At 54.9% G+C, this 114,769-nt stretch carries 112 protein-coding genes, 1 tRNA gene, 2 pseudogenes and 1 riboswitch (2 of these 116 only partly in view); of the genes and pseudogenes, 54 read left to right on the top strand and 61 right to left on the bottom strand.

All coding sequences use genetic code 11. From position 1 onward, the window contains the following. From tolC to EQV24_RS13310, 3 genes are all read left to right on the top strand, one after another. Positions 1–1,222: the 3' portion of an outer membrane channel protein TolC gene (gene tolC / locus EQV24_RS13320; protein WP_020689478.1), read on the top strand. 245 nt of this gene lie to the left of the window's left edge; the window shows 1,222 of its 1,467 coding nt (coding positions 246–1,467); its start codon lies beyond the left edge, outside the window; its stop codon occupies positions 1,220–1,222. 190 nt (positions 1,223–1,412) lie between these two features. Continuing rightward, on the top strand, positions 1,413–2,078 hold the full coding sequence (locus tag EQV24_RS13315) for a DUF1190 family protein (RefSeq protein ID WP_020689477.1): 666 nt from the start codon (positions 1,413–1,415) through the stop codon (positions 2,076–2,078). 2 nt (positions 2,079–2,080) lie between these two features. Continuing rightward, positions 2,081–3,241, top strand: a complete 1,161-nt coding sequence (locus EQV24_RS13310; protein ID WP_029883040.1) for a glutathionylspermidine synthase family protein — start codon at positions 2,081–2,083, stop codon at positions 3,239–3,241. Positions 3,242–3,320: 79 nt separating this feature from the next. Here EQV24_RS13310 and ygiD read toward each other — a convergent pair whose 3' ends face one another. Next, positions 3,321–4,109 carry a 4,5-DOPA dioxygenase extradiol gene (gene ygiD, locus EQV24_RS13305; protein WP_023620513.1) on the bottom strand — a complete coding sequence of 263 codons (789 nt, stop codon included), beginning with the start codon at positions 4,107–4,109 and terminating at the stop codon, positions 3,321–3,323. A gap of 196 nt (positions 4,110–4,305) precedes the next feature. Here ygiD and zupT point away from each other — a divergent pair, with 196 nt between their 5' ends. The 9 genes from zupT to EQV24_RS13260 all read left to right on the top strand — a co-directional run bounded on the left by zupT (position 4,306) and on the right by EQV24_RS13260 (position 15,585). Continuing rightward, the gene (gene zupT / locus EQV24_RS13300) at positions 4,306–5,079 is read left to right on the top strand and encodes a zinc transporter ZupT (protein ID WP_013098748.1); all 774 of its coding nucleotides are present in this window, start codon (positions 4,306–4,308) and stop codon (positions 5,077–5,079) included. A 424-nt stretch (positions 5,080–5,503) separates the two neighbouring features. Continuing rightward, positions 5,504–6,079 (top strand): fimbrial-like protein, encoded by a 576-nt coding sequence (locus tag EQV24_RS13295; protein ID WP_045293703.1) that lies wholly within the window; start codon positions 5,504–5,506, stop codon positions 6,077–6,079. 78 nt (positions 6,080–6,157) lie between these two features. After that, positions 6,158–8,680 (top strand): fimbria/pilus outer membrane usher protein, encoded by a 2,523-nt coding sequence (locus tag EQV24_RS13290; RefSeq protein ID WP_130626679.1) that lies wholly within the window; start codon positions 6,158–6,160, stop codon positions 8,678–8,680. A 15-nt stretch (positions 8,681–8,695) separates the two neighbouring features. Then, complete coding sequence (locus EQV24_RS13285) at positions 8,696–9,430, top strand: fimbria/pilus periplasmic chaperone (RefSeq protein WP_013098751.1); 735 nt, start codon at positions 8,696–8,698, stop codon at positions 9,428–9,430. 2 nt (positions 9,431–9,432) lie between these two features. Further along, positions 9,433–10,494, top strand: coding sequence for a pilus protein (locus EQV24_RS13280; protein ID WP_013098752.1), 1,062 nt, complete (start codon positions 9,433–9,435; stop codon positions 10,492–10,494). 214 nt (positions 10,495–10,708) lie between these two features. Continuing rightward, entirely contained in the window at positions 10,709–11,266 is a 558-nt protein-coding gene (locus EQV24_RS13275) for a fimbrial protein (RefSeq protein WP_130626678.1), read from the top strand. Positions 11,267–11,342: 76 nt separating this feature from the next. Next, positions 11,343–13,778 (top strand): fimbria/pilus outer membrane usher protein, encoded by a 2,436-nt coding sequence (locus tag EQV24_RS13270; RefSeq protein ID WP_165876019.1) that lies wholly within the window; start codon positions 11,343–11,345, stop codon positions 13,776–13,778. A gap of 9 nt (positions 13,779–13,787) precedes the next feature. Beyond that, positions 13,788–14,543 carry a molecular chaperone gene (locus EQV24_RS13265; protein WP_013098755.1) on the top strand — a complete coding sequence of 252 codons (756 nt, stop codon included), beginning with the start codon at positions 13,788–13,790 and terminating at the stop codon, positions 14,541–14,543. Then, positions 14,527–15,585 carry a type 1 fimbrial protein gene (locus EQV24_RS13260; protein WP_023620517.1) on the top strand — a complete coding sequence of 353 codons (1,059 nt, stop codon included), beginning with the start codon at positions 14,527–14,529 and terminating at the stop codon, positions 15,583–15,585. The genes EQV24_RS13265 and EQV24_RS13260 overlap by 17 nt, the downstream gene beginning before the upstream one ends. A 45-nt stretch (positions 15,586–15,630) precedes the next feature. Here the strand turns inward: EQV24_RS13260 and ribB are convergent, their stop codons facing one another. Then, on the bottom strand, positions 15,631–16,284 hold the full coding sequence (gene ribB / locus EQV24_RS13255; RefSeq protein ID WP_008502964.1) for a 3,4-dihydroxy-2-butanone-4-phosphate synthase: 654 nt from the start codon (positions 16,282–16,284) through the stop codon (positions 15,631–15,633). Positions 16,285–16,390: 106 nt separating this feature from the next. Then, positions 16,391–16,541: riboswitch (FMN riboswitch) on the bottom strand. A 121-nt stretch (positions 16,542–16,662) separates the two neighbouring features. Between ribB and ubiK the strand changes: the two genes are divergently transcribed. Next, entirely contained in the window at positions 16,663–16,959 is a 297-nt protein-coding gene (gene ubiK, locus EQV24_RS13250) for a ubiquinone biosynthesis accessory factor UbiK (protein ID WP_013098757.1), read from the top strand. Positions 16,960–17,033: 74 nt separating this feature from the next. Here ubiK and hldE read toward each other — a convergent pair whose 3' ends face one another. Genes hldE through EQV24_RS13235 form a run of 3 tightly spaced genes read right to left on the bottom strand, consistent with a single transcriptional unit; the run spans position 17,034 to position 22,683 of the window. Then, positions 17,034–18,464, bottom strand: coding sequence for a bifunctional D-glycero-beta-D-manno-heptose-7-phosphate kinase/D-glycero-beta-D-manno-heptose 1-phosphate adenylyltransferase HldE (gene hldE, locus EQV24_RS13245; protein ID WP_013098758.1), 1,431 nt, complete (start codon positions 18,462–18,464; stop codon positions 17,034–17,036). A gap of 40 nt (positions 18,465–18,504) precedes the next feature. Further along, entirely contained in the window at positions 18,505–21,363 is a 2,859-nt protein-coding gene (gene glnE / locus EQV24_RS13240) for a bifunctional [glutamate--ammonia ligase]-adenylyl-L-tyrosine phosphorylase/[glutamate--ammonia-ligase] adenylyltransferase (RefSeq protein WP_130626676.1), read from the bottom strand. 18 nt (positions 21,364–21,381) lie between these two features. Then, positions 21,382–22,683, bottom strand: coding sequence for an inorganic triphosphatase (locus tag EQV24_RS13235; RefSeq protein WP_130626675.1), 1,302 nt, complete (start codon positions 22,681–22,683; stop codon positions 21,382–21,384). Positions 22,684–22,921: 238 nt separating this feature from the next. Between EQV24_RS13235 and EQV24_RS13230 the strand changes: the two genes are divergently transcribed. Continuing rightward, the gene (locus tag EQV24_RS13230; protein WP_013098761.1) at positions 22,922–23,542 is read left to right on the top strand and encodes a TIGR04211 family SH3 domain-containing protein; all 621 of its coding nucleotides are present in this window, start codon (positions 22,922–22,924) and stop codon (positions 23,540–23,542) included. Positions 23,543–23,603: 61 nt separating this feature from the next. Next, complete coding sequence (locus EQV24_RS13225) at positions 23,604–24,845, top strand: multifunctional CCA addition/repair protein (protein ID WP_062934239.1); 1,242 nt, start codon at positions 23,604–23,606, stop codon at positions 24,843–24,845. Between the two features lie 10 nt (positions 24,846–24,855). Here the strand turns inward: EQV24_RS13225 and bacA are convergent, their stop codons facing one another. Beyond that, positions 24,856–25,677 carry an undecaprenyl-diphosphate phosphatase gene (gene bacA, locus EQV24_RS13220; RefSeq protein ID WP_014833310.1) on the bottom strand — a complete coding sequence of 274 codons (822 nt, stop codon included), beginning with the start codon at positions 25,675–25,677 and terminating at the stop codon, positions 24,856–24,858. A gap of 106 nt (positions 25,678–25,783) precedes the next feature. Then, entirely contained in the window at positions 25,784–26,152 is a 369-nt protein-coding gene (gene folB / locus EQV24_RS13215; protein WP_013098764.1) for a bifunctional dihydroneopterin aldolase/7,8-dihydroneopterin epimerase, read from the bottom strand. A 107-nt stretch (positions 26,153–26,259) separates the two neighbouring features. Here folB and plsY point away from each other — a divergent pair, with 107 nt between their 5' ends. The 9 genes from plsY (at position 26,260) to ureG (ending at position 33,050) form a co-directional block, all read left to right on the top strand. Further along, entirely contained in the window at positions 26,260–26,874 is a 615-nt protein-coding gene (plsY, locus tag EQV24_RS13210) for a glycerol-3-phosphate 1-O-acyltransferase PlsY (protein WP_013098765.1), read from the top strand. Positions 26,875–27,564: 690 nt separating this feature from the next. Further along, on the top strand, positions 27,565–28,392 hold the full coding sequence (locus EQV24_RS13200; RefSeq protein ID WP_130626673.1) for an urease accessory protein UreD: 828 nt from the start codon (positions 27,565–27,567) through the stop codon (positions 28,390–28,392). 10 nt (positions 28,393–28,402) lie between these two features. After that, entirely contained in the window at positions 28,403–28,705 is a 303-nt protein-coding gene (locus EQV24_RS13195) for an urease subunit gamma (RefSeq protein ID WP_003862556.1), read from the top strand. Positions 28,706–28,715: 10 nt separating this feature from the next. After that, positions 28,716–29,030, top strand: a complete 315-nt coding sequence (locus EQV24_RS13190; protein ID WP_130626672.1) for an urease subunit beta — start codon at positions 28,716–28,718, stop codon at positions 29,028–29,030. Beyond that, positions 29,023–30,726: an urease subunit alpha gene (gene ureC / locus EQV24_RS13185; protein ID WP_130626671.1), complete on the top strand. Its 1,704-nt coding sequence runs from the start codon at positions 29,023–29,025 to the stop codon at positions 30,724–30,726. The genes EQV24_RS13190 and ureC overlap by 8 nt, the downstream gene beginning before the upstream one ends. A gap of 9 nt (positions 30,727–30,735) precedes the next feature. Further along, positions 30,736–31,200, top strand: a complete 465-nt coding sequence (gene ureE / locus EQV24_RS13180) for an urease accessory protein UreE (RefSeq protein ID WP_020689459.1) — start codon at positions 30,736–30,738, stop codon at positions 31,198–31,200. 9 nt (positions 31,201–31,209) lie between these two features. Beyond that, a complete protein-coding gene (locus EQV24_RS13175) occupies positions 31,210–31,749 on the top strand; it encodes a HupE/UreJ family protein (protein WP_020689458.1) in 540 nt (179 codons plus the stop codon). Beyond that, entirely contained in the window at positions 31,749–32,423 is a 675-nt protein-coding gene (locus tag EQV24_RS13170; protein WP_130626670.1) for an urease accessory protein UreF, read from the top strand. The genes EQV24_RS13175 and EQV24_RS13170 overlap by 1 nt, the downstream gene beginning before the upstream one ends. A 9-nt stretch (positions 32,424–32,432) precedes the next feature. Continuing rightward, positions 32,433–33,050, top strand: a complete 618-nt coding sequence (gene ureG, locus EQV24_RS13165) for an urease accessory protein UreG (RefSeq protein ID WP_129251560.1) — start codon at positions 32,433–32,435, stop codon at positions 33,048–33,050. Between the two features lie 33 nt (positions 33,051–33,083). On the opposite strand, the gene EQV24_RS13160 is transcribed toward ureG, so the two are convergent. Beyond that, positions 33,084–35,009 carry a serine protease gene (locus EQV24_RS13160; RefSeq protein WP_243649050.1) on the bottom strand — a complete coding sequence of 642 codons (1,926 nt, stop codon included), beginning with the start codon at positions 35,007–35,009 and terminating at the stop codon, positions 33,084–33,086. 417 nt (positions 35,010–35,426) lie between these two features. Here EQV24_RS13160 and EQV24_RS13155 point away from each other — a divergent pair, with 417 nt between their 5' ends. Then, on the top strand, positions 35,427–36,107 hold the full coding sequence (locus EQV24_RS13155; RefSeq protein ID WP_029883055.1) for a response regulator transcription factor: 681 nt from the start codon (positions 35,427–35,429) through the stop codon (positions 36,105–36,107). A 31-nt stretch (positions 36,108–36,138) separates the two neighbouring features. Here EQV24_RS13155 and tsaD read toward each other — a convergent pair whose 3' ends face one another. Next, a complete protein-coding gene (gene tsaD, locus EQV24_RS13150) occupies positions 36,139–37,152 on the bottom strand; it encodes a tRNA (adenosine(37)-N6)-threonylcarbamoyltransferase complex transferase subunit TsaD (protein ID WP_013098775.1) in 1,014 nt (337 codons plus the stop codon). A 236-nt stretch (positions 37,153–37,388) separates the two neighbouring features. Here tsaD and rpsU point away from each other — a divergent pair, with 236 nt between their 5' ends. From rpsU to rpoD, 3 genes are all read left to right on the top strand, one after another. Continuing rightward, the gene (gene rpsU, locus EQV24_RS13145) at positions 37,389–37,604 is read left to right on the top strand and encodes a 30S ribosomal protein S21 (protein WP_001144069.1); all 216 of its coding nucleotides are present in this window, start codon (positions 37,389–37,391) and stop codon (positions 37,602–37,604) included. Between the two features lie 116 nt (positions 37,605–37,720). Further along, entirely contained in the window at positions 37,721–39,466 is a 1,746-nt protein-coding gene (gene dnaG, locus EQV24_RS13140) for a DNA primase (RefSeq protein ID WP_014833324.1), read from the top strand. A gap of 165 nt (positions 39,467–39,631) precedes the next feature. Next, positions 39,632–41,479, top strand: coding sequence for an RNA polymerase sigma factor RpoD (gene rpoD / locus EQV24_RS13135; RefSeq protein WP_013098777.1), 1,848 nt, complete (start codon positions 39,632–39,634; stop codon positions 41,477–41,479). Between the two features lie 102 nt (positions 41,480–41,581). Here the strand turns inward: rpoD and mug are convergent, their stop codons facing one another. Next, the gene (gene mug, locus EQV24_RS13130) at positions 41,582–42,088 is read right to left on the bottom strand and encodes a G/U mismatch-specific DNA glycosylase (protein ID WP_020689452.1); all 507 of its coding nucleotides are present in this window, start codon (positions 42,086–42,088) and stop codon (positions 41,582–41,584) included. A 125-nt stretch (positions 42,089–42,213) separates the two neighbouring features. Between mug and EQV24_RS13125 the strand changes: the two genes are divergently transcribed. Then, positions 42,214–42,289, top strand: a tRNA-Ile gene (locus EQV24_RS13125). 154 nt (positions 42,290–42,443) lie between these two features. On the opposite strand, the gene EQV24_RS13120 is transcribed toward EQV24_RS13125, so the two are convergent. The 26 genes from EQV24_RS13120 to EQV24_RS12995 all read right to left on the bottom strand — a co-directional run bounded on the left by EQV24_RS13120 (position 42,444) and on the right by EQV24_RS12995 (position 60,125). Further along, positions 42,444–42,644, bottom strand: coding sequence for an ogr/Delta-like zinc finger family protein (locus EQV24_RS13120; protein ID WP_014833326.1), 201 nt, complete (start codon positions 42,642–42,644; stop codon positions 42,444–42,446). A 66-nt stretch (positions 42,645–42,710) separates the two neighbouring features. After that, entirely contained in the window at positions 42,711–43,856 is a 1,146-nt protein-coding gene (locus EQV24_RS13115) for a phage late control D family protein (protein ID WP_130626669.1), read from the bottom strand. Beyond that, positions 43,853–44,317 (bottom strand): phage tail protein, encoded by a 465-nt coding sequence (locus EQV24_RS13110; protein WP_014833328.1) that lies wholly within the window; start codon positions 44,315–44,317, stop codon positions 43,853–43,855. The genes EQV24_RS13115 and EQV24_RS13110 overlap by 4 nt, the downstream gene beginning before the upstream one ends. An 11-nt stretch (positions 44,318–44,328) precedes the next feature. After that, a complete protein-coding gene (locus EQV24_RS13105) occupies positions 44,329–46,776 on the bottom strand; it encodes a phage tail tape measure protein (protein WP_130626668.1) in 2,448 nt (815 codons plus the stop codon). After that, positions 46,769–46,888: a GpE family phage tail protein gene (locus tag EQV24_RS13100; protein ID WP_014833330.1), complete on the bottom strand. Its 120-nt coding sequence runs from the start codon at positions 46,886–46,888 to the stop codon at positions 46,769–46,771. Before EQV24_RS13100 ends, EQV24_RS13105 begins: the two co-directional genes overlap by 8 nt. 32 nt (positions 46,889–46,920) lie before the next feature. Further along, positions 46,921–47,229 (bottom strand): phage tail assembly protein, encoded by a 309-nt coding sequence (locus EQV24_RS13095; protein ID WP_038420626.1) that lies wholly within the window; start codon positions 47,227–47,229, stop codon positions 46,921–46,923. Positions 47,230–47,283: 54 nt separating this feature from the next. Further along, positions 47,284–47,802, bottom strand: a complete 519-nt coding sequence (locus tag EQV24_RS13090) for a phage major tail tube protein (protein WP_014833332.1) — start codon at positions 47,800–47,802, stop codon at positions 47,284–47,286. An 11-nt stretch (positions 47,803–47,813) separates the two neighbouring features. Then, positions 47,814–49,007, bottom strand: coding sequence for a phage tail sheath protein (locus EQV24_RS13085; protein WP_038420628.1), 1,194 nt, complete (start codon positions 49,005–49,007; stop codon positions 47,814–47,816). A gap of 124 nt (positions 49,008–49,131) precedes the next feature. Next, complete coding sequence (locus EQV24_RS13080) at positions 49,132–49,554, bottom strand: tail fiber assembly protein (RefSeq protein ID WP_243649049.1); 423 nt, start codon at positions 49,552–49,554, stop codon at positions 49,132–49,134. 1 nt (position 49,555) lies between these two features. Then, on the bottom strand, positions 49,556–51,850 hold the full coding sequence (locus EQV24_RS23835) for a phage tail protein (protein WP_243649048.1): 2,295 nt from the start codon (positions 51,848–51,850) through the stop codon (positions 49,556–49,558). 11 nt (positions 51,851–51,861) lie between these two features. Beyond that, on the bottom strand, positions 51,862–52,392 hold the full coding sequence (locus EQV24_RS13070; RefSeq protein ID WP_020689443.1) for a phage tail protein I: 531 nt from the start codon (positions 52,390–52,392) through the stop codon (positions 51,862–51,864). After that, positions 52,385–53,293, bottom strand: coding sequence for a baseplate assembly protein (locus tag EQV24_RS13065; protein WP_038420635.1), 909 nt, complete (start codon positions 53,291–53,293; stop codon positions 52,385–52,387). Before EQV24_RS13065 ends, EQV24_RS13070 begins: the two co-directional genes overlap by 8 nt. 5 nt (positions 53,294–53,298) lie before the next feature. Further along, positions 53,299–53,649: a GPW/gp25 family protein gene (locus EQV24_RS13060; RefSeq protein ID WP_020689441.1), complete on the bottom strand. Its 351-nt coding sequence runs from the start codon at positions 53,647–53,649 to the stop codon at positions 53,299–53,301. Continuing rightward, complete coding sequence (locus tag EQV24_RS13055; RefSeq protein WP_023621495.1) at positions 53,646–54,287, bottom strand: phage baseplate assembly protein V; 642 nt, start codon at positions 54,285–54,287, stop codon at positions 53,646–53,648. The genes EQV24_RS13060 and EQV24_RS13055 overlap by 4 nt, the downstream gene beginning before the upstream one ends. Before the next feature lie 115 nt (positions 54,288–54,402). Beyond that, positions 54,403–54,870: a phage tail protein gene (locus EQV24_RS13050; protein WP_038420639.1), complete on the bottom strand. Its 468-nt coding sequence runs from the start codon at positions 54,868–54,870 to the stop codon at positions 54,403–54,405. Continuing rightward, positions 54,833–55,078 carry an Rz1-like lysis system protein LysC gene (lysC, locus tag EQV24_RS23830; RefSeq protein WP_162837624.1) on the bottom strand — a complete coding sequence of 82 codons (246 nt, stop codon included), beginning with the start codon at positions 55,076–55,078 and terminating at the stop codon, positions 54,833–54,835. Before lysC ends, EQV24_RS13050 begins: the two co-directional genes overlap by 38 nt. Then, positions 54,978–55,391 carry an Rz-like lysis system protein LysB gene (gene lysB / locus EQV24_RS13040; protein WP_045902661.1) on the bottom strand — a complete coding sequence of 138 codons (414 nt, stop codon included), beginning with the start codon at positions 55,389–55,391 and terminating at the stop codon, positions 54,978–54,980. Before lysB ends, lysC begins: the two co-directional genes overlap by 101 nt. Then, complete coding sequence (locus EQV24_RS13035; RefSeq protein WP_058661836.1) at positions 55,388–55,897, bottom strand: lysozyme; 510 nt, start codon at positions 55,895–55,897, stop codon at positions 55,388–55,390. Before EQV24_RS13035 ends, lysB begins: the two co-directional genes overlap by 4 nt. Next, complete coding sequence (locus EQV24_RS13030) at positions 55,881–56,102, bottom strand: HP1 family phage holin (RefSeq protein ID WP_020689436.1); 222 nt, start codon at positions 56,100–56,102, stop codon at positions 55,881–55,883. The genes EQV24_RS13035 and EQV24_RS13030 overlap by 17 nt, the downstream gene beginning before the upstream one ends. Continuing rightward, positions 56,093–56,296, bottom strand: coding sequence for a tail protein X (locus EQV24_RS13025; RefSeq protein ID WP_028027926.1), 204 nt, complete (start codon positions 56,294–56,296; stop codon positions 56,093–56,095). Before EQV24_RS13025 ends, EQV24_RS13030 begins: the two co-directional genes overlap by 10 nt. Positions 56,297–56,461: 165 nt before the next feature. Continuing rightward, a complete protein-coding gene (locus EQV24_RS13020; RefSeq protein WP_130626666.1) occupies positions 56,462–56,902 on the bottom strand; it encodes a DinI-like family protein in 441 nt (146 codons plus the stop codon). Positions 56,903–57,011: 109 nt separating this feature from the next. After that, a complete protein-coding gene (locus tag EQV24_RS13015; RefSeq protein ID WP_130626665.1) occupies positions 57,012–58,973 on the bottom strand; it encodes a replication endonuclease in 1,962 nt (653 codons plus the stop codon). Between the two features lies 1 nt (position 58,974). Further along, a complete protein-coding gene (locus EQV24_RS13010; protein ID WP_038420647.1) occupies positions 58,975–59,196 on the bottom strand; it encodes a TraR/DksA family transcriptional regulator in 222 nt (73 codons plus the stop codon). Next, positions 59,196–59,423, bottom strand: a complete 228-nt coding sequence (locus EQV24_RS13005) for a DUF2732 family protein (protein WP_038420649.1) — start codon at positions 59,421–59,423, stop codon at positions 59,196–59,198. The genes EQV24_RS13010 and EQV24_RS13005 overlap by 1 nt, the downstream gene beginning before the upstream one ends. Positions 59,424–59,490: 67 nt before the next feature. Next, positions 59,491–59,829: a DUF5347 domain-containing protein gene (locus EQV24_RS13000; RefSeq protein ID WP_038420650.1), complete on the bottom strand. Its 339-nt coding sequence runs from the start codon at positions 59,827–59,829 to the stop codon at positions 59,491–59,493. A 32-nt stretch (positions 59,830–59,861) separates the two neighbouring features. Next, a complete protein-coding gene (locus EQV24_RS12995; RefSeq protein WP_014833350.1) occupies positions 59,862–60,125 on the bottom strand; it encodes a hypothetical protein in 264 nt (87 codons plus the stop codon). Positions 60,126–60,257: 132 nt separating this feature from the next. Between EQV24_RS12995 and EQV24_RS12990 the strand changes: the two genes are divergently transcribed. Continuing rightward, positions 60,258–60,833: a phage repressor protein CI gene (locus EQV24_RS12990; protein ID WP_130626664.1), complete on the top strand. Its 576-nt coding sequence runs from the start codon at positions 60,258–60,260 to the stop codon at positions 60,831–60,833. Then, positions 60,833–61,867: a tyrosine-type recombinase/integrase gene (locus EQV24_RS12985; RefSeq protein ID WP_045902656.1), complete on the top strand. Its 1,035-nt coding sequence runs from the start codon at positions 60,833–60,835 to the stop codon at positions 61,865–61,867. The genes EQV24_RS12990 and EQV24_RS12985 overlap by 1 nt, the downstream gene beginning before the upstream one ends. A 440-nt stretch (positions 61,868–62,307) precedes the next feature. On the opposite strand, the gene EQV24_RS12980 is transcribed toward EQV24_RS12985, so the two are convergent. The 11 genes and pseudogenes from EQV24_RS12980 to EQV24_RS12925 form a co-directional block, all read right to left on the bottom strand. Further along, complete coding sequence (locus tag EQV24_RS12980) at positions 62,308–62,991, bottom strand: outer membrane beta-barrel protein (RefSeq protein ID WP_061771921.1); 684 nt, start codon at positions 62,989–62,991, stop codon at positions 62,308–62,310. A gap of 137 nt (positions 62,992–63,128) precedes the next feature. After that, complete coding sequence (locus tag EQV24_RS12975) at positions 63,129–65,201, bottom strand: fimbria/pilus outer membrane usher protein (protein WP_243649047.1); 2,073 nt, start codon at positions 65,199–65,201, stop codon at positions 63,129–63,131. Positions 65,202–65,306: 105 nt separating this feature from the next. Then, positions 65,307–65,735: a DUF1090 domain-containing protein gene (locus EQV24_RS12970; protein ID WP_013098815.1), complete on the bottom strand. Its 429-nt coding sequence runs from the start codon at positions 65,733–65,735 to the stop codon at positions 65,307–65,309. Positions 65,736–65,797: 62 nt separating this feature from the next. Then, positions 65,798–68,986, bottom strand: a complete 3,189-nt coding sequence (locus EQV24_RS12965; RefSeq protein ID WP_130626663.1) for a transporter substrate-binding domain-containing protein — start codon at positions 68,984–68,986, stop codon at positions 65,798–65,800. Then, positions 68,983–69,612, bottom strand: a complete 630-nt coding sequence (locus EQV24_RS12960; RefSeq protein WP_061771918.1) for a response regulator transcription factor — start codon at positions 69,610–69,612, stop codon at positions 68,983–68,985. The genes EQV24_RS12965 and EQV24_RS12960 overlap by 4 nt, the downstream gene beginning before the upstream one ends. Positions 69,613–69,835: 223 nt before the next feature. Beyond that, positions 69,836–70,195: a hypothetical protein gene (locus EQV24_RS12955; protein ID WP_243649046.1), complete on the bottom strand. Its 360-nt coding sequence runs from the start codon at positions 70,193–70,195 to the stop codon at positions 69,836–69,838. A gap of 278 nt (positions 70,196–70,473) precedes the next feature. Continuing rightward, a complete protein-coding gene (locus tag EQV24_RS12950) occupies positions 70,474–71,202 on the bottom strand; it encodes a hypothetical protein (protein ID WP_047023559.1) in 729 nt (242 codons plus the stop codon). A 146-nt stretch (positions 71,203–71,348) separates the two neighbouring features. Next, complete coding sequence (locus tag EQV24_RS12945) at positions 71,349–71,540, bottom strand: hemagglutinin repeat-containing protein (RefSeq protein WP_130626661.1); 192 nt, start codon at positions 71,538–71,540, stop codon at positions 71,349–71,351. A gap of 297 nt (positions 71,541–71,837) precedes the next feature. Next, positions 71,838–72,017, bottom strand: a pseudogene (locus EQV24_RS23905) (CPCC family cysteine-rich protein); the annotation flags it as partial. 237 nt (positions 72,018–72,254) lie between these two features. After that, a pseudogene (locus tag EQV24_RS12930) lies at positions 72,255–73,808 on the bottom strand (filamentous hemagglutinin N-terminal domain-containing protein); the annotation flags it as partial. Positions 73,809–73,817: 9 nt separating this feature from the next. Further along, positions 73,818–75,491 carry a ShlB/FhaC/HecB family hemolysin secretion/activation protein gene (locus EQV24_RS12925; RefSeq protein ID WP_130626777.1) on the bottom strand — a complete coding sequence of 558 codons (1,674 nt, stop codon included), beginning with the start codon at positions 75,489–75,491 and terminating at the stop codon, positions 73,818–73,820. A gap of 260 nt (positions 75,492–75,751) precedes the next feature. Here EQV24_RS12925 and EQV24_RS12920 point away from each other — a divergent pair, with 260 nt between their 5' ends. After that, positions 75,752–76,921 (top strand): DNA repair ATPase, encoded by a 1,170-nt coding sequence (locus EQV24_RS12920; protein ID WP_013098822.1) that lies wholly within the window; start codon positions 75,752–75,754, stop codon positions 76,919–76,921. Here the strand turns inward: EQV24_RS12920 and EQV24_RS12915 are convergent, their stop codons facing one another. Then, positions 76,922–77,686: a siderophore-interacting protein gene (locus EQV24_RS12915; protein WP_129251575.1), complete on the bottom strand. Its 765-nt coding sequence runs from the start codon at positions 77,684–77,686 to the stop codon at positions 76,922–76,924. Between the two features lie 146 nt (positions 77,687–77,832). Here EQV24_RS12915 and EQV24_RS12910 point away from each other — a divergent pair, with 146 nt between their 5' ends. Beyond that, positions 77,833–78,327 carry a PadR family transcriptional regulator gene (locus EQV24_RS12910; protein WP_013098824.1) on the top strand — a complete coding sequence of 165 codons (495 nt, stop codon included), beginning with the start codon at positions 77,833–77,835 and terminating at the stop codon, positions 78,325–78,327. Here the strand turns inward: EQV24_RS12910 and EQV24_RS12905 are convergent. Both EQV24_RS12905 and EQV24_RS12900 read right to left on the bottom strand, forming a co-directional pair. After that, the gene (locus EQV24_RS12905) at positions 78,324–79,883 is read right to left on the bottom strand and encodes a methyl-accepting chemotaxis protein (protein ID WP_058651393.1); all 1,560 of its coding nucleotides are present in this window, start codon (positions 79,881–79,883) and stop codon (positions 78,324–78,326) included. The genes EQV24_RS12910 and EQV24_RS12905 overlap by 4 nt on opposite strands. A 336-nt stretch (positions 79,884–80,219) precedes the next feature. Further along, on the bottom strand, positions 80,220–81,740 hold the full coding sequence (locus EQV24_RS12900; RefSeq protein ID WP_013098826.1) for a PAS domain-containing methyl-accepting chemotaxis protein: 1,521 nt from the start codon (positions 81,738–81,740) through the stop codon (positions 80,220–80,222). 434 nt (positions 81,741–82,174) lie between these two features. Here EQV24_RS12900 and ygjG point away from each other — a divergent pair, with 434 nt between their 5' ends. After that, positions 82,175–83,554, top strand: a complete 1,380-nt coding sequence (ygjG, locus tag EQV24_RS12895; RefSeq protein WP_013098827.1) for a putrescine aminotransferase — start codon at positions 82,175–82,177, stop codon at positions 83,552–83,554. A gap of 75 nt (positions 83,555–83,629) precedes the next feature. Here the strand turns inward: ygjG and EQV24_RS12890 are convergent, their stop codons facing one another. After that, entirely contained in the window at positions 83,630–84,232 is a 603-nt protein-coding gene (locus tag EQV24_RS12890) for a helix-turn-helix domain-containing protein (RefSeq protein ID WP_013098828.1), read from the bottom strand. 42 nt (positions 84,233–84,274) lie between these two features. Between EQV24_RS12890 and EQV24_RS12885 the strand changes: the two genes are divergently transcribed. The 10 genes from EQV24_RS12885 to pagP all read left to right on the top strand — a co-directional run bounded on the left by EQV24_RS12885 (position 84,275) and on the right by pagP (position 92,985). Then, entirely contained in the window at positions 84,275–84,961 is a 687-nt protein-coding gene (locus EQV24_RS12885; protein WP_038420663.1) for a B3/4 domain-containing protein, read from the top strand. A gap of 11 nt (positions 84,962–84,972) precedes the next feature. Further along, a complete protein-coding gene (locus EQV24_RS12880; protein WP_029882947.1) occupies positions 84,973–85,821 on the top strand; it encodes a dihydrodipicolinate synthase family protein in 849 nt (282 codons plus the stop codon). 232 nt (positions 85,822–86,053) lie between these two features. Beyond that, positions 86,054–86,779: a winged helix-turn-helix domain-containing protein gene (locus EQV24_RS12875; protein ID WP_130626660.1), complete on the top strand. Its 726-nt coding sequence runs from the start codon at positions 86,054–86,056 to the stop codon at positions 86,777–86,779. Then, on the top strand, positions 86,742–87,242 hold the full coding sequence (locus EQV24_RS12870) for a hypothetical protein (RefSeq protein ID WP_058678725.1): 501 nt from the start codon (positions 86,742–86,744) through the stop codon (positions 87,240–87,242). Before EQV24_RS12875 ends, EQV24_RS12870 begins: the two co-directional genes overlap by 38 nt. Positions 87,243–87,682: 440 nt before the next feature. Next, positions 87,683–88,360, top strand: a complete 678-nt coding sequence (locus EQV24_RS12865) for a winged helix-turn-helix domain-containing protein (RefSeq protein WP_013098832.1) — start codon at positions 87,683–87,685, stop codon at positions 88,358–88,360. Positions 88,361–88,480: 120 nt separating this feature from the next. Then, on the top strand, positions 88,481–89,920 hold the full coding sequence (locus EQV24_RS12860; protein ID WP_130626659.1) for a basic amino acid/polyamine antiporter: 1,440 nt from the start codon (positions 88,481–88,483) through the stop codon (positions 89,918–89,920). A gap of 21 nt (positions 89,921–89,941) precedes the next feature. After that, positions 89,942–91,204, top strand: coding sequence for an arginine deiminase (locus EQV24_RS12855; RefSeq protein WP_130626658.1), 1,263 nt, complete (start codon positions 89,942–89,944; stop codon positions 91,202–91,204). 9 nt (positions 91,205–91,213) lie between these two features. Further along, entirely contained in the window at positions 91,214–91,684 is a 471-nt protein-coding gene (locus EQV24_RS12850) for a glycine zipper 2TM domain-containing protein (protein ID WP_058651397.1), read from the top strand. Positions 91,685–91,810: 126 nt separating this feature from the next. Beyond that, on the top strand, positions 91,811–92,188 hold the full coding sequence (locus EQV24_RS12845; protein ID WP_047023550.1) for a zinc metalloprotease HtpX family protein: 378 nt from the start codon (positions 91,811–91,813) through the stop codon (positions 92,186–92,188). A gap of 155 nt (positions 92,189–92,343) precedes the next feature. Next, positions 92,344–92,985 (top strand): lipid IV(A) palmitoyltransferase PagP, encoded by a 642-nt coding sequence (pagP, locus tag EQV24_RS12840; RefSeq protein WP_013098837.1) that lies wholly within the window; start codon positions 92,344–92,346, stop codon positions 92,983–92,985. Positions 92,986–93,156: 171 nt separating this feature from the next. Here pagP and EQV24_RS12835 read toward each other — a convergent pair whose 3' ends face one another. Then, positions 93,157–93,702 (bottom strand): YfaZ family outer membrane protein, encoded by a 546-nt coding sequence (locus EQV24_RS12835; protein WP_023622127.1) that lies wholly within the window; start codon positions 93,700–93,702, stop codon positions 93,157–93,159. A 247-nt stretch (positions 93,703–93,949) separates the two neighbouring features. On the opposite strand from EQV24_RS12835, the gene EQV24_RS12830 reads away from it, so the two are divergent. The 3 genes from EQV24_RS12830 (at position 93,950) to EQV24_RS12820 (ending at position 96,070) form a co-directional block, all read left to right on the top strand. Next, positions 93,950–94,207: a hypothetical protein gene (locus EQV24_RS12830; protein WP_023622126.1), complete on the top strand. Its 258-nt coding sequence runs from the start codon at positions 93,950–93,952 to the stop codon at positions 94,205–94,207. A 12-nt stretch (positions 94,208–94,219) separates the two neighbouring features. Then, on the top strand, positions 94,220–94,513 hold the full coding sequence (locus EQV24_RS12825) for a hypothetical protein (protein ID WP_130626657.1): 294 nt from the start codon (positions 94,220–94,222) through the stop codon (positions 94,511–94,513). Between the two features lie 108 nt (positions 94,514–94,621). Beyond that, positions 94,622–96,070 carry an alpha/beta hydrolase gene (locus tag EQV24_RS12820; RefSeq protein ID WP_165876017.1) on the top strand — a complete coding sequence of 483 codons (1,449 nt, stop codon included), beginning with the start codon at positions 94,622–94,624 and terminating at the stop codon, positions 96,068–96,070. Between the two features lie 139 nt (positions 96,071–96,209). On the opposite strand, the gene lsrG is transcribed toward EQV24_RS12820, so the two are convergent. The 6 genes from lsrG to lsrA are packed head-to-tail and all read right to left on the bottom strand — an operon-like array spanning position 96,210 to position 101,895. Then, complete coding sequence (gene lsrG, locus EQV24_RS12815; protein WP_013098845.1) at positions 96,210–96,503, bottom strand: (4S)-4-hydroxy-5-phosphonooxypentane-2,3-dione isomerase; 294 nt, start codon at positions 96,501–96,503, stop codon at positions 96,210–96,212. Beyond that, positions 96,500–97,387, bottom strand: coding sequence for a 3-hydroxy-5-phosphonooxypentane-2,4-dione thiolase (gene lsrF / locus EQV24_RS12810; protein WP_130626655.1), 888 nt, complete (start codon positions 97,385–97,387; stop codon positions 96,500–96,502). Before lsrF ends, lsrG begins: the two co-directional genes overlap by 4 nt. Positions 97,388–97,398: 11 nt before the next feature. Continuing rightward, positions 97,399–98,400 carry an autoinducer 2 ABC transporter substrate-binding protein LsrB gene (gene lsrB, locus EQV24_RS12805; protein WP_020689399.1) on the bottom strand — a complete coding sequence of 334 codons (1,002 nt, stop codon included), beginning with the start codon at positions 98,398–98,400 and terminating at the stop codon, positions 97,399–97,401. Between the two features lies 1 nt (position 98,401). Then, positions 98,402–99,379 carry an autoinducer 2 ABC transporter permease LsrD gene (lsrD, locus tag EQV24_RS12800; protein ID WP_038985768.1) on the bottom strand — a complete coding sequence of 326 codons (978 nt, stop codon included), beginning with the start codon at positions 99,377–99,379 and terminating at the stop codon, positions 98,402–98,404. Continuing rightward, positions 99,380–100,411, bottom strand: a complete 1,032-nt coding sequence (gene lsrC / locus EQV24_RS12795; RefSeq protein ID WP_130626654.1) for an autoinducer 2 ABC transporter permease LsrC — start codon at positions 100,409–100,411, stop codon at positions 99,380–99,382. After that, entirely contained in the window at positions 100,408–101,895 is a 1,488-nt protein-coding gene (lsrA, locus tag EQV24_RS12790) for an autoinducer 2 ABC transporter ATP-binding protein LsrA (protein WP_130626776.1), read from the bottom strand. Before lsrA ends, lsrC begins: the two co-directional genes overlap by 4 nt. A gap of 215 nt (positions 101,896–102,110) precedes the next feature. Here lsrA and lsrR point away from each other — a divergent pair, with 215 nt between their 5' ends. The 3 genes from lsrR to EQV24_RS12775 all read left to right on the top strand — a co-directional run bounded on the left by lsrR (position 102,111) and on the right by EQV24_RS12775 (position 106,910). Then, entirely contained in the window at positions 102,111–103,079 is a 969-nt protein-coding gene (gene lsrR / locus EQV24_RS12785) for a transcriptional regulator LsrR (RefSeq protein ID WP_013098851.1), read from the top strand. 35 nt (positions 103,080–103,114) lie between these two features. Continuing rightward, entirely contained in the window at positions 103,115–104,710 is a 1,596-nt protein-coding gene (lsrK, locus tag EQV24_RS12780) for an autoinducer-2 kinase (protein ID WP_038420673.1), read from the top strand. Positions 104,711–104,888: 178 nt separating this feature from the next. Next, positions 104,889–106,910: an NADPH-dependent 2,4-dienoyl-CoA reductase gene (locus tag EQV24_RS12775; protein ID WP_130626653.1), complete on the top strand. Its 2,022-nt coding sequence runs from the start codon at positions 104,889–104,891 to the stop codon at positions 106,908–106,910. On the opposite strand, the gene rlmG is transcribed toward EQV24_RS12775, so the two are convergent. Continuing rightward, the gene (rlmG, locus tag EQV24_RS12770) at positions 106,907–108,043 is read right to left on the bottom strand and encodes a 23S rRNA (guanine(1835)-N(2))-methyltransferase RlmG (RefSeq protein ID WP_130626652.1); all 1,137 of its coding nucleotides are present in this window, start codon (positions 108,041–108,043) and stop codon (positions 106,907–106,909) included. The two genes, EQV24_RS12775 and rlmG, sit on opposite strands and share 4 nt — an antisense overlap. 84 nt (positions 108,044–108,127) lie before the next feature. Between rlmG and EQV24_RS12765 the strand changes: the two genes are divergently transcribed. The 4 genes from EQV24_RS12765 to sstT all read left to right on the top strand — a co-directional run bounded on the left by EQV24_RS12765 (position 108,128) and on the right by sstT (position 112,369). Continuing rightward, on the top strand, positions 108,128–108,631 hold the full coding sequence (locus tag EQV24_RS12765; RefSeq protein WP_013098855.1) for a M48 family metallopeptidase: 504 nt from the start codon (positions 108,128–108,130) through the stop codon (positions 108,629–108,631). A 70-nt stretch (positions 108,632–108,701) separates the two neighbouring features. Further along, complete coding sequence (locus tag EQV24_RS12760; RefSeq protein ID WP_013098856.1) at positions 108,702–109,700, top strand: Gfo/Idh/MocA family oxidoreductase; 999 nt, start codon at positions 108,702–108,704, stop codon at positions 109,698–109,700. Between the two features lie 251 nt (positions 109,701–109,951). Continuing rightward, positions 109,952–110,917 (top strand): TerC family protein, encoded by a 966-nt coding sequence (locus EQV24_RS12755; RefSeq protein WP_013098857.1) that lies wholly within the window; start codon positions 109,952–109,954, stop codon positions 110,915–110,917. A gap of 210 nt (positions 110,918–111,127) precedes the next feature. Continuing rightward, on the top strand, positions 111,128–112,369 hold the full coding sequence (gene sstT / locus EQV24_RS12750; RefSeq protein ID WP_038420675.1) for a serine/threonine transporter SstT: 1,242 nt from the start codon (positions 111,128–111,130) through the stop codon (positions 112,367–112,369). A gap of 93 nt (positions 112,370–112,462) precedes the next feature. On the opposite strand, the gene EQV24_RS12745 is transcribed toward sstT, so the two are convergent. Beyond that, on the bottom strand, positions 112,463–113,950 hold the full coding sequence (locus EQV24_RS12745) for an altronate dehydratase family protein (protein ID WP_013098859.1): 1,488 nt from the start codon (positions 113,948–113,950) through the stop codon (positions 112,463–112,465). 17 nt (positions 113,951–113,967) lie between these two features. Then, positions 113,968–114,769, bottom strand: partial view of a glucuronate isomerase gene (uxaC, locus tag EQV24_RS12740; protein WP_038420676.1) — the 3' portion only. Its footprint extends 611 nt past the window's final position; 802 of the gene's 1,413 nt are visible here — the last part of the coding sequence; its start codon lies off the right edge, out of view; the stop codon is at positions 113,968–113,970.

Below are 114,769 nucleotides of genomic sequence, written 5' to 3'. Positions count from 1 at the left end.
TAACTCCAATGCTACCAGCGCCTCACTGCAATTAACACAGACGCTGTTTGATATGTCCAAATGGCGCGCACTGACCCTGCAGGAAAAGAGCGCGGGTATCCAGGATGTGACCTATCAGACCGACCAGCAAACGCTGATCCTGAACACGGCGACTGCGTACTTCAACGTGCTGAGCGCGATTGACTCGCTCTCCTATACTGAAGCGCAGAAACAGGCAATTTACCGTCAGTTAGATCAAACCACCCAGCGTTTCAACGTGGGCCTGGTCGCCATCACTGACGTGCAGAACGCCCGTTCACAGTACGACAGCGTACTGGCCAACGAAGTGACCGCGCGTAACAACCTCGACAACGCGCTGGAATCTCTGCGTCAGGTCACCGGTAATTACTATCCAGAACTGGCTTCCCTGAACGTAGATAACTTCAAGACCGATAAGCCGCAGGCGGTGAATGCCCTGCTGAAAGAAGCGGAAAACCGCAACCTGACCTTACTGCAGGCGCGTCTGAGCCAGGACCTGGCCCGCGAGCAGATTCGTCAGGCGCAGGATGGCCACCTGCCAACCCTGAGCCTGAGCGCCTCCACCGGCGTGTCTGATACCAGCTACAGCGGTTCTAAAACCAACACCGCCCAGTATGACGACAGCAACCAGGGCCAGAACAAAGTCGGCCTGAGCTTCTCACTGCCGCTGTATCAGGGCGGTTTGGTGAATTCTCAGGTGAAACAGGCGCAGTACAACTTCGTTGGCGCAAGCGAGCAGCTGGAAAGCGCCCACCGCAACGTGGTGCAGACCGTGCGCTCTTCGTTCAACAACGTGAACGCTTCTATCAGCAGCATCAACGCGTATAAACAGGCCGTTGTGTCTGCCCAAAGCTCCCTGGATGCAATGGAAGCTGGTTACTCCGTCGGTACCCGTACCATTGTTGACGTGCTGGACGCGACCACCACGCTGTATAACGCGAAACAGCAGCTCTCCAGCGCACGTTACCAGTACCTGATTAACCAGCTGAACATCAAGCAGGCGCTGGGTACGCTGAACGAGCAGGACCTGCTGGCGCTGAACAATGCGCTGGGTAAACCGGTCTCAACCTCGCCGGACAGCGTGGCACCGGAGAACCCGGAGCAGGTTGCTGCGGTTGATAACTTCAACGCTAACAGCAGCGCGCCTGCTGCACAGCCAGCCGCTGCGCGTACCAACACCGGCAGCAATCCGTTCCGTCACTAAGAGTGTCATCAGGCCCACTGCGGCCTGATGCCCTCACCCCTGCCCTCTCCCACAGGGAGAGGGAGCATCTGAATCACATCCGAACGTAAGCCAACGTAAAGATCCCCCTGATTCCGACCCTCTTCGCTTCATTTTCAACCACTCATCCTCTATCCTGAGCGTTATAACCACTGGGTCCTGGAAGACAAATATGAAACGGACAAAATCCATAAATCACGCTTCGTTCCGCAAAAGCTGGAACGCGCGTCACCTCACCCCTGTTGCGCTGGCGGTTACCGCTGTCTTTATGCTGGCAGGCTGTGAGAAAAGCGATGAAACGGTTTCTCTGTATCAAAACGCAGAGGACTGCTCAGCCGCAACCGGTAACGCGGCAGAATGTAAGACCGCCTATAACAACGCCCTGAAAGAAGCGGAACGTACCGCACCGAAATATGCCACACGCGAAGACTGCGTGGCAGAGTTCGGTGAAGGCCAGTGTCAACAGACACCGGCTGAGGCGGGAACGGCGCCAGAAAATCAGGCGCAAGCTCAGTCCAGCGGCAGCTTCTGGATGCCACTGATGGCCGGCTATATGATGGGCCGCCTGATGGGCGGCGGTGCGGGTTACCAGCAGCAGCCGCTGTTTAGCTCGAAAAACCCGGCCAGCCCGGCCTACGGCCAATACACCGATGCCAGCGGCAAAGGCTATGGCGCAGCAACGCCTGGCCGCACCGTGACCGTACCGAAAACGGCGATGGCTCCGAAACCGGCTACCACCAGCACCATCACCCGCGGCGGGTTCGGTGAATCTGTGGCGAAACAGACCAGCATGCAGCGCAGCGCGACGGGTACGTCAACTCGCTCAATGGGCGGCTGATCATGGAACGAGTCAGTATCACCGAGCGCCCGGACTGGCGCGAAAAAGCGACCGAATACGGTTTTAACTTCCACACCATGTATGGCGAGCCGTACTGGTGTGAAGACGCTTACTACAAACTGACGCTCGCCCAGGTGGAAAAACTGGAGGCGGTGACGGCAGAGCTCCATCAGATGTGCCTGAAGGTTGTCGAGAAAGTGATCGACAGCGACGAGCTGATGGCTAAATTCCGCATTCCGAAGCACACCTGGGGCTTTGTGCGCCAGTCGTGGAAAACCAGCCAGCCCTCGCTCTATTCTCGCCTTGATCTGGCGTGGGATGGCGTGGGTGAACCTAAGCTTCTTGAAAATAACGCCGATACACCAACCTCTCTGTATGAAGCGGCCTTCTTCCAGTGGATCTGGCTGGAAGACCAGATGAACGCCGGAAACCTGCCGGAAGAGAGCGACCAGTTCAATAGCCTGCAGGAAAAGTTGATTGAGCGTTTCGCCGAGCTGCGTGAACAGCACGGTTTCAACCTGCTGCATCTCGCCTGCTGCCGTGACACGGAAGAAGATCGTGGAACGGTTCAGTATCTGCAGGATTGTGCTGCCGAAGCGGAAGTCGCCACCGAGTTTCTCTATATAGAGGATATCGGTCTGGGCGAGAAAGGTCAGTTTACTGACCTGCAGGATCAGGTGATCAGCAACCTGTTCAAACTCTACCCGTGGGAATATATGCTGCGTGAGATGTTCTCCACCAAGCTGGAAGACGCTGGCGTGCGCTGGCTGGAACCGGCGTGGAAGAGCATCATCTCCAACAAAGCCCTGCTGCCGATGCTGTGGGAAATGTTCCCGAACCACCCGAACCTGCTGCCGGCATACTTTGCGGAAGATGATTATCCGCAAATGGAAAAATATGTCGTGAAGCCAATCTTCTCCCGCGAGGGGGCAAACGTCTCCATTATCGAAAACGGTAAAACGCTGGAAGCGGTTGAAGGGCCTTACGGCGAAGAAGGAATGATCGTCCAGGCGTTTTATCAGCTGCCGAAATTTGGCGACAGCTATACGCTGATTGGCAGCTGGCTCATCAACGATCAGCCTGCCGGGATTGGCATCCGCGAAGATCGCGCGCTGATCACGCAGGATCTGTCACGGTTCTATCCGCATATTTTTGTTGAGTAGAGTGCGGCCTGATGCCCTCTCCCACGGGAGAGGGTGTAAACACTAAAAACGGCAACCGCAGGTTGCCGCTTTGCTTTTATTACCCCACCTGCACCGACAGCATACTCAAACTCCCCATCTCAATACCGTCGACCGGGATCGTCACCGGTTCCTGGCCATCCCACGCGCCAAGAACGTACAGCAGCGGCAGGAAGTGTTCCGGCGTTGGGTTAGAGAGCGAACCGCCTTCGTGATCCAGATAGTTCACCAGCGGATGCTGCTCAACCGGGCCTTGCCAGGTCAGATTGTCTTTAACGTAATCGTTAAAGGACGTTGCCCATGGGTAAGGCGTATTTTCACCGTGCCAGCGCGCCGTGCGCAGGTTGTGTACCACGTTACCGCTTGCCACCAGCATAATGCCTTCATCACGAAGCGTAGCCAGCTTGCGGCCCATCTCCATGTGCCAGGCTGCCGGTTTAGTGCTGTCGATACTCAACTGCACCATCGGGATGTCGGCGTCCGGGTACATTTTTATCAGCACGCCCCATGAGCCGTGGTCAAAGCCCCATGCCTCTTTATCCAGCGCGACCGGGACAGGTGCCAGCAAATCCACCAGCTTCTGTGCCAGCTCGGGCGAGCCGGGGGCCGGATAATGCGTGTCGTACAACGCCTGCGGGAAACCGCCAAAATCATGGATTGTTTTTGGCGCCTCCATGGCAGTTACGCCAGTGCCACGGGTGAACCAATGTGCAGACACCACCACAATCGCCTTCGGACGCGGCAACGTCTCGCCCAGGTGACGCCATGTGCGGGTGTAGACGTTGTCTTCCAGAACGTTCATTGGGCTACCGTGGCCTAAAAACAGTGCTGGCATACGTGAAGAAGTCATGGTGATATCCTTACAGAAGGTGTCAATTTGATGGTGCTACATTACGCTTAACACGACAAAGATGAACGCAGATAAGCGTGAAGATCATCATCAGGAAATTTGAATGTAAGGAATATGTAAAACAGAGGTTGCCCTCTCGCTTTGGCCAACGTGAATTATTAGTATTAATGAGAATCATTATCACAAGGAGCATTGCATGTCCGTCCCCTTGATCCTGACCATCCTGGCGGGTGCCGCCACCTTTATCGGTGCGATCCTCGGTGTGCTTGGTCAAAAGCCGTCTAACCGCGTGCTGGCCTTTTCACTGGGATTTGCTGCCGGCATTATGCTGCTCATCTCCCTGATGGAGATGCTGCCTGCCGCACTGGGCACAGAAGGCATGTCTCCGGTACTGGGTTATGGCATGTTTGTTTTTGGTCTGCTGGGCTATTTTGCCCTCGACCGCATGCTGCCCCATGCACATCCGCAGGATTTGATGCAAAAAAGCGTCGCGCCGGTGCCGCAAAAGATTAAACGTACTGCCATCCTCCTGACGCTCGGCATCAGCCTGCACAACTTCCCGGAGGGTGTCGCGACCTATGTCACCGCCAGCAGCAATCTGGAGATGGGTCTGGGTATCGCCCTGGCGGTGGCCTTACACAATATTCCTGAAGGGCTAGCCGTTGCCGGGCCGGTTTATGCCGCCACGGGGTCAAAACGCACCGCCGTGTTCTGGGCCGGGATATCGGGCATGGCGGAAATTCTCGGGGGCGTACTGGCGTGGCTGATACTGGGAAGCCTGGTTTCACCGGTGGTGATGGCCGCCATTATGGCCGCAGTTGCGGGGATTATGGTGGCGCTGTCGGTTGATGAACTGATGCCGCTGGCGAAAGAGATCGATCCTAACAACAATCCGAGTTATGGGGTGTTGTGCGGAATGTCTGTAATGGGATTAAGCCTGGTGTTGTTACAAACGGCGGGTATTGGCTGAACGGTTGCGCTTCCTTATTTGAGGGAGCGCAATTTCTTTTAATGTCAGTGAATACCAACTATCAGTATTAATGATATAAAGTCCGGCACCATACTTTCTAATCGCCATAGAATTCACTTAAGAAATATTATTTATAACTATTCCCCGTAAAATAATTACCGCTTCGTGTATTAAAAAAAACTCAAAAGATTGATGTCAATCACTATTTAAACCGAGCATTCTGGCTGTTGAGCAACAGCATTTTTCCCATTTATAATTTCAAATGATTTATTAATAGTCTCTAAATCCCCCATTTAGAAATGCTCACGAGATGAACCATATTGCGACTGGTATATTTCGACCGCTTTAATGAAATAAAAGTGTTGCAATATTAATTCATTAAAATTATTGCGCCATCCACTCTTAGATAAAGGATTATATCTTCATGTTTAACAAGACTATTCTGGCAGTTGCGACAACTGCATTGCTTTCTGGTCTGTCATTTACTGCTATGGCAGCAGATAACCAGGGCTCGGGGAAGATCACGTTCACCGGTGAAGTTATCAGTGCGCCTTGCTCTATCACCCCGGGAGATGAAAATCAGACGATTGAATTAGGAGAAGTCGCGGATAGCGTGCTGAACAGCGGTAAAAACTCGCTGCCGGTTGACGTGAATATCCACCTGCAGGATTGCATTCTCTCTTCTACCACCGGACAAACCACCACCACGATCGACAAAGTGAAGGTCACCTTTGCCTCCGCAAGTACCGATTCAACCGACACCAGCCTGATGAAAAACACGCTTGACGGCAACATCGGCGGTGCAACAGGTGTGGGCGTTCGCTTGCTGGATAGCGGCAGCAATAAAGTCACGCTGGGTACGCCGATTGAAGTGTCATTCCCCACCACAAATGCCTATCAGGAACTGAACTTCAAAGCCCGAATGGAACCGGTATCTGGCAGCCAGGCTACCCCGGGTAACGTTCAGGCCCAGGCGAACTATATCCTTGAATATAAGTAATTTGATTGCCGTCTGAAAACGTAGCCGATGAAGGACTCATCGGCTTTTATGCCTTCTTTTTAAAAGCGAAACGGATTTATGCTAAAACACTCAGCGCATCAACTCTCCCGCCTCTCTGCTTTTATAAAGTATTCGCTGAGTGTCACACTTTACTCAGCTTTATTCGTGTTGCCTGTCTCCGCGGTTGAATTCAACACAGATATGATTGACGTTGAAGACCGAAGTAATATTGATATTTCCCAGTTTGAGAAAAAAGGCCACATCGCGCCGGGTAGCTATCTCGTCCGCATTCAGGTCAATAAAAACACGTTGCCTCAATCCGCAACAATGGAGTGGATCGCAACGGAAAACGAAAGCGGTTCGCAAATTTGCGTGAATGCCGGGCAGTTATCCGCTTTCGGACTAAGCACCGATTTTATTTCGCGACTCCATAAATCTCAGGACGGACGTTGCCTTGATCTTTCGGCTGTTCCTGAGCTGGGCTTTTCCCTTAATAAAGGGACGATGGTGCTTTCCGTCACCGTTCCCCAGGCATGGATGAAATATCAGGCGAAGAACTGGACGCCGCCGGAATATTGGGATGAAGGCATTGCGGGTGTTTTACTTGATTATAATCTCTATGGCAGCCAGTACGATCCCCACGGGGGCGACGACAGCCAGAATATCAGCGCCTACGGCACGCTCGGGTTTAACCTCGGCGCGTGGCGTCTGCGTTCAGATTATCAATATAACCAAAACTTTCGTCACGGTGAGTCTACAGGCAGCGACAGCAGTCTGGCACGGACCTATCTCTACCGCCCTATCCCTTCGCTGTCATCAAAAATGACGCTGGGGCAATATGATTTAAGCTCAGATATTTTTGATACCTTCCACTTTACCGGTGCCTCACTGGAAAGTGATGAAAGTATGCTGCCGCCTGATTTACAGGGTTATGCACCACAAATTAACGGCATCGCGCAGACCAATGCCAAAGTGACCGTCTCCCAGTCTGGCCGCGTTCTTTATCAAACAACCGTCGCGCCGGGGCCGTTCACCATTTCAGACCTGGGTGAAACCTACCAGGGACAGCTGGACGTAGTGGTCGAAGAGGAAGATGGGCGCAAAACCACCTTCCAGGTGGGTTCATCCTCAATTCCCTTCCTGACCCGAAAAGGCCAGGTGCGCTATAAAACATCCATCGGTAAGCCCACCGCTACGGGCCATAACGACATCAATAACCCGCTTTTCTGGACAGGTGAACTCTCGTGGGGCTGGCTGAGTAATGTGTCACTGTATGGCGGCACCCTGCTGACGGCTGATGATTATCAGGCCATGACCACCGGTATCGGCTTCAACCTGGATTCGTTCGGCTCGATCTCTTTTGATGTGACGGGCGCCGAGGCCACGCTCCACCAGGGAAAAAATGAGACACAGCGTGGGTACAGCTATCGCGCCAACTACGCAAAACGTTTTGAGGCGACCGGCAGCCAGATCACCTTCGCAGGTTATCGATTCTCGGATAAAGAATATGTCTCAATGAGTGAATATCTCGCCTCCCGGGACGGAGATACCTCAACGACAAACGAAAAAGAGAGTTACGTTATCTCCTTCAACCAGTACCTTGATTCGCTGGCATTAAATACTTATCTCAACGTCACCCGTAACACCTACTGGGACAACAGCAGCAACACAAACTACTCCTTTTCGCTGAGCCGCAATTTTGATATCGGCAACTTAAGAGGTTTATCCGCATCGCTGGCGCTAAGCCGCGTGCGCTGGGATGACAGCGACGAAAACCAGGTCTATTTCGCCTTCACCCTCCCGCTGGAGCAAAATCGTAGCATTATGTACAGCTACCAGCGTTCAGGCGGCGACAGCGCGTCTCATATGGCTTCTTACTATGACGCCTCCGATCGCAACAATACGTGGAATCTCTCGGCCTCTACGACGGAAGACGATTTGCGCGAAGGCGAACCGTCATTGCGCGGCGGATACCAGCACTATTCTCCTTACGGACGCCTGAATCTTTCAGGAAGCGTTCAGCCCAATCAATACCGTTCGATCAACGCGGGCTGGAACGGCTCAATCACCGCCACGCGACATGGCGTAGCCCTGCATGATTACAGCCCGGCCAATAACGCTCGCATGATGATCGATGCCGATGGTGTTGACGGAATTGAGGTCAACAGTTCGCGCACGCGCACTAACGCATTCGGTATTGCTGTCGTCCCCTCACTCAGCAACTACACCACCTCCACGGTGCGCGTTAACAGCAACACGCTGCCTGATGGCGTGGATATAGCAACCTCCGTTATTCGCACCACGCTGACGGAAGGTGCCATTGGTTACAGCAAGCTGAACGCCACCACGGGCTACCAGATTGTCGGCATTATTCGACAGGAAAACGGTCAGTTCCCTCCTTTGGGCGTCAGTATCGTCGACAGCGCTACGGGTAAAGAGGTCGGTCTGGTTGCCGAAGAAGGGTTTGTTTATCTCAGCGGGATTCAGGAAAACAGTACGTTACGTCTCACCTGGTCTGACAAAGCGTGTGAAATCACGCCGCCGAACCAAAGTAACCTTAACGGTGACGCTATATTTTTACCTTGTAAAACAGTGCATTAATTCAGGATGAATAAAATGAACATCACGATGATTTCAAAAGGACTTATCTGTTTCCTTGGCACGTGCAGCTTTGCCTGGGCCACCGTATCGCCCGACAGAACACGCATCATTTTCAACGCCTCAGCAAAAAGCGTGTCGGTCAGACTGATAAACCAGAGTAAAACCGATCCTTATCTGGCTCAGTCGTGGATTGAGGATAAAGCGGGTAAAAAAACGCGCGAGTTTATCTCTCCTGTTCCGCCACTGCTGCGTATCGAGCCGGAGGAACAGGCGCAGGTTCGCCTGATGGCGCAGCAAAACCTCAGCCGACTTCCAGCCGATCGCGAGTCGCTGTTTTATTACAACATGCGGGAGATCCCACCCAAAGCCGAGCAGAAGAACGTGATGCAAATCGCCATGCAAAGCCGCCTTAAACTGTTCTGGCGGCCAAAAGCCATTGAGCTTAAGGAGGGCCAGTTTGTTCCGCTGGATAAAGTGGTTATATCCCGCGCCTCGGGTACGCTGCAGTTTAAAAACAGCAGCCCCTATTACATCACCGTGGGCTATATCGGACTGAACGGTAAAACCTTATTGCCGGGCGCAGAGAGCGTAATGATTGAGCCGTTTGGTCAGGCCAGCCAGTCACTGGCTAAGCTGCCCGCTGAATTTCAAGTCGGGTATATCAGCGATTATGGCGGTCTGGAAATGTTTAAGGTGAGTTGTAACGCGGTGCAACCTGCCTGCCAGAGCAAACCGGTGAATAAGGGATAATGATGAAAAAAATATATCTCGTGGTGATTGCCCTTTTATGTTTGTTCTCATCCTCCGCATGGGCGATGGACTGTTACAAAGATTCATTGGGCGGTCAAAGTCTGGTCACAACAACGCTCCCGACGTTCACGGTCCCAGCCAACGCCCCAGCCGGACAAAAAATTTGGGAAAGCGGCGATTTGCTGGTGACGGTATATTGCGATCACGCCACCCGCGACAGTACAAAACCTGTCTCGCAGGATCCCTGGAGTGAACACGTTTATGCCTATATCCTGGACAGTTTTCATAACACCGATAGCCTGATGACCAACAATCCCTATCTGGCGTTTGGCGTAACCTATAACGGTATTGACTATGACATCCCCGATATCAAAATTGATACGGGAGCCTGCCTTGATAAGCAGGATGATAAGTGGGGTGACTACAAGGAAGCAGCCTGCAATGGCGTCACAATTCAGAAAAACATCACATTTAGCGTGCGCTTTCGTCTCTACGTGAAGCTAAAAGCGATACCAAAAGAGCAGTTTGACTATACCTTTCCCTCCGTCACCGTACTGACGTTTGACGGTTCAGGCGGAATCAACACGCTTCCAAAAGCAAAAAACCTGCATTACGACATTACCGGGCTGTCAAATATTCACTTCCTGGACTGCGGTGTGGATATCCGGATCTACCCTGAAAATCAGATTGTGAATTTTGGCCAGTTTACGGAGAGCGCAGTCAACGCCAACGCCGTCACCTCACCGTTTAGCATTTCGACAATCCGGGATGCCACTGCTGGCTGTTCAGAACAATTTGACGTGACGACCAGCTTTTACACCACCGATACGCTCTACGATAATACGCATCTGGACATGGGAAATGGTTTACTCATGCGTCTCATTGATAAAACCAATGGCGATGTGACGTACAACCAGTATCTTCCTTTTGCAACCTATCACCCTGATGATACGGAGACGACGCTGACGCATGACTATACGGCGGAGCTAACCCGTAAACCTGGTGAAGCCGTTATTCCTGGACCATTCAGTAAAGACATTATTGTCAAAATCAATTATCAATAATTGATCAAAAAGCAGACCAGCATCTCCTGTTGGTCTGCTTATTTAGCCCCTCGCCCTCTTTTTTCTATGTAAGCCATTCACTTCAATAATTAATAAACGCAAACTTAAAGAGTCTTTAATTATTTTTTAATCACGCATTGTTACAATTAGTTTTAGAATACAACCGCCTCAAACATCAATATCTCTTAAATATTATTCATAACAAGGATATTTCATGCGAAATATTTCAAAAACACTTTTGGCGGTTGCTTTAGGCTCTTTTATCTCTGGCAATGCACTGGCAAGCGATCAGGGCTCCGGTAAAATCACCTTTAAGGGCATTATTATTGACGCACCATGCAATATTGCACCAGACAGTATTGATAAAGAGATTGAACTTGGCCAGTTCACCACGGCGGTGATGAATGTGAATAAAAAATCCACGGCGGTACCGGTTGATATCAACCTGGAAAACTGCCAGCTTGACGCTGCAGATGAAACCGCAACGCCCGTCACCAAAGTGGACGTAACCTTCAGCAGCACTGCAACCGACTCAGCCGATACCAGCCTGATGAGCAACACCTATGCGGGCGGCGCGCAGAACGTGGGCGTTCGTCTGCTGGATAATGCAGAGTCCCCTATCACGCTTGGTACGGCTCAAACTGTCGATCTTTCTGCGGGTTCAGCGACCCAGACGCTGCACTTCAAAGCGCAGATGGAAGTGGTCGATGGTAAAACAGCAACGGCAGGCCAGGTCGAATCTACCGCGAATTACGTCCTGTTGTATAAATAAGCCCATACCGTTAATTATATTTCGGCTGGCAATATATTTGCCAGCCATTGCCGTAATTTTATTTGAGAGCTGAATGATGAAATACAGTGCATTTTCGATCATCATTGCTGGCTTTCTTACGCCTCTTCCACTGGCCGCCGTTGAATTTAATATTAACGCTATCGATAAAGATCAGCGCGGCAATGTTGATTTATCCCAGTTCAAAGATAAGAACCACGTTGCGCCGGGTCATTATTTCGTTAACGTTGCAATTAATAATACGCCACTCGCTAGCGGCTGGCAGTTAGCCTGGTATAAAAGAGACGATACAACGGAAGTCTGCATTCCGTCCGATCTGGCGGACACTTTTGGTCTGGACGATAAATACCGCAGCATGCTGACGGTTAACGCGGGCTGTGTCGACTTTTCCCCGCTGCCGCAGGTTCGTTTCGAGTTTATTCAGGCGACGCAAACGCTGGAAGTTACCCTACCTCAGGCCTGGCTACAGTACCGTTCCACCAACTGGATGCCGCCCGCGACCTGGGACAACGGTGTCTCAGGCGTGCTGCTGGATTACAATCTGTTTGCCAGCCGCTATCAGCCCGATGAGGGGTCAAGCAGCGATAACGTCAATACCTACGGGACCGCTGGCGCCAACCTGGGCGCCTGGCGACTGCGGGGAGATTATCAGTACGCCCTTAACCGTACGGAAGGGAGGTCGCAGAGCGACGGGCGCCTTTCTCGCGCCTACCTTTTTCGCCCTCTGCCTGCATTCGGCTCAAAGTTCACGCTGGGTGAGTCAGATTTTCAGTCGGATATTTTCGACGGATTTTCCTACACCGGAGCCTCACTTATCAGCGACGAGCGTATGCTTCCCTGGTCTCTGCGCGGCTACGCGCCACAAATTTCTGGTATTGCTCAGACGAATGCCACCGTGACCGTCAGCCAGGCGGACAGAATTATCTATCAAACCAAAGTCCCACCGGGCCCTTTCGTCATCCAGGATATCAACCAGTCCGTACAGGGAACGTTGGACGTCACCGTCGCCGAAGAAGACGGTCATACCAGCACCTTTCAGGTTTCTGCTGCCTCTGTGCCTTTCCTGACGCGAAAAGGCCAGGTTCGCTATAAGCTGGCGGGCGGTAAACCCCGTCAGGACAGCTCGCATCAGGTCGAAAACGAGGCCTTTTTAAGCAGCGAATTCTCCTGGGGCGTCCTGTCCCGGACCTCCCTGTACGGTGGGATCCTGAACAGCGGTAATGATTACCGCGCGCTGGCGGCAGGTATCGGGCAGAACATGGATATGCTGGGTGCGCTGTCATTTGATGTCACCCAGGCCAGCAGCCAGCACGAGGGGGAAGCAAAGCAGACGGGATACAGTTACCGCATCAACTACAGCAAGCGTTTCGACACCACCGGGAGTCAGCTCACGCTTGCCAGCTACCGCTACTCCGACAGCCGCTTTCTCAGCTATGCCCGCTTTCTTGAAAAAGACCGGGATAACGCGGAAACGGAAAAACAGACGCTAAGCATCACTGCCAGCCAGTACATCCCCGCCCTGTCGCTAAACCTTTACCTTGGTATGCTGCGCCAGACCTGGTGGGACAGAGCCCCCTCCACCACCGGCACACTCACGGCAGGATACAACTTCGACCTTGGTCGCTGGAAAAATCTTGGCGTGACGGCCTCATGGAGCAAAACACATTATCAGGATCAAGGCGATGACACGCAGGTTTACTTCTCTTTAAGCATTCCCCTCGATCCGGATCATCGCCTCAATTACGATCTGAGAAACAGCGACACGACGCGTCAAACGCTCTCCTGGTATGACTCTTCAGACAGTAACAATACCTGGGGGATATCCGCTGGTACCGAGAGCAAAAAAACTGATGCCGGGGCGCAAGTCAGCGCGAATTATCAGCACTATGCCGGGACGGGAGATCTGAACCTGTCCGGAAGCTACAAGGCCCATGACTACCGTTCCGTCAGCGCGAGCTGGAACGGCTCGTTTACCGCAACCGCCCACGGGGCGTCGCTTCATCGCCGGAGCTACGGCAACGAACCGCGCGTGATGGTCAGCACGGAAGGGATCGGCAATATACCGCTGAATATGTCCCGCGATGCCACCAACATGTTTGGTATTGGCGTCCTGCCCGCCTTTTCGAGCTATATGCCCGCCAGCGTACAGGTCAATCTGAATAACCTGCCAGAGGGTGTCGATGTCGATAACCACGTCATTCGCTCCACCTGGACCGAGGGTGCAATCGGTTATCGGCTGATTGCCTCCCGTCAGGGTCAGGATGTTGCCGGGATCGTGCGTACCGCCAGCGGCACGCCGCCTCTCGGCGCCCAGGTGCGCGAGCAGGATTCAGGCAAAGAGGTGGGCATTATCGCCCAGGACGGACATATCTGGCTGGGGGCGGTAAAAGCTGAACAGCACTTTATCGTCACCTGGGGAGACGATCAGCAGTGTCATTTCTCCCTGCCAGCCTCTCTCGACAACACCACGCAGCTGATGCTGCCCTGCCAGTAACTTATCACTATGAAATCATACGTTTATTTAGCAGCACTCCTGTTTTGTGGCTCCGGCGTCTCGCAGGCGGCAATTAACCTGGACAGGACGCGCATCGTCTTTGCCGAAAGCGATAAAGCCAGCAGCCTGACCATTGAAAACCAGAGCAAATCGCTTCCCTACCTTGCCCTCGCCTGGGTGGAGGATCGGGACGGGCGCAAAGAGGACACCCATTTTATGGTCCTGCCGCCTATTCAGCGCATTGAACCCGGCGCCTCGTCACAGGTGCGGATCGTGAAACAGGCCGCGACGCAACAGCTTCCGGAGGATCGGGAAACGCTGTTTTATTTCAATCTGCGTGAAGTGCCGCCCAAAAGCGGGAGCCTGAAAGAGGAGCGCAGCGTCATGCAGGTGGCTATGCAGAGCCGCATAAAGTTGTTCTGGCGGCCGGAAAGCATTCGTAAAAAAGCAGGTGAAGAGACGGAGATGCAGCTGTCGGTGACGCTGTCGGGCAAAACCATGCGCCTGAAAAACCCAACGCCCTATTTCATTACGCTGGCATGGCTGAGCAATAACGGAAAAACCATGATGCCAGGCTTCGACAGTCTGATGATTAGCCCGTTTGCGACCAGTACGCTGACGCTAAGTGAAACAGAAGGAACGGGCTACAGCATAGGTTATATTGATGATTATGGTGCGCTACGCAAGGTCAATTTAACCTGTACCGGGTCAACACCATGCACGCTAACGCCGCGCAAGGTAGGGCAAAATGCGACATCTCGCTAAGCTTTTCCTTTTAATGCTGGTGATGTGCCCCCTTAAGCAGGCGCTGGCGCTGAACTGCTACCTTGGCACACAAAATGGCCCGGTGGAGCAAACCAAAACGGTGTCAGAATTCTCAATCCCCAGCACAGCCAGGGTTGGGCAAAAGATTTGGGAATCCAGCGATATCAAAATCCCCGTGTATTGCGACAGAAATACCGCGTCAAATCATGAGAACGAAGACGTCTTCGCCTGGGTGAACCCTTATCCGTCGGTGTCGGATCCTTACTACGAGCTCGGTGTAACCTACGAGGGTGCAGATTACGATGCCATCGGGCAAACCTACGGCGTGGATACCCGTCAGTGTCTGGACAACAACAGCCTGAGCAAATACACGGCCGAACAGTTAAAAGCAATGGGCTGGGAGAAATACATCTGTTCGGGGAATGCGTGGGATGTACATACCTCACGAACCTTTGCGGCACGCTTCAGGCTGTATGTTAAGCTCAAAGCGATACCGCCTCAGGGCTACGTCAGCACGCTTGGTGATTACATCGTCGTGCAGTTTGACGGCAAAGGCGGCGTAAATGCGCTTCCTGATGCCAAAAACCTCAAATACCACATTAACGGGCTGGAAAACATCAGGGTACTGGACTGCGGAGCGACGTTCAGTATTTACCCTGAAAATCAGGAGATCGACTTTGGCACCTTCAGCGCACGTGACATCGTCAATCAGGGCACGCGTACGCGAACGTTCTCGGTTAAAACCAGTAAAGTACAGGATGCGCAGTGTTCAGACGGATTTAAGATCGACTCGTCGTTCTATACCGATAGCGAGTTGACGGCCAATGATACGGCGTTGCTGATTGGTAATGGCCTGAAGCTGCGCATTCTTAACGGCACACAGCCCTACACCTTCAATCAGTATGACGAGTACGCTGATTTTACCGGTTCGGTGCTGCATTTCGAGACCACGTACACGGCTGAGCTTTCACGTGCAGAGGGAAAGGGTATCGATTCTGGTCCGTTTGAAACGGTCGTGCTGTTTAAAATTAACTACCACTAGAGACGAAAAAGCCGGGTTTCCCCGGCTTTTTCATTCATGCACCGTTCAGCTGGCTTTGCGCTCGTGCGCCTGACGGTATTCGATCAGATCTTCAATTGTCACGACCGGCATGTTGTGCAGGCGTGCAAAGGTGATGCACTCTGGTGCGCGCGCCATGGTGCCGTCATCGTTGGTCAGTTCACACAGTACGCCTGCAGGTTTGAAGCCTGCCAGCGTCACCAGATCGATGGTCGCTTCAGTGTGGCCACCACGGGTCAGCACACCGCCCGCCTGCGCACGCAGCGGGAAGACGTGGCCAGGACGGTGCAGGTCGGATGGCTTGGCGTCATCGGCAATTGCTGCACGGACAGTAGTCAGACGGTCAGCCGCGGAGACACCGGTAGTCACGCCATGCGCGGCTTCGATGGTCACGGTAAAGCCGGTACCAAAGGCGCTGGTGTTGTTTTCGACCATCATAGGCAGCTCGAGCTGCTTACGGCGGTCTTCGGTAATACACAGGCATACGATGCCGCTGCCGTGACGGATGGTCAGCGCCATCTGCTCAACGGTCATGTTTTCGGCGGCGAAAATCATGTCGCCTTCGTTTTCACGGTTTTCATCGTCAAGCACCATCACGCCGCGGCCTTCGCGCAGGGCATCCAGTGCATGTTCAACACGTTGAGTTGAAGTGCCAAAAGAGGAAAGTAGCGTCTGATTCATGGTAAAAAAACCTCATTAACATTATGGTTACCAGAATCAGGGCAGTCTTAGGAGCGCCGTATAAGCGGCAAAAAGATAACGTGAGCGGGCCCATGCCCGACTGGATCGTTACTCTCTCCCATCCGGACTTTAACCGTCGGCCCCGGAATTACACCGGATCTGCTGACCTTTGAGAGTTCACCCAAAGCGCTCGCGGGCTTTCAGCATGACGCTGATTTACCGCCGGTGGGGAATTTCGCCCCGCCCTGAGAATAAGCGAGATAACTATAACGCTATTGATTAACCTGGGCAATGCATAAGCTTCAAACAAATCTGCTTTATCCTGGAGCATGACGCGCTACAATGTTCATCAACACCGTCTTATCAAGGGAAGCCACTATGATTGACCCGAAGAAAATTGAGCAAATTGCGCGTCAGGTTCATGAGTCCATGCCAAAAGGCATTCGTGAATTTGGTGATGACGTTGAGAAGAAAATCCGCCAGACGCTGCAGGCGCAGTTAGTTCGCCTTGATTTAGTGAGCCGCGAAGAGTTTGACGTGCAGACACAGGTTCTGCTGCGCACCCGTGAAAAGCTGGCGCTGCTGGAACAGCGTCTTACCGAGCTGGAAAACCGCAATACCCCGGAAGAAGTGAAGCCGGCACCAGCGATACCGCCGGTGGATGACCAGGCCTAAGTGCGGCCTGATGCCCTCACCCCAGCCCTCTCCCACGGGTAGAGGGTGAAATAACGGGCCAACTGGCCCGTTTTTTACTGACTGTCTTTCTGGATCTTTTTAATGATGTTGGTGGTTGAACACCCGTCCTCAAAGTTGAGCACCATCACTTCACCGCCGTTGGCCCAGACCTCTTCGCTGCCCGCGATTTGCTCCGGTTTGTAATCGCCGCCTTTCACCAGCAGGTCAGGCAGAATACCGGCAATCAGGCGCTGAGGCGTGTCTTCTTCAAACGGCACAACCCAGTCCACCGCTTCCAGCGCACCCAGCACAATCATACGCTGCTCCAGCGGATTCACCGGACGCGTTTCGCCCTTCAGACGTTTGGTCGAGGCATCGCTGTTCACCGCCACAATCAGACGATCGCCCAGCTTGCGTGCATTCGCCAGATAAGAGACATGGCCCGCGTGCAGAATGTCGAATACGCCGTTGGTCATCACCACTTTCTCACCGCGTTTACGCGCGGCGGCAACGGCCACTTTCAGCTCTTCTTCCGTCATGACGCCAAAACCGGTATCGGCGCGGCCGCGCACGGCGTTTTCCAGTTCGATTGGCGAAACGGTAGAGGTCCCGAGTTTACCGACAACCACGCCCGCCGCGGCGTTCGCGAAGTAGCACGCTTCTTCGAGGGAGTTACCCGCCGCCAGCGTTGCCGCCAGTACGCCAATCACCGTATCACCGGCACCGGTCACGTCATACACTTCCTGCGCCTGGGTTGGCATATGCAGCGGCGCCTTGCCCGGCTGCAGCAGCGTCATCCCCTGCTCGGAGCGGGTCACCAGCAGTGCAGACAGCTCGAAGTCAGCGATGATCTTCATACCACGCTCGACGATCTCCGCCTCCGACTTGCACTTGCCCGCCACCGCTTCAAACTCAGAGAGATTTGGCGTCAGCAGCGTTGCGCCGCGATAGCGCTCAAAGTCGGTGCCTTTCGGATCGATCAGTACCGGCACATTGGCTTTACGCGCCAGCTGGATCATCTGCTGTACGCTTGCCAGTGCCCCTTTGGCGTAATCGGACAGTACCAGCGCGCCGATATTGCCCAGCGCCTGATTGATGCGCTCGTGCAGCGGCTCAGGATCCACACCCTCAAACCCTTCTTCAAAGTCGAGGCGGATCAGCTGCTGGTTACGCGACAATACGCGCAGCTTGGTAATGGTCGGGTGCGTCGGAACAGAAACGAAATCGCACTTCACGTTCACGTCCGCCAGCGACTTGCTCAGCGCGCGCGCTGCATCGTCGATACCGGTGAGGCCCACCAGACGCGAATGCGCGCCCAGAGAAGCAATGTTCATCGCCACGTTTGCCGCGCCGCCAGGACGCTCTTCAATGGTATCGACCTTAACGACCGGTACCGGTGCTTCCGGGGAGATACGGCTGGTCGGCCCATACCAGTAGCGATCCAGCATCACATCGCCGACAACCATAACTCCAGCACGTTCAAACTCTGGCAGTGTTACTTTCATTCCTGACTCCAGAAAGATTCACAATTTGCGCGCGATGATATCACACTTGTTTTGTTACGCACGGTTCCACCAGCCACTTCTGCCAGCTCGCTTTCACCTGGTCGCGTTCACGGGTAAAGCAGTCGAGCGCCACGTGGCCCGGCTGTTCCTGCAAGGCGAGGTGGTGCAACTCATCGCGCAGCGTGGTGTAGGCGCGGGTTAAGGCCTGCGCCTCCTGCTCATCCATGATGTCGTTTTGCGCAAGCAGCTCCAGAATGCGCACATTATCCGACCAGCGGGTCAGCTTCGGCTTGTCATGCGCGTGCAGGAGCACCAGATATTGGGTGATAAACTCAATGTCGGTAATGCCACCCTCATCGGCTTTAATATCAAACCGATCGCGGTGTTTATTGCCCAAATGCGCGCGCATCTTTTCACGCATTTCGCGCACTTCGGTCTGCAACTTACTGCCTTCACGCGGGGTGGTCATCACCGCTTTACGAATGGCATCAAACTGCGTTTTTAACTGCGGATCGCCATACACCACGCGGGCGCGCACCAGCGCCTGATGCTCCCACGTCCAGGCTTCGTTTTTCTGATAATCGGCGAAGGATTCCGTTGAGGTCACCAGCATGCCAGCCGCGCCGGACGGGCGCAGACGGGCATCCACTTCATACAGAATCCCCGATGACGTGCGGGTGCTGAACAGGTGCATAATGCGCTGGGCCAGACGCAGATAGAACTGGCGCCCGTCAATTTCTCGCTCGCCGTCGGTCATCACGTCGGCCGGGCAGTCGTGCAGGAAGATTAAATCCAGATCGGAGCTGTATCCCAGCTCCCACCCGCCGAGCTTGCCGTAGCCCACCACGGCAAAACCGCGGCCTTCTCGTTCAGCAAGATGTTTTGGCTGACCGTAACGCGCCACCATCTGGATCCACGCCTGATGCACCACCGCATCGATGATCGCTTCCGCCAGCCAGGTTAAGTGATCGCTCACTTTCATCACCGGCAGCGTTTCGGCAATATCCGCCGCCGCGACGCGCAGCATCTGGGCCTGTTTGAACTGGCGCAGCGCTTCCAACTGCTGCTCTTCATCTTCTTCCGGCACGCGTAGCAGATACTGGCGCAACTCATCTCGGTAGGCATCGGTCGCCGTCGGCTGATAGAGGGTATTAGGATCGAGCAGTTCATCCAGCAGCAGCGGATAACGCGCCAGCTTGTTGGCCACCATCGGTGACGCCGCGCAGAGCGTAATCAGGTGCTTCAGCGCCCCCGGGAATTCGCTCAGCAGTTCAAGATAGGTGGTACGCGTAATAATGCCGCTCAGCAGCGGCATCATGCGGGAAAGCGGCACCGGGGCGTCGGCACGGGAACAGACATCGCTCAGCAGGTGCGGCATCAGGTGATCCAGCACCTGACGACCACGCGGACCTATGGCACGCTTGTTGAGTTCGAGGCGGAAATCGGCGATCAGCGCCACCACCCGATGGCGATCGTCGTCGCTCAGGTGCGCCAGCACGGGCGTAGTGTCATCTTCCTGCAGGGCATCCTGCCACAGTTCACGCCAGTGTTCAGAGAGCGTATCGTCCTGCGATTCGCTTTCATCATCGCCAATCAGCTCGTTAAAGATACGGCGCACGCCTGCCATATGCGCCTCCAGCCGTTCGATCAATGCTGGCCAGTCTTCCACGCGCATGCCCCAGGCCAGACGCGCCCGGTTCAGGTCATCCCCCGGCAGGGTCTGGGTTTGCTCGTCATTGATGCTTTGCAGCAGGTTTTCCAGACGACGCAGGAACAGGTATGCCTCACGCAGGGTTTGCGCGTCCCCCTCTGGCAGGAGATGGAGTTGCTCAATCGCCGACAGCGTCGGGAGCAACGAGCGGGATTGCAGCGACGGCTCGCGACCACCGCGGATAAGCTGGAAGACCTGGACAATAAACTCGATTTCACGAATGCCACCCGCGCCGAGCTTAATGTTATCTTTCAGCCCACGACGGCGTACCTCACGGGCAATCATCCCTTTCATGTTACGCAGGGACTGGATCACGCTGAAGTCGATGTAGCGACGGAACACAAACGGGCGCAGCATGGCGCGTAGCTCGTTGGCGTAAGCGTCGTCGCTGTCACCCATGATCCGCGCTTTGACCATCGCGTAACGCTCCCAGTCGCGCCCCTGCTCCTGGTAGTAATCTTCCAGCGCCGCAAAGCTCAGCACCAGCGGGCCGCTGTCGCCAAACGGACGCAGACGCATATCCACGCGATAGACAAAACCGTCCTGCGTCGGCTGATCCAGCGCCTTGATCAGACGCTGGCCAAGACGGGTGAAGAACTGGGCATTGTCCAGCTCACGACGGCCTCCGCGCGTGGAGCCGTTCTCCGGCCAGGCAAAAATCAGGTCGATATCGGAGGAGAAGTTCAGCTCGCAGCCGCCCAGCTTGCCCATCCCCAGAATCAACAGCGGCTGAGGAACCCCTTCCTCGCTGCACGGCGTACCCCACTCTTTACAGCAGGCGGCGTAGAGCCAGTCTCGCGCGGCGACGATCAACGTCTGCGCCAGCTCGCTCAACTGCTGGAGCGTGCTCTCTTCGCTGACCAGCTCAAGCGACTGCGCCCAGGCAATGCGCACCATCACCCGGCGGCGAAACTGGCGCAAAACGCGCATCAGCGTGGCTTCATCCGCCACCTCAGCCAGCGCGCTTTGCAGCCAGCCTGCATAATGCCGCCACTCGTCAGCCTGCGGCGGGGCGTTTTCAAGCTCCACCAGCCAGTCCGGGTTAGCAGTAATACTTTCCTGCACAAAATCACTGAACGTGAGCACGCACTTTGCCTGCTCGCTTAACGATGACGCCGGTAATGACTCAGGCAGACGTTCGCAAACGGTCTGCCACTGCTGCTGTAACTGCGAAGAAAGCGGCATTATAGGGGTTCCTTGCCAGAGTTAACGTTTTCCGCTGTGCAGCCAGAATGGCTCCTGCGAAATGGCCTCGTTGCGGAAATGCTCAATCTCAATATGCTGACGGGTTTCGATGGCATGTTTCAGCCCCTGCCAGTTTTCCAGCCACGCCTGCGTTTTGACGTCATCATAGGTACCCGACAGCAGTAGCATGCAGTCGATGTTGCGCGTCAGACGGATCAGTTGGTCGCCGTACTGGTCACCCAGCGGATAAGCAAAGGTGGTTTTCAGCTCTGCGGCATGGCGGGAGAGGTGGATATCCGCGAAACGTTTAAAGTTTTCTGCGATTTTTGTCTGGGCTTTCGCGTCCAGGAAGGTACGCCAGCCGCGCGTCACCAGAAACTCGGTCAGCGCCAGTTTGGCGGCCGCGGTTTGCGGGCTGTAGATCGCCGTTTGCGCAGACACATCAGAGAGCATCAGCGCTTCAGTTTGCGTCAGCAGATCGCGTAAGTGAGCACTTGCTTTGCGAGGAACGATGCCGCCAAACAGCATCAGGGTATGACGAACCAGACCGATGGCGGCCAGGACGTGGGCTTTTGCGTTTTTCACATTACGCACCCAGAGCTCTTCGTGGTACTGCCACTGCGAAAGCGCCAGCTCCAGAGCCGCCTCCATGCCCTGCTCAACGCTGGCTTTTGGGGCTACGCGTAACACAGGGGTCTCTTTCAGCGCCCGTGGCGCATTCCCGGCGGCCAGATGATAGCCGCGGGCGGCTTTGCTGAGGCTGCCCTGACGTAAGCCTGACTGACTCACTAGCTTACGCGCCAGCTTCAGCACATCGTTCGTCTCGCCTTCCAGCAGTTCAAGCTCCAGTTCGCAAATTGGCTCCTGGTATTCCCCCGCTTTCACCTCGCCCAAATCAAGGGCGATTTCAATGCGGCTTTTGCCTTCCGTTACCAGCCATTTCTCGCGCCAGAAATCGGTGCTGAACAGCGGCTGCAACTCTGCTGCCAGGGTGGATGGCAGTTCGCCGTTTGGCCACACTTCTGCCGGAAAACGTTCCAGCTCAAGTTCTGGCTGATTGATGTCGATATTGTATTCGGGGCGCTGATGCAAACCGCCCACAACGCGACCGGCGATTTTCATCGTCATCTCGTAGCGCCCGTTCGCGCCACGGATGCGCAAGCCCATATCATGACGACGCAGCCAGTTGTCCGGCGTTTCGTAATAGATATTGAGCAGCTGTACGGGTTCATGGTGTTCACCGGACAGCGTTTGCAGATGCTGGCGGAGCGCGTCAACGCTGTCTTTTTCGACGATAAACTTTAATTCGATCTCTTGTGCCATAGCCTTGTACTTTTGCGTGCGTCACAGACGCGTCGATGAAGGCGAACTTCCTCGCCATTTGTTTGTCAGTACATAGTATTTTGCGCCAAATTGCCACGCAATGAGCAATTTGACGGGCGTAAAAAGTTTGCAGCGGCGGCGATCGGGACACAGATGATTCTGATTGATGACGAATCCTTTGCGTAGAGACACTGATGCCACTACTATCGTTCCACTATTTATGAAAATAACGACTGATATGCTTAAATTACGCCTGATTGGACTTACTTTACTCGCTTTTAGCGCCGCGACTGCGGTCCACGCTGAAGAAAAGCGTTACGTTTCTGACGAACTGAACACCTGGGTACGTAGCGGCCCCGGAGATAATTATCGCCTCGTGGGTACGGTAAATGCCGGCGAGGAAGTCACCCTGTTACAGACCAACACCGAGACCAATTATGGTCAGGTTCGCGACAGTTCCGGCCGTACCTCCTGGATCCCCCTGAAAGAGCTGAGCACCGTGCCAAGCCTGCGCACCCGCGTGCCGGATCTGGAAAACCAGGTGAAAACCCTCACCGACAAGCTGAACAACATTGACGGTACCTGGAACCAGCGCACCGCTGAAATGCAGCAGAAAGTCGCGCAGAGCGACAGCGTGATTAACGGTCTGAAAGAAGAGAACCAGAAACTGAAAAATGAGCTGATTGTGGCGCAGAAGAAGGTGAATGCCGCTAATCTGCAGCTCGATGACAAACAGCGCACCATCATCATGCAGTGGTTTATGTATGGCGGCGGCGTGCTGGGCGTCGGCCTGGTGCTGGGTCTTGTTCTGCCACACCTGATCCCAAGCCGTAAACGTAAAGACCGCTGGATGAACTAATTCGTCTTCTCTGCCAGACTTACGTATTATCTTGCCAAAAGAGAAAACGGGAGTGTAGGGCGTGAAGAGTTATCTGGTCGGTGGTGCGGTACGTGATGCGTTGTTAGGTCTGCCGGTCAAAGATAAAGACTGGGTGGTGGTAGGCGCCACCCCCGAAGAGATGCTTAACGCGGGCTACCAGCAGGTAGGCCGCGATTTTCCCGTGTTTCTCCATCCGCAAAGCCGGGAAGAGTACGCCCTGGCGCGTACGGAGCGTAAATCCGGTTCCGGCTATACTGGCTTCACTTGCTATGCCGCGCCCGACGTCACGCTGGAGCAGGATCTCCTGCGTCGCGATCTCACCATCAACGCGCTGGCGCAGGACGAGAACGGCCAGATCGTGGATGCTTATGGCGGCCAGGACGATCTGCGCAACCGTCTTTTACGTCACATCTCCCCGGCGTTTTCGGAAGATCCGCTCCGGGTGCTACGCGTGGCGCGCTTTGCCGCACGTTACGCCCATCTCAGTTTCCGTATTGCCGATGAGACGATGGCGCTGATGACCGCCATGACCAAGGCGGGTGAGCTTGAACACCTGACGCCAGAGCGCGTCTGGAAAGAGACGGAAAACGCCCTCACCACCCGCAATCCACAGGTCTTTTTCCAGGTGCTGCGCGACTGCGGCGCCCTGAAGGTGCTGTTCCCGGAGATAGACGCGTTGTTTGGTGTACCCGCCCCGGCGAAATGGCACCCGGAAATCGACACTGGCGTGCACACCCTGATGACGCTCAGTATGGCGGCCATGCTCAGCCCGGAGGTGGACGTGCGCTTCTCGACGCTGTGCCACGATCTCGGCAAAGGCTTAACGCCAAAAGAGTTCTGGCCTCGTCACCACGGGCACGGCCCGGCTGGAGTGAAGCTGGTCGAGGGGCTGTGCCAGCGCCTGCGGGTGCCGAACGAGATCCGCGATCTGGCGAAACTGGTGGCCGAATTCCACGACCTTATCCACACCTTCCCGATCCTGAAACCGGCCACCATCGTTAAGCTGTTCGATAACATCGACGCCTGGCGTAAACCCCAGCGCGTCGAGCAGATCGCGCTCACCAGCGAGGCTGACGTGCGCGGGCGCACCGGGTTCGAAGCGTGCGACTATCCGCAGGGGCGCTTGCTGCGCGCCGCGTGGGAGGTGGCCAAAGCCGTGCCAACAAAAGAGGTCGTCGAAGCAGGATTTAAAGGCCCGGAAATTCGCGAAGAGCTGACGAAACGGCGGATTCAGGCGGTTTCAGAGTGGAAGGAAAAGCATTGCCCTCAGCCAAAAGACTGAGGGCAGCCGGTCAGAAGAAGACCACGTATACCGCAGCCGCGACGATAAAGCGGTAGATCGCGAACGGGATAAACGAGATACGCTTAATCAGTTGCAGGAAGGTTTTAATGGCAATCAGCGCCACGATAAAGGCGGTGATAAAGCCCACGGCGAACATCGGAATATCGCCCGTGGTGAGAAAACCAATGCTTTTGTAGAGGTCCAGCGCGGTGGCACCCATCATCATCGGCACCGCCAGCAGGAACGAGAACTCAGATGCCGCGTAACGGCTTACACCCATCAGCATCCCGCCGGAAATCGTTGCTCCTGAACGGGAGAAGCCCGGCCACAGCGCCAGACACTGGAAGCAGCCAATGATAAAGGCCTGGCGATACGTCATATCGTCCAGACCTTCTGCGCGCGGCGTTTTTGGCTTCAGTACTTCCGCCGCAATCAGCAGGAAACCACCGACCACCAGCGCGTACATCACGTTAATCGGGTTAAACAGCGATTTGATGGTGTCGTGGAAAACCAGCCCCAGCACCACCGCCGGGATCATCCCGAGCAGGATATGAATCAGCGTCAGGCGGCCCTTGCTCTCTCCTTCACGCTGTGGCAAACGCCCGAAGTGGATGCCGATCAGCCCAAACAGACGACGCCAGAACATCACGACCACAGCCAGAATGGACCCCAACTGAATGACCACCTCGAACGTCTTTGCGGTATCGCCTTCAAAGCCCAGCAGGTGGCCAACAATAATCATATGGCCCGTACTGGAAACCGGCAAAAACTCCGTCAATCCTTCGACCACACCCAGAATTGCCGCCACCAGCAGCGAGTGCATATCGCTCATCTATAAACCCCTAAAAAAATATAAAAAAAACGGTCGCCCCAACAGCTACCGTGAAAGATACAGCTTTAAGACCGATATAACCTAAAATGGTTTAGCTATTATGACGTTAAATCTTTCCTTTCAGATTTGTGCCACGCTCGATGATGACTCCCACATTGGCGGCACGCGCCACCGCGCCCGGCTTACTCAGCTTAATGCGCACCCACGGCGAGTTGAATTTGGTCAGCAGTAACTCTGCTACCTCTTCTGCCACGCGCTCCACCAGCGCAAAACGCTGCCCTTCAACGTGGGCGATGACCGTTTCACTGATGTCGGCATAGCTCAGACAGTCATTCACGTCATCACTTTTTGCCGACTTGCGGTTATCCCAGCCCATTTCGATATCGAACACCAGCTTCTGCTCGATGGTCTGTTCCCAGTCGTAAACACCAATAGTGGTGATTACCGAAAGTTGCTCTATAAATACAATATCCATCACGACCTGCCTGCTTTTTGGCTAAACCGGATACCACTTCCGGTGAATTATGCGTATTATCCACAGATGCTGAGAATACAGATACATTTTCAAAACGGAACAGCGTTATGAGTGCAATCGCGCCTGGAATGATTCTCCTCGCCTACCTTTGCGGCTCAATCTCCAGCGCCATTCTGGTCTGCCGCATTGCCGGGTTACCTGACCCGCGCGAAAGTGGCTCCGGGAATCCGGGAGCGACCAATGTACTACGAATTGGCGGCAAGGGAGCAGCCGTAGCGGTTTTGATTTTTGACGTTCTGAAAGGGATGTTACCCGTCTGGGGCGCGTATGCGCTGGGCGTGACTCCGTTCTGGCTGGGGCTTATTGCCATCGCCGCCTGTGTCGGCCACATCTGGCCCGTATTCTTCGGTTTTAAAGGTGGCAAAGGCGTCGCGACGGCCTTTGGTGCCATCGCGCCCATCGGCTGGGATCTCACCGGCGTAATGGCAGGCACCTGGCTGCTGACTATTCTTCTGAGCGGCTATTCGTCTCTGGGCGCCATCGTCAGCGCGCTGATCGCCCCGTTCTATGTCTGGTGGTTTAAACCCCAGTTCACCTTCCCGGTGTCGATGCTCTCCTGCCTTATCCTGCTGCGTCATCACGATAATATTCAGCGTCTGTGGCGACGTCAGGAGACGAAAATCTGGGCGCGGTTAAAGCGGAAGAAGAGAGAGACGCGGTAGGGTTTTATTTACTTTTAGTGGAATTGTTCCGTTCACTTTATGACCAACAGAATATGACGTTCCGGCACCCGTGAACGTGATAAGGGGGCCACCGCGGCCCCCTTATCAATCCCCGCGGCCCCGCGACGAAATCGGTGCTTCGCACTACGCTCACCTCACGACCCGCTGCCTGCGGTCGGCTCAACTCGACATCCTGTCTCGATTCGCCTCTGGCCGCCATCCCTGGCGTCCAGCCCTTGTCATCCGGTCTCCGGTTCGCCGATTTCAGCGGGGACTCAACACCCGTGCCACATTCAAACTGCTGAGAAGGTTGAGGAAACGCCTGATCCGGCTGAAAATCGCTGAGGCGTTGACCGAAGGCCGGGGCGAGGCGCATGGATGCGCCAAGAGGGCGTGACCTACATGGATGTAGGATCACGCCCGACCCGATAGCCGGAGGGAATAAGCCGAAGGGACCGCGCAGCGGCGATTTTCTTTGCCGGGAGCCGGGATTGTTAAGGGGGCGGCGGGAGCCCCCTTAACACGTTCACCGCAGCGGGATACCCATAAAGCAGAAAAGCTATAGTGAACGGAACCCTTCCACCGCAGCCCCAAAATACAGGCCTCCATCCATAAGCGACTCATATGACAGCCTTCATTTCCGCCAGGGCATACTGAAACGTATCTCCCGGGCGCGCGAATGGAAGCACCATGTTAGCAACTCAGGTCACTGATAGTTCGTACAAAGGCTGGCAGGCCTCGCTTGACCTGCGGTTTTGCCACACGCCTGAGAAAACCCTCCTCCATGCCGCGCACCACGTCGGGCCGCTCACGGTACAGCGTCCGTTCTACCCCGAAGGGGAAACCTGCCACCTTTATCTGCTGCACCCGCCGGGCGGTGTGGTGGGCGGTGACAGGCTGGATATTACCGTAAGTCTGGACGCCAATAGCCACGCGCTTATCACCATGCCCGGCGCCAGTAAGTTCTATCGCAGCAGCGGCCCACAGGCCCGCCTTAACCAGCACTTTTATCTCGATGAAGCGTCCACGCTGGAGTGGCTGCCGCAGGACACCATTATCTTTCCCGGCGCCAGTGCCGCGCTGCGCTCCGTCTTCCACCTGAAGGCCTCCAGCACGCTGCTGGCGTGGGAACTGTACTGTCTGGGTCGCCCGGTGATCGGCGAGACCTTCAGCCACGGCACGCTGGAGAGCCGCCTTGAGGTCTGGGTGGATGACGAGCCACGTCTGATTGAGCGTCAGCATCTCAGCGACGGCGATCTTACCCCTGTTGCCGGGCTGCCGTGGCTCGGCACGCTGCTGTTCTATCCGGCCGGAGACACGCACCTCGACACGGCGCGTGAGCTGCTCGCACCACTGAATACCTTTGCCGGGGCGACGCTCACTGACGATCTGCTGTCGGTGCGTTTTCTCTCCCACGACAATCTGATTTGCCAGCGGGTGATGCGCGATATCTGGCAGTCGCTTCGCCCGCTTCTCACCACCAAAACCGCCTGTTCGCCGCGTATCTGGCAGACATAAGAGAAACGTTATGGAACTGACCCCCAGAGAAAAAGACAAGCTGTTGCTGTTCACCGCCGCGCTGGTTGCCGAACGCCGCCTTGCGCGCGGGGTAAAGCTCAATTACCCGGAATCGGTCGCGCTGATCAGCGCCTTCATTATGGAAGGCGCGCGCGATGGCGAAACCGTCGCCTCGCTGATGGAAGCGGGCCGTCACGTCCTGACGCGTGATCAGGTGATGGAAGGCGTACCGGAGATGATCCCGGATATTCAGGTGGAAGCCACCTTCCCGGACGGGTCAAAACTCGTCACCGTGCATAACCCGATCGTGTAAGGAGCGCGTGATGATCCCAGGCGAATACCAGATCCAGTCCGGCAATATTGCCCTCAACGTCGGGCGAGAAAACCGGCTTATCATCGTCGAAAACCACGGCGACCGACCTATCCAGGTGGGATCGCACTATCACTTTTACGAGGTGAATCCGGCGCTGAAATTTGACCGGGAAGCCACCCGGGGCTTTCGACTGAATATCCCGGCAGGCACCGCGGTGCGGTTCGAACCCGGCCAGAAGCGCGAAGTGACGCTGGTGAAGGTCACCGGGGCGCAGCGCATTTTCGGTTTCCGGGGTGACGTGATGGGAGAAGTGAAAAATGGCTGAGATTTCGCGCCAGGCTTATGCCGATATGTTCGGCCCCACCACCGGCGATAAAGTACGTTTAGCCGACAGCGAGCTGTGGATCGAAGTCGAAAACGATCTCACCGTCTACGGCGAAGAGGTCAAATTCGGCGGCGGGAAAGTGATCCGCGACGGTATGGGCCAGGGGCAGATGACCGCGGATGACTGCGTGGATCTGGTGCTGACTAACGCGTTGATTGTCGATCACTGGGGGATCGTGAAAGCGGATATCGGCGTGAAGAACGGGCGGATCTTTGCCGTCGGTAAAGCCGGCAACCCGGACATTCAGCCCGGGGTGACGATCCCGATTGGTGCCGCCACGGAAGCGATCGCCGCCGAAGGAAAGATCGTCACCGCTGGCGGGATCGACACTCACATCCACTGGATCTGCCCGCAGCAGGCCGAAGAGGCGCTGGTTTCCGGCGTCACGACGATGATCGGCGGCGGTACAGGTCCCGCGGCAGGGACCAACGCCACCACCTGCACGCCGGGGCCGTGGTATATCGCCCGCATGCTGCAGGCTGCCGATACCCTGCCAGTGAATATTGGCCTGCTGGGCAAAGGCAACGGTTCAAACCCGGATGCCCTGCGCGAGCAGATAGCCGCCGGGGCCATCGGGCTGAAGATCCACGAAGACTGGGGCGCAACGCCTGCGGCCATCAACTGCTCGCTGGAGGTCGCGGAAGAGATGGATATCCAGGTGGCGCTGCACAGCGACACGCTGAACGAATCCGGTTTCGTCGAAGACACGCTGGCAGCCATCGGCGGGCGCACCATCCATACCTTCCACACGGAAGGGGCCGGTGGCGGCCACGCGCCGGATATTATTACCGCCTGTGCGCACCCGAATATTCTGCCCTCCTCCACCAACCCGACCCTGCCCTATACGGTCAATACCATCGATGAACATCTCGATATGCTGATGGTCTGCCACCACCTCGACCCGGATATCGCCGAGGATGTGGCTTTTGCCGAATCGCGTATTCGCCGGGAAACCATCGCTGCGGAAGATGTGCTGCACGATATCGGCGCATTCTCGCTGACCTCCTCTGATTCCCAGGCGATGGGCCGCGTGGGCGAAGTGATTCTCCGCACCTGGCAGGTGGCGCACCGCATGAAGGTGCAGCGCGGCGCACTGCCGGAAGAGACTGGCGATAACGACAACTTTCGCGTGAAGCGCTACATCGCCAAATACACCATTAACCCGGCGCTGACGCACGGTATCGCCCATGAAGTGGGCTCCATCGAAGCGGGCAAGCTGGCGGATTTAGTGGTCTGGTCCCCGGCGTTCTTTGGCGTGAAACCCGCCACCATCGTCAAGGGTGGGATGATCGCCTGCGCTCCGATGGGGGATATCAACGCCTCTATCCCCACGCCGCAACCGGTCCATTACCGTCCGATGTTTGGCGCACTGGGTGCCGCACGTCACGCCACCCGGCTGACGTTTGTCTCGCAGGCTGCGGCCGCGCAGGGGATAGCGCAACAGCTCAACCTGCAGAGCGCCACGGCGGTGGTCAAAGGCTGCCGCACGGTGAAAAAGGCCGACATGATTTACAACGGCCTGCAGCCAAATATCACCGTCGATTCGCAAACCTATGAAGTGCGCGTCGACGGCGAACTGATAACCAGCGAACCGGCTGACGTTCTGCCGATGGCGCAACGCTATTTCCTGTTTTGAGGAGTGATGATGATCTATTTAACCCAACGCCTGGACCATGCGCATCCGATTACCGCCAGCGTCACGCTGCCGATTGACGTGCGGGTGAAAAGCCGTGCCCGCGTGGCGCTGAATGACGGGCGCGAAGCCGGGCTCATGCTGCCGCGCGGTTTACTGTTGCGCGGCGGCGACCTGCTCTGTAACGAAGACGGCAGCGAAGTCATCGAAGTGATTGCCGCCCCGGAGTCCGTCTCCGTGGTGCGCTGCGACGATCCGTTCCTCCTCGCCCGCGCCTGCTATCACCTGGGCAACCGCCACGTGCCGCTGCAAATCATGCCCGGCGAGTTGCGCTATCACCACGATCACGTCCTCGACGACATGCTGCGCCAGTTTGGGCTGGCGGTCACCTTCGCCAGCCTGCCGTTTGAACCTGAAGCAGGGGCCTACACCAGCGAGGCCCACAGCCATAGCCACTCTCACGCTCATTCACATTAAGGATTAATCATGCGTAAGTACTTACCCCTGTTACTGCTGGCCTTTTCCCTGCCTGCGCTGGCACATCCGGGACACGGTGCCGACAGCTTCCATGCTGGTTTTTTCCACCCGCTGACCGGACTTGATCACCTGCTGATGCTCGCCGGTGCGGGCGTGCTCTCCGCGCTGAGCGGCCGCAAGCTGCTGCTGCCTTTTGCCACCCTCGGGATGATGCTTGTCGGTGCCATTGCGGGCAGCCTGCTCGGCGGCTTTAGCGGCATGGAGATGCTGATTATCGCCTCGCTGGGCGTCTGCGGCGTGATGATGTTTAAAACCGAAAATCGTCTGTTGCTGGCGGTGCCTGCCCTGGCGATGTTCCACGGCTGGGCGCACGGGGTGGAGATGTCCGGCCACAGCTTCTGGCTCTTCACCAGCGGCTTTATGCTGGCCAGCGCCACGGTGCTGTGCGCCAGCTTCGCCGCCGGGTTACTGCTGCGCCGTCACGACGGACTGCGTAAAACCTTTGGCGGTGGGCTTATCGTCTCTGCCCTGCTGGCGCTGATGAGCTGATGGAGCTCGCCCGCCAGCGGCTGCGTCTGATGCAGCTCTCCAGTAGCAGCCTGCCGGTCGGGTCGTTTACCTGGTCGCAGGGGCTGGAGTGGGCCGTCGAGACAGGCTGGGTTACCGACGCAGAGGCGTTCAAAAACTGGCAAACCCTGCAGATGGAGCAGAGTTTTTTCTGCGTCGACCTGCCGCTATTTGCCCGGCTCTATCGGGCCTGTGAAGAGGGCGATCTGGCGGCAGCAAAACGCTGGACGTCATACCTGCTCGCCTGCCGGGAAACCCGTGAACTGCGGGAAGAAGAACGCAATCGCGGCGCCGCCTTTACGCGGCTCATCAAAAGCTGGGAGCCGGACTGCCCGCCCCCCTGGCAGCCGCTGTTTATGCAAAGCCAGCTCAGCGGCATGGCGTGGCTCGGCGTGCGTTGGGGTATTAGCGCGCACGAGCTGGCGCTGAGTCTGGGCTACAGCTGGATTGAGAGCGCGGTAATGGCCGGCGTCAAGCTGGTACCGTTTGGGCAACAGGCCGCACAACAGCTGATTATCGAACTCAGCGACCATTTTGCCGCCGGGTTTGAACAGGCATTTTTACGTGACGATGAGGCACTGGGCGCGGCGACGCCGCTTTCCGCCATCGCCTCTGCCCGCCACGAAACACAATATTCACGGTTATTCCGTTCCTGAGGATGCAACATGGCTGATTACAAACATCCCCTGCGCGTTGGCGTGGGCGGCCCGGTCGGTTCGGGCAAAACCGCGCTGCTGGAAGCGCTCTGCAAGGCGATGCGCGACACGTATCATCTGGCGGTAGTGACGAACGATATTTACACCAAAGAGGATCAACGCATTCTGACCGAAGCGGGCGCGCTTGAGCCGGAGCGCATTGTGGGCGTAGAGACGGGCGGCTGCCCGCACACCGCCATTCGCGAAGATGCCTCGATGAACCTGGCCGCGGTGGAAGCGCTCAGCGAGAAGTTCGGCAATCTGGATCTGATCTTCGTCGAAAGCGGCGGCGATAACCTGAGCGCGACCTTCAGCCCGGAGCTGGCGGATCTGACGATCTACGTGATCGACGTGGCCGAAGGGGAGAAGATCCCGCGCAAGGGCGGGCCGGGGATCACCAAATCCGATTTTCTGGTGATCAACAAAACCGATCTCGCGCCGTACGTGGGTGCCTCGCTGGAGGTGATGGCGCGCGACACCAACCGCATGCGTGGCGAGCGTCCGTGGACCTTTACCAACCTGAAGGCGGGTGACGGTCTGGCAACGATTATTACGTTTCTGGAAGAGAAAGGGATGCTGAGGATCTGAAAAAAGGCCTGGCGCAATGCCAGGCCGTGAGGGTTATTTACAGCTGTTACTGGAAGAACCCTGCTCGCGCCACGCGCCCCACTGGCCGCCGGTTCCCGGGGTTTCCTGACCCGGGTTGACATACCACTGGTTGAACCAAATTTTACCGTTGTAAGAGACTTTGGTGCATTTGGTCGGGTAAGCGATTTTGGCGTTATAGGCCGGTGCGGCAGGTTTTACCGGCGTATCGTCTTTTGCCGGGGTGTCGTCTTTCTCGGGTACCGCCGGCTTAGTGACCTTAATGGTCATGCTGTCCGTCGCGGTCCGTCCATCTGCGCCGGTTGTGGTCAGCGTGAAGACCGCTTCTCCCTCGCTGTTGGCAGGAATAACGGCATAGGCATGCGCGCTATCCACGCTCTTCACCAGCGTGCCGTTCAGGTTCGCCTCCAGCGAGAAGGTTTCCGCCCCTTTTGTCACGCTCCAGTTATACGATTTGGCATTCAGGCTCTTGCTGCCGTCCAGCGGGTAGGTGCTCACGCCCGTGGTCGGGGAGACCATGGTGTAATCCGCGCCTGCCGCAGCGGTTGGGGCCGGAGCGACAGGGGTGTTACCGTCTTTCAGCGCCATAATACGGGCTACCGCACGCTCCATGTCAGGCTGTGTCCCCACTTTTGCCGAATCCCCGTTCGCCAGCGGCGTACCGGTCTCCGCCAGAATCTGACGCATCTGACGCGGTGTCACGGTAATACCGTTGGCTTTGGCGATGCCTGACAGGCTTGCTACCACACCCGCAATAATCGGGTTCGCGGAAGAGGTTCCGGCAAAAGTCGCGGTATAGGAATCGTTAACGCCAGCGTTTTTATACAGATCGCCATAACCGGTGGTCACCACATCCCAGCAGCCCCAGGCAGAACTGGTAATGCGCGAGCCATAGGAGCTGAACGACGCTTTTTTACCGTCTTTTGCACAAAACGCACCCGCCAAAATAGCCCCGGAGTCCCGGACATTCACGTCATACTCCCCCCGGAACCCTGGGCTGTCCATATTGATATTCCCGTTACCTGCTGCCTCAATAACGTGAACACCTTTGTCGGTCAGCGCCTTAATAATATCGTAATAGGCGGTCTGGGATTCCATTGCGACCCAGCAATCCTTCTGACAACCCGCTGGATAACCCCCCGCAACTTGTATCCCGATCTGCACCACATCACCCGCTTTTAGCTGGGGGATTAAATTATAGAGGTTATTACTCGCGGAGGCCGCATACCCCATCCGGCTTTTCCAGGCTAAACCGCGAATACCGGTGCCCATATCTTTCGCCGCCATAATCCCCACTGAAGCGGTGTCGTGATCATGGCTTGCAACATACGTCGTCTTGCCAGAGCTGAGACTCATCGGCGGTAAGTTGGCATGGCTGGTATTCCAGGCATCAATCTCCGCCGAAATAATCGTTACCCCTTCACCCGCACTGCCTGCATAGCGATCAACACTGTCGCGGTTGACGCCCCCCATATAATAACCAGTGCGCTTAACATCCGGCGCTTTGAGATAATCCTGCTTATTGCGGAAATCCGGAATGGCAGCAGACGTTAAATTAACATTCAGGGAGGACTTTAACTGTGGCGTAAGGGCCGTGTCATCCAGCGATACCGGCTCGGCTTCCGGGTACACAAACTCTACGTTCTGATTTTGTTCAAGCTCGGTGATAATATGGTTAATATATGTTTTATCCTGACTTTTATCTTTCGGTAACTCGATGCGCAGATAACGGTCAAAACCATAGCGTTTATTAAGCTCCGTCAATTCAGAGGATTGAGTAGAACTACGCAAGTTGGTCGGACGGAACATATTTGTTGTTGTCAGGGAAGCGTCGCTCAAGGTAATTTTATTGTTTGTGGCTTTTAACAGACCTGTCGTCGGTTTTAGCTTGAGCACAATTGCGGTGTAGGTGGCATTATCCTGTGCAAATTCATTTTGCACCAGAGTTTCAGCCGCAGCAGAGAATGAAATTGCTGCACAAATAAAAAGAGATAAAGCGCTTTTTTTCATGATAATCACGGTTCCTGTGTGAATTGAAATTTTTCCTTTTTCAGTATCACTGACACACGGACCGCGAAGAATAAGAGTGGCCTACTCTAATGAACAGAGTTTTCTCTAAATAATTAAGAAAATTCCATACTGCGTTAATTTATATTTCGCAATGCAACGATACACCTGGATACAAAAAACGTAAAGCTTAATCATTATGAAATAATCAAGAGCCGTCGGCGTTAAAAATATTCTCGTTACTGCTGCGACTTTACCGCAAAATGAATTTTAATAACATTATATCTTGCGAGGTGTTCCAACCGCCGTTGGCCCCGCCATTTCATGAAAGGGTTAATACGACGCATCATTATGGACATTAAAATCGTTATCGCTGAAGAATCCTCGTTAATTCGACGCGGCTTATCCTCCATGATGCAGTCCCTCTCGTTACCCGCCGTTGGCATGGATCAGAGGTGCGTTCTGATCGGTGAGGCAGCGGCCTCCGCTGAACTTCAGTCGCTTCTTGGCCAGCATAATCCGGATATCGCTATTCTTGGCTATTCGCTGACAACCAGCCTCAGCCGCCCTCCGCTCGGGGGAATGGACGGGCTGAAGCTCTTGAGATGGCTTAAACAGACCTACCCTGCGCTTAATATTATCCTGCTCTCGCCCTATGCAAACGCCACGCTTATCCGTCAGGCGCTAAAGGAAGGAGTCAGAGCGTACTTATCACGTGATATCAACGAGAAAACCTTAAGCCAGGCGATTACCACGGTCCTGAAAGGCGAGATTTATATCGAAAACCAGCTGGTGAATATGCTTTTCCGTCATGAAAAGACGGACGTGGAGAAACTCTCTCCACGGGAAATTGACGTGCTGCGCCTGATTTGTAAGGGATTAAATTTGAAGGAGATTGCACAGTTTATGCATTTGAGCATCAAAACGGTCAGCGCACATAAGGTCCGGGCGATGGAAAAGCTGGACGTACAAAACGATTGCCAGCTTTACTCTTTGATCATCAAGAACCAGATGTTTGAGATCGGGATGTAAACGTCTCCCGCCGTTAAGACGGGAGCGTCGGTCAAGCTTCCGGCAGCTCCGCCAGCGGCCAGCGTGGGCGTACAGAGACGCTCAGATCCGCCGTTGCGCCAGCGTTCAGGCGCACCATCCCGGCGTAGGCGATCATCGCCCCGTTATCGGTACAGAATTCCGGGCGCGCATAAAACACTTCCCCGCGACGCTTTTGCATCATCTCCGCCAGCTTCGCACGCAGCGTACGGTTAGCGCTGACGCCACCCGCCATCACCAGGCGCTTAAAGCCGGTCTGATCCAGCGCGCGTTTACACTTGATCATCAGCGTATCGACCACCGCATCTTCGAATGCGCGAGCGATGTCCGCACGGGTCTGCTCGCTGTCATCATTATTGCGGATGGTATTGGCGGCGAAGGTTTTCAGGCCGGAGAAGCTGAAATCCAGCCCCGGACGGTCGGTCATTGGACGCGGGAAGACAAAACGCCCTTCCGTGCCCTGCGACGCCATTTTCGAGAGCATCGGGCCGCCCGGGTAATCCAGACCCAGCAGCTTAGCGGTTTTGTCGAAGGCTTCTCCGGCAGCGTCATCAATCGACTCGCCCAGCAGCTCATACTTACCAATACCCGTCACGCTAATCAGCTGGGTATGGCCGCCAGAGACCAGCAGCGCCACAAACGGGAATTCGGGCGGATTCTCTTCCAGCATCGGTGCCAGAAGATGCCCTTCCATATGGTGAACCGGAATGGCCGGAACATCCCACGCGAAGGCCAGGGAACGGCCCACCGTCGCACCGACCAGCAGCGCGCCGACCAGACCCGGGCCTGCCGTGTAGGCGACGGCATCAATATCAGTTGAGTTCAAGCCGGCCTCTTTCAGCGCCGCCTGAATCAGGGGAACCGTTTTACGTACGTGGTCACGAGAGGCCAGTTCAGGCACGACGCCGCCGTAGTCAGCATGCAATTTCACCTGACTATACAGTTGGTTGGCCAGAAGCCCTTTTTCGTCGTCGTAAATGGCGATGCCGGTTTCATCGCAGGATGTTTCAATACCCAGTACACGCATGACTTGTTTTACCTCGTTTCAGTACCGCGCAGTGTAGAGCCTGGGCGGGTTGATGTAAAACTTTGTTCGCCCCAGGACATCCGCTCGTGTATACTCTTCCCCCTTATAAAAGTCCCTTTCAAAAACGCGTCGGTGCTTTACAAAGCAGCAGCATTTGCAGTAAAATTCCGCACCATTTTGAAATAAGCTGGCGTTGATGCCAGCGGCAAACCGAATTTATCAAAGGTGAGAGTTACATGCCGGTAATTAAAGTACGTGAAAACGAGCCGTTCGACGTAGCACTGCGTCGCTTCAAACGTTCATGCGAGAAAGCAGGTGTTCTGGCTGAAGTTCGTCGTCGTGAGTTCTATGAAAAACCAACGACTGAACGTAAGCGCGCTAAAGCTTCTGCAGTGAAACGTCACGCGAAGAAACTGGCTCGCGAAAACGCACGCCGTACTCGTCTGTACTAATCCGTTGAGGGCGACAGTCCTCAATTGACAGACAGAGTAATAGTCGTAAGGCCGTGCTTCCGGAAGGAATGCGCGGCTTGTTTTCGTTTATGAGTTGCTAAAAACTTTTGGGGCATATGGCCGGACGAATCCCACGCGTTTTCATCAATGACCTGCTGGCAAGAACCGACATCGTCGATCTTATCGACGCGCGGGTAAAGCTGAAAAAGCAGGGCAAGAACTACCATGCGTGCTGTCCTTTCCATAACGAAAAAACCCCCTCCTTCACCGTCAACGGTGAAAAGCAGTTTTACCATTGCTTCGGCTGTGGCGCACACGGTAATGCCGTCGATTTTTTAATGAACTACGACAAGCTCGAGTTCGTTGAAACCGTCGAAGAACTGGCGGCGATGCACAACCTTGAAGTGCCGTATGAAGCGGGCAGTGGACCAAGCCAGATAGAGCGCCATCAGCGTCAAACGCTGTATCAACTGATGGATGGCCTGAATTCGTTTTACCAACAGTCTCTTAAGCACTCTGCGGCTGAGCCTGCGCGTCAGTATCTGAACAAGCGCGGACTGAGCGACGATGTCATTGCGCGTTTCGCTATTGGTTACGCCCCGCCCGGCTGGGACAACGTGTTAAAGCGTTTTGGCGGCAATAGCGAAGATCGTAAATCGTTGATCGACGCAGGTATGCTGGTCACCAACGACCAGGGACGAAGCTACGACCGCTTCCGCGAACGGGTGATGTTCCCGATCCGCGACAAGCGTGGCCGGGTGATTGGTTTTGGTGGTCGCGTGCTGGGTGATGCCCTGCCCAAGTACCTCAACTCCCCGGAAACCGACATTTTCCATAAGGGCCGTCAGCTTTACGGCCTTTATGAGGCGCAGCAGGCAAATGCGGAACCTCCGCGCCTTCTCGTCGTCGAAGGGTATATGGATGTCGTTGCGCTGGCGCAGTATGACATCAATTACGCAGTAGCCTCGTTGGGCACATCCACCACGGCCGATCATATTCAGCTGCTGTTTCGGGTGACCAACAACGTCATCTGCTGCTACGACGGTGACCGCGCAGGGCGCGATGCCGCCTGGCGTGCGCTGGAAACTGCGCTACCTTATATGACCGACGGGCGGCAGTTACGCTTTATGTTCCTGCCCGACGGTGAAGACCCGGATACGCTGGTGCGTAAAGAGGGCAAAGCGGCGTTTGAAGCGCGGATGGAGCAGGCTCAGCCGCTCTCCACGTTCTTGTTTAACAGCCTGATGCCGCAGGTTGATTTAAGTACCCCTGACGGGCGCGCGCAGCTCAGCACGCTGGCGCTGCCGTTAATCAGCCAGGTGCCCGGCGAAACGCTGCGCATCTATCTGCGTCAGGAGTTAGGCAACAAGCTCGGCATTCTGGATGACAGCCAGCTTGAACGTTTAATGCCAAAACAGGCTGAAAACGGCACGGTTCGCCCCGCGCCTCAGCTAAAACGCACAACCATGCGTATACTGATAGGGTTACTGGTCCAAAACCCCGAACTTGCGCCGCAAGTGCCATCGCTGGCGGGTTTGAACCACGAAAAATTGCCCGGACTTGGCTTATTTTCAGAACTGGTCAACACATGTTTGTCTCAGCCAGGTCTGACCACCGGACAACTTTTAGAACATTATCGCGGCACAAAAGAGGCCGCTACCCTTGAAAAATTGTCGATGTGGGACGATATAGCAGATAAGGACATTGCAGAAAAAACGTTCACCGACTCACTCAACCATATGTTTGATTCGATGCTCGAGCTGCGCCAGGAAGAGTTGATTGCTCGCGAGCGCACACACGGTTTGAGCAGCGAAGAACGCCGGGAGCTCTGGATGATAAACCAGGAACTGGCGAAGAAATAAGCAAAAAGACAAAAGTATTTAACGGCTTAAGTGCCGAATATCGATCGGGAAGCCCCCGGCAGCCGCACTGAGAGGCAGCGGCAAAAATATAAGTACGCCCTCGCTTTAAAGGTTGGCAAACCATCGCCGACACCAATCAAACGAATTAAGTGTGGATACCGTCTTATGGAGCAAAACCCGCAGTCACAGCTGAAACTTCTTGTCCAACGTGGTAAGGAGCAAGGCTATCTGACCTATGCCGAGGTCAATGACCATCTGCCGGAAGATATCGTCGATTCAGATCAAATCGAAGACATCATCCAAATGATCAATGACATGGGCATTCAGGTGATGGAAGAAGCACCGGATGCCGATGATCTGTTGCTGGCTGAAACCTCCAACAACACTGACGAAGATGCGGAAGAAGCTGCTGCACAGGTACTGTCCAGCGTGGAATCTGAAATCGGGCGTACCACTGACCCGGTCCGCATGTACATGCGCGAAATGGGTACCGTTGAACTGTTGACCCGCGAAGGCGAAATTGACATCGCAAAACGCATCGAAGACGGGATCAACCAGGTTCAGTGCTCTGTTGCTGAGTACCCGGAAGCGATCACCTATCTGCTGGAGCAGTACGATCGTGTTGAAGCGGAAGAAGCGCGTCTGTCCGATCTGATCACCGGTTTTGTCGACCCGAACGCTGAAGAAGATATGGCCCCAACCGCCACTCACGTCGGTTCTGAACTGTCTCAGGAAGAGATGGATGACGACGAAGACGAAGATGAAGAAGAGAGCGACGACGACAGCGCCGATGATGACAACAGCATCGACCCGGAACTGGCACGTGAGAAGTTCGCCGAACTGCGTACCCAGTACGAAGTGACGCGTGACACCATCAAAGCCAAAGGCCGCAGTCACGCTGCTGCTCAGGAAGAGATCCTGAAACTGTCTGAAGTCTTCAAACAGTTCCGCCTGGTGCCAAAACAGTTCGACTACCTGGTGAACAGCATGCGCGTGATGATGGATCGCGTACGTACCCAGGAACGTATCATCATGAAGCTGTGCGTTGAGCAGTGCAAAATGCCGAAGAAGAACTTCATCACCCTCTTCACCGGCAACGAAACCAGCGAAACCTGGTTCAACGCGGCTATCGCGATGAACAAACCGTGGTCTGAAAAACTGCACGACGTGAAAGAAGACGTGCATCGCGGTCTGCAGAAGCTGCAGCAAATTGAAGAAGAGACCGGCCTGACCATCGAGCAGGTCAAAGACATCAACCGTCGTATGTCCATCGGTGAAGCGAAAGCCCGCCGTGCGAAGAAAGAGATGGTTGAAGCAAACTTACGTCTGGTTATCTCTATCGCCAAGAAATACACCAACCGCGGTCTGCAGTTCCTGGATCTGATTCAGGAAGGCAACATCGGTCTGATGAAAGCGGTAGATAAGTTTGAATACCGTCGTGGTTACAAGTTCTCCACCTATGCGACCTGGTGGATCCGTCAGGCAATTACCCGCTCTATCGCGGATCAGGCGCGCACTATCCGTATTCCGGTGCATATGATTGAGACCATCAACAAGCTCAACCGTATTTCCCGCCAGATGCTGCAGGAGATGGGTCGCGAGCCGACGCCGGAAGAGCTGGCTGAACGCATGCTGATGCCGGAAGACAAGATCCGTAAAGTGCTGAAGATCGCCAAAGAGCCAATCTCCATGGAAACACCAATCGGTGATGATGAAGATTCGCATCTGGGTGATTTCATCGAGGATACCACCCTCGAGCTGCCGCTGGACTCTGCCACCACCGAGAGCCTGCGTGCTGCCACGCACGACGTTCTGGCTGGCCTGACCGCCCGTGAAGCGAAAGTACTGCGTATGCGTTTCGGTATCGATATGAACACCGACCACACGCTGGAAGAAGTGGGTAAACAGTTTGACGTTACCCGCGAACGTATCCGTCAGATCGAAGCGAAGGCGCTGCGTAAACTGCGCCATCCGAGCCGCTCTGAAGTGCTGCGTAGCTTCCTGGACGATTAATCCAGGTAAACAGCAAAAAGCTCCCAATCGGGAGCTTTTTTTTTGTTTATTCCCTCTCCCTGTGAGAGAGGGCCAGGACGAGGCATCAGGCCGCAGAGCCCCCTAAAGCCCCCGTACCACCAGCGCCTCGTCGAGCTCCCTGTAAGCTTCCACCAGTTTATCCAGCGTTGCCCTGTTAAGTCCGCTCGGGTTTGGCAGCACCCATACCTGCGTCACACCGATGGTGATGGCCTGTTTCCCCCATTTCACCCCGCGCTGGCTGAACGCCTGCTCATAGGCCTGTTTCCCCAGAATCGCCAGCGCGGCAGGCTGGTAGTCTTCGATCTTCTTAATCAGTTCCCGCCCGCCAGTGCGCAGCTCATGCAGGTTGACTTCGCTCGCCTGCACGGTTGGTCGCTCCACCAGCATGGTGATCCCGCAGCGCGTATCCAGCAGATGCTGCTCCTCTTCAGGCTTGAGTAACCGGTCGGTAAAGCCGGCCTGGTAGATCACTTTCCAGAAGCGGTTCCCCGGATGAGCAAAGTGAAAACCGGTATGCGCCGAGGATTTACCGGGGTTGATCCCACAGAACACCACCCGTAATCCCGGGGCCAGAATATCGTTGATCATATTTACTCCCGATTGATACATCATCATGGAAGTATAAAGGATTGATTATGCGTTGTTTATAAAAACAGCAGGCGGGTGTGAATGGCTGGATTGCTGCGGGGAGTTACATTATAATCCACCGCCACGGCCCCTTAGCTCAGTGGTTAGAGCAGGCGACTCATAATCGCTTGGTCGCTGGTTCAAGTCCAGCAGGGGCCACCAAATTTTAGCTTTACAATCATATGATTAAGCCACTCACATGAGTGGCTTTTTTGTTGGCTTAATTTTCAGTGGCGATGAAATGGCGGTATCGCTGAGTTCTTACAGAGATAAAAAAAACCGCACGAGGCGGTTTTTTTGACTGATGCGGCTATCGTTAACTGCGGTTCACCGAGGGCGCCCGGGCACGTTCCGGCATGCCAGGGGCTGCAATCAGGCGCTCTACCGACTCCATGGTGACAAACGTACAGCTGCAATCAACGTTGGTGCACTGGTGATAACGCTCTTTGGTATTTTCACTCAAATAGCGACTGGTTCGCGCATGTGCCGAGTGCTTGCATTTAGGACAATGAAACATACCGCCTCCGTTTAATTCGCTTTTTGTGAATTAATAATACCCCAAAAGCGTAAAATTAAAAGCGTACTACTCGCTTTCGATGGAAAATTTTTCGTCGGCAATGTCAGGTTCAAGATTCACCTCCGTCGTAAAGCCTCTTCCGTCAAGGGTGTGAACGACCCGGCTGACGATCCACGCTTGCTCGTCAATCGCCCGCTTGAAGCCTTTCACCTGAAGGGGTGTTTCGGGAAAAAGGTCAGCTTTTCCCAGCGCCAGCTGGATAGAAAATTTCACTACCCCGCGCTGTAAAGCACGCCATTTGGCTTCAGCCGCTCTGAGTGCCTGCGCTTCGGAGGCAAAAATAGTGGTCAGCTCAAAGACGTTATCGGCGGCGCCAACCAACGTCTCCTGCGGCGTTTGCTCCGTGCTGCCGGATACGGCTGCGGCATCCGGATGAGGTAACGCGCCTGTCGCTGCCGCCGGTGGCAGACGATTGATGCTGACCTTTGGGTGTTGTTGTTTAGGATCGCTCGTTTGCAGCCATTTGGCCGTCACGCCGGAATATGCTTCGCGATCGGCGATGGAAAAGCTGTGTTTATCACCATCGGCGCGTTCAATCACCTTCAACGCAACCGGTTTGCCGCTGGCCGTCACGGCGCCGCCCGCTTTCATGAAAAGCACCTTCCCTTCCTTAACGGCGACAAACGCGCCATTGCGTTCAGCCAGGCGGGAGAGAAACGCAGCATCGGACTCCTGAGTTTGGTCGATATGCGCAATGGCTATGGATGAAAATTCCGCCGCCACGCTGGCGCTAAGCTGGTTGCGCTGCGCGATGGTATCAACAATTGCGCCGAGGGTGGTGTCATGCCATGACTGCTCGCGGCGAACGTTGAGCTTGCCACGAAAATCGGCGCTGCGCCCCCGAATGGTTAACCGGTCCGGCGCCCCCCGAAATTCAATATCATCGACCGTGAAATTCCCCTTCAGCTCCAGAGGGGTACCCTGCCAGCCCAGCCATAGTGTTATAAACGCGCCGCGAGCCGGCAGGTCTAACAGATCGTCGGAATCATCCAGCTCAATGTCCACCTGATCGGCTTCCAGGCCTCGGTTGTCAGTCATGGTCAAGCGGATAAGGCGATGGCTAAAATTTTGCGTAATATCACGGCCATTAAGCTTGAGCATAAAATCGGGGGCGATTTTCCCCCCTGCCCGGATATTCATTTCCGTGATCATCCCAGCAGCCCTCCAATTTCGGTACGCGCGCTGGTCACCAGCTCTTCAGCCTGTGTTCTCAGGTCGCCAAACATCGCCATCAGCGATTCGTCAACCCGCTTCAGAGAAAGCGTAAAATCAATTTTCCGCGCCGTACCATCGCTGTAAAAATCCGTATGGGTGTGCGTCACCTTATCAATCACAAACATGCCATGAATAATGCCCGTCCCGTCGATCAGCGGCCAGGCACGCCCCTCATTCGCCATCAGTTCGATGGCTTTCAGGGACAATCGCCCTCCGGTAATTTCAGGATAAAGCGTTCCGGAGAGCGTATGGGATGTATCGCCCTCACCCAGATACTGCCAGGCTTTGGGCTTCCCGATGCGATCGTTAGAGGCCCAGCGGTAATCCTTTGAAAACTGCATTGACTGATACGGCAAGGTTCGTCGCTCAAAGACAAACAGCCCCAGCACCATTAACATTTTCTCTCTCCTTACTCATACATAAAGTGGGATCGCTGGTCCGCCGCTTTCTGTCTGTCTCTGTTGTCCAGGGCATCCTGAATTTGGCGGCTGAGGTCCGCTCCGGATGTCATATCTCCCTGCAGCGTGAAGTGATATTCGCTCCTGCTCTGATCGACGTAAGAGCGTCCGCCAGTGGCCAGCGCTGGCTGATACTTCAGATAACCACCATAGGTCGATGTCGGCGGAATATACGCACTGCCCGGCGCAGAGGAAGCCGCCTCTGCGTTAGCCGCAGCGGGCTCGATGTTGTCCGACTTTGTTTTGATAAGACCGAGTTTATCCAGTAGCCAGGTCGCCTTGCTGCTCAGAGTGTTGAACAGATTAAGCGGTGCCATCAACGCCTCCCCGAGCATCTGACCGAACATCACCCCCGCGTTTTTGCAACTGTCGAGCGTTTCCTGAGTCGTTTTGATTGGCGTAATCAGGTCGGTGAACCACTGCCAGATCCCGCCCAGCTTCTCTGAGATGAAACCAAACGCCTGCAGAAGTGGAGAAAACAGCTCGCCCAGTGGAGCAAAAGCCACAGAAAGCCCTTCCATCACCCCGGTAAAGAAGGCGCTGACTGGTTCCCAGTATTTAAAAATCAGTAATGCACCCGCCGCAATCGCCGCACCAATGGCAATGATGGGCCAGCTGAGGGCACCCAGGATCGCCATGATGCTGCCGCCGACCACGCTGAAGGCGGTGCCTAACATCCCGGCGGCGGTAATGACCAGGTTCAGGCCGGTCACCATCGGCGCAACGACCATGCCCAACCCGCCCACTATGCCGGCAAACGCCTGCGCGCCGACGATAACCCCGACCAGGCCTTGCGTCAGTGCGGGGTTGGCATTCACCCACAGAGAGAGCGTACTGATCCACCCGGTCGCGGTGGTGGTCAGGGTACGCAGGGCGCCATCCGCCTTATCAAATACATCCATCTTCAGGCCGTTCCACACCGCCTGAAGCTTGCCTATATCACCGGCAAGGTTATCGGACTGAACGGCAGCTACCCGCGCGGTACTGCCCTTTGCCCCCTGGAGCTGCTTACGTTTCTCAGACAGCGTTCCATTACCCGCGGCGGAGACCAGTACCGCAGCGCCTTGCGCGTTTTCCTGACCGAAAATGGTCTTCAGGTACGCCATCTGCTGCGCGGTACCGAGCTGGCTCTTTTCAAAGGATGCGGAGAGGGCTTCAAGGATCTGCTCGGCAGGCAGCAGATTGCCTTGTCCATCATGGGTCTGTACGTTCAGTTCACTCAGCGCGGCAGAACCCTGACCGTTCTGCATCTGCAGATGGCTCAGCACAGCGCTGACCCCGGCGCCAGCCGTGCTCCCTTTCATCCCCTTTTCCATCAGAATGCCAAGCAGCGCGGTCGTCTCTTCAAGGCTCACGCCAGCGCCGCTGGCAGTTGGCGCAACAGAGGCCACGGCAGCACCCAGCTCGGTAAGGCTGGTGTGAGAGGAGGTAAATCCGCGGGTCAGCACGTCTGCGACACGCTCAGCATCGGTATTGGCCAGGTTGAACGCGGTCTGTGCATTGCTGATGATGTCGGCGGCGTTTGCGGCATCGACATTTCCCGCGAGGCTGAGATTAACCGCAGGAAGCGTGGCCGCAAGCACACCATCGGCGTCATATCCTGAACGAACCAGCTCGGTCTGCGCCCGGGTGACCGCCTCCGTTGAGGTTCCCGTACCGGCACTGACGTCCCGCGCCTGCTGACGAATAGCCTCAAGTCTGGCATCCCCCTTCTCCAGACCAAGACTGGCCTGAATAGCGGACATCTGCTTTTCAGCACTGATACCCGGCGCCATAAACCGGGACGTCTGGTCAAAGCCCGTCTTTGCCATGCTCACGCCTGTGCCAGCGATCTGATGCACACGCGTGGCAACACGTTTGCCGGATTCGTAGCGACGCTGAACGGCATTGAGCCGCTCCTGCTGCTGATTAACCCGGGCGAGTGCCTCTCGTTGTCCGTTGAGCTGCTGCGTTTTTTCGCCGATGCTCTTTCTTAAACGACGTTCATCTGCTGCCAGGGTCCGGGTATTAATCCCCGCCTGCGCAAGTTCGCCGCGCTGACGCTGGACGGACTGGCGCAGTGTGTTGTACTCAAGCTTCAGGGCGGCGGCAGACTGGCGGGCTGCCGTCAGCGCATCGTTCTGCTCACGGGTGGGGTTTTGCGTGTTTTTCAGTTCACGCGCCAGCGCCGCCGTCTGTTGTCTCGCCAGGGCAAGCGCCTGCCCCGTCATGGTGAGCTGACTGCTTGTTTTTCTGAATCCATCGACGCGGGCCGCCTGCTCATCGAGCGCGCGCAGCGCCGCCTGCGATTCACCGATCTCTCCCTCAAGAGAGAGACTGGCATTGTGGATAGCTTTGAGCGGTCGGCTTGCCCTGGCGACTGCATCCAGCAGCGCCTGAAGTCTGACATTATTACTCATGGTGGTTTCCGCTTCGCTGCAGCGCCTTTTCGCGCCATATGAGGAGTTCGGTCACGCTCAGGGGGTACAGCTCTGACGGCGGCCAGTGAAAAATCACCGCGATATCCGCCATCAGATCGTCGACCGACAGGTTTTCAGGAAATTTCAGCGAGCCGAAGTCGGTGACAAAAAACCGACCACCTTACCGGCAAAAGAGAGCAGGTCGGAGGCATCCAGACGTGCAATCTCATGTTCAGTCAACGCCGGAGAGGTCATTCGCGGCAGCACTTTAATCAGGGCATCCACGTCGGATTGCGCCAGCGACGCCAGCGATACGCCACGCAAGGTGCCCGCATTGGGTTTTGCGACGGTCACTTTTTCGATTTTTTGCTCGCCGCGCAGAACGGGGCTATCAAGCGTGACGGTGTTTGGGTTTTCGCTTTCGTTGATAACAGTCTCGTTGATATTTTCCATTTCATTACTCTCAAAAGGGTAAGTAACCGGCCAGCAGCTGCGGCCGGTTAAGGGTTACAGGCCGATGGCCTTACGGTGTTCCGCCAGACGATCGACGCCGTCGACTTTCAGCACCATGTTGATGATGTCAATCTCGATAACCTCTTTGCCATCGATAGTGAGCTGGTAGTAAGCGCACTCGGTGGACATCTTGGTCGTGCCGCTTTCGCCCTGCTTGTTCTCGCCGCCGTCAAACTCTTTGTGACGGCCACGCATCACGATCTCCACCGCAGAGATTTCGCCGGTATCGTCACGCTGGAAGGATCCGGTAAAACGCAGCGGCACGCTGTCCGCGCCTGGCGAGGCATACTGCGCCCACAGAGCAACGTCCGGCAGACCACCAATGGTCCACTCCAGCGCCAGCGCATCATCGTCCAGGCCGAGGTCGACAGAGACCGAGCCCGGCATACCGCCGCCGCGATACTTCTCCAGCTTGCGGGTGAGCTTCGGTAAGGTGACAGACTCAACAACGCCCATATAGCTCAGGCCATCGTTGAACATATTCAGATATTTAAGTTTGCGTGGTAACGCCATGCTGCAGCTCCTTAGCTGTTAACCGAATCTGACAGGTCTGCCAGATAGGTATCGGTGATGCGCTGGCGCAGGGTCAGATTCTCCAGCGGCGGAACAGGGGTGTAGTCGTAATCGATATACAGTTTCCCCGCTTTGAGGGTCGACACGTCATTCGATTCCGGGTCATACCAGCAGGAGCCGTCAACGATGTAGCCATTGGTTTTCAGCTCACGGAATTTGGCATTGATACCGGAAATGATGTCGCGAATAAGCGTTGGGGTAATGGGTTTATCCATCGCCCATGCGTGCGCTTCCGCCATGGTGTCGGCCAGTACCTGCGCGGTACGGGTGTAGTTTTCAAACAGGAATAACGGATCGTCAGAGCAGGTACGGTTGCCCCAGAATTTGAAACCGTCATTGCGAATCAGCGTGGTCACGCCCGCCTGGTTAAGCAGGTTGGCATCGGTGGCCTGTTCCTGCAGGTCCCAGGAGACAGAGGCGCTCACCCCGGTAACACCGTTAACACCGACGTTGGACAGGGTTTTATGCCAGCCGGTGGTCTGGTCGATTTTGGCGCGCAGGCCAAGTGCGCGTGCGGTCGCCCAGGCCGTTTTGGTCGCGTTCGTGGTGGTATCCCACGCCAGGAAATCCGGGTGAATAACCATCAGCTCACGCTGGCTGAAGTTTTTGCGATAGTTGATCGCCTCAGGAATGGTTTTACAGCCCCATGCGCTGACATAGCCAAACGCACGCAGGCTCTGGCACGTCGCTGCCAGCGCGGTCGCCACTTCCTGCGAATCCAGCCCCGGCACACCAAGAATGCGTGGTTTAACGCCGGTCACCGTTTTGGCGGTGAGAAGTGCCTTCAGGCCGGTGTATTTGCCGTTTTCGTCGGTGGTACCAATGATGTTAGAAATGGTTTCTTTCTGTGCGGCTTCCGGGTCTTCCGGGTTATCGACACCTTCGGCCACGCGAACAACAACGACAACCGGTTTGCACTGATCGGCAATCGCCTGAAGGGAAGCGGACAGCGTGCCTGTTTTCCCGGCTTTCGCAATCGCGGATTGTACATTGGTAATGAGCACTGGCTCGTTAAGAGGGAATGTCTGTTCGTCAGCATCGCTGGCCGTACAGACCATACCGATGATTGCCGTCGAGACGGTGGAAATGGTGCGTGTGCCATCGTTGATTTCGATGACTTCCACGCCATGGTGATAGTCGCCCATCCGTTTAACTCCGTGGTTTAGTGGTGAGGGTATTTTCTGTGGAGCGCGCGATGGATGCGACGTATTGGGGTTGGGGAAAGGATTACACAACAAACGAAAAGCCCTCCGGGAGGAGGGCTTGAGGTCAGGCCGGGCGTTCTGGCCATTGAATATCTGGGGCTTTGCTGAGATCCAGTCTGTTTAACAATACGCGGTAACGCTTCCAGAGTAGCAGCGTGGCCGCTTCTTCATCGGTGGCAATTCCGAGCTCGACTGCATCCTCGAGCGGAGTAATAATTTCATTCGCCGTTTTCATCAAAAATAATTTTTGTGACGATGCCTGATTTACTTGTTCTTCGTGTGTCGGTTCCGGTGGTTCCGTCAGAACAGGATAACCATTATTATCAGAAACAATCATTTTTCCAACGGCCTGCCCTGCCATCAATGATTCATAATCGTCATCCAGCACAGTTACATAATTATCCGGCCACGAACCGGCGGAACGGTAGTCTGCCTCCAGAGCATTATTATAAAAAGCGCCCGTAGCGTGACAATAAACATATCCCATATTAATAACCTCTCGCTTCGAAATACACTTTGACTTCACCACTACCAGCAATGTAGGTAAAACCTGAAGCATCAGGATTTTGAACATAAATATTCTGATCATGGAACCCATTGGTATAAAGCAGTGTTAGCTGCACGCTGACGCAAGTAGTTGGAAACGCAGTTGGGAAGGTTATCCGTGTAGAGTCCGCTGTACGTGTTGCAATCCCCCACTGCTTCATAATTCCTGTAGTATTGTCTTTCTCCCAACCGCTTGCCGCCCTACTGGCCGTGTTTTTCAGATTATAACGAGCATCGCTTTCGGCTTTTGTGTATGCTCCGGTTTTTGCCATATAACCCGCATCGCTTTGCCCTTTGGTATAATAACGGGAGTCGAAATTAGCAAAACTTCCGGGAATGAGCTGGCCTGGCGCGCTAAAATTACCACTGGTATCCCATTTATAATTGACATCCTGACCGCCACTGCCTTTCATGTGCAAATGCCATGAAAGAGCGGTATCAGCGACAAGAGACCCCATTGAAAAAGCCCATGAATTGACACCGGCGATGCTTGCCTGTTGTTTTAAAGCTGGATGGTATTCACTCGCACCGGTTGTCGAATATGAGTTAAAAAAAGCTGCTTTTGTTTTGTACTGTTCTGCCCATGCAAGTGCACCGGCATAACCCGCTGTAATTTCCTTAGTGGCGAAAATGGTGTTGCCTACAGTAAATGGTGTCTCAGATTGTAATGCCCCGGTTTCCAGGCTAACCCGTAATGGACGCAATGAATTGTAGTTTCCGTAAGCATCGCCCTTATTCGTCAGCATCAGATAAAGATTATTACCGTCGTTGCGCCAGAAACATCCGTAGTTTCCATATGCAATCCGATAACTATTTGCGGAAATGGATTGTACTTCTCCGTTTGAACGCAAATAACCGCTAAATTGTCCGGCGCCGTTTGCCTGAAGCAATAGCGAGCCATCTTTATTTCGCTGAGAGTAAAAGTGATAGCCTGTATCGTCCCCCAGTTCAACGACAGTTGGCCGGTCTACATTCCCCCAAAGGCGCCAGTTTGCATTCTTGTCAGAGGTGTTGGCTGAAACAAAGGCAAGCTTTTTCGTGTTTCCCGAATAAAATCCGCCAAGTTGCGAAGTAATATTCCCCCGAACTCTCAGGCCTGTACTCGCGCTAATTGCCAGCTCCTCCTGCGAATCGGTACTGCCTGTCGCCAGACGGTATTCGCCCCCCTGAACGGTTTCATGCCAGATAGTGTCCGTCGCTCCGCCGCGCATTTTACGCAGATAATTTTTAGTGCCTGTCGTGGCGTTGGAAAGTGCCGTTAAGTTGTAGGTGGCCTGTGCTACAGCGTCCTGATTTAATGTTCCGGTCATACTGTCACCGGCTTTACTGACTCGCTCACTGGCATTTATATTGGCTGCAGTAGCGTTGTCGTTTGCGGATTTAACCGCCTTCGGCGTCGCTGCCAGCACCTCCGACACACTGTCAATCGCACTGCTGAGCTGGACAAGCCCCTTACGCGCCGTAGTGGCATCTACCGCGGTGTACTTGGCGTTCGCCAGATCATACGCCGCCTTCACTGCCTTCGGCGTTGCCGCCAGCACCTCAGAGACACTGTCAGTGGCACTACTCAGCTGAACGATCCCCTTACGCGCCGTGGTTGCATCCGCTGCGGTATATTTCCCGTTCGCCAGATCGTACGCTGCCTTTACCGCTTTCGGCGTTGCGGCAAGCACCTCAGACGCGCTGTCGGTGGCGCTGCTTAACTGGGTGAACCCCTTTGCGGTCAGCGTGGCGTCCGGATGGCGGCGGGACTGCTCATGCTCCGTCAGCTTCCCGTCGACGTATTCCTGCGTGGCCATCACCGTTGAGGTGTCAATCGTCAACTCGACGGAGGAAATATCGCTCACCATAATAACCATGCGAAGCGTCTGCGCGCGTCCTGACCCCTCTGCCAGCGCGGGCTTATAGCTTTCAGCCATATTCCCGACGGCAATCAGCGTTCCGGTATCGTCATAAAGACCCATCTCACGCATCCAGAAACCGCCCACCTCAGGCGGGATCAGCAGCTCCGCCACAACGTAGTTTTTGTTCTTCTTGTCCTGGCTGATTTTATTCAGCGCGTGGCGCCAGACTTCATTCACCAGCTTTGTCTGGCTGGCATCTGGAACGGGCAACGCACCGCCGCCGTCGCCGACCGCCATTGCGGTGAAGTTCACTTTCTTCGCGTTCGGGACGGTTGCTGCAGCCAGTTTTTCTGCACCGGCTTTGGTGATAACCGTTTTAAATTTCACTGTCATTATGCTCTCACTTATCCGGGGTAAACCGTAATGATGTCGCCGTCATAGCTCAGGGCACCGGTAAAGAGATAACCCGGAATGTCCTGGATGATATTCAGGCCGATAAGGTGGCGGCTGGCAGGCTTCGCATCAGCGATAAGCCTTTCCATCTCGTAATACATTTCCTCGGTGATACCGGTGTCTAACACGCCGATATCAAGGCGGAAGGTGCCGGGCGGGTCGTTGGTTTGCCACCACTCGGTGACGTTAATCAGATAACCAAGCGGCTCCACGACGCGGCGCACGGCGCCGATGGTTCCCTTGTGGGCATGGATAAACCATGCCGCGCGGATCACGTCCCGTTTGGTGGCCTCCGGCCAGTTCTCGTCCCAGCGATCGACCGAAAATGCCCACGCCAGCCACGGCAGTAAATTCGCCGGGCAGGTATCCGCGCTCCAGAGATGGCGCAGCGGTACCGGCGTTTTTTCTATCTCCGCGCAGGCGCGCGCGGCCGCCACCTCAAGCGGCGACGATCCAACCGGTAAAAGACGGGTATCACTCATCGCTCCCCCCCACGGTTACGCTGTAGTGGCTGCACCATGAGGCCTGAGTTTCATCGAGCACGATATCGGCTGCCGGGGCGGTCAGTTCCACGCGCTGCACCCCTTCAACGTGAAGAGCGGCGTAAATGGCAGACTTGCGAATATCGCGTCCCAGCCGATGCTGCGCCGTGATATAGGCCTGCAGCCGGGCTCTGGCCGCGTTAAGCACCGGTTCGCTTTCCGGGCCGGGGAAGAGGAACAGCGAGGCCGCAATGGTGTAGTCGACAATTTTGGCCGACTGGACGGTCACGCGATCGGCGACTGGCCTGACGTCCTCATCGTTCAGCGCATTGCGAACACGGGTAAGCAGCTCTTCAGACGCCACGCCGTTATTCTCCCGTGAGAGCACGGAAACGGTGACGTTCGCGGGCTGGGGGCTGATCACGGAAATATCCGCCACCCGGCCATCCGCGCTGCGGCCATGGAACTGATAAGCGCCTGTCGAACCGGCCACGCTCAGCCCTTCCGGCGCCTGCTGGATACGCAGACGAAAGTCAGTATCAGACTCCATCACAGCCGGCGTGGGCGGGAAGGTCGTGTCGTCGGCAGGCGTAATCACCAGACGCTGAAGGTTAGCGTTTGCCCCAATCTGGTCGAGATCGCTGCCAGTGGCGTAGGCCAGCATGACCGCTCGCGCGGCCTCGTTGACGCGCTGGCGCCAGATAACTTCCCGATACGCGTTTTCCTGCAGCAGCTTCACAATCGGCTCTGACTCTAAGGTCAGCGTGCGTGCGATAGCCTCTTGCTCCGCCTCAGGAAAGAGTGAGACAAAGGTGGCCTTTCGTTCTGCCAGCAGCGTTTCATAATCCACCTCCTCCACGACATCAGGCGCGGCGAGCTGGCTCAGATCAACAATAGCCATAGCGTTTAACTCAGTGAAATGGTGAGAGAAAAGGAGCGATCGGAAGAGGGTCGCGTGCCAGTGATATCGACATACAGCGTCCCGTCACTCTCCGACCGTTCGAAAGCAATCGCCGTCAGGCTGATCCGCGGTTCCCATTTCTGGATCGCGGAATAACATGCGGCCATAATCTGCAGGCGCAGCGCCGGACTCTGGGGCCTGTCGATCATCGCCGCCAGCAAGGAGCCGTACTCCCGGCGCATAACACGTGAGCCAACTGGCGTAACCAGAATGTCGCGCACGCTTTGCCTGATATGTTCCGCCTCTGAAATGCTGAGCCCGGTCTGACTGTTCATTCCCGTGTAACGCACCGTCATTGCGTCCCCTTAGTCCAGCTTCCGCCGCTTTGCACACTGCCGTGGGCATGGTTGTCCACCTGCACCCCATTGGAGGTGAATTTACCGCCGGAATGTTCAATATTTCCGGCCATCACGCCGCCCTTCTGCACCTCCAGAGAGGCGGTAATTAACTTGTTGGTACACACCACTTCAGGCGTATCCAGCGTGATACGGCTCTCTGCTTTCACCTGTACCACCGGAACGGTCGCGGTCAGCGATTCCGATGCGGTGATGGTTGCCGTTTTGATGCCGGTCGCGGTTAGCGCACCGTTGCCGGGCTCGTATTCGATAACCGCCCCATCAGGAAACGAGACGTGGAGCGCGTCAGGCGACTCAGACGGCGCCGGATGGTCGTCAGAGAAAATGCCTGGCAACACGAAGGCGGTATCCAGCTCACCGCCGATAGCCAGCAGCAAGACCTGTTCACCCTCGGACGGTGCCCACCAGACGCGCGAGCGGCCTGCGCGGCAGGTCAGCCAGTTCAGCCAGGTGGTTTTCATCCCCCCGGACTGGACGCGGCAGAGCCCTCGTTTGAGGTCGACATCGGTCACAACACCGAGACGAATAAGATTGCGGATCGCGCGAGCGATGCCGTGCATGGAAGTTAGCGTATTCATAAGAAGAGAATGCCGCTCAGGGCGATCGGCAGCAACGAGGCGGGGTTTTATGCGGGATGAAACAACAACTATGGCCAGCCGACAGGACTGTGGGCTGGCCATCCGCGCGGTTACGTCAGGCCTCCCACCGGCTGACCAGTTCACCGTTGACGTATAGCTCCATCGGACGTGTGACGGGTTCTGGCAGCGGTGGCTCCGGAGAATAGGTGGCAAGCAAGGTCCCTTCATTCTCAGACACCAGAATCCGCTCGGTTAACTGCAGGCTGAAGCTGATATCTGAGGTTTCATCGTCATTGAAGACAACCTGAAAGAGATACCCCTTTTTCCGCCCCTCATCGAGGGTAAAAATATCCGGCTGGTTTTCCCGAAGCCAGGCCAGCACCGGGACGAAAATCCCCTCGCTGTCACCGGAAAAACCGCTGACGTTCGCCTTAAGCTCATATTGTTTTTCGAACGAGAGCGAGGCCGCCAGACGCGCATCGATGTTACCGCTGCCGACGGTCATCCGTAAGCGCTCCGGGTTTGCGCGCAGTTGTGGAACAGCGTCAATTAATGCCTGACGCAGGCTCTTGAGTTTGTGCATCGAGTTTATCCTGACAGTCTTTAATGGTTTCAACCTGCAAGGCGCAGGCGATAAGGGCGTGCTCAAGCCTGCGAATATCGGCGCTCAGATCGCCGTTAGTGACAGGCTCACTTGCCGGCATCGGGCAGGCGCTCACCTTTGGGCAAGCGTTGTAAACAATGTGCGGCGGAGGCGCAGGCGGCGCGGGTGTGCAACCTGCGGACAACATCAGGCAGCTGAGCGTGATACCAGCGGCGTAGTGCTTCATTTTCATTCATCAATCTCCTGAGAGCCGCTTCGCGCCTTGCCATCTCCTCAGCGGTAACGGCAAGCGCATCGCGGAGCCTGACCTGCGCGTTTTCATTTTCTCTGGCCATCCGTTGCGACACGGCCAGCTGATGGTTCAGCGCGTGAATCGTGTTTTTTTGTTCAGCGGCGATCTGGTTGGCTTTGGCAAAGGAGCGGGACAGGTTCAGATTGTCATGACGAAACCACAGGGTAATGGCCATCAACACAGCCAGCATCAGCAGGAGAGTTCTCATCCCGCCCCCTTCATGCACCAGGCCTTTTCACGGGCCCGACGGTTTTCAAGCCCGGCGTTCTTCTTCCCGTTGACATACACCCAGCGGGTCAGCTGATCGCAGGCCTGCGGCCACTGTTTGTGATGAATAAACGCCACCAGCGTCGAACGGCAGGCGGCACCGGTTCCCACGTTAAAGGCAAAACTGACCAGCGCGTCATAGACCCGGGGTGGCATCTCCACCGGCGCGCATGCGGCAAGCCGTTTCTCAACCGTCAGAACGTCGGCGATCAGGTTCGCCGCCGCGTCACGCTCGGTGATCGCCTGCGTCGGTACAACGCCTGCCGTATGGCCAATGCCTGACGTCCATACGCCCGCGCTACAGCGGTAGGGCGAAAGACGGCAGCCTTCGAGATTGGCAATTAACGCCAGCCCTTCAGGCGAGGTGTGCAGTAATCGAAAGTCAGGCATGAGCACCGCCAGGGCAAGGACGCTGGCGACGCTGCAACGCTTAATGATTGAGTTCACGAATACTCTTCTTATCGAGGCCCAGAGATTTGAGATAGCGCCAGGTTTTTCGCTTAAACCAGTAATTCGTCAGCGCGGTAAAAATGGCGCAGAGGCTTCCCACGTACAGCGCCACTTTTTCAGGAGACATCGCCCCGAACCAGGCCAGCGCCACGGCCAGCCAGTAGGCAATAAACGTGGTGACTTTCTCCAGACTCAGTCCCATAGGTTCACGGATTCTTTTCTGGGTGCGCTATCGACCTCTGGCATGTCTACTGCCGTACCATGGGGTAAGACAACGCCATACTCAGCAAGGCCAGGATTGGCTTTCAGAACGGGTTCGACTACGCCTGCCGTGCGCCCGTAATAACGGGCACAGATGGCATCAAGCGTATCTCCCTGCATTGCATAGATCTTCATCAGACGCTCCAACATCCGGATTTCCAGGTACTGTAGAGTTTCCAGAGCCAGCGCCCTTTCCGCTACCGCAGGCGGATGGACAATCGCGGACACAACAGGCTGTCCGCGTACGACAGAACGCGGCTTAAATCTGAATGAAGGTTGATGCCCGGGAAAGGGCAGACGCTAGCGCCAGCTCTCGTCTTCCCAGACTTCCCGAAGAATGTTGTCTAACGCTTCGCGCTCGGCCTCGCCGTTGATGCCCAGCAGCTCGACGCCCGTCATGGAGCCTTCTTTCACCGTCACCTGTGTTGACGGGAACAGAGGCCTTATTCTGCGGGTGAGTTCGCACTGGAAGGCCTCCACGACGGAAGGGCCAATGTGCTGATCTTTATCCAGGGTAATATTCACCCGCACATTGCCTTCTTTTTTGATTCGTTCTGGAACAGGCGATGCCGAGAAAACAACGGTAAACGCGTTGTTTTTGATTAAATTCCCTCTCGCTATCTCAGCAATAAGATTCAGGGCAATTTCACGATCTCTCTCCTGACATGTTCCTTCCGTCGTCAGTCGCGCAATCATCTCGACTCGTTCAATCATGACTTGCTCATTCAACTCTCTGTCCACACAACCTCCACCACGAGATACTGTATAAACATACAGTATCACGTAATCATAAAAAGAGTGAAGCAAAAAATCAGACCTGTTTGCGGTATGTGCATGATATCGATGGAGATTAGCGCATACTTCCGGCGACCTGATGCCTTAAATGCCCGGTACGTTCAAGGATTGAACTGGCCTTATCCAGGTAGGGCGGGGGCAACTCGCGGTGTCGGTGCAGATGAGTAAAATCACCCGCCGTACAGTTATTGACAGAACTCCAAGAGGGCGCGGTGGCGCCCTTAAGGTCAACGGCCCGCTTCGGTACAATCTTCCACTGTTTGAGGCGCGTTAAAACCGGTGACCCGGCCCCAACGGCCGCATCGTAGACCCCGCGGATACAGACGGTTTCCTCGCCGTACTGGTTATATTCTTCCTTCAATTCGTAGAGCGTACGTACCTGCAGATCGTCACGACGGACAAACGGCCCGCCCTGGGCGTTCACATACCCCGCCCAGTCTCCGGCGTCCGCCGCGTCATGCACGGCGGCAAACTCCACGCTCAGGCCATGCGCCGTCTCGCGGTCGGCGAGACGGCGCAACTCCCGGTAGACCGTCACCGGCGCACCGCCAATAAACTGAAACTGACGGATGTGCCAGCGGGCCGCCCAGGCGGAAACGGCGGGTGCGGTCTCTGTCAACAGCTCGCCATTTTCATCATCAGTTTCGCCATCAAGCGCATAGCCATCGATATTCTTCGCGATGTATTTGGCGATATAGCCGGTAGCGCTGCCCTTCTCCGGGTCAATGGCTTCGGCATGAAAACGGGCTTTTTTCGCCCTGTCGCGTTGTAACTCGAAGGCATCCTCTTCGCAGGCATAGTCATTCATGATGCGTCTAACCCGCCCGGTATCCTCCGGCCGCATGAACACCAGCATATGCCAGTGGGGCGTACCGTCATGATGAGGTTCAGCAACCCGGATCCCGAAAATACGAATCCCTTCCCGGTGCAACTTCGCCCGGATACGCGCCCAGAGCCGGTTGAGATAATGTTGCGTGTCTGCCGGGCTGGCGCCGTTCCACTTGCCGTTACGGTAACCGGCCTGCACGGTCGCGTGATACTTAGCGGGGGCGGTTAAGGTGTAGAACTCGCCTGCATAGCCCAGCTCATGGCAGATATTTTCAAACCCGCGAATGCGGGTCATCAGTTCACAGCGACGTATTGCGGGGTTAGCCACCGAGCCATCGTATTTTTCGATCAGACTGATACGGTTACCCTCTTCATCTTCAAGCTCCAGTCCCTTCAGGAACTCACGCGTACGGCGCTTCTGCTCGCGCCACTCGGCGATGCACCGTTTGCTCGCATAGGCAGATTTCTTTTTGCTGACGTGACCGATGGCGATCTGCAGATGCTCCCGCCAGGCGGCCGCCATCCGACGCAGACGACCGCGCCACCAGGCCTCTGAAAACATACGGATCACCGCCGGGGCAACGTCCTCTTTGCAGAAGACGGTTTTGGACACGCGCTCCCAGTGGAGAGGAACCACGTTGAACTGACGGGTAATGACACCGGCGCGCTGATACCAGGCATGCAGCGTTTGATATTCACCCATGTCGGCATCGTCCATATTTGCCAGCTCGGCGCGAATAAAGCGGGCGATGTCAGCCCCCAGCAGATCGATATCCGCACGGGACATATCCGGAAGGCGGTTGAAGCGGGCGACCATATCAACCATCCGCGAGGCAAGGTATTGCCGCAGCGGCGTGTCGAAGTGGCCATCAAAAACCGCCGCGGAGACGCTCTCGTGCACGCCGACCCGGCTATATTGCTCAGCAACCCGCTGCAGGCGGGGTAATACCCCTTTACAGAAGCGGATCAGAAACGCATTGGCTCGCGGTGTGCCCTGCTGCTGTTCGATGGCGTCAACCATCCGCCACACTTCAGAACGGACGCATTCAGGCTGCAAAGAGAGGGCTTTTCTGGCTTGCAGCAGCGCCGCGAACAGACGATCGCGACGCTGCAGTTGAGAGTGTGTGAGATAGGGGCTGGCAATGGCCGTCCGTGGCGCATTCCACGGATAAGCACAGGAGATAGCCAATTCACCCTCCCCGATAGTGTTTGTTTTTCAGCTCCGTCATTTCCTGGCAGGTAACGCACATGGCCACGCCGGGGACGGCAATACGGCGCGCCTCGGGGATCGGGGCGTCGCACCCTTCGCAGAGAAAACGCGATGGCGACACAGGTCGACGGCGCGCGCTGTTAATGTGGCGCTCGCGTTCTGCCAGTTCACGCTCCTGCACCAGATCGATAAAATCAGCCATCAGTGCAGCTCCTGGGATTCACGCTCGTAACGGGCCGCTTCGTGACACAGCAGTTCAGCCACGTCTTCACCGCTCATGCCGGTTTTGTAAATGTGGCTGGCCAGCGCCTCAAGGCGCTGTGAAACCGCGAGCGCACGTGCTCTTCGCTCCTCGGTCTTCGCCTGCGCCAGCAGACGTACCAGTTTGTCTCCCTCGATCGGGGACGTGCGGTTTTCGCTATTTCGCATTACTCGTTCTCCTTAAATTCAGGCAATAGAATGCCCGGCGGGTTTACGCCATTACGTTTGGTTGGGGTTACATCGGCATGGTCAGCCGTTCGGGAAATAAGCTCACGACTGCACGAAAATGGTTCATGGCGGTAATCAGCGCCCTTTTCTCGTCAGTCGTCAGTTCACCGATCTCGCACGCATGACGGGTAGCGGGTAATTTCGCCAGGAAGAAGATGGCGGCCAGCGCGCGGGTGTTCTCTTCAAAACAGGGATCGCGCTTATCACGCAGCTCTGCAAAAAACCGCGTCAGCTCTTTCTCGCTATCGCCCCAGAATCTGGCGCGCAGTTCAGCCACGTGGTTAAGTCCGGACAGACGCGCCCCGACGCTGAGTGGAAAGCTTGCCTGAGCTGCTTCTATCGCCATATCACCCCTCGCTTCGTTTCCCGCAACGTGAATTATTCACCGATAACAAGCTGGAAGCGGGAATGGCCTAACGCCTTACGTAGCTGCTCCTCTTTCCAGCGCGCGTAATAGATACGGATGGGGCCACCTGCTTTTTTGCAGCCCTTGCGGATAGTGCGCGGCTCAATGGGGACCCGGGGGTTATCACCGGTCGTCCAGCGGTAGGCAGTACGTTCAGAAACACCTTCCAGCGCGGCGAATTGCTGCAGCGTCACCACAGGGGCTGGCACTTTGATGATTGCGATTTCAGAAGCCATGTTGCATGATTCCCATTTTGATAATGACTGCAATCTTTAGCCTCTGTTTGCCAACGTCTGCCGCTGATTGCCCGAATTTGCAATGATACTAATACCCAATTGAGTATTAGTAAACACCCAAAGGAATATATTTTGATTTTAGATTCTCAAGTGAATAATGAAGAGTTGCTCGATAGAATCTGTCAGGTATATGGTTTTACGCAAAAAATCCAGCTTGCCCGGCACTTCAATATTGCCGCCAGCTCGCTGCAGAACCGCTACGCACGCGGCACTATCTCTTATGACTTCGCCGTGCAGTGCGCCCTGGATACGGGTGCCAGCCTGCGCTGGCTGATGACCGGGCAAGGTTCTCAGTTTGAAGGTCAGCCTGCGCCGGGCGATCCTGTATCTGTCGCGTCATTCACTCTTAGTGATGGTCGACTGGAAGAAGATACTATTTTGAGTATCGATTCCCATTTATTCAGTAAACAACTCACCCGCGGCATCGCCGTCCGGGCTGAGGGAAAACTTCACTTTGTTGAAAAAGACGCATCGTTAACCGACGGGCTGTGGCTGGTTGAGATTGAAGGCACCACCAGCATCCGCGAGCTGACGCTCCTGCCGGGTAAAAAACTCCACGTCGCGGGCGGAAAGATCCCATTTGAATGCGGTATCGAGGAGATAAAAACGATTGGCCGTGTGGTGGGTGTCTACAGCGAGGTTAACTGATGGCGGTCCGTAAAAATCCTGCCGGTGGCTGGCTTTGCGAGATCTACCCCAACGGGGCAAAGGGTAAGCGCATCAGAAAGAAATTCGCCACCAAAGGCGAAGCGCTGGCCTTTGAACAGTACACCGTTCAAAACCCGTGGCAGGAGGAAAAAGAGGACCGCCGCACCTTAAAAGCGCTGATTGACGCCTGGTATAGCGCTCACGGTATTACGTTGAAAGACGGTCTTAAACGCCAGCTGGCGATGCACCATGCCTTTGAGTGTATGGGCGAACCGCTCGCGAGGGATTTCGATGCGCAGATGTTTTCCCGCTATCGGGAAAAGCGGCTGAAAGGTGAATACGCCCGTTCTGCCCGGGTAAAAGAAGTTTCCCCCCGCACGCTTAACCTTGAGCTGGCCTACTTCCGGGCGGTATTCAACGAGCTGAATCGTCTGGGGGAATGGAAAGGCGAAAATCCGCTGAAAAATATGCGCCCTTTCCGCACGGAAGAGATGGAAATGGCCTGGCTGACGCAGGAGCAAATCGCCCGGTTACTGGCCGAGTGTCGGCGTCATGACAACCCGGATCTGGAAAACGTGGTCAGGATTTGTCTCGCCACGGGCGCACGCTGGTCTGAGGCCGAAGGGCTCAAAAAAAGCCAGCTGTCGAAGTACAAAATCACCTATATCAATACCAAAGGGCGAAAAAACCGCACCGTCCCTGTCAGCAAAGCCCTGTATGACGCTCTGCCTGATAACAAAAATGGCCGTTTGTTCAGTGATTGCTATGGTGCGTTCCGCTCTGCGCTGCAACGGACAGGTATTGAGTTACCTGCCGGGCAACTGACCCACGTGCTGCGCCATACTTTTGCCAGCCACTTTATGATGAATGGTGGGAATATCCTGGTCCTGCAACGGGTGCTTGGGCATACAGACATCAAAATGACTATGCGATATGCGCACTTTGCACCTGATCATTTAGAGGATGCCGTTAAGCTCAACCCGCTGGCGGTGAGTGGCGATAAAGTGGCGGTAGAAATGGCGGATAATGGGTAACAGATGGCAAACAGTGGCAATCTATGTCAATGATAAATAATGCAATGCATTGATTTTCGGTTGTTCTGGTAGGAACTCATAATCGCTTGGTCGCTGGTTTAATTGCGTAGAGGAAACATGATGAAAATAATCAATGCTGCTTTATATGAGCGATTAAAAAGATGAAACGAGCAATACTATGGTTTCTGCAATCATATATTTATTACATCCCTATAGCACTTATCATTGCCGGTGCTTATATATTCGCGCGTTTCGTCCCTGACTATTTTGGTATTCTTACACTGGCATGGATCATCATCGTTACCTATTTCTATGTTAAACATAATCGTTGGTTCTGATCTGGCTCGGGCAATCAACATGCCACACGTGCGCAATAAAAAAGCAAACCCCGCACTCCCACGGTGTTGGCCCTGTTTTAAAGCAGTGACGGTCACAACAGGTTAAAACACGTAACGCATACCCAGCGTAAATTCGTTAGAGACAATATGCGCTTTCATCTGCTCGTCTTTTAAACCGCGCGCGTTAGTGAAATTGTTATATCCGCTTTCGATCTTGCCCATATCGATATAGCGATAGCCCAGATCGACATACAGACGTTCAACCGGCGTGTAGCTTACGCCCGCTCCTAACGCGTAGGTCAGGTTGCTTTGGGTGGTCGAGGCGTATTCACGTCCGGCGTTACCCTGCCAGCCGCCCGCTTTGATCTTGCTCACGCCAAGCCCTGCGGTGCCGTAAACAGAGACACCGTAGCCGAGTTCATAATCGCGGTAGACATTCAGCATCAGTCGTTCAGTTTCGGTCTGCAGGTGGTTAAAGCTGTTCGCGAATGTGCTGGAGCCGCTGGTGTACTCCGTTTTTTGTTTAAAGGTGTATTCCCCTTCGGTACGCCAGCCGTTACCGAACTGGTAACCTGCGGCAATCGCCGCGCCGCCAAAATGCTCTTTCTCTTTACCGCCCACAAACTGTCCGACACCCGGACGCGCGCTGGTATCCATCTCTTTCGCACGCTGTTCAATCTGCAGGTATTTTGCCGAACCGTAATACCCTTCTTCCGTATTTGCCGCCAGAACGGTAGCCGGGATCATCGCGACAGGCAGAGCGATTAAAAGTGCTTTCATCTTCATCTACACTCCATTGAAAAACAGTCAGTGAGACGAATCATAAGCAGTCCCGAAAGGGCAAACTATTAGGATGAATACGCGTTTTACCTGGTAATTTTACGTAGGGATTTGTCTCGCTTTTTGTCCTGTTTATTTTAATTTCAATCGGTTACTGGTTGGGGAAAACGCAGCAGAACAATCGCGCCATCGGTCGGCACCGATTCCAGTTCCGTCACATCCAGCGCGGTGTTTTCCGGCAAGCTCAGGCTATCGACCGTAATGCGGTTCACTCGCCACGGCGTTAAGTAACTCACCAGCAGCTCGCCTCTGGCATTGGTTGTGGAGCCAAACTGGTTATAGAAGCCAATGCCCGGCGAGTCCGGCACGTCCACCAGCGCAGCGGTGCTGCCGAGCTGTTGGCCAAGCGTCACGCCGCCTGCGTGTACCAGAATGCTGCCGCTGGTGTCGGCATGATAATCACGGCGCGTTCCGCCGCGTACCATACTGAGGTTCAGCTCGCCCGCGTTGTACTGATAGCCCAGGCTCGCAGACAACTCATCATTGCGGTGTAGGGTATGCGTCGCCTGCAGATCGTAACGCAGGCTGTAATCACTCAACGCCGAACCGTCCACATTCACTCCATGACTATCTTCCCCCCGGCTGGCGAGCTCGGTGATATAGCCGACATTACTCATCGTCCCCCAAAGGGATAAAGGCACACTGATGTTGAAACCCACGGTGGTTTCATCCGGGTTTTTACCGTAGCGTTCATAACCGCCGTACAGGCTGACATCCACGTTCTGTAAGGTCGCATCCAGGCTCAGCGTCATCCCCATGCTGCCTGCGTCAGGTTCACGTGACTTCAACCCGTGCCACGACAGGCTCAGGCTGGCGTCCTCGCCAAGATTCTGGTTAAGCTCCAGCTGCCCGCGCAGCGCCCGCCGGGTGACGTCATCGTCCCAGCCGTATCTCAGCAGCTCCGCCCGCGTGATTTTTTCTTCCAGCGACCGGTAACGTTCATTACGTGGATACCACTGGAGCTGAGCGGTGAGGCTGGTTTCGGTTGTAAAGAACGCTTTGGCATAGCGCAGACGCCACACCTTGCCCCGTAGCGTCTCCGCCTCTTGCGTATAGCGAGCCGCGCTGACATCTGCGGAAAACGCCCCCCACCGCCCGAGGTTAGCGCCAATACCCGCGACCTGGCTGAAATAGTGCTCCCCTTGCTGCAGCCCGGCAAACACGGTGACCTGCGGGGCAACTCCCCACGAGAACGTACTCTGCCAGAAGCGATCCTTGTCCCTGTCGATACCGTGAAAAGGCTTATACCGACCGGCGGCCAGTTCGTAGCTAAAGAGCCCGTGATGCACCAGATTGGGCATGCTGGAATAAGGCAGCAGGCGGGTACGCTCCGTACCGTCGCTCTCCTGCACCGTCAGTTCCAGGTTGCCGTCCGGGTCCGGTGGATAAAAATCGCGAATGGTAAACGGCCCGGGCGGGACGTGAATACGGTAAACACGTACCCCGTTCTGGTGAATGGTGACTTCCGCCTCTGTGCGGGCATAGCCGTTGATCCATGGGGAATAGGGTCGCCAGCTATCAGGGTACATCGCCTCGTCACTGGCGAGTGATGCACCGCGAAACGCCAGGCTGTCGAACATATTTGAAGAGGTATTGCCGTCGCCCAGGCTCACACGCGAACGCAGCGGCGTGATGCTGCGCCAGAGCGACATCGCATTGGTGTACGAACCGTGTTGTCCCTCTTTTTCACGCCAGAAGGTGTTTTGATAACGCAAACGCCAGGGGCCCACATTAAGGCCGTTGTCCAGGCTCAGCGTGGCGTCAGTACCGGAACGCTCCCAGTCATACTGCGCCTGGCTGTTATCCGCATCCAGACAGTAGTTGATAAACAGCGCGTTGATGCCATCATCCCAGCGGCTGGTGCTGACGCCGTTCTGCTGCGGGCTAATGGCGTCTGTCGGGAACAGAAGCGTCAGCAGTTGCGCCTGCGGGCGATACCAGTATTTGAGGTTAAACTGCTCCGCAGACTGTGGCGTCAGGCACCCTTTGGCATCCCAGACCAGGCGTGAAAGCACCGCGTCACGTACGCCCCACTCCTCCATCAGCGGCTGGCTAAGGCAAGGCCCTGAGGCAGACACCTCAAACGAAATCGCCCCTTTATAGAGGTTATTGAGGATCACCCACGTCTTTTGGCTTACCGCACGACTTTCTGCCATGGCGAACAGCAGCATAAAAAAGAGAAGATGGAGTCGCATCATGATGGCAGGCAGCGCAAAAAGGTGAGGAGGCTCACGCCCCCTCACCTGTTTTACAAAAAAGCGTTATTTCTGCAGGGAGGCAAGCGCGGCGCGTGCGCGGCTCAGCTCTTGCTGAATGCTGCTCAGATCGCTCTGTTTTTCAGCCAGTTTGCGCTGGTATTTCGCCACTTTCTTGCTGTCGCCTTTGGCTTTCGCTTCACGCAGATCGGCCTGAACCTCGGCAATGTCTTCACGCTTCTCGGCCAGTTTCTTCTCCAGCTTCTTCACCTCTTTTTGCGCGTCAGCCTGTACGCTTGCCGGGGTGCAGTGCGCTTTCACTTCAGCCAGCGCTTTTTTCAGGCCGTTGACCTTGTAGGTATTACCGTACTGCTGGGCGATACGGATCTCTTTTTCCAGTGCCGCGGCTTTGGCAGAGCAGCTTTCTGCCGCCTGGGCGGAGGTGAACATACCAACAGAGGCAATAACGGCCAGCGCGGATACGAGTTTTTTCATCGGAATATCTCCTTTATATGTGAACGTCCTCGAATAAAAGAGTACCCCGGTGGACGGGAAGCTTACGCTGTACGCCCGTCCTCATTCTGCTGTAGGACGGTCTCGCCCGGTTGTAGTCCCGTCTCGCGCCAGCGCTGCAATGCGGCCCTTAATGCCTGAATCTCCTCCTCAAGCTGACGGATGCCGCCGCTGTCGGCAGCCCGCTCCTGCTCCAGACAGCGCGCCTCAAGCGCCGTCATACCGAGCAGTTGAATACCGCCCCGCAGTCGGTGCAGCGCGTCCTTCAAGGGTGTACCGGGGTCCTTTCGCCACAGCGCAATATCGCCCAGCGTCTCCTCCAGCACGGTTATCTGCAAATCCAGAAACGTTGCCAGATGCTCACCGTCCAGCAGTGCTGGGGGTAGCGAGATGGAATATGACGAAGCAACCGGCGATTTACCGGAGGTGGCCAGAGGGGCAAGCAGATTTTCCAGCGCAACCAGCGTGACCGGCTTGAAGATACAGTCGCGCATGCCTGCTTCCCGCGCCTCATCCCGCACGGATTCACGCGCGTCCGCCGTCATGCCAAACACCGTGACACAGGGGTAATGTTCATTGATGATGCGCGACAGGGCATAGCCACTCATCTCGGGCATGTTGCAGTCGGTGATCACCGCGTCCGGCTGTCGGATTGCCAGGCTCTCAAGCAGCTTTGCCGGGCTGTCGTGCTGGGTGACCGCATGCCCCAGCCACTCAAGCTGCTGGGTAAGCAGCATCCGCCCGACCGGATTATCATCTACCACCATGATGGTCAACGCTGCGCGTTTGCCGGGTGGCACACAAGCTTTAGTCTCTTTCTCTGGCAGTGCGGCCATGACGGGCAGCCTGAGCGTCACCGTGACCGTTGTCCCCTCTCCCGGCACGCTATTCAGCGTGAGATCCCCATCCATCATGTCCGCGAGCTGGCGGCAGATATAAAGCCCCAGCCCACTGCCCTGCGCCCGGGTACGGCTCTCACCCTGACTAAAAGGCTGGAACAGACGCTGTTGCGTCGCGATATCAATCCCCTCGCCGGTGTCTGCTATTGTCAGCTCCAGCAGCATAAACTCGCCGTTCTGCCATTGCGGCTGCGCCCGCAGCATCACCTGACCGTGGTCGGTGAATTTAATGGCGTTACCCAGCAGGTTGGTGACGATCTGACGAAAACGCATCACATCGATCAATATGTCCCCTTTCAGGGCGGTATCCATTTCCAGCAGCAGCTTCAATGATTTCTGCGCCGCCAGCCCCTCAAACTGCGACACCGTTCCTTCAATCAGGTTTCGAAGCGAGGCGCGCTCCGGGCGGAGCACCAGACGGCCGGACGCAATACGCTCCACATCCAGGATATTCCCGATAAGCAGCAACAGCGATTGCGCCGCGTCCCAGGCGACCCGTATCGACTGCGGGTTTTGCGGGGCATGGTCGGGACGTTTCATCACCAGCTCCAGCATGCCGATAATGGCGCTGACGGGCGTGCGAATTTCATGGCTCATGGTCGCCAGAAAGGCGCTTTTTCCCCGACGGGCTCGCTCTGCGCGCTGTTTCGCCGCGCGCAGCGTCTGAATGAGCTTGCGGATGCGCGCCTGTTGGATGCGCCGCCGACGGTAGATCCATCCTGCCACCAGCGCCAGCAAGGCCAGACCGGCGGCGGTGAACGTCACCAACCACGTTATCGACAGCGCCGACGTCGACACAGAGGCAAACGCATTGCCCGTATTGCTGCCGCGCGTCAGGGCGTGGAGATCTTCCGGCGGGATGTTGATCAGCGCTTTATTCAGAATGGTGATCAGAGGCCAGGCCTGCCGCGATGCGCCAAAGGCAAAGCGCAACGGTTCGGCATCGATGCTGGCGAGAATTTTCAGTGAGGCAAATTCTTTGCGGGTGAGCTGGGCGTTGGCAATGATCAGCGGCACCACCATCATGTCGTTTTGATCCTTCACCACGCTGTTAAAACCCTGCCACCAGGTATCGACCTTCGCCGTCTGGCCGCTGTTTTGTCGGCCAAGCCAGCCATCAGGCGCTTCACCGCGCAGGCTCACCACGCGGGGCTGAAGCGCCTCCTTCCCCGGGAGCGCACGTCCAACCATAACCCAGGAGTTATACAGCCAGGTTCGGGTGGTGAGGAGATCCGCCTGCCAGATCCCCTCCTGCGTGACGCCTGCAATCAGCTCGGCCTCTCCGCGATTTATAGCTCTGAAGGCGGCGGCCTGGCTGGGATAACGGCGGATTTCAAAGGTAAACCCGGTACGCAGGCGGAGCGCGGTCAGCAGATCCGCCAGGATGCCGCGCAACTGCCCGCGCTCGTTGAAAAAGGCAATGGGGGCGTTATCCTGCGCCACCGCGACGCGGATCCGGGAATGTTCTTTGATCCATTTATGTTCGAGCGAGGTGTAACGCGGTGGCTCTTCGCTCAGGGAGAGCGGGATCCCCCCGCTCCAGCGACGGTGGATCTCCACCCCCGCGTTCTCCGGCAGCGCCGTCAGCATCTTGTTGAGGATCGCGATCCAGACCGCCATCTTTGGCATCGCGGCGAACGAGAATCCCGACGCCTCGAACGTGTCCGCCACCGGACGAATGCTGAGATTGCTTAAATTGGACTGACTCGCCAGATAGCGCGCGGTGATCGCATCGCTGAAGAACAGATCGATTTCGCAAAACGCCAGCGCCTCCAGCGCATGCCGCGTGGAGGAGAAATTCACAATGTCAGCCCCCGGATAACGGGCCAGCACGTCGCTGCTGCTATAGACAGGCGAAACGGCGATCCTTTTCACCGGCTCATCGGGCGAGGCATCGGTATTCACCACTTCAACCGGGATGTTGTCGCTGTAGGGCACACTCAGCATCAGCCCCTGTTTTTGCTGGCTATCCCCTGCCTGAGGCATAAAATCCGCCTTGCCTGCCCGCAATGCTGACAAGGCATCGTCATAGGTGGGATAACGCACCACCTCGATCTCCAGACCGAGGTTTTCCGCCACCAGCCCGGTGAAATCCGCATTGATACCACCGTAATCATTCAGCCCGGTGGTGATGTCGTAAGGGGGCATCATCGGCTCCCAGACCGCCAGACGGATTTTGCGGTGTTCGCGCACCCAGCGCCATTCGCTACCGCTGAGTCCCGGCTCGATCACCTTTTCATGGCTACGCGCCAGCAGGCGAAGGGATTCCCCCGGTTGCGTGGCGCACACGGTAAAGGCAATACAAAAAAGCAGGATAAAGGTAACGGCTCTCACGTCTCTGGCTCTGAAGTATCAATAAGATCGAAAAGTTGTTCAAAATGCGCAAAGCCGCTTTTTTTCATCATTCGTGCCTTATAGGTGCTGATGGTTTTGTTGCTGAGCGCCAGCCGGTCGGCAATCTCCTTGTTGCTTTTGCCCTGCTTCAGATAGTTCAGCACCGCGATTTCACGATCGGAGAAACTCGCCAGCAGCGCCCGGGTATCATGTTGTATTTCAGTAGCCTCGACGATTTTCGTGAATGTCTCTTCCGGGAAACAGTGATAGCCGTCCAGCAGCAGTTGGCAAACCGGCTCGACGCGCTCCAGCGCCAGGCTTTTATTGATAAACCCGCTCGCCCCGGCCTTCAGCGTACGCAGTGCGTAGATCCCCGCAGGCTGGTTGGTATAAACCAGCACCCTGAGCGCAGGGAAGTGGTGCTTGATACGCGGAAGAAGATCCAGCCCGTCAGCGTTTTTGAGTTCCAGATCGAGGATCAGCAGCGACGGCTGTTCACGATGCAGCAGCGCCAGCAGGTTCTCGCCGGAGGATGTCGTCACGATAAAATCCGGATTTTTTTCCAGCAGCACCTTGAGCGCAAAGCAGATTGCCGGATGGTCATCCACAAGCAGTATTTTTGTCATTGGTGTTTATTCTTTCCTGAGGCATTAACGGCTCCATTACACGCTATACACCATAGCCTACCACGTGTTGAATCAGGACAAGGTTTGTCTGGTTTGAGAATAATTCAGAAAAAATACGAAATACACGACCACAACCTACTTTTCATTAGGCATAATGATTTAAATAAATGGGTTTGGAATTTAAATGCCGGATATAACAGGGTTGGTTTCATGCAGCAAAACGTTAAACCTGTCCTGTGATGAAAAAGGTTCTGGAAACCTCAGTCACGAACTCGAAATCACTTATCAGGCCATGAGAATGACTCAGAAAAACAGGCGGAACAGAACTTTCTTTCCTTCCAAAACAAGCTGTCTGGATGCTTTGTATTTTTGTTTTATCATCCTTCCCCTCAATTAATGAGAGCAGGAAATGCATACCATCCGAATGGATGCTGAGCGTTTTTTGATTATCAACATCTACAATATTAACGCTTCCCGTATTCGTCCTGAGCTGATGAAGCGCATCGTAAACATCTGACCATAAGGGGAAGTCCTTTTTACTTAAACCTGTATTTGCGCAAAACAGGGAAAGCTTCATTTTCATCGTTTGTCCTTTAACAATGTTGTTTGCTACGTATTTTAACATGGAAGATGAACAATCCAGAGCAGGATAAAGTGATGTCGCTGGCAAATTACACATTTTAGGAATTTTATGGCCTGCGTTCTGGCTATGCCTGCCATCTGCTCGCCGATATCAATGCTCTGCTACTGAGCAGCCCAGTAAATAATTACTGGGCTAACAGGAATGTCAATTTATGAAGAAATATTAAATCGCAAAATGCTATTAGCGTTTACGATTATGATTTGACATTGATACGCCGTCTAGAACTTACTTTTAATATTTTCGTATTTTTCATTATAACTATCCGCATTGCCAATACCTCTTCCCTGAATAATTTGCACAGTAGCTGAAATAACATTTTTTACTTTTTCATCTTTACTCATCTCAATATAGAGCCTTTCTGATACACCAGACTCTGTCCCACTTATCATGTTAACCACTGGGATATAAGATGAGGCATCTCTGGAAACATCCGTTTTAGAATAGATAAGCAGAAGGTTACCCTCATCCGTGAACGTCATACCATCAGGATTACCTAATAAATTTATTACTTTTGTTTTATCACTACCTTTTTCTAATTCTGTAAATGCCAAATTACGAGCACTTACATAATCAAGATTATATTTATTAGGATTATGCAAATCTTTTACAAAGATACCATGATTAATGACAATATTATCAGACCCATAGACTACTGAAAGAACTCTATGTGCATAAGTGCCGGTCATGCCGTTCAAAAATCCTGTATATGAAGCAACCGAAAGCTTCCCATCAGGGAATGTTTTCTTTAAAGCAGAGCGGGATTCATCTTTTTTTCCAATAACACTGGACAAAGAAGAGACATTTGTTTCTCCGTCTATTATTTTTGAATTAATTAAAGCATCACTGTTATTCTTATCAGACAATAATTCACTACCGCCGTTAAATGCAGAGCAAGCAGTCAGAAACATTGATGCTACAGCAACACTTAATAGTAATTTTTTTGACATATTTAAATATCCTTAATAAATTTTATCCTAATTTAGAAGGCACCATAATGCCCTCATCCCACAAGGATTCCGAGCAGGTGCTCAGAACCGCTATTACTAATTTTTTCAGTAATACTGATAATCCCTTTGTATTACCCCTTCAGTCTTCAGTTTGGAGAATCTTTTGCTGCCGCTGCCCGCTCCCAAAACCACGCCGCCCGGCAGTTTTGTCCTGGCTGGCTACTCATCCACAGGTCGCGTCCGATATCCGCAACGATTTTATCGCCACTCACCTGCGCACTGTTCAGGCTGGCGTCCCGACCGCTGTAGTAATCGTCGAGGGAAAGATCCCGGCGCAAGAGGCGGGATCTTTATTGCTACTCTTTTCTTAGATATACCAGTAAACCATTTGTATTCTTTATCCTCTGTGGATAATCAAGACGCTGAACTATTGTATCTACAGTAAAATCATCATCAAAATCGGCAATAATTTCCGTTTCTATTACCGATGCAAGCTCTTCATCGTCGTCATCAACTTCACCTTCAAAATAAAAAAGTAAGCTAATGTTTTTACCAGATAATTCAGTAATAACGGCTCTAATGTTAGGGGTAACGTTTCCCAACAAAGCCCTCTGCAATGAAAGTCTCAGGTACTGTTCATTAAATGCTCGCTTCGCTTCATTTAAACTCGGAGAATTTTCCCCGCCAGAAAAATCTGGATCAGCCGATTGCACAGGGTCATCTTCCCATCCACATACTGGACAAATTTCATAACAACCCGGCTCATCTATTGTCTTATTTGCACAGCATGGGCAAGGATAAGAGCCATTATTCATCATTGCTTGTTCCAATATTCGATACCTTTCTCTGGTTTAAACATTGTACGCGGTACACCATTTATATCTTTTGAAGCAAAGACATTAGTTGCGGGATTGTAATACAGCGTGTCTCCGTTAGGGCGAACTTTAGTCAAAGTACCTGCCGGTGGGGTTGTCATAAAATTATGGGCAGCATCCACATATTGCTTAGCATGCTGATATCAGGAAACTCTTTCCCATGTTTTGTCCAGTGCCCATATCCAGCGTGGAGGCGCTCTTCAGCGCGCCGGAGCTGGTGATATCCGTCCCGGAGACGGTCAGGCTGTTGCCCTGAACGGTGCCGGTATTGCTGAATATACCGGTGTTAATCCGGGTATCCGCCACGGCGGCTAATGCGCCATGGTTCGCGAGGCTGCCCGCGCTGACGGCGAGAGATTGCCCGGCGGTTGTGCTGCCTTTCAGTTGGCTGTGGCCAGACGTGGTGAGCGTGATGTTCCCGCTGGCATTTGTTGTGCTGCGGCTCTCCTGCGTCAGCGTCTGCGCGTTGAGGGCAATCTCGGAAGCACTGAGATTTCCCTGCTGCACCAGCTCGCCTCCTTTGACCAACAGCTGCTGACCCGCCACAACAGAACCGTTAAGCGCCGCGTTTTTCTCAGCATTTACGGCAAGATGACGACCCGCGCTTGCCTGGGCATCTGCACTCTGGATCAGGGTGGTCGCGGCAAGCGTAGCGTCATTTGCTGCCGTGAACGCACCGCCGTTTTGCGTCAGCGTGCCGCGGGTTGTTAACTGAAGGTTGTTATCGGCGGCAACGTGAGCCTGGTCAAGCGTCAGCGCCGTCTGGCCGGAGACCGTGACGTTGCCACCCGCTTTATGGTCCCCGCGTAACGTTACGTCCGCCGCGCTGACCGTGGTGCTACCGCTGGCAAGGGTATTTTTCAGCACCACTTTTCCCGCGCTGCTGAGCGCAATATCCCCCTGTCGCGCATTAAGGTTGCCCAGGTTTACGCCCACCCCCGTTTCACTGGAGACCAGACGGATCCGGTTTGCGTACATGCCGCCCAGCGCGCCGGTGTCTACCGCGACCTTCGGGGCTGTACCTTCACCTTTTAACGCACTAACGCTGCCATCCGCCGCTACGCGGTTCGCCCCTGCAACGACACGTAAATCTTTCGCATGCAGTTGCGCGTTGATCTCCGTCGCACGGGAGATGATCGACACCGCATCGCTCTGCGAGCCATTGAGGCCCGCGCCCTCGATGGTGACCGCCCCCTGGGTTACATCAAGAGATTGCAGCTTACCGCTGGCATCAAGCACCGGTTTACCTGTGGTGAGGGTCACATTCGGCGTGTTGATAAATCCGCAGCCGTTACAGGTGATACCGTAGGGATTCGCCACGATGACGTTCGCCGCCTTGCCGGCCACTTCGGTATAGCCCTGCAAATTTGAGCGGTTAGCGCCGGTGACTTCGTTGATGATGCCTTTGGCTTCCTGCCCGGCCTTCAGGTTGGGGTTATTCTGGATAAGCCCGCCAAGCTGAGTCTGGTTAAGCTGCCCGGTCGCGTTATTGAGGATCAGCCCCTCTTTCCCGACGTTGTAGTCGTTGTATTTGTTATGGGAAATACCGGACTGGTTCGGCGTGGCGATGTTCACCACCGGCACGCCGTTAGCCGCCTTATCCATCTGCGTATTGCCGGACGGGGTGATGGATGCCGCCACCGCGGGTAACAGCGGCTGCGTCGCCAGCAGAACGCTCAGTAACGCGCTCAGCGCGCGCTGTGAAAAACGAACCTGATCCTGTTTCATCATCCCTGTCCCTTAGAAAGCCACTGATACGCGGTAGTAAATCGTGAGGTGATCCGGTGCCAGCCAGTCCGGATACGCCATCGGTGTGCCAACGGTAAACTGGCTTGAATAGCCGCGATGAGCCGTCGTCAGACCAAACGCGGCGCCCCACAGCGTGCCGGAGGCGTAACGGTCAAATCCGTCCTTCTTCAGCCAGCCACCGTCAACTGCTGCCAACAGGCCAACATCCCCCACCCACGGCAGCGTAAAGAGCGAATAATTGAGTTCATTTCGCCAGTAACCGCCGTTATCACCGGAGAGGTACTGCTCTTTGAAGCCGCGCACGGAGGTCTCTCCCCCCAGCGTCAGGCGCTCGCTGCCGTACAGCCGGTCCGGCGACCACTGAAAATAGACGCTGGTCAACCACCACAGCCCGTCAGCAACCGGGCGCTGAAAACTGCCGTTGACGCTCCATTTGCGGAACTCGGCTTTCGGCACATCGCCATGTTTGTCGTTATCATCTTCGGCGCCAAACCACGGCACACCCTGAGTGAAGGTCGGGTTCAGGGTCGCCACGCCGGAGGCAATTTTTTGCGTGTGGTTAAGGCCCAGGGAGAAACTTGAAAGTTTGCGGCTGCTGGTAGCCAGCAGAACATCGTCGAGATAGTTATGGTTGATGCGGTGGGTGATGCCCGCCGACACGCCGGTTTTGATATCGCCATTGCGGAACAGGACCCAGGAGCCATTCAGACGGTGGGTTTCGGTGTCGCCCGTCGAACGCCAGAGCCAGCCGTTATTATTGATGGTGCTGAGGTAGTTGCTCCAGCTGTAGCTGTAGTCCAGCAAGCCGTAGCCGTAAGGCACGCTGACCCCGGCGGCAAAATTCTGAGCATCATGGCTGTTCGAAAAATCGCTGCTGCGCCCGCCGCTGATAAACCACTTATCCGCCAGCCCCAGCAGGTTATTGCCGTACAGCGCGCCATTGAGCTGTCCGGTACCGGTACTCTTTTGCCCGCTGTTATCGAAACTCACTGAACCGCTGAGCGGGAATTCAGGCGAAGCCGTCAGATTGACGATTGAATAGCCCTGCCTGTCACCAGGCAAAATTTCTATTTCAACCGGCGTCTGGCGCACGCGATTAAGCTGCTCCATGCCCTGTTCGATATCGCGCAGGTTAAGAATTTTCCCTTCGAGGCCAGGGAAGGTCATGCTCAGCGTGCGGGTGGGAACCCCTTCAAGCCGGATTTGCTGGAGTTTGCCTTCCAGTACCGCGAGATGCAGTACGCCACCAGAGAGATCCTGCTCGGTTAAAAATGCGCGGCTGGTGATATACCCCCGGATGATATACCAGTCAGAGACGGCGTTGGTCAGGGCGTTGAGACGCGCCATATCAAGACACTGGTTCACCCACGGCGCAACCAGGCGATCTTTGGCTAACGGAGAAAGAAGGGTGGTACCCGTCAGCTCAATGCGCGAGATAACAAAACAGGGACCTTGCGGAGTCGCAGCACTGTCGGGCTGAACAGGACGCGGTAATACCAAGCTGCGCTCCAGCTCTTCACGCTGGCGCTGGTTTTCATCCAGCAGCTGCTGCTGTTGCTGCTGAATAGTATTACGGTCGGCCGGAGACAGGGGGGCCGCCTGCGCAGCACCTGCCAGCAAGGCCATGCCAGCCAGCACCTGTAGTATCGACGTTTTCCCTGTCATCACTGCCACTCCTTGCTAAAAGTCCGTTTTCAGACTTGCCTGTCAAAAAACGCGCAACTTATGTCAAAAAGTAAACAGTGTAAATACACACATTTAATTTAAGGTCTATTTTGCTGCATTTTCAGAATTTAGCGGGTGACACTGCGTAAATCTAAAGAAATCCCCCATCGCGCCGATCATCATCCGTGTGTATTATTTCCTGTAGCGTTTCCAACAACTAACCTTAACTCAAATACTTAAGCGCCAAAGCGAAAGGCATCATGAGCACACCGATCAAACGGCTAGAAATCATTAAAAATGCCATTGAACTGGAAGATGACGACATCATTCAGAGCCAGCTAACCCGGCTGAAAAATGAAGCGTTTGACGATGAGCTACAGGCAATCGTCGTGGCGCTTGAGCAGAAAAACTACACTGCGGCCATCGCCGCGATCGTCGCGTGGCTACAAAGCCAGCGTGCCGTGACGCCATGGCGCGATCCGCAGGTCGCCGCGAGTAAACTGGAACTGAAAGCGCTGGAAGAGCGACTGCGCGATCTGATTGACCGCCGTAACGCGCGCGTACAGCAGCTTGATGAGTTCAACGATCTCTATTTCTCCCGCCTGGGCCCGCTGATGCAGCAGATCCTCGCCCTGCGTAAAACGCTGGCTGAGCTGAACCTGCGCCGCCAGCAGGCTGAGGCGCGTCGTCGCGAGGAAGACTACCGCCGCTGTCAGCGCTACATGGCCCAGGCCGTGGAGGTGCTGGCAACACTCACCCAGCGCTGGCGCGAACTTCCTGCCGATTCCGTACAGGCAGCCGAGGCGCGTAAGCATCTGCAGCAGCAAAGTAACCTGATTGCCAACCTGCTTGCCGAGGCGCTGGAGCTGGAGAGCGGCTTAACGCGTGAGGAAGAGCCTGCGCGTCAGGCGCGTGACGAGGCCAACGAAGAGTATGAGAAATACCGCGAGCAGCATCAGGATGCCGAAGTGCGTCTGCGTAAAGGGAAAGATCTTTCACAGGAGGATCGGGACGAGCTGAAACGGCTCTGGCGGCAGGCGAGCAAGCTGTGTCACCCGGATCTGGTGGCGGACGATTTGAAAGAAGAAGCCAACGCGATGATGGTGCAGCTCAACCAGGCTAAACAGCGTGGAGACGTCAAAGCCATTCGTTCTCTGGTGGCGCGCCTGCAGCAGGGCTTCGAGCCGCTGATGGCCAGCGACAGGCTGAACGATCTGGAGCGCATCCGCAAAAAAATGGCTCAGGTTCGCGAGCAGATCGACACCTTAGTGAACGAGCTGGCAGAACTGGAGAAAGAAGAATCCTGGCTGCTGGTGTCGTCGCTCAGCAATATGGAAGCGTACTTCGCTCAGCAGGAAAAGGCGCTGAACGAGGTCCGCGCCTCGCTCGAACATCAGGTGAGCGAAGCGCAGCTCGATTCAGCAGCGTAATTATTTCGCGTGCCAGTACGCGCTGGCACGCACCAGCTGCTGATCGATAACCTCAGTCTCAAACAGTCGGCTCAGGTTTTTAACTACCTTCCCTTCCCCGGTCAGCCAGATAAAGTAATCTTCCGCCGGAACGTTCAGCGACGCCAGCTGCTCAACCACCGCCTGCTCGCTGTGGCCGATCACCCAGGTGATGTTGAACGCGCTCAGGTGCGCCAGATAATCCTTGTATGATTCATCCCCGACGGTGACCACCGCGTGAAGTTCCGGGCGTTTCGGCAAGCTGGCGATGCCTTCCAGGCGGCGACGCAACGCCGGCATCCCGGACTCATCGCACACATACAGCTGCCAGGCGTAATCCTCCGGTACCACCAGCGAACCGCGCGGGCCACCAATCGTCAGCCTGTCGCCCACTTTCGCCTCTAGCGCCCACTGGCTGGCAACGCCACCGTCATGCACGAAGAAATCGAGTGCCAGCTCATGCTTCGCGGCGTCGTACAGCGGCGTGTAATCCCGGCTTTGCGGGCGCACGCCGTCGCCCCAGTCAATGCCCTCGTCGGTGACCACCGGTGGCACAAACGTCGTTCCCGGGGCCGGGAAAAACACTTTGGTGTGATCGTCGAAACCGCGGGAGCTAAAGCCCTCCAGCGCTTCGCCGCCTAAAACTATGCGCTGAAAACCAGCGCTTACGCGCTCAACACGGAGCACGGTCAGTTCACGAAAACGCAGTTCGTTACGCACGCGTTGTGGATAGCGGGTGGTTGCCATGTTAAGACCCTTCTCAGGTGAATACGATATATCTAAATTGATTTTAAATGATAATGATTGCTAATCAGCAAGAATGCAAGATCTTTTAGATTGCATCTGAATATATCTTAGATATAGTTTAGATATATCAATTTACGAGGCACACTATGCGACACGAACATGATGGCGGCGGACGTCGACCACGCTTTTTTGGTCACGGCGATCTGCGGCTGGTGATTCTGGATATTCTGACCCGCAACGCGAGCCACGGTTACGAGCTGATCAAAGAGATTGAGAACCTGACCCAGGGGAACTACACCCCGAGTCCTGGCGTGATTTACCCGACGCTGGATTATCTTCAGGATCAGGCGTTTATCACCATTACGGAAGAAGAGAATGGGCGTAAGCGCATTGCCATCAATGCGGCAGGACAGCAGTGGCTGGAGGAAAACCAGGAACAGCTTGAGCAGATTCAGGCGCGTATCAAAGCCCGCGCGGTCGGTTTCCAGCTACGCAAAAACCCGCAGATGAAGCGGGCACTGGATAACTTCAAAGCGGTGTTAGATCTGAAGGTGAATCAGGGAGCGCTCAGCGACGCGCAGCTTAAGCAGATCGTTGGCGTGATCGACCGCGCGGCGCTGGAGATCTCCCAGCTGGATTAAGCCGGTGCGTGCGCGCTCACGCGGAAGACGCGTACCAGCTCTTTCAGGTGCATCGCCTGCTCGTTGAGGGAGGCCGCCGCGGCAACAGACTCCTCCACCAGCGCGGAGTTTTGCTGGGTGGTGGCATCAATCAGGCCAATCGCGCTGTTAATCTGCGAGATCCCCTCCGTCTGCTCGTGGCTGGCCTGGCGGATCTCACGCAGGATCACATCCATCTCTTCCACGTTGCCCACCATGCCGTTGATAAGCTCGCTCGCCTTCTCGACCAGGTTCATCCCGTCCTGCGTCTGGCTGGTGGAGCTTTCAATCAGCTCACGGATCTCACTGGCTGACGAAGCACTCTTCTGCGCGAGCTGGCGCACTTCACCAGCCACTACCGCAAATCCACGACCGTGCTCGCCCGCCCGGGCCGCTTCCACCGCCGCGTTCAGCGCCAGAATATTGGTCTGGAAGGCAATGGCATCGATCAGGTCGATGATGTCGGACATCCGGTTCGAGGTCTCGTTAATCAGGCGCATTTTGCTGGTCACCTGCTTCATCATCTCACCGTTGTTTTTGACCACCTTCGCGGCATCTGCCGACAGGTTGGTCGCTTCTCCGGTATGCGAAGCGGTGTTTTTCACCGTCGCGGTGATCTGCTCCATCGAGGCGGCGGTCTGTTCCACAGAGCTGGCCTGCTCTTCCGTGCGCGCAGCCAGATCCTGGTTCCCGGCGACAATCTGCGCGGCGGCGCTGGAGATATTCTCCGAGCCGGTCTGCACCTGCTGCACAATGTCCAGCAGACGCGTTTTCATCTCCATCAGGGCATGCAGCAACAGGCCGGTTTCGTCTTTACCGTGCGAGGTGATACTGCCGGTGAGATCGCCATCCGCAATCGCCGCCGCAAAGTCCACGGCCTGGCCCAGCGGACGGGTAATGGAACGCACGATAAACCAGCCAATCAGGCTGCCTGCCGCCACGCTGAAGAGGGAGATGAGGATGAGCAGCAGACGGTTGCTCCTGAAATCACTTTCCACCTGCACCCCGGCGTTCTGCATCTCAGTGTTCTGAATCGCAATCAGCTGCTGCACTTTGGCTTTATAGGCCTGCTGCAGTTTGAGGGTGTTGGTCATCATCTCCTGAAGCGCCCCGGCGCGATCGTGATTCTGCACCGCCTGCAAAATACGATAGCGCGAGTCCAGATACTGCTGGCGCACGCCGCGTATCTCGGCGAGCACCTGCTGCGATTGCTGATCCTGCAGCACGTTGTTCAGCTCACCGAGGAGCACCGTGATGTGCTCACTAATCTCTTTAAGATGCTGCTGCGACTGCGCCGTGTACGTTCCCTGTTCATCCAGCAGCATGAGCTGCTGAGTGCTAATAAATTCCTGGAAGTTATCGATTAACTGGTTCGCTTTTACCGTGGTTGGATAATCACTGGTAATAATGGATTGCATCCCGTTGTTTGCCCGGTTCAGACTCATTAAAGACAAACTCGCGCTCACCACCATCAGGACAATAAAGAATCCAAACGCCAGAAATAATTTCGTGCCGATTTTTACGTCATGTAAGAACATATTTACTCCATCGATGTGATTATTTCTCAGACGATCACCGTTATCGGTAACGAAACCGCTAACTTTATGACTTTGATCGTTTTTTTATTTCATAACCATCACAATGGATAGGCAGAGGCTATTAATATAGCCGTATCGATCGTTACTCAACCACCAGACGGGGCATTTATGAAATAGCATCGGGGAAAAATGACTTAGGCAGGGATAAATAACTGAGGCACTTTCTTTAGTTACTTAATATAAAATTAACAATAAATCGCAGGAATAATTACAAATGAAGCGACGAAAGCCGTTTACGCCTGGCAGAATAAACGGCTTTTCTGGAACATTACAGACTCAATGGAGAACCGTCACTGCATCCTGAAGACGTCCGGCCCGGTGTTTTACCATCGCGGAGATCTGCGCACTCTCTTCAACCAGATCGGCGTTTTTCTGCGTGATGCTGTCCAGTTCAGCCACCGCGCGGGTTAACTCCGAAAGCCCGGTAGCCTGTTCAGAGGTGGCATGGCTAATCTGCGCAATCAGCTGAGTGACGTTTTTCACCTGCTCAACGATATCATCCATGGTGCGTCCTGCGGCGTGTACCTGCTCGGAGCCGGACTGTACCTTGCTGGCGCTGGCATCAATCAGCTTACGGATATCATTGGCGGCGTTAGCGCTGCGGCTGGCAAGATGGCGAACTTCCCCTGCCACCACCGCAAAGCCTTTGCCCTGCTCACCGGCCCGTGCCGCTTCTACCGCCGCATTCAGGGCGAGGATATTGGTCTGGAAGGCAATATCGTTGATCAGGGTGGTAATGGAGCCGATACGCTGGGTACTGTCGGCGATATCGTCCATGGTTTTGACTACCGTCTGCATCGCGTTCCCGCCTTTGGTCGCCGCACTGCTGGCGGCTACGGAGAGCTTATCGACCTCGGTGGCGGTTTCAGAGTTACTCTGAACGGAGGCCGCCATCTGGTTCATCGTCGCCACGGTCTGCTGCACGTTTGCAACGGTCTGACGCGTGCGGTCGTTCAGATCCTCATTACCCTGTGCCAGCTTGTCGCTGCCGTCGCGCACGCTCACCACCTGGCTTGATACGTCATTGATTAGCCAGCGACACATCAGCCCCAGTTGCCCCACCGCGCGAAGGGTCAGGCCCAGTTCGTCGCTGCGGTTCAGGTGCTGCACGCTATTGCGCTCGCCGGTTGCCACCTTCAGCGCCTGTCGCGCCACGTTCTCTACCGGCCGGACAATCTGCTGTTCAAACAACAACGTGCCCAGCAGCATCATTATCGCTGCTGCGACCAACGACACCCAGCCTGCTGAGGTTGCCACCAGCGTAGCGGCGAGCGCGCCAAAGAGCACCGCCATCACGCCGCGTACCCGCCAGCGCAGCGGCATTGCCGGTAGTTTTCCGAACCAGCCCTGACGCACCACCAGCCCTTTATGGATCCGTTTAGTACAGCGTCCGGCATTCAGGGCCTTATAGAGTGGCTCCACGGTAGCGATCTCTTCTGCCGTCGCTTTGGTGCGAATCGACATATAGCCGGTGACCTTCCCGTGGCGCACCATCGGCACCGCGTTGGCGCGCACCCAGTAGTGATCGCCATTTTTACGGCGGTTTTTGACAATTCCGCTCCACGGCTCGCCCTGTTGCAGGGTGTACCACATATCGGCAAAAGCGGCTTTAGGCATATCAGGATGGCGCACCAGATTATGCGGCTGACCCATCAGCTCATTAAGCTGATAGCCACTCACCTGAACAAAGGTGTCGTTAGCATGAGTCAGATAGCTGTGGACGTCTGTGGTAGACATTAAGGTGGTGTCATCGTCCAGAAGATATTCATTCTGGGTGACATAGGTTGGAGAGGACATCGTGAGCATCCCTTGCAGGTTATTTGAATGTTAATTTTGTGGTTTATTGTTTTTTCGGCGGTAAACAATTTATCTTTAGTTGTTAAACTTGATGGAGATCGCAGATTTCACTTAAACCGCACTTTTTGTGAGATTTTATAATTGATTGATTTTAAATACTTTCACAATGAAATTACCTGCAAAGGATGATCTGTTAACGCCCACTTAAGTCGCACCGCCTGCACCCCCCTGGTGCAATTGACCCCATCCACGTCTTCCTGCCCCCGTTTTCCGTACCGCTAAATCCCGTCTGGAAAACATCGGCATGATTAAATATTGCGCAACATTATTTTAACCTGGCGTTTATCCCGATTTTCGTTAAGTCCGCTGAAGTGGCGTAATCCCTGCAATACTTAACGCAGTATCATGTGATACGCGATCCCCGGGAGCATATTTTGAACAGGTTACCTTCCAGCGCCTCGGCTCTTGCCTGTACCGCGCACGCACTGAATCTCATTGAGAAGCGAACGCTTGATCATGAGGAGATGAAACAACTTAACCGAGAGGTCATCGATTACTTTAAAGAGCACGTCAATCCAGGTTTTCTGGAGTATCGCAAATCTGTTACCGCCGGCGGGGATTACGGAGCCGTAGAGTGGCAAGCGGGAAGTCTGAATACGCTTGTCGACACCCAGGGACAGGAGTTTATTGATTGCCTGGGTGGTTTTGGCATTTTCAACGTGGGGCACCGTAATCCAGTAGTGGTTTCCGCCGTACAGAATCAACTCGCGAAACAACCTCTTCATAGCCAGGAACTGCTCGACCCGCTTCGCGCCATGCTCGCGAAAACGCTGGCAGCCTTAACACCCGGCAAACTGAAATACAGCTTCTTCAGCAACAGCGGCACGGAATCGGTCGAAGCGGCGCTTAAGCTCGCCAAAGCGTACCAGTCGCCGCGCGGGAAATTCACTTTTGTCGCCACCAGCGGCGCGTTCCATGGTAAATCCCTGGGCGCCCTGTCTGCGACCGCCAAATCCACCTTCCGCAAACCGTTTATGCCGCTGCTGCCGGGCTTCCGCCACGTGCCGTTCGGCGACATTAATGCCATGCGCACCGTGCTCAGCGAATGCCGTAAAACCGGCGATGACGTAGCTGCGGTGATCCTGGAGCCAATTCAGGGCGAAGGCGGCGTGATCCTGCCTCCACAGGGCTATCTGCCTGCCGTACGTCAGTTGTGCGATGAGTTTGGTGCGCTGCTGATCTTCGACGAAGTGCAGACCGGCATGGGACGTACCGGCAAGATGTTCGCCTGCGAGCACGAGAATGTTCAGCCGGACATTTTGTGTCTGGCGAAAGCGCTCGGCGGCGGCGTAATGCCGATTGGTGCGACGGTTGCCACCGAAGAGGTCTTCTCGGTGCTGTTCGACAACCCGTTCCTGCATACCACCACCTTTGGCGGTAACCCGCTGGCCTGTGCGGCCGCGCTGGCCACCATCAACGTGCTGCTGGAGCAAAACCTGCCTGCGCAGGCGGAGCAGAAAGGCGACATGCTGCTGGACGGTTTCCGTCAGCTGGGACGTGAATACCCGGATCTGATCCAGGAGGCACGAGGTAAAGGGATGCTGATGGCCATTGAGTTTGTTGATAACGAAATCGGCTATAGCTTCGCGAGCGAGATGTTCCGCCAGCGGGTGCTGGTGGCCGGCACGCTCAACAATTCCAAAACCATCCGCATTGAGCCACCGCTGACGCTGACCATTGAGCAGTGTGAGCAGGTGCTGAAGGCGGCACGTAAAGCGCTGGCGGCACTGCGCGTGAGTGTGGAAGAGGCGTAAAAAAACGCCGGGTGGCGCTGCGCTTACCCGGCCTACAACACCAGCCCGGTAAGCGTTGCGCCACCGGGCTGCTTTTTATCGGTGAAACTCCGCCACCGTCATGGTAAAGCGCAGCACCTTTTTTCCCTCATTGGCATAGCCGTGCGCGGCTTCCGTTTTCGCCACCGCCGATGCCCCGGCAGCAACCTGCGTAACCGTCTCGTCCACCGTCAGGGTTAATATGCCTTCGTTCACGTGCAGCAGCTCAAAGGTACCCGCCGGATGCCCCGAAGAGGTAAAACGCTCTCCCGGCTGCATCTCCCACTGCCATAGCTCAATCATATCCGGGCCCGCGGTTCCTGCCAGCAGTCTGGCACGTCCGCCCTTTTCCCCCTGCCACAGCACCGGGATCGCGGCTTCTTCGATAACGTGCACCAGCGGCTCGCTGGAGACGTTAACGATATCCGCCACTGAGATACCGAGCGCGGCGGCCAGCTTGCACAAAATGGCGATGCTGGGGTTGGCTGCGCCCTTTTCGATCTCCACCAGCATGCCTTTGCTGACGCTGGCACGCCGCGAGAGTTCATCCAGCGACAGTTTTTTCTCTTTACGCCAGTTGCGTATGCGGTTCGCTACGGCCAGGCTTACCTGGGCGATATCGGCACCCTGTTCAGTCATTATATTGACTTTTTCAGTCATTGGTCACTACCATGGTATAAAACAGTCAATACAGGATTATTTATGTCTCTCGTTACGCCGTCAATAGACCCGCGCCTTGCCGCAATTGCCCCGGGCTTTCGGGCGCTGAGCATTCTGGTTGAAGCTGCGCCGATTACCCACCCGGAAGTCGCTCCGGCCGTGCTCACGCAAGCCTGCCAGCAGATGCTTAATGATGATGTGCCGTGGGCTGACGCGCACCTTTCCGGCTGGGATGAGGTATTTAAGGCCTTCGGCGCAAAACCGAAACGTACGCCCTGCTCGGCATCCGCCTTACGTAAGCGGGTCTTAAAAGACGGCTCGCTGCCACCGCTCGATCCGGTGGTGGATATCTACAACGCGGTGAGCATTCGCTACGCCATCCCGGTTGGTGGAGAAAATCTTGCGACTTATTCAGGCGCGCCGCGCCTGACGCTGGCGGACGGCAGCGAACCGTTTGATACCTTCAAAGAGGGGCAGCCGGTGGTGGAATACCCGGAGCCGGGCGAGGTTATCTGGCGCGACGACCTCGGTGTTACCTGCCGTCGCTGGAACTGGCGCCAGGGTATACGGACGCGTCTTGACAGTCAGGCGCAAACCATGTGGTTTATTCTGGAAAGTCTGCCGTCAATGCCGCTTACGGCACTGGAAGAAGCCGGAGCGGATCTGATTGATAACCTGCAACGTCTGATGCCGGGTGCAGTGGTGCACAGGCAGTTACTGACCCTGTAAGAGGATAAAAAATGTTTCGTGGAGTCAGCGCATTTCCGTTAACGCCCCTGAAAAACGGCACGTTTGATGAGCAGGCCTTTACGCATCTGCTCTCTCCTGTGGTTGAGGCAGGCGTGGATTCACTGGGCATTCTTGGCTCGACCGGGAGCTATGCCTATCTGACCGTTGAAGAGCGTGCCCGGGTGACACGCTGTGCGGTGGAACATGCCGGTAACATACCGGTTATCGTCAGCATCGGCGCAATGCGGCTGGACGATATTCTGCGTCTGGCTGACGACGCGCAAACGGCCGGAGTCTCCGGCGTGCTGATGGCACCCGTGTCGTACCAGCGATTAACGGATGAGGAAGTATTCAAGCTCTATGAAACGGTGACCCGCCAGCTCTCCGTACCGCTGTGCATTTACGATAACCCTGCCACGACCGGTTTTGCGTTTAGCGATGAATTGCTATTTGCCGTCGCGTCTCTGCCAAATGTAGGCTCCATCAAGCTTGGCCGCGTGCCGGAGGATCTGTCGCAGGTACGTGCCCGGCTTCCTGATACGGTCACACTGGGTATCGCCGGTGACTGGCGGGCAGCCTCAGCCTTGCAGGCCGGGTTTGACGTCTGGTATTCGGTTCTCGCGGGGTTGTTCCCAAAAGCGGCGCTGGCGATAGCGCGTTCGGGGAAAAGTACAGAGTCAGAACGGTTAGAGCCGCTATGGGATCTGTTCCGTCGTTACGGTAGCGTAAGGGTCATCGCGGCAGCGGCGGAAATGAGGGGAAAAGTGGCAACACCCGGCTTGCCGTTCCCGTTGCAGGCAATTCAGGGAGAGCCGCGCGAGGCGCTTTCAGCGATCCTTGCGGAATTGGAACTGGCCTGAAAAACGCCGGGTGGCGCTGCGCTTACCCGGCCACACCGCATCATTCATAAAGTAATCATTCTCAGGAATGGTTGAGAAAGCAACGTCCCCGCCCTCGCAGTTTGTCCCTCTGTCTACGTGTAATTAACCCGGTAAAAATACGTCTTCTCGACTCTTAATAGAAATCAGAAGATTGAATAATAGTAGCGCTAAAATTATAATGCTTAGATTCATTTGCGAGGACGTTTAAGCTATGCAGTACCTACTTGACGGGATAGTGCATTATAATGATGAATCGCGCATTTTAACCGATAATAAACGCGAAGTTGAGCTTTCACTGGCGACGTCGCGATTATTAAATGCACTTATTGACGCCAATAATTCTCAGGTCAGCCGTACTGAACTCCTTGAAAAAGTCTGGGAAGAACATGGTCTGGTTGCTTCTGATAACAACCTGAACCGAAACATATCTCTGTTGCGAAAAGCATTTCTTGAATTCTCGCTTGAAGACAAAATCGAAACAATACCAAAGCAAGGATTTGTACTGCACTGTCAGTGTACTCGTGTTAGTACTACACGTAGTAGCACGTACGAAAAATTTAAAAAAATCTGTTCCTCGCACAAAGGTTTTTACATTAGCACAATAGCATTAACCGTTTTAATGGTGAGCACCATCACTGCCTTTTATTTGTACCATTTAAACGATAGCACTATGCATAAATATAAGTCAGTCGGATTATGCGATGTCTATATTGACGAAAATGGCGTCAAACAAGAGAATATTGACTCATTTTTTAATACAAATTTAGGGCAAAGAATCGCATTAAAATGCCAGCAATATCCCAAAAATATCTATTTTGATGACAACAGAGCGCCTTTAAAAAGCAAGGTGTACTCAACTCACATTGCCCTGTGTGGCAAACAAAATACAGGGAAAGGACATGAATGCGAAAACTTCGTCAATATTAACAACAATTAATATTGTTTTATGCCTGTTGATGCTTCCCTTGCTTGCAATGGGAATATACAAGCTTGTTGGTGTTTATGATTACCTACCGATGAACTGTATGTCGACGGTACATATCAACTATGAAGATTCAAAAAATGTCCAGCAAGGGATTAATGGGAATATCAAAATTGTTTTCCACATTACCAACGATGGTCTCGTCACGGTCAGCGAATACGGCACGTTGAACTATTATGGTAAAGAGTATCTTGTCGATCGTACAGGAAACATGACCATCGACACAGACGTGCAAAACGGATTCCATAAAGTTACGAAAGGTAAATTTCTTGCTAATCCGCAGGATAATGCACCTTCTGTGCTGATTGAAAAACTCACCACCAGCCAGCCTGTCCTGCACTATAAGATCCAGAAGCTTGACCCCAAAACCTGGAGAATAAGCGATTTGCAGCGTGCCATATTTATTTGCCGAAAATGAGTTTATTGACGCAAGCACATGACTCATTGTGCTAATGTTATGATTGCAAGACAGATGTATAGATTGTTAAATCAAAAAATAAAACTCGCACTTAACTCTTAACAAAAATCCAACCAGAAAGCAATTGGAGCAACCGTACGTTCATCTAAACAAACACTCTACACGCCAAAAAAGCAGAACAAAAACCTTATTAAATGTGATTTTTCTTGATTTAATTCTACTTCCTCTGCTTTTCTCATACTCTTCCCTTCACTTCTTTTATTCTGCATTTTTTTATTTTGTATTTCTAATATCCCTCATAAAAGAATTGTTTGAATTTATTTCGAAAGTATTATTTAGCCAACTTTTTGGTGACGATGCTTTTATCTGTAAAGCATAGAAATCCATTTCATAAAATGTCAAAAACCCTAACAGGCGAAGCAACAAAGTGAGAGGAAGATATGCGCGTGTTAATATTAGATCCTAACATTATAAATCAGCATTATTTGAAAACCCAAATTGAAGAGGCAGGTATTTTAACTGATGTATCTTCGAGTATTGAGGAAGTGGAAATGTTTATGTTTTCAAATAAAGCTGAACTCCTGATTATGGCATCTGAAACGCTTTCCACTGCTGAGTTACAGGCGATTCGTAAGTGGCGACGCGAAGGGCGCACTATCCGCATCATGATCCTTAACAGCAGCAACGATATTGAACACAAGGTGAAAGCGTTTGAAAGCGGCGCTGACGATTATGTTGTCAAGTCTAGTCATATTGAAGAGATTATCATCAGAATTTGGGTTTTAGTACGCCGGAATTATCTCACCCCTTCCAGCCGTATTACTGCAGGTAATTTAGAACTCGACTTAAACAGCAAGGTACTCTTCATCAACAAGCAAAAAATTCGACTGACCCGTTTTGAATTTGAAATTATGAAGCTACTGGTGAAGAACAAAGGCAAGGCGCTGAGCAAACGTAAAATCATGAAACATCTCTACCACGACTGGATGGGTAAAGAAAACAATACCGTCGAGGTGCTTATTGGTCGTCTGAGAAAGAAACTGGCACCCTACAACAGCGGGCAAATCAGAAATCAAAGAGAAGAGGGTTATTATTACGATCTAAACGGTGCGATCTGAGTTACACCCAGCCCCTGTGCTGCCTTGATGGCATAAAAATTAACTTCATTTAAGTACGGTATATTTAACGCTTTTAAACTCACACTTCATCAATCACAGCTTCATTGTTAAGAAAATTATATGAACAAATCTACGACCAATACGCTATCGCTTTGGTCTTTAACGACGCTTGTCGTCGGAGCGATGATCGGAGCGGGTATATTTTCATTACCTGCTGCATTCGGACGAGCAACCGGTGGGCTTGGTGCAATTATTGCCTGGGTGATTGCCGGTGGCGGTATGCTGATGCTGGCATTTGTATTCCAGAACCTTGCGCAAAGAAAGCCTGAACTCAATGCGGGCGTCTTTAGCTACGCTAAAGCCGGTTTCGGCGAATATCCGGGCTTCATTTCGGCACTCGGTTTCTGGGCGGGTACATGTATCGGCAACGTATCCTATTTTATTTTAATTAAATCAACATTAGGCGCGTTTTTCCCTGCATTTGGCGAAGGTAATACGCTGCTGGCAATCGCTGTCTCATCAGTTGTTTTATGGTCTTTTCATCTCCTGGTATTGCGGGGTATTAAAGAAGCGGCCTTTATCAATACCCTGGCCACCTGTGCCAAGATCATCCCTATTTTTGTATTTATCACCATTCTGATAATGGCATTCAAAAAAGAGATGTTTATGCTTAATTTCTGGGGCGGGGCCGCCGGAGAGCCACCTCTCTTCAGATCAATCTTTTCCCAGGTCAGAAGCACCATGTTGGTGACCGTATTCGTATTCCTTGGAATCGAAGGGGCAAGTATTTACTCGCGTTATGCAACTAACCGGAAAGACGTTGGCCTGGCGACCGTATTCGGCTTCATCGGGGTGCTGTGCTTACTGATGTTAGTCACCATGCTTTCTTATGGCGTTATGCCCCAGGCCGAGCTGGGAGCCTTACGGCAACCCTCAATGGCCGGTGTTCTCGAAAGCATAGTGGGACGCTGGGGCATGATTTTCATCAGCGTGGGGTTAATTATCTCTGTCCTCGGAGCCTATCTTTCCTGGTCATTGCTCGCCGCTGAGGTTATTTATTCCGCGGCGTTGAAAAAGAGCATGCCTGCCGTTTTTGCACGCGAGAATCGCTGGCGCGTTCCCTCGTCAGCCGTATGGTTGACGAATATCTCGATACAGCTGTTCTTAATTATCACTTTTTTCAGCGATTACGCATTCCTGTTAGCCCTTGAGCTAACCAGCGCGATGACGCTTATCCCTTATCTTCTGGTTGCCGCGTATAGCCTGAAGCTGGTTATTACACGAGAAACCTACGAACAGTGCACAAAGGGATATTATAAAGACCTGGTGATCTCTGTCATTGCCACTGCCTATGCCTCGTTGATGATTTATGCCGGCGGATTAACGTATGTGCTTCTGTCCGCCGTTATTTATGCGCCTGGCACACTGCTTTATTACATTGCTAAGCGTGAGCAAAACAAAAAAATATTCTCTGGTACGGAACGAATATTATTTACCGCCATCGTGCTCGCGGCTTTGGCCTGTATTTATGGAATTATAAACGGAAATATTACCATTTAATTACTCTCTTAAGGAGATACTATGCAAGATATACCACTGGGTGTTCACTCCGAGGTCGGCCAGTTACGCAAAGTGATGGTGTGCGCCCCTGGGTTAGCACATAGCCGTCTTACACCGGGCAATTGCGACCGACTGTTATTTGATGATCTTATGTGGGTAGAGCGTGCCCGTCAGGATCATCTCGATTTTATTAACAAAATGCGCGGATGCGGTGTTGACGTTGTTGAGATGCATGATCTGCTCTCCGAAACGCTGGCTAACCGTCAGGCACGCAACTGGCTCATCGAACAGCAGATTACTGCTGATGAAATCCCGTTGGGTTTGCTTAATGAAACACGCTCGTTCCTGGATTCGTTACCAGCAGATCGGCTGGCTGAGTTTATGATCGGCGGGCTTTCAACCTATGATTTGCTGAACAGACACAGGGGCGATAAAGAAGAACTTGAACTCGTCGGAAGAGCGACAGGGCTGCGTGAATATTTGCTCCCGCCGTTGCCGAATACGCTTTATACGCGAGATACCACCAGCTGGATTTATAACGGGGTTACGCTTAATCCCCTTTACTGGCAGGCTCGTCGTGAAGAAACGTTACTGACCACTGCTATCTATAAGTTCCATCCGGACTTCACCCGTCAGACGATCAATACATGGTGGGGAGATCCAACGCGTTATCACGGATCCGCCACCCTTGAAGGCGGCGATGTTATGCCTATTGGCAACAAGACCGTTTTAATCGGTATGAGCGAACGTACGTCCTATCAGGCCATTGCCCAGCTTGCATCTGCCCTGTTTTCGAACCCGTTTAGCCATGTCGAGCGCGTTATTATTGCCGCGATGCCGAAGCTCAGAGCGGCGATGCACCTGGATACCGTATTCACCTTTTGTGACAGAGATTTAGTGACGCTTTATCCCGCCATTGTTGATCAAATCGAAGTCTTTTCACTGATTAAGGACGACTCCCCAGGCGGAATGCGTCTGGAGCATTATTCAGAGCCGTTAACAGAGGTGGTAGCCAGGGCACTCAATTTACGCTCGCTCAGGGTCGTTGAAACCGAAGGCAATGTTTACGACACCGAGCGTCAGCAATGGGATAGCGGAAATAACGTGGTCGCCATGTCTCCAGGTGTCGTTATCGCCTATGACCGCAATACCAAAACAAACGACCGTTTGCGTAAAGAAGGCGTTGAGGTCATTGAAATTGTTGGGAGTGAATTAGGGCGTGGACGCGGTGGCGGCCACTGTATGACATGTCCATTAATTCGTGATGCCGTTGATTACTCATAAGGAAGAGAGATGTTTACACGTTCTGTTTTAATGTTGGCCGGTTTGCTGGCATTGGCTGGCTGTACTGAAAAACCCGTTGGTTCTGCCCATCATGCAAGTGCTGCGCTTTCCGGTCAGGTGATGGCGCTGTCGCACGGCACAATCACAGGGGTGAGATACATAACAATCCAAAACGACACCGGAAGCAGCGCTGCCGGTACAGTCGGGGGCGCGTTGATTGGCGGTGCTGCCGGTAATGCTATTGGTGGCGGAAGCGGCCGTCTGCTGGCGACGGCTGGCGGTACCGTTGCTGGCGCGATGGCAGGACAGTCGATACAACGAGGAATGGCGCGACATAATGCGGCTGAACTCTTTATTCGTCCTGATAACGGGCAAGAGTTCGTTACCGTGCAGCCCGCCCGTGAAGGTGAATTTGTCGTAGGGCAACGTGTAAATATTACCTCGCATCGCGGTCAGGTAGCGATCTCTCCAGCTCAATAACACGCTTTATCATATCTGCCACAACAGGATGATTGTCCTTTTCATTAAGGATGAAAATTTTTTGTGGCAGGTTTTTATCTTTTATTCATTCCATGTGACCATTTATATTCTTAAGAGGGCATCATTGTGACGACTCATCTATTACAATTTTGGAATATGGCAGCCACCCTATTTTCTATATTCTTTTTTATTGCGTATCTATTTGTTATTTTCCAGATCGTTACTGATTTATTCCGTGACAATACACTCAACGGCTTCTTTAAATCGCTCTGGATAATGCTGTTACTTTTCATCCCGCTGATCACCTCTATTTTTTATCTCATCCTGAGAGGTAAGGGAATGGCCAAAAGACAACGTGCTTACAGACTGGATGCGAATGCCGCAGCACAATATAGTCTTTGTAAATCACCAGCGGAGCAAATATCAGACGCCAAAAAACTATTAGACCAGGACGTTATTAGCCAGGAGGAGTTCGAACTCCTTAAAAAGAAAGCCATAAATTAAATCACAATGACTAAGGATGGCGTAATATCCAACCTTAGTCATTTCGTTTTAGAAAATCAGTCATCTCTGGCGCTATTAACAATTCGTCTCATGTTTTGTTAATGCGCTGGCCTATTTATTATTTTTAACTACTTTTATCCACTGGAGTGTTCGCAATGAAAAGCACTACCCCCTGGCAGCCCTGTAAGGAAAAAATCGACTTTATCGGCGGCTTTTATCATTTATTTTTGTTGATTTGCTCTGTTTTACTCTGGAGCGGGTTACTTCTTTTTGCCACACGTGCCTATGGCCAGACTCATGCTGATGAAAATGCAGCAAGCTGGGGCAGCAGGATTGTTTCCGATATTACGCAAACCTGGACAGATTATGATAGCCACGATATTTATCTTCCTTTTATCAGCTGGCATAACCGGTTCATGTACGATAAAGAAAAGACCGATCGCTATAATGAAATGCCCTGGGGTGCCGGAGTGGGTGTTTCTCGTCATCACAGCAATGGCAACTGGAGTGCACTGTATGGAATGGTGTTTAAAGACTCACATAATGAGTGGCAACCGGTCACCGGCTACGCATGGGAGAAAGGATGGCATCCAGGCCAACAAAAAGATTTCAGGTTGGGATTAGGGGTGACCGCCGGGATAACAGCGCGTAAAGATATGGGCAACTACATTCCCTTACCGATTATATTCCCGCTTTTTTCAGCGAGTTATAAAAATGTGAATGTCCAGTTCACCTATATTCCTGGCACCTATAATAACGGAAACGTACTCTTCGGGTGGTTACGTTACAACCTGTAGCAGGGCTCAGCCCTGCATTACACTCTCGGTCTTTTTACTATCAGTGCAGGAAAGGAAATGTTTTAAGAGAAAAAGGAAGAAGAGTATCTGGATAAAAAGGAGGGTAAAGAAAAATGACTGGATTATATGCAACGACTCACCGCGAGCGTAGGGCTCGCGGTGAGTGTTTGTTTAGAATTGAAGTGCGGCGCCCAGGTAAGCACCATCAAGCAGCGTATGATTAGGCGTACCGGATTTACCATGAACGCTAATATGACGGTAACCCGCTTTGAGTTTCACCTCATCTCGTACCTGCCAGGCCAACCCTGCATCAACTTCAACATAGTTTTCAACGGCATTGTTCAGGCCACGTGGCGCGGTATAACCTTCACCATAGGCATACACCTCATCGCTGAAATGGACACGAACCCCGCCACCAATCGGTGCCGCAAATCCATTATCACCTTTCTTAGGCGCCATATAGATGGCCTTGGCACCTGCGTAAAGATCGGCTTTACCCAGAGACACCTGATAACCCAGGCCGACACCGCCAGAATTACGGCCATCATTATAATTGTTAGCCCAGTTTGCAGTATAAAAAATACCGGTCGGCTCAGGCGCAATCAGTGCATTTAACTCCGTATGTTGTGTACCTAACTGAGCGCCAATTTCAGCGGCGTTAGCACTAACAGAGAGAGTTGAAAGAATTGCCACTACTGTGAGTGTTTTTTTAAACATTTGTTATCACCTAATATACATTAAAAAAAAGAAGTCAGAACCTTAAACAAGCTCTGTCTGGTGGCTTATTTTAGGGGGCGATGTTATATGAAGTTCAAACAAACAAGAGATCCTCACTCACCATACACTCATTCATTAATCAGCGAGGTGGCAGCTGCGCACGCTATAAAATGACGTGTGTTTAAGTTCCATCTATCTTTTCGCACTAGAATGCCTCTTTATTTTCACCGAAACCAGTGAGGAAACCATGTTCCCGGAAGAAAATATCAGACGGCCCAAAAAACCAAACTTTATCCGTTATCTTTTTCTGTTCAACCTTTTATTGCTGCCCCTTTTCATGATTGTGGCACGCCTGGTCTGGGGACAGGATTTCTTTTCTGTTTCCCCCAATGGCGCTTTGTTCTGGCCGGGTGCAGTCTCGCACGTTTTGTTGCTGGGCGGAGTTTGGTTGTTTTTAGATGTTCTGTTTATGATTTGGTTTTACCTTACCAACAAAAAAAACTGAGGAGCAACGCTTATGCTGCTATTTATTTCATGGCTATTTGCATTAGTTGGCAGTGAATTACTGCTGTTACAGATCAATTCAGTAAGCATTATCATGCCTCTCTTATATTTATCTATGGGGATAATGTATTTATATCAAAAGAATAAAATAAGGAATATGTTATGGCTGGATGCAAACTTAAAAAAAACACGCATCCTCAACCTCAAGGTTCTGTTTGTGGCAGCGCTTAGTATTATGTTATCTATCATCGCGCATATTAATTTCGCCATTAACTCCTTGCTTATCATGCAATGGTTAAAAGCATAGTTTATGCGATGTCCATATCTTTATTCTGTGCCCCCATCATCAACCACGCTGCGCTTTAAAACCTAAATACAGCAGATATCAGGTTGAATATCTATGTTTAGAGGATTTATGCGCAAGAAAAGTATTAGAGTGATGAAGCGTTGTATTTTGATCCTTTTGGGCTTCACGCTTTGTGCAATGACAGGCCTGTTTTATTGGGTACAGCGTAGCGGCGAACTCCAGCCCTGGCATACTTTTGTCCCTAATGAATTACGCGAAAACGAGATCGATCGGGCCGACTGGGATGACTATATCAATGCTGAAAACGCCCTCTTCATGGAGGTGCATAACAATGTCGTTATGAAGCAAACCGATCAGGATACAACGAGTTTAAATCGTTATAACCCGTCAAGCCCGGTATTTCCGGACACCCTTCCCACAGACTGGAATCGATCCTATATCATGCGCCCACAGGCGGAACCGAGAGGGGCTGTCGTGTTACTGCACGGACTTACGGACTCCCCTTACAGCCTGCAGCATATTGCCCGGCTCTATCAAAAAGAAGGGTTTGTCGCCATCGGGATCCGTCTACCTGCCCATGGTACCGTACCCGGGGCATTAACGGATGTAAAATGGCAGGACTGGCTGGCAGCAACGCGTCTTGCGGTGCGCGAGGCAACAAAAATGACCCATGCGGATGCGCCGCTGCATATTGTTGGTTTTTCCAATGGTGGGGCGCTGGCCATGAAATATGCCATCGATGCCCTTGATGATGAGAGCCTGAAGAAGCCACAACAAATTGTCCTGATTTCTCCCATGATAGGCATAAGCCGCTTTGCTCGGTTTTCGGGAATGGCCGAATGGACAGCCTTTCTCCCGGCCTTTTCTCGTGCGGCCTGGTTAGGTCTGGTACCAGAATTTAATCCTTTTAAATATAACTCTTTTCCCGTGAATGGTGCGCGACAGGCTTATCTTCTGACTGAGACATTGAAACGGGATCTTACGCGGCGCAAGTCATCGGCTGGCTGGAAAGATCTTCCTCATGTGCTTACGTTTCAGTCCGTTCTTGATTCCACAGTCAGTACCCGGGCAGTGCTGGACGTACTCCATCAAAATCTACCGGATAACGGTAGCGAACTGGTGTTGTTTGATATTAATCGTGCGGTCAATTTTCGTGCACTGTTTCGCCACTCTTCGGATCGCGCGCTATCACACTTACTGGCAACACCACAGCGTACTTACACGACGACTATCGTCAAAAACGCCTCTTCAGAGAGTATGAACATGGTCGCTTCGACACACTTAGCGCACTCAACAACAGCAGACGTGCAGCTCCTTAATGTGCGCTATCCGAGAGATGTTTTTTCACTCTCTCATGTCGCCCTCCCGTTTCCTGTCCATGACTCTTTATATGGAAGTGAACCCTATGAACCGAATCACTATGGTCTGAGTCTGGGTGTTTTACGCGTCAGAGGGGAGCGTGCGGTATTGCTGGCAGATATGGACTCCTTAATGCGTATCACCTCGAATCCGTTCTATCCCTATTTGATTGAAAGGATTGCTGGCGTCATAAGATAAAGGAAGAGGCGTTTTTTAACGTCAGCTCATCGTTGGGGATAGATGAAATAAAAGACAATCGGCGCCAGAGTATAACATCCGTTATTCTTCGCCTCTTTCACCACTATCCCCATTGAATCGCTGGTTGCCGGTTAATTTGTCACTCCGGCAGCAGCCCCACAAAACTGCGTTTTTTGCGCGGCTCCGACATCAGCTCTTCGAGCTTATCCACGCAGGCCAGGTAGTGCGGCGTTTTTTTATGCGCCAGCACCGCCTCTTCGTCTTTATAGGCCTCGTAGATAAAGAACCGGGTTTTCACCCGGGGGTCCTGCAACACGTCAAAACGCAGGTTTCCCGGCTCCTGAATCGCGCCCTCGTGGTTGGCGCGAAACACCTCCAGAAACTCGTCCACCCGCTCGGGTTTGATGTTGATCTCCACTAACGTCACGTTCATTTCGCTTCTCCCTGTTTCTCTTCCTGCCAGAACTGGAACACCTCCCGGGCGCTCATGTTCTCGTGAACCACTTTCTTCACCGCCTTCAGCATGGCGAGCGGCGCGCTGGACTGGAAGATGTTGCGCCCCATGTCCACGCCAGAGGCTCCCTGGTCAATCGCGCGCCAGCACATCTCCAGTGCCTCGTGCTCCGGCAGCTTTTTCCCCCCGGCGATGACGATCGGCACCGGGCAGCTGGCGGTCACTTTTTCGAATCCTTCATCCACATAGTAGGTTTTGACAAACTGCGCCCCCATTTCGGCGGCAATACGGCTGGCGAGCGAGAAGTAACGCGCATCGCGCGCCATCTCCTTGCCGACGCCCGTCACCGCCAGCACGGGCATCCCGTAGCGTGCCCCCGCATCCACCAGCTTGATGATGTTATTGATCGACTGATGCTCGAATTCACTGCCAATGTACACCTGCGCCGCCACCGCACAGACGTTCAGGCGCAGCGCGTCTTCCATTGCCACTGCCACGCACTCGTTCGACAGCTCGCCCAGAATTGAGTTACCGCCGGAGGCGCGCAGGACCACCGGTTTATTGGTGGCGGCCGGTACGGTGCTGCGCAAAATACCGCGGGTACACATCAACACGTCGGTTTCGGCGAACAGCGGCGCGATAGAGAGATCGATACGCTCAAGACCGGTGGTCGGCCCCTGGAAGTAACCGTGGTCAAAGGCCAGCATCACCGTGCGGTTGCTTTTTGGGTTGAAGATGCGCGAAAGCCGGGACTGCATGCCCCAGTCCAGCGAGCCACAGCCCTTCAGGGTGAACGGTACATTTTGCTGCGGTGTACCGATGCCAAAATCCTTACCGTCTTTGATGTCGTCTAAATCAGCCATTTGCTCCCCCGTCAGAAATCGTATTTGTTGATGTTCTCTTTGGTGAACACCACGCGCTCTGGCAGCAGCACGATGCCGTTGCCTTTTGCTTCATACTGGTAGCCCTGGACGCTGTTCGGCTCGACCTTCAGCGTACCGATATCTTTTACCTCCACGCTGTCGCCGACGTTAAGATCGCCTTTTTTCAACAAACGATCGGCGACATTGACCGCAATTTTGCCCTGTTGCACCACATCCCACAGGCCGAAGGCTTTAACCGTGCCGCGCTCGACGTACGGACGCATGACGTTAGGCGTACTGAATCCGACAATCGCCACCCCTTCCCGCTTCAGGTTTTCCGCCGCCTGCGCCGCGGCAGGCAGAGCGTTGGCATCCGGGGCGATGATCGCATCCAGATCCGGGTACGCTTTTAAGATCCCTTCGGCGGTTTGCAGGGATTTGGTGGCGTCGTTATAGCCAAACTGGGTGGTCACAATCTGCCACTGGGGATGATCTTTTTCGATTTTGGCCTTCGCCTCTTTCACCCACTGGTTCTGGTCGGTGACGGTCGGGCTGGAGTAGAAGAACGCCACTTTGGCATTCGGTTTTGTCACCTGCTTCCCGGCCATCTCCACCAGCAGGCCACCGAGCTGCTCCGGAGTACCCTGGTTGATGTAGATGCTGCGGCACTCCGGTTTGGTGTCGGAATCCCAGGTCAGCACTTTGACGCCGCGCTGCATGGCGCGCTTCAGCGCCGGGCAGAGGCCATCCGGCGACACGGCGGAGACGATAATGGCGTTATAGCCCTGGTTGACGAAATTATTGATGAGCTGCACCTGGCCGGAGACGCTCGGCTCGGTTGGGCCATCGTAGGTGACGTCCACGCCGAGGTCTTTCCCCGCCTCTTTCGCGCCATTGCCGCCGCTGGTGAAGAAGCCCACCCCCACCAGCTTCGGGATAAAGGCGATGCGGTCCGCCGCCTGCGCCGAGGCGAAGCTGAGGGCCATTGCCAGGACTATCAGTTTTGTTTTCATCTTACGCTCCGGATAGTTTTCTAAAGAGAGAACGCACCCATTCACGGTGCAGACTCAGCGAACGTCCCATCACCACCACAACCAACAGCGCCCCTGACAGCGCGCTCGACACCTGGTTGGGGATGCCGACCATCTGTAACCCCTGCTGCAGGTACCCCACCAGCAGCGCTGCCAGTGCCGTACCGATAACCGAACCTGACCCGCCATAAATATTCGCCCCGCCGAGTACGGCAGCGGTGAGGGCTGGCATCAGCAGATCGCGCCCCAGATCCGAGCGCGCGGAACCGAAATAGGAGACCATCACCAGGGCGGCAATGGCCGAGGCGACGCCCACCAGGCCATACAGCGCGTAGGGCATGCCGTTAACCGACAGCGCCGCATAGCGCGCGGCGCGCGGGTTCTGGCCGATTAAGAACAGATGCCGCCCAAAGCGCCCGCGGTGGGTAATCAGCCAGAAGAAGAGCGTAATGAGCGCAAACAGCACCAGCGGAACGGGCAGACCTGACACGGTCAGGTTAGCGAACGCGGTAAAGCTGTCCGGGAAACCGCCGATGCCCTCATAGCCCGTCGCGCCCGCCATGCCGGAGAGCAGCAGCGCCCCGCCGCCGTAGAGGTAGAGCGTGCCGAGAGTGATAACTAAAGGGCTGATACCCGTGTAGTGGATCAGCGCCGCATTCACCAGCCCGCACAGCAGGCCCAGCAGCAGCGTCAGAGGAATGGCGACCGCCATCGGCCAGCCCGATTGCATCATCACCCCCAGCGCAATGGCGCACAGGCCAATGGTTGAACCGAGGGAGATATCGATCCCGCCGCTGATAATCACCAGCGTCAGCGGCAGCGCCACAATGCCGATGCAGATAAAATCGCTGGTGCTGAACAGCAGCATGTTGATGTCGAGCATCCGCGGGTTGATGGCGCCAAAGAGCAGGATCTCCAGCACCAGTAAGATCAGCAGCGCGCTTTCCCAGTTAAGCTTCATTTACGCCACCTCTTTTTTGCGTTTGGGAAATGGGGTGACGTGCTTTCCCCCTCTGTTACCCGGCTGGAAGCGACCGTATTTCAGCGCCCGCTGATGATGCGCCAGCGCCTGGCGCAGACGCCCGTCGAGCACCAGCACGCCCAGCAGCACCAGCCCGGCGATAAAGTCATTCCACCACGCCGGGAGCTTAAACAGCACCAGTACGGTGTCGATTTGCGTCAGGAAAAAGGCCCCAAGCAGTGCGCCAATCAGCGTGCCCGTCCCGCCCAGCAGCGAAATGCCGCCGAGCACACAGGCGGCGATGGCTTTCATCTCCAGCCCGCTCCCGGTCTGGTTTGGCACAAAGCCAATCTGCGCGGCAAAGACAATCCCGGCGCAGGCCGCCAGCATGCCATTGAGAGTAAAGGCGATCATCCGCGTGCGGTTGACCGCCACGCCCAGCTGGCGCGCGGCGGCAAGGTTATCGCCCACGGCATAGAAATCGCGTCCGAACGCGGTGCGCGAGAGTGTCCATGCGCCGACGGCGGCCAAAAACAGCACCACCATGCCGAGCGGCGAAATGCCCACGGCTACGGGTTCAGAAAGGGATTTCAGCCCCGGCGGTAACCCTTCAATCCACTTTCCACCGGTCCAGAGCAGCATCGCCCCGCGATACAGCCCCAGCGTGCCGAGGGTGGCGACAATCGCCGGGATGCGCAGCGCCACCACCAGCAACCCGTTGAACGCCCCTGCCAGCGCGCCGACAGACAGCGCGAACAGCATCGACACCGGCAGGCTGTAGCCATTGTTCAGCGCCACGCCGACGGCGATGGCGGAGAGCCCCACGGTGGAGCCCACGGAGACGTCAATATTGCGGGTCAGCATCACCAGCGCGGCGCCAAGCGCCAGCAGGATCAGGATTTGCGCGCTGGCGAAGATCATCCCCAGCGTCTGAAGGCTCAGGTACGCCGGATTAAGCGCCACCAGCACGGCAAACAGCGCCAGAATGGCGAGAAACGCGCTCAGCTCGCGGTTTTTCAGTAACGTCTTCATGATTGTCCTCCGAACGCCAGCGCCATCATCCGATCGAGGCTGACGGCATGGCGCGGCAACTCGCCGCTGAGCACGCCCTGGTGCATGACCAGCACGCGATCGGCAAGGCCAGGAAACTCATCGAGATCGCTTGAGATCATCAGCACTGCCACGTTCTGCGCGGCCACGCTTTTGATGAGCTGGTAGATATCAGCACGTGCCGACACGTCCACGCCGCGCGTCGGTTCATCGACGATCAGCAATAACGGGTTGGCTTCCAGACAGCGGGCCAGCAGCACTTTCTGCTGATTCCCGCCGGAGAGGGTGCGCACGGTTTGATCCGCATGGTTGAGTTTGATCCCCAGCGCGCGGTGGTAACGCTCCACCACCGCGGACTCCCGCTTGCGCTGCTGCCAGAGAGACGGCTCGTTCAGCGTCACGGTGTTCCAGCGGATGGGTGCATCCAGGAACAGGCCGGACACCTGCCTGTCTTCCGGCAGATAAACCAGGCCTTTTTCCAGCCGGGCGCCCACACTCTCGTGAGTGATCTCCTGATTCTCCAGCCAGACCCGTCCGCCACGCACCGGACGCAGGCCGTAGAGCGTCTCGGCAAATTCGGTGCGCCCGGATCCGACCAGCCCGGCCAGACCGACGATCTCGCCTGCGTAGATCTCAAGCGAGAGATCGATAAACCCCTCCCCGGTAAGATCGTCCACGCGCAATACCGGAAAATCCTGCGGCTGGGTGCGACGGTTTCCCGGCAGCGCCAGCCACAGTTTTTGCGCATCGCTTAAGCCTTTCTCCCGGCTCACCGGCGTCATGGCGGCAATCAGCGCGTTATCGTCGAACTGCGCGGTTTCCCCGCTGAGCACCACGGCACCGTCGCGCATTACCGAGACGTGGCTTGCCAGTTGGCGGATCTCCGGCAATTTATGCGAGATAAAGACGATACCGACGCCCAGATCCTGCAGGGCGCGGATCTGGCGAAACAGACGTTCGGTTTCACCCGGCGTAAGGGAGGCCGTGGGCTCGTCGAGGATCAGGATCGTTGCGTTACGCATCAGACCGCGCAGGATCTCCACCATCTGCTGATCCGCCACTTCCAGCGTACTGGCGGTGGCGTCGAGATTTAGCTGGCACTGCAGCTGCTGCAGCTTCTCCGTCAGCCGATTCTCTCTTTCCCGTTCACGCGGCAGGCGGAAAAGGATGTTTTCCCGCACCGTCAGATTGGGGAACAGGAGCGGTTCCTGGGGCACCAGATAGATACCTAACTTATGGGCCTGCACGGGCGTGAGCCGCGCATATGAATGACCTGCTACGGAAAGTTCACCGCTGTCCGGTGTCTCCACCCCGGCGATGATCTTCATCAGCGTCGATTTACCCGCGCCGTTCCCGCCCATCAGCGCATGCACCTGGCCCGCAAGCAGCGTGAAATCAATGCCTTTCAAAACCGGCACCCCGGAAAACTGCTTGCAGATGGCTCGTGCTTCGATAAGTGGGGTCATCATCGCTCCGCTATTGAACAAATGATTTTTAGATTTAATAATGTTCAAAAGCGTAGACGGTGAACTATATTTACAACCGTGCAGGGATCACAGTTTTATCGATTAAGATCCATCTGAGAAAGAAACTATCTAAATGATCCGTTTTGCCGCGTAGCTCACACTTTCGACCTGCGCCGTCACGAACATATGATCTAAATTTTTATAAGAGTTCAATTATGAGCGATAAACGCACTGCGGAAGAAGGTCGGTTTGCCGGGCTGGCACTGGCGGAAGAGGAGCTGGTTGCCCGCGTGGCCTGGTGTTACTACCACGACGGATTGACGCAAAACGACATTGGCGAACGGCTCGGCCTGCCGCGCCTGAAGATCTCTCGCCTGCTGGAGAAAGGTCGCCAGTCCGGGGTGATCCGCGTGCAGATCAACTCCCGCTATGAGGGCTGTCTGGCACTGGAAACCGAACTGCAGCAGCGCTTTGGGCTAAAGCTGGTTCGCGTGCTGCCAGCACTGAATACCCCGCCAATGAACGTGCGGTTAGGCATTGGTGCCGCGCAGTCGTTAATGGGCGTGCTGGAACCCGGCCAGCTGTTAGCGGTGGGATTTGGTGAAACCACCATGAGCAGCCTGCAGCATCTGAGCGGATTTATCAGCTCGCAGCAGATCCGCCTGGTCACCCTTTCCGGCGGCGTGGGGCCCTATATGACCGGTATCGGCCAGTTGGACGCGGCATGCAGCGTCAGCATGATCCCCGCCCCGCTTCGCGTCTCCTCCGCCGAGGTGGCCGGGATCTTAAAACGTGAAACCAGCGTGCGGGACGTGATCCTCGCCGCAACGGCGGCCGACGTGGCAGTGGTCGGGATTGGGTCCGTGAACCAGCGTCGTGATGCAACGATATTGCGCTCAGGCTACATCAGCGAAGGTGAACAGCTGATGTATGCCCGTAAAGGGGCCGTCGGCGACATTCTCGGTTATTTCCTCACTGCCGAAGGTGAGTGCGTTGAGGAGCTGGAGATCCACAAAGAACTGCTGGGCGTCACGCTTGATGAACTGGCGCAGTTACCTACCATCGTCGGCGTGGCTGGCGGTGTTGAGAAAGCCGATGCGATTTACGCCGCACTGAAAGGTCGCCGTATCAATGGCCTGGTGACGGAAGAGACAACAGCCCGCGCGGTGCTGGCCCTGACGTAACGGGGTAAGCCCTGCGCTAACAACGAGGCAAACTCATGAGTTACCTTTTAGCGTTAGATGCAGGGACAGGCAGCGTGCGTGCCGTTATTTTCGATCTGCTGGGCAACCAGGTTGCCGTGGGTCAGGCCGAGTGGCAGCACCTGAGCGTGGAAAATGTGCCGGGCTCGATGGAGTTCGACCTCAATACCAACTGGCGGCTTACCTGCCAGTGCATCCACCAGGCGCTGGATCGCGCGCACCTGAGCGCGGCGGATATCCAGTCCGTCGCCTGCTGCTCCATGCGCGAAGGGATCGTGCTGTATGACCGCAACGGTGAGGCCATCTGGGCCTGCGCCAACGTCGACGCCCGCGCCAGCCGCGAGGTGGCCGAACTCAAAGAGATCCACGACAACCAGTTTGAATCCGAAGTGTACGACGTTTCCGGCCAGACCCTGGCCCTGAGCGCCATGCCGCGTCTGCTGTGGCTGGCGCACCATCGCCCGGATATCTATCGCAAGGCTGCCACTATTACCATGATCAGCGACTGGCTGGCGGCGAAGCTCTCCGGCGAGCTGGCGGTCGATCCATCAAATGCGGGCACTACGGGGATGCTGGATCTCTTCTCCCGCGACTGGCGGCCAGCACTGCTGGATATGGCCGGGCTGCGCGCCGATATCCTCTCTCCGGTGAAAGAGACCGGCACCGTGCTGGGCGCTATCACTAAAGAGGCCGCGCAGCAGAGCGGCCTGCGTGAAGGCACCCCTGTGGTGATGGGCGGAGGCGACGTGCAGCTGGGCTGTCTGGGGCTGGGCGTGGTCCGCGCCGGGCAAACGGCGGTGCTGGGTGGTACCTTCTGGCAGCAGGTGGTCAATCTGCCGCAGGTGCGCACCGATCCTGAGATGAATATTCGCGTGAACCCACACGTCATCCCCGGTATGGCGCAGGCGGAATCGATCAGCTTCTTCACCGGCCTGACCATGCGCTGGTTCCGCGACGCCTTCTGCGCGGAAGAGAAGCTGATCGCCGAACGTATGGGGATGGACACCTATTCCCTGCTCGAGGAGATGGCGAGCCGGGTGCCCGCGGGTTCGCATGGCGTGATGCCCATCTTCTCCGACGCGATGCATTTTAAGCAGTGGTACCACGCCGCCCCGTCGTTTATTAACCTTTCCATCGACCCGGAAAAGTGCAACAAAGCGACGCTGTTCCGCGCGCTGGAAGAGAACGCGGCGATTGTCTCGGCCTGCAACCTGGCGCAAATCTCACGTTTCTCCGGCGTTAACTTCGAGAGCCTGGTGTTTGCCGGAGGCGGTTCGAAGGGGGCGCTATGGAGCCAGATTTTAAGTGACGTCACCGGTTTGCCGGTGCACGTACCGGAAGTGAAAGAGGCGACGGCGCTGGGTTGCGCCATTGCCGCCGGAGCCGGGGCCGGACTGTTTGCGGATATGGCCACCACCGGCGAGCGGCTGGTGAAATGGAGCCGCGAGTTTACCCCGAACCCGCAGCACAGGGCGCTGTACGATGGCATGATGCAGAAGTGGCAGGCGGTGTACGCCGACCAGCTCGGTCTGGTGGACAGCGGGCTGACGACGTCGATGTGGCAGGCGCCGGGGCTGGTGCGGGCATCCCCCTCACCCCGCCCCTCTCCCTAAGGGAGAGGGAGATTAAGTCCCCTCTCCCTGTGGGAGAGGGTTAGGGTGAGGGCATCAGGCCACACCAATATTTGAATCCCATCACAATCACTGCATTCCCCTTTTCCCTTTTACTTTCTGCTGGCTAAATTAGTAACTCATCCGACCACATAACAATAATTTTACACTGGAAGAGACTATGAGCCGCTACCCGTCGCTATTCGCCCCCCTCGATCTGGGGTTCACAACGCTCAAAAACCGCGTGTTGATGGGCTCAATGCATTCCGGGCTGGAGGAGCATCCGGACGGGGCCGAGCGTCTGGCGGCCTTTTATGCCGAGCGCGCGCGCCACGGGGTGGCGCTGATCGTCACCGGGGGTGTGGCTCCCGCGCCATCAGGCGTGGGGATGGAAGGCGGAGCGGTGCTTAACGATGCGTCACAGCTGCCGCACCATCGCATTGTGACCGATGCCGTTCACAACGAAGGCGGTAAAATTGCCCTGCAAATCCTGCATACCGGGCGTTATAGCTATCAGCCCAATCTGGTGGCACCGTCGGCCATTCAGGCACCGATTAACCGCTTCAAGCCGCATGCCCTCAGCCACGATGAAGTGCTGGCGCTGATTGACGACTTCGCCCGCTGTGCGGCGCTGGCGCGTGAAGCAGGCTATGACGGCGTCGAGGTAATGGGCTCCGAGGGCTATCTGATTAACGAATTCCTCGCCGCCCGCACTAACCAGCGTGACGACGAATGGGGCGGCGATTATGCGCGACGTATGCGCTTTGCCGTCGAAGTGGTACGCGCCGTGCGCGAACGTGCGGGCGCTGACTTTATTATCATCTTCCGCCTGTCGATGCTGGATCTGGTGGAAGGCGGCGGGACGTTTGACGAGACCGTCCAGCTGGCGCAGGCGATTGAAGCCGCCGGTGCCACCCTCATCAATACCGGGATTGGCTGGCACGAGGCGCGCATCCCGACTATCGCCACGCCGGTACCGCGCGCGGCATTCACGTGGGTTACGCGCAAGCTGAAAGGCAAAGTGTCTGTTCCGCTGGTGACCACTAACCGTATTAACGATCCGCAGGTGGCGGATGATGTCATCTCACGCGGCGATGCCGATATGGTGTCGATGGCGCGTCCGTTCCTGGCAGATGCAGAACTGCTTTCCAAAGCGCAAAGCGGGCGTGCGGATGAGATCAACACCTGCATCGGCTGTAATCAGGCCTGTCTGGATCAGATCTTCGTCGGGAAAGTGACCTCCTGCCTGGTTAACCCCCGCGCCTGCCATGAAACCAAAATGCCGGTGCTCCCGGTAGACAAATCAAAACGTCTGGCGGTTGTCGGGGCGGGCCCCGCGGGGCTGGCGTTTGCGATAAATGCGGCGTCGCGCGGGCACAGCGTGACGCTGTTCGATGCCGCAGGTGAAATTGGCGGGCAGTTTAATATTGCCAAACAGATCCCCGGCAAAGAGGAGTTCTATGAAACGCTGCGCTACTACCGCCGGATGATCGAGCTAACGGGTGTGGATCTGCGGCTCAACCAGTGGGTAAGTGCGCCAGATCTGCTGGATTACGACGAGGTTATCCTGGCGAGCGGGATCGCCCCGCGCACGCCTGCGATCGAGGGTATCGATCATCCTAAAGTGCTGAGCTATCTCGATGTGCTGCGCGATAAAGCGCCGGTTGGGGAAAACGTGGCCATTATCGGCTGCGGTGGGATCGGCTTTGATACCGCCATGTATTTAAGCCAGCCGGGCGAGGCCACCAGCCAGAACATTGCCGAATTTTGCGTGGAATGGGGCATCGACACCAGCCTGAGCCAGTCCGGCGGCCTGCGCCCGGAAGGGCCACAGCTGCCGAAAAGCCCACGGCAGATCGTCATGCTGCAGCGCAAAGCGAGTAAGCCGGGTGAAGGACTGGGGAAAACAACCGGCTGGATCCACCGCGCCACCCTGCTTTCGCGCGGCGTGAAGATGATCCCGGCGGTGAGCTATCAGAAGATCGACGACGACGGCCTGCACGTCACGATCGGTGGTGAGCCACAGCTGCTGCGCGTGGATCATGTGATTTTATGTGCCGGGCAGGAGCCAAAGCGCGATCTGGCGGATCCGCTGCGTGAGGCAGGTAAAACGGTGCATTTGATCGGCGGGTGCGATGTGGCAATGGAGCTGGATGCGCGGCGGGCCATTGCGCAGGGCACCCAGCTTGCACTGGTTATTTAGCGACGACGTCCCAGCTTCACCGCTTTCAGCACCACGAACTTGTTGTTGGTGGCGATGGTGACGCAGTTACCGAAAATCTTCTTCAGCTTGTGGAAGTAGTCCAGGTGACGGTTCGCCACAATATACAGCTCGCCGTTGATTTTCAGGCAGCGGCGCGCATGGTGGAACATCTCCCACGCGACGTTATCCGTCAGGGCGTGCTTCTGGTGGAACGGTGGGTTGCAGAACACGGCGTTGAAGCGGAAAGGCTCTACGCCGGACAGCGCGTTATTGATCATAAACTCACAGCGATCCAGCGCCTCTGGCATGTTGGTTTCCACGTTCAGACGGCTCGAGGCTACCGCCATTGGCGATTCGTCGCTGAAGACCACGCTGGCTTGTGGGTTCTTTGCCAGCAGCGTCAGGCCAATCACGCCGTTACCGCAGCCGAGATCCACAATCTCCCCTTCCAGATTTTCCGGCAGATGTTCAATAAAGAAACGTGCGCCGATATCAAGGCCGGTACGTGAGAAGACGTTCGCATGGTTGTGGATGGTCCAGCCGGTGCCTTCCATCTTCCAGCTCAGCGTCTCTGGCGCGTCAGCCAGTTCCGGCGCGCTGAAGGTACAGTTGATCAGGCGCGCTTTTTTCCAGGCCAGCGTCGTGGTGGTCGGGCCCAGCACTTTCTCGAACAGCTCCAGCGTTGAGGTATGAATATCACGCGCCTTCGCGCCCGCGATGATGCGCGTCTCTGGCGTGACGACTTTCCGTAATGCACGCAGTTGCTGCTCCAGCAACGCCATGGTTTTTGGCACTTTGATCAGCACCACGCCCGGCGCCTGCGGGTAGTCTGCGGTGCTGTCGAGGAACTTCACGCTGGATTCATCGAGATCGTTGTGACGCAGGTTTTCACGCGTCGCCAGCTCGCTTAAGTATGAATCGCCAATGCTGTAAGGCGTGTGCGCCGCCAGGGCGCAGCCCAGCGCTCCGAAGGCATCATTCAGGATCAGAACCGGGCCGCGAATTTCAGTGTCATCCAACTGTTGCAGCAGATATTCATCCGCCGCTTCCCACGCCTGAAGCGGGTTAACGTCGTCCGTCTCCGGGAAACGTTTAAGGTTGAGTGAACGGAAACCGTTGTCTAAGTGGCTCATCGGCCCTCCTGAATGGTAAAATTTGGCGTTATCCCTGAAAAGGGTGCGTGAGTATACCCGTTTTCAACTTATTTTGGGGTTTTGATGAACCAGCTGACTTATCTCCAGGGCTACCCGGAGCATTTGCTCTCCCAGGTACGCACGTTAATTGCCGAGCAAAAACTGGGGGCGGTGCTGGAAAAACGTTATCCCGGCACGCACGATGTCGCGACCGATAAGGCCCTCTGGCAGTATACGCAGGATCTCAAAAACCGGTATCTGAAGAGTGCACCACCCATCAATAAAGTGATGTACGACAACAAGATCCACGTGCTGAAAAACGCGCTCGGCCTGCATACGGCCATTTCACGCGTACAGGGCGGTAAGCTAAAAGCAAAAGCCGAGATCCGCGTCGCCACCGTCTTTCGCAACGCACCGGAAGCCTTTCTGCGGATGATCGTGGTGCACGAGCTGGCGCACCTGAAGGAAAAAGAGCATGACAAGGCGTTCTATTCCCTGTGCTGCCATATGGAGCCACAGTACCATCAGCTGGAGTTTGATACCCGTTTGTGGCTTACGCATTTATCGTTAAAGAGTAATGCGCAGTAGCGCACTGGTTTTGCAACAATCACGTGCTACAGTGGCTAAAGGTTCCCCGCTATGGAGTACGTAAACGTTTATGATACGTTTCGCAGTCATTGGTACGAACTGGATCACGCGCCAGTTCGTCGACGCCGCCCACGAAACCGGCAAACTTAAGCTCACCGCCGTCTATTCCCGCAGCCTTGAACAGGCGCAGGCCTTCGCGAACGATTATCTGGTTGAACATCTGTTCACCTCGCTTGATGAGATGGCGCAAAGCGACGCCATTGACGCGGTCTATATCGCCAGCCCGAACGCCCTGCACTTCCCGCAAACCCGGCTCTTCCTCAGCCACAAAAAACATGTCATTTGCGAGAAGCCGTTGGCCTCGAATATCGAGGAAGTGGAAGCCGCCATTCAGTGCGCCCGCGACAACCAGGTGGTGCTGTTCGAAGCGTTCAAAACCGCCAGCCTGCCGAACTTCCTGCTGCTACAGCAGTCTTTGCCGAAGGTGGGCAAAGTGCGCAAAGCCTTTATTAACTACTGCCAGTACTCGTCGCGCTACCAGCGTTATCTGGACGGCGAGAACCCGAACACCTTTAATCCGGCCTTCTCCAACGGCTCGATTATGGACATCGGTTTCTATTGCCTGGCCTCTGCGGTTGCCCTGTGGGGCGAGCCGCACGGCGTAACGGCCACTGCCAGCCTGCTGGAGAGCGGCGTGGATGCGCACGGTGTCGTGGTGCTGGATTACGGTGATTTCAGCGTCACGCTGCAGCACTCCAAAGTGAGTGACTCCGTCCTGCCAAGTGAAATTCAGGGTGAAAACGGATCGCTGGTTATCGAGAAGATTTCCGAATGCCAGAAGCTGAGCTTTGTGCCACGCGGCGGTAAAGCGCAGGAGCTGACGCAGCCTCAGCATATTAACACTATGCTCTATGAGGCAGAGGTCTTCGCCCGTCTGGTGGAAGACAACGAAGTGAATCACCCGGGGCTTGCGATAAGCCGCACCACGGCGAAGCTGCAAACGGAAATCCGTCGCCAGACCGGCGTGGTTTTCCCGGCTGACGGCGTGAGCACAGAAGCTATCGCGTAAAGCTGTGTAATGAATGACTGAGGACCATTGACGAAACTGATGGTCTGACATATTTTGTTACGAGCAAAGGGGAGTAACTTCCTTGCCGGTGGATCGTCATTACGATGCGTGCAAAACCGCATCCGGTCGCCGGGCAACCTTCGTGGTTGTAAGTGAGACCTTGCCGGAAGGCGAGGTCTATGCATAAAAAGCTAACGGCTATCGTCTTCTGACCATGGCCGTTTTTGTTTTTTATGTGTAAGGAAAATAGTATGCATTCTGTCGGCACTCCAATGTTGTGGGGCGGATTCGCGGTTGTCGTGCTCATCATGCTGGCAATCGACCTCTTTTTGCAGGGCCGCCGCGGCGAGCACGGTATGAGCGTCAAGCAAGCCGCCGTCTGGTCGCTGGTGTGGGTATCCCTCTCACTCCTTTTCTGCGCCGCCTTCTGGTGGTATCTGGCCTCGACCGAAGGCCGTGCGGTGGCTGATCCTCAGGCGCTCGCCTTCCTCACCGGTTATCTGATTGAAAAAGCGCTGGCGGTTGATAACGTCTTCGTCTGGCTGATGCTGTTCAGCTACTTTGCCGTGCCTGCTGCCCTGCAGCGTCGCGTGCTGGTTTACGGCGTGCTGGGGGCAATCGTCCTGCGTACCATCATGATCTTCGCCGGTAGCTGGCTGATAACCCAGTTCGAATGGCTGCTGTACGTCTTTGGCGCGTTCCTGCTGTTCACTGGGGTTAAAATGGCGCTGGCGAAAGAAGACGAAACCGGTATTGGTGATAAGCCGCTGGTGAAGTGGATCCGTGGTCATCTGCGCATGACGGACAAAATCGAGAGCGAGCATTTCTTTGTCCGCAAGAATGGCCTGCTGTTCGCCACCCCGCTGCTGCTGGTGCTGATTCTGGTGGAGCTGAGCGATGTGATCTTCGCCGTGGACAGTATCCCGGCTATCTTCGCCGTCACTACCGACCCGTTCATTGTGCTGACCTCTAACCTGTTCGCTATTCTCGGTCTGCGTGCGATGTATTTCCTGCTGGCAGGCGCGGCTGAGCGCTTCTCAATGCTGAAGTACGGTCTGTCGGTGATCCTGGTGTTTATCGGTATCAAGATGCTGATTGTCGATTTCTACCATATCCCGATTGCCATCTCGCTCGGCGTGGTGTTTGGCATTCTGCTGGTAACGCTGATTATCAATACCTGGGTTAACCGCCAGCACGATAAAAAGCAGCAGGCGTAGTGCGTTTTGCCGGGTGGCGCAGCGCCACCCGGCACTTTCGTTAACCAATAGTTAAAAAACATGACGCAACACGTAAAATCCAGCATTTTACTCTTCCGCCTTTCCTCGCTTTCCCTGATACTCAACCAGGCAAACAAATACTTACATCCGGACATAAATGTGCCTTAGAGCACAGCCAGGATGGAACGCAATTTCACTCAGGAATAACGTATGAGCACACAATCACGCGGTCTGTTCGCGCGCCTGGCGCAGGGCAGCCTTGTAAAACAAATTCTGGTCGGGTTGGTACTGGGTATTCTGCTGGCAATGGTGTCAAAACCTGCTGCAGAAGCCACGGGGCTGCTTGGAACCCTTTTCGTTGGCGCACTGAAAGCCGTGGCACCGGTACTGGTTCTGATGCTGGTCATGGCGTCGATTGCCAACCACCAACACGGACAAAAAACCAACATTCGGCCGATCCTGTTCCTGTATCTTCTGGGCACCTTCTCCGCTGCCTTAACCGCCGTGGTATTTAGCTTCCTGTTCCCGTCTACGCTGCACCTGACCAGCGCGGCCGGTGATGTCACGCCGCCATCCGGGATCGTGGAAGTGCTGCGTGGCCTGCTGATGAGCATGGTCTCCAACCCAATCACGGCGCTGATGAACGCAAACTACATTGGCATCCTGGTCTGGGCAATTGGGCTGGGCTTCGCACTGCGTCATGGTAATGAGACCACGAAAAACCTGGTTAACGATGTCTCGAACGCCGTGACCTTCATGGTGAAAATCGTTATTCGCTTCGCCCCAATCGGTATTTTTGGTCTGGTCTCCTCTACGCTGGCAACCACCGGTTTTGACGCGCTGTGGGGCTACGCCCAGCTGCTGATGGTCCTGGTTGGCTGCATGCTGCTGGTGGCGCTGGTAGTTAACCCCCTGCTGGTGTTCTGGCAGATCCGCCGCAATCCGTATCCACTGGTAATGACCTGCCTGCGCGAGAGCGGCGTGTACGCCTTCTTTACCCGCAGCTCTGCAGCTAACATTCCGGTTAACATGGCGCTGGCGGAAAAACTGAATCTGGATCGTGATACTTACTCCGTGTCTATCCCGCTGGGTGCTACCGTGAACATGGCGGGCGCGGCGATCACCGTCACCGTGCTGACCCTGGCGGCTGTGCATACGCTGGGTATTCCTGTGGATCTGCCTACGGCGCTGCTGCTGAGCGTGGTGGCCTCGCTGTGTGCCTGTGGCGCATCCGGCGTGGCGGGCGGCTCTCTGCTACTGATCCCGCTGGCGTGCAATATGTTTGGTATCCCGAACGAAATTGCCATGCAGGTGGTCGCAGTCGGCTTCATTATCGGTGTGCTGCAGGATTCCTGTGAGACGGCGCTGAACTCTTCTACCGACGTGCTGTTCACCGCTGCGGCCTGTCAGGCGGAAGATGCGCGTTTAGCGAAGAACGCATTACGAGGTTAACAGCAAAACGGCAACCCTGAGGTTGCCGTTTTTAGTGTTTGTCCCCTCTCCCGTGGGAGAGGGTCAGGGTGAGGGCACCAGCCCGCACCCAACTTACAACGTCACCCCACTCTTAAAGATCGCCAGCTCACGGAAGTCGTTTTTCTCGTTGCAGGTCTGCTTGCCGTTGGCAAATTCCACAATACTGTCCACAAACTCCGTCAGCAATTCAGGCATTGCTTTACCGTGAATGAGCTGACCGGCATCAAAGTCGATCCAGTGCTTTTTCTTCGCCGCCAGTTCACTGTTGGTGGCAATTTTGACCGTCGGGACAAACCCGCCGTACGGCGTACCGCGGCCGGTGCTGAACAACACCATGTGGCAGCCGGCACCGGCCAGCGCGCTGGTGGCAACCGCATCGTTCCCCGGGGCGCTCAGCAGATTCAGTCCGTGGGTTTTCAGGCGTTCGCCGTAGCGCAGGACATCCACCACCTGGCTGGCGCCCGCTTTCTGGGTACAACCCAGTGACTTCTCTTCAAGCGTGGTGATCCCACCCGCTTTGTTACCCGGCGACGGGTTCTCATAAATCGGCTGGTTATGAGCGATGAAGTACTGTTTGAAATCATTCACCATGGTGACCGTTTTCTCAAACGTCGCTTCATCACGGCAGTGGCTCATCAGGATACGCTCGGCACCGAACATCTCCGGCACTTCCGTCAGCACCGTCGTTCCCCCGTTGGCGATCACATAGTCCGAGAAGCGGCCCAGCATCGGGTTCGCGGTGATGCCGGAAAGACCGTCCGAGCCACCACACTCCAGCCCAAACTTAAGCTCGCTCAGCTTGCCCGGCTCACGTTTATCGTGGCGCATCGCCTCATACAGCTGGTGCAGTTGCTCAACGCCCGCTTCCACTTCATCATCCTGATGCTGACACACCATAAAGTGCACGCGCTCAGGGTCAAACTCGCCCAGCGTCTCCCGGAAGGCATCCACTTGGTTGTTCTCGCAGCCCAGGCCAATCACCAGCACCGCCCCCGCGTTCGGATGACGCACCATGTTTTGCAGCATGGTACGGGTGTTGATGTGATCGTCACCCAGCTGTGAACAGCCGTAGGTGTGGCTGAACAGGTGCACGCCGTCAATGCCTTCGGCATCGTGAGTCTCTTTCAGGAAACGCGTCTGGATTTGACGCGCGATCCCGTTCACGCAACCGACTGTCGGGAGGATCCAGAGTTCGTTGCGGATCCCTACCTCACCGTTGGCGCGGCGGTAGATCTGCACCTCACGATCTGCCGCCTGCTCCTCTTGCGCATGGAAATCAGGTTGATAGCTGTACTCGTCCAGATCGCTCAGATTGGTGCGGGTATTGTGGGAATGAATGTATTCACCCGGCGCAATATCCGCCAGCGCATGGCCAATCGGTAAACCGTACTTCACCACGTTCTCCCCTTTCATAATGGGGATCAGGGCAAACTTATGTCCACGTCCAATGGCCTGGCGCAACGTGACCGATTGATTACCGAAAGTGACCTCTGTTCCTTCGGTCAGATCTGCCAGCGCGACGCCGACGTTATCCAGCGAATGGATTTTGATGTAGTGCATATCAACCTCAAACGGGCTTAGTTCAGTTCAATGGCGAAGTAGTCACGCGCATTGTTAAAGCAGATGTTTCTCACCATCTCGCCGAGCAGCTGGATATCCGCCGGTGCTTCGCCCGCGTGCACCCAGCGGCCAATCATCTGGCACAGAATGCGGCGGAAGTATTCGTGGCGGGTGTAGGAGAGGAAACTGCGGCTGTCGGTCAGCATGCCGACAAAGCGGCTTAACAGACCCAACTGCGCCAGTTGCGTCATCTGACGCTCCATGCCATCTTTCTGGTCATTGAACCACCAGCCGGAGCCGAACTGCATCTTGCCCGGCATCCCTTCCCCCTGGAAGTTGCCGATCATGGTGCCCAGCACTTCGTTATCGCGCGGGTTCAGGCAGTAGAGAATGGTTTTGGGCAGCAGGTTTTGCTCGTTCTGTTTGCTCAGCAGTTTAGAGAGCGCTTCGGCCAGCGGACGGTCGTTAATGGAGTCAAAGCCCACGTCCGCGCCCAGCAGTTTGAACTGACGCTGGTTGTTATTACGCAGCGCGCCAATGTGGTACTGCTGCACCCAGCCGCGACGGGCATATTCAGCGCCAAGGAAGACCAGTACCGCAGTTTTGAACTGGGCAACTTCATGCTCGCTCAGGGCTTCACCGGAGAGACGGCGCGCCAGAATGCTATCCAGCTCGGCTTCGTTAGATTCTGCAAACAGCACCACATCCAGGGCATGGTCAGAGACTTTACAGCCGTGTGCCGCAAAGTGATCCAGACGTTTGATCAGCGCGCTCTGCAGGTCCGCAAAACGACGGATGTCGGTGTCAGAAACCTCGCCC

The organism is Enterobacter sp. A8 (genome assembly GCF_004296595.1).
Lineage (GTDB): Bacteria > Pseudomonadota > Gammaproteobacteria > Enterobacterales > Enterobacteriaceae > Enterobacter > Enterobacter cloacae.
Note: the sequence above shows the minus strand (reverse complement) of the source record. Positions and strands in the feature narration are given on the sequence as shown.

Coding starts and splice junctions, on each gene's coding strand:
- EQV24_RS13315 (WP_020689477.1), top strand. CDS start 1,413: ATGAAACGGACAAAATCCATAAATCACGCTTCGTTCCGCAAAAGCTGG.
- EQV24_RS13310 (WP_029883040.1), top strand. CDS start 2,081: ATGGAACGAGTCAGTATCACCGAGCGCCCGGACTGGCGCGAAAAAGCG.
- ygiD (WP_023620513.1), bottom strand. CDS start 4,109: ATGACTTCTTCACGTATGCCAGCACTGTTTTTAGGCCACGGTAGCCCA.
- zupT (WP_013098748.1), top strand. CDS start 4,306: ATGTCCGTCCCCTTGATCCTGACCATCCTGGCGGGTGCCGCCACCTTT.
- EQV24_RS13295 (WP_045293703.1), top strand. CDS start 5,504: ATGTTTAACAAGACTATTCTGGCAGTTGCGACAACTGCATTGCTTTCT.
- EQV24_RS13290 (WP_130626679.1), top strand. CDS start 6,158: ATGCTAAAACACTCAGCGCATCAACTCTCCCGCCTCTCTGCTTTTATA.
- EQV24_RS13285 (WP_013098751.1), top strand. CDS start 8,696: ATGAACATCACGATGATTTCAAAAGGACTTATCTGTTTCCTTGGCACG.
- EQV24_RS13280 (WP_013098752.1), top strand. CDS start 9,433: ATGAAAAAAATATATCTCGTGGTGATTGCCCTTTTATGTTTGTTCTCA.
- EQV24_RS13275 (WP_130626678.1), top strand. CDS start 10,709: ATGCGAAATATTTCAAAAACACTTTTGGCGGTTGCTTTAGGCTCTTTT.
- EQV24_RS13270 (WP_165876019.1), top strand. CDS start 11,343: ATGAAATACAGTGCATTTTCGATCATCATTGCTGGCTTTCTTACGCCT.
- EQV24_RS13265 (WP_013098755.1), top strand. CDS start 13,788: ATGAAATCATACGTTTATTTAGCAGCACTCCTGTTTTGTGGCTCCGGC.
- EQV24_RS13260 (WP_023620517.1), top strand. CDS start 14,527: ATGCGACATCTCGCTAAGCTTTTCCTTTTAATGCTGGTGATGTGCCCC.
- ribB (WP_008502964.1), bottom strand. CDS start 16,284: ATGAATCAGACGCTACTTTCCTCTTTTGGCACTTCAACTCAACGTGTT.
- ubiK (WP_013098757.1), top strand. CDS start 16,663: ATGATTGACCCGAAGAAAATTGAGCAAATTGCGCGTCAGGTTCATGAG.
- hldE (WP_013098758.1), bottom strand. CDS start 18,464: ATGAAAGTAACACTGCCAGAGTTTGAACGTGCTGGAGTTATGGTTGTC.
- EQV24_RS13235 (WP_130626675.1), bottom strand. CDS start 22,683: ATGGCACAAGAGATCGAATTAAAGTTTATCGTCGAAAAAGACAGCGTT.
- EQV24_RS13230 (WP_013098761.1), top strand. CDS start 22,922: ATGCTTAAATTACGCCTGATTGGACTTACTTTACTCGCTTTTAGCGCC.
- bacA (WP_014833310.1), bottom strand. CDS start 25,677: ATGAGCGATATGCACTCGCTGCTGGTGGCGGCAATTCTGGGTGTGGTC.
- folB (WP_013098764.1), bottom strand. CDS start 26,152: ATGGATATTGTATTTATAGAGCAACTTTCGGTAATCACCACTATTGGT.
- plsY (WP_013098765.1), top strand. CDS start 26,260: ATGAGTGCAATCGCGCCTGGAATGATTCTCCTCGCCTACCTTTGCGGC.
- EQV24_RS13200 (WP_130626673.1), top strand. CDS start 27,565: ATGTTAGCAACTCAGGTCACTGATAGTTCGTACAAAGGCTGGCAGGCC.
- EQV24_RS13195 (WP_003862556.1), top strand. CDS start 28,403: ATGGAACTGACCCCCAGAGAAAAAGACAAGCTGTTGCTGTTCACCGCC.
- EQV24_RS13190 (WP_130626672.1), top strand. CDS start 28,716: ATGATCCCAGGCGAATACCAGATCCAGTCCGGCAATATTGCCCTCAAC.
- ureC (WP_130626671.1), top strand. CDS start 29,023: ATGGCTGAGATTTCGCGCCAGGCTTATGCCGATATGTTCGGCCCCACC.
- ureE (WP_020689459.1), top strand. CDS start 30,736: ATGATCTATTTAACCCAACGCCTGGACCATGCGCATCCGATTACCGCC.
- EQV24_RS13175 (WP_020689458.1), top strand. CDS start 31,210: ATGCGTAAGTACTTACCCCTGTTACTGCTGGCCTTTTCCCTGCCTGCG.
- EQV24_RS13170 (WP_130626670.1), top strand. CDS start 31,749: ATGGAGCTCGCCCGCCAGCGGCTGCGTCTGATGCAGCTCTCCAGTAGC.
- ureG (WP_129251560.1), top strand. CDS start 32,433: ATGGCTGATTACAAACATCCCCTGCGCGTTGGCGTGGGCGGCCCGGTC.
- EQV24_RS13155 (WP_029883055.1), top strand. CDS start 35,427: ATGGACATTAAAATCGTTATCGCTGAAGAATCCTCGTTAATTCGACGC.
- tsaD (WP_013098775.1), bottom strand. CDS start 37,152: ATGCGTGTACTGGGTATTGAAACATCCTGCGATGAAACCGGCATCGCC.
- rpsU (WP_001144069.1), top strand. CDS start 37,389: ATGCCGGTAATTAAAGTACGTGAAAACGAGCCGTTCGACGTAGCACTG.
- dnaG (WP_014833324.1), top strand. CDS start 37,721: ATGGCCGGACGAATCCCACGCGTTTTCATCAATGACCTGCTGGCAAGA.
- rpoD (WP_013098777.1), top strand. CDS start 39,632: ATGGAGCAAAACCCGCAGTCACAGCTGAAACTTCTTGTCCAACGTGGT.
- mug (WP_020689452.1), bottom strand. CDS start 42,088: ATGATCAACGATATTCTGGCCCCGGGATTACGGGTGGTGTTCTGTGGG.
- EQV24_RS13120 (WP_014833326.1), bottom strand. CDS start 42,644: ATGTTTCATTGTCCTAAATGCAAGCACTCGGCACATGCGCGAACCAGT.
- EQV24_RS13115 (WP_130626669.1), bottom strand. CDS start 43,856: ATGATCACGGAAATGAATATCCGGGCAGGGGGGAAAATCGCCCCCGAT.
- EQV24_RS13110 (WP_014833328.1), bottom strand. CDS start 44,317: ATGTTAATGGTGCTGGGGCTGTTTGTCTTTGAGCGACGAACCTTGCCG.
- EQV24_RS13105 (WP_130626668.1), bottom strand. CDS start 46,776: ATGAGTAATAATGTCAGACTTCAGGCGCTGCTGGATGCAGTCGCCAGG.
- EQV24_RS13100 (WP_014833330.1), bottom strand. CDS start 46,888: ATGGCGGATATCGCGGTGATTTTTCACTGGCCGCCGTCAGAGCTGTAC.
- EQV24_RS13095 (WP_038420626.1), bottom strand. CDS start 47,229: ATGGAAAATATCAACGAGACTGTTATCAACGAAAGCGAAAACCCAAAC.
- EQV24_RS13090 (WP_014833332.1), bottom strand. CDS start 47,802: ATGGCGTTACCACGCAAACTTAAATATCTGAATATGTTCAACGATGGC.
- EQV24_RS13085 (WP_038420628.1), bottom strand. CDS start 49,007: ATGGGCGACTATCACCATGGCGTGGAAGTCATCGAAATCAACGATGGC.
- EQV24_RS13080 (WP_243649049.1), bottom strand. CDS start 49,554: ATGGGATATGTTTATTGTCACGCTACGGGCGCTTTTTATAATAATGCT.
- EQV24_RS23835 (WP_243649048.1), bottom strand. CDS start 51,850: ATGACAGTGAAATTTAAAACGGTTATCACCAAAGCCGGTGCAGAAAAA.
- EQV24_RS13070 (WP_020689443.1), bottom strand. CDS start 52,392: ATGAGTGATACCCGTCTTTTACCGGTTGGATCGTCGCCGCTTGAGGTG.
- EQV24_RS13065 (WP_038420635.1), bottom strand. CDS start 53,293: ATGGCTATTGTTGATCTGAGCCAGCTCGCCGCGCCTGATGTCGTGGAG.
- EQV24_RS13060 (WP_020689441.1), bottom strand. CDS start 53,649: ATGACGGTGCGTTACACGGGAATGAACAGTCAGACCGGGCTCAGCATT.
- EQV24_RS13055 (WP_023621495.1), bottom strand. CDS start 54,287: ATGAATACGCTAACTTCCATGCACGGCATCGCTCGCGCGATCCGCAAT.
- EQV24_RS13050 (WP_038420639.1), bottom strand. CDS start 54,870: ATGCACAAACTCAAGAGCCTGCGTCAGGCATTAATTGACGCTGTTCCA.
- lysC (WP_162837624.1), bottom strand. CDS start 55,078: ATGTTGTCCGCAGGTTGCACACCCGCGCCGCCTGCGCCTCCGCCGCAC.
- lysB (WP_045902661.1), bottom strand. CDS start 55,391: ATGAGAACTCTCCTGCTGATGCTGGCTGTGTTGATGGCCATTACCCTG.
- EQV24_RS13030 (WP_020689436.1), bottom strand. CDS start 56,102: ATGGGACTGAGTCTGGAGAAAGTCACCACGTTTATTGCCTACTGGCTG.
- EQV24_RS13025 (WP_028027926.1), bottom strand. CDS start 56,296: ATGAAGATCTATGCAATGCAGGGAGATACGCTTGATGCCATCTGTGCC.
- EQV24_RS13010 (WP_038420647.1), bottom strand. CDS start 59,196: ATGGCTGATTTTATCGATCTGGTGCAGGAGCGTGAACTGGCAGAACGC.
- EQV24_RS13005 (WP_038420649.1), bottom strand. CDS start 59,423: ATGCGAAATAGCGAAAACCGCACGTCCCCGATCGAGGGAGACAAACTG.
- EQV24_RS13000 (WP_038420650.1), bottom strand. CDS start 59,829: ATGGCGATAGAAGCAGCTCAGGCAAGCTTTCCACTCAGCGTCGGGGCG.
- EQV24_RS12995 (WP_014833350.1), bottom strand. CDS start 60,125: ATGGCTTCTGAAATCGCAATCATCAAAGTGCCAGCCCCTGTGGTGACG.
- EQV24_RS12985 (WP_045902656.1), top strand. CDS start 60,833: ATGGCGGTCCGTAAAAATCCTGCCGGTGGCTGGCTTTGCGAGATCTAC.
- EQV24_RS12980 (WP_061771921.1), bottom strand. CDS start 62,991: ATGAAGATGAAAGCACTTTTAATCGCTCTGCCTGTCGCGATGATCCCG.
- EQV24_RS12975 (WP_243649047.1), bottom strand. CDS start 65,201: ATGGCAGAAAGTCGTGCGGTAAGCCAAAAGACGTGGGTGATCCTCAAT.
- EQV24_RS12970 (WP_013098815.1), bottom strand. CDS start 65,735: ATGAAAAAACTCGTATCCGCGCTGGCCGTTATTGCCTCTGTTGGTATG.
- EQV24_RS12960 (WP_061771918.1), bottom strand. CDS start 69,612: ATGACAAAAATACTGCTTGTGGATGACCATCCGGCAATCTGCTTTGCG.
- EQV24_RS12955 (WP_243649046.1), bottom strand. CDS start 70,195: ATGAAAATGAAGCTTTCCCTGTTTTGCGCAAATACAGGTTTAAGTAAA.
- EQV24_RS12950 (WP_047023559.1), bottom strand. CDS start 71,202: ATGTCAAAAAAATTACTATTAAGTGTTGCTGTAGCATCAATGTTTCTG.
- EQV24_RS12925 (WP_130626777.1), bottom strand. CDS start 75,491: ATGACAGGGAAAACGTCGATACTACAGGTGCTGGCTGGCATGGCCTTG.
- EQV24_RS12920 (WP_013098822.1), top strand. CDS start 75,752: ATGAGCACACCGATCAAACGGCTAGAAATCATTAAAAATGCCATTGAA.
- EQV24_RS12915 (WP_129251575.1), bottom strand. CDS start 77,686: ATGGCAACCACCCGCTATCCACAACGCGTGCGTAACGAACTGCGTTTT.
- EQV24_RS12910 (WP_013098824.1), top strand. CDS start 77,833: ATGCGACACGAACATGATGGCGGCGGACGTCGACCACGCTTTTTTGGT.
- EQV24_RS12905 (WP_058651393.1), bottom strand. CDS start 79,883: ATGTTCTTACATGACGTAAAAATCGGCACGAAATTATTTCTGGCGTTT.
- EQV24_RS12900 (WP_013098826.1), bottom strand. CDS start 81,740: ATGTCCTCTCCAACCTATGTCACCCAGAATGAATATCTTCTGGACGAT.
- EQV24_RS12890 (WP_013098828.1), bottom strand. CDS start 84,232: ATGACTGAAAAAGTCAATATAATGACTGAACAGGGTGCCGATATCGCC.
- EQV24_RS12885 (WP_038420663.1), top strand. CDS start 84,275: ATGTCTCTCGTTACGCCGTCAATAGACCCGCGCCTTGCCGCAATTGCC.
- EQV24_RS12880 (WP_029882947.1), top strand. CDS start 84,973: ATGTTTCGTGGAGTCAGCGCATTTCCGTTAACGCCCCTGAAAAACGGC.
- EQV24_RS12875 (WP_130626660.1), top strand. CDS start 86,054: ATGCAGTACCTACTTGACGGGATAGTGCATTATAATGATGAATCGCGC.
- EQV24_RS12870 (WP_058678725.1), top strand. CDS start 86,742: ATGAATGCGAAAACTTCGTCAATATTAACAACAATTAATATTGTTTTA.
- EQV24_RS12865 (WP_013098832.1), top strand. CDS start 87,683: ATGCGCGTGTTAATATTAGATCCTAACATTATAAATCAGCATTATTTG.
- EQV24_RS12860 (WP_130626659.1), top strand. CDS start 88,481: ATGAACAAATCTACGACCAATACGCTATCGCTTTGGTCTTTAACGACG.
- EQV24_RS12855 (WP_130626658.1), top strand. CDS start 89,942: ATGCAAGATATACCACTGGGTGTTCACTCCGAGGTCGGCCAGTTACGC.
- EQV24_RS12850 (WP_058651397.1), top strand. CDS start 91,214: ATGTTTACACGTTCTGTTTTAATGTTGGCCGGTTTGCTGGCATTGGCT.
- pagP (WP_013098837.1), top strand. CDS start 92,344: ATGAAAAGCACTACCCCCTGGCAGCCCTGTAAGGAAAAAATCGACTTT.
- EQV24_RS12835 (WP_023622127.1), bottom strand. CDS start 93,702: ATGTTTAAAAAAACACTCACAGTAGTGGCAATTCTTTCAACTCTCTCT.
- EQV24_RS12830 (WP_023622126.1), top strand. CDS start 93,950: ATGTTCCCGGAAGAAAATATCAGACGGCCCAAAAAACCAAACTTTATC.
- EQV24_RS12825 (WP_130626657.1), top strand. CDS start 94,220: ATGCTGCTATTTATTTCATGGCTATTTGCATTAGTTGGCAGTGAATTA.
- EQV24_RS12820 (WP_165876017.1), top strand. CDS start 94,622: ATGCGCAAGAAAAGTATTAGAGTGATGAAGCGTTGTATTTTGATCCTT.
- lsrG (WP_013098845.1), bottom strand. CDS start 96,503: ATGAACGTGACGTTAGTGGAGATCAACATCAAACCCGAGCGGGTGGAC.
- lsrF (WP_130626655.1), bottom strand. CDS start 97,387: ATGGCTGATTTAGACGACATCAAAGACGGTAAGGATTTTGGCATCGGT.
- lsrB (WP_020689399.1), bottom strand. CDS start 98,400: ATGAAAACAAAACTGATAGTCCTGGCAATGGCCCTCAGCTTCGCCTCG.
- lsrD (WP_038985768.1), bottom strand. CDS start 99,379: ATGAAGCTTAACTGGGAAAGCGCGCTGCTGATCTTACTGGTGCTGGAG.
- lsrC (WP_130626654.1), bottom strand. CDS start 100,411: ATGAAGACGTTACTGAAAAACCGCGAGCTGAGCGCGTTTCTCGCCATT.
- lsrA (WP_130626776.1), bottom strand. CDS start 101,895: ATGACCCCACTTATCGAAGCACGAGCCATCTGCAAGCAGTTTTCCGGG.
- lsrR (WP_013098851.1), top strand. CDS start 102,111: ATGAGCGATAAACGCACTGCGGAAGAAGGTCGGTTTGCCGGGCTGGCA.
- lsrK (WP_038420673.1), top strand. CDS start 103,115: ATGAGTTACCTTTTAGCGTTAGATGCAGGGACAGGCAGCGTGCGTGCC.
- EQV24_RS12775 (WP_130626653.1), top strand. CDS start 104,889: ATGAGCCGCTACCCGTCGCTATTCGCCCCCCTCGATCTGGGGTTCACA.
- rlmG (WP_130626652.1), bottom strand. CDS start 108,043: ATGAGCCACTTAGACAACGGTTTCCGTTCACTCAACCTTAAACGTTTC.
- EQV24_RS12765 (WP_013098855.1), top strand. CDS start 108,128: ATGAACCAGCTGACTTATCTCCAGGGCTACCCGGAGCATTTGCTCTCC.
- EQV24_RS12760 (WP_013098856.1), top strand. CDS start 108,702: ATGATACGTTTCGCAGTCATTGGTACGAACTGGATCACGCGCCAGTTC.
- EQV24_RS12755 (WP_013098857.1), top strand. CDS start 109,952: ATGCATTCTGTCGGCACTCCAATGTTGTGGGGCGGATTCGCGGTTGTC.
- sstT (WP_038420675.1), top strand. CDS start 111,128: ATGAGCACACAATCACGCGGTCTGTTCGCGCGCCTGGCGCAGGGCAGC.
- EQV24_RS12745 (WP_013098859.1), bottom strand. CDS start 113,950: ATGCACTACATCAAAATCCATTCGCTGGATAACGTCGGCGTCGCGCTG.